Origin of the sequence: Mucilaginibacter aquatilis (assembly GCF_009755275.1) — a bacterium.
Lineage (GTDB): Bacteria > Bacteroidota > Bacteroidia > Sphingobacteriales > Sphingobacteriaceae > Mucilaginibacter > Mucilaginibacter aquatilis.
The window spans coordinates 173014-288356 of record NZ_WQLA01000004.1; the positions used below are offsets into that span (position 1 = coordinate 173014).

The window sequence follows — 115343 nt, forward strand, 5'->3', positions numbered from 1 at the left end:
TATACATTAAGTTCATTTATAAATAATGGTATGAACAGCATAAGTCATGTTCACTATTTTATGAATAGCCTTAAGTGGGGCGGCAATTTAAAAGAGGACAACAAATCCCTTCTTGAAACCCTGCTATCTCAAAGAATATATGTCGACCCTACTTTAAATGTTTATAATTTAACCGGCGACGTAAAACTGCCTTATTACAGTAAGATAGTAAAGCTACTTTTTGATTACGGTATACCGATAGTAGCCGGTACTGATAACGAAGGTACCATTGCTGATGAACTTAATAATTACGTGAACGCAGGCATGAGCCCTTTACAGGCAATACGCAGTGCTACTATAGTTCCAGCCACTGTAATGAAAACTCACACATTGGCTGGAAGTATTGAAAAAGGCAAACAGTCTGATGTTGTGATATTAAACGCTAATCCATTACTTGATATCAGAAATTTGAAGCAAATAAATACTGTTGTTAAGGGCGAATGGGTCATCAATCCAAATTGATATATAACCCATTTTTTGATCTTCATTATAGCTAATTATGCTTAGTCCATATTAACTTAGCTGTATCATAGCCTAGTGCTTTTGCATGTTCAAGGTAACGTTGCTTTATATAATCGGGCATGCTTTTCTCTCTTGATAGCAGCCACAAGTATTTAAGGTTGTTGCCGGCAATCAAAGCGTATTTGTAGTCATCATCAAGGGCAATAACATTATAACCTGCATAAAACGGTCCAAAAAACGAAACCTTAAGTCTTGCTTCGTCTGGAGATTTCACAAATTTAGCCTTGCCTATGCTTTCTTTCCATTCCTGGTCTTTATCCTTAAATCCGCGGTTCGTTACCTTAATAGTACCGTCATCATTCATTGAGTAATTTGCAGTGACCTCTGATAATCCCTTCTCAAATTTAAAATCCATCCTTGCAATTTCGTACCATGTTCCAAGATACTCTTGTTCATTAAACGGTTTAACCGCCGTAGCACCCTTAGGTATGGAAACACATGAGGAAAGCTTTATACCGAGTACAGTGAGTCCGGCTAAACCTGCCAGAAGATATATTTTGTTCTTCATACAAAAATCCCTTTACTGCAAGTAACCTATGCTGTAAAATTCTGTTTTATTTTACAGCAACATTTGTATTGGCCGATGCATGTTGCCAAAAAGCAATTTATAATGCTAAGCCTTGCTCATAAACTTGAATGGGTGTTAGATTATTATTTTAACGACTCTGGCCGTATTGTTAAAACCCATCATAGCTATTATATGTTATGAGGCAAATGGCTAAAGATATCAAAGCAATTAAGTGCCCGCATTGCGGCAGTGTGCAAAAAACAGAAGTCAAGCCAGACTTTTATCGTTGTGAAAATTGCGGCACCGAGTACTTTCTGGATAGTGATGACGTACACATTTATCATCACCATACAAGGCAAAATCAACAATACGTCAATACAACGGAGTCGAACAGTAAATTGCCCATTTACATTTTGATAGGCACCATTGCATTCATAGTCATAGCATTTGTTGCCGTAATGGTGTTTAGTCCTAAGAAAGAAAAATCATACAGTAGCTACACCAATTTCAAAACGCCACGTATGCACTACAGTAATGTAGTTTATGAAAATACTGCCACGGGCGACCCTATATATCTTCGCATCGGGGCCGATCAAACTTACAGTGATAATGGTAAAAGTGAGTTTGAAATGCATACGCAATATGTTAACGCTGCTACCGGGAAGATTATTGAAGACAGGGTTATGGACGGTGATTACCGTAAAAGCTTAAAATGCGACCTCAGGTTCAAAACGTTTCGGCCTGATATGACTTATGCTATTGGCTGCAACACCACCATTTTTCATTTAGATACGCGCAGCAATCAAATTACCGATATAACAAGCCGTTTGTTTGATGGCTTTCCTCAGTTAAGCTCAGGCATTGCGCAAATTGAGTTTGATTACTCCAAGCCCATGATCAACATCATGAACAATGAGGGTACAAGCTTTCACTATTTTCCTACCTTAAAAGTGCTTGTAAGTAGTGATGAGGAAGCAAACAAAGTTTGGGAATCGAAGTTTGACAGGTTTTATTTTAGCTTTGGTTACCTGGGTAGTTGGACAGATGATAACAAGTATAATCAACTGATTGAAAACCGCTACTCGTCTAAAACAGCAAAGCTAACCCAGCGCGACCTAACACCCGGCAGGAAGTATTTTAATCCCGAGATTCTTTATCAGGATAAAGAAAATTTACTCATCAAAGTGAATACTACAGCGGCCAACAACTCTCCCATTTCTATACAAAGCATTAATGTGCAAAGCGGTAAACTTAACTGGGCATTACCACCAGATAGGTATTACTTATACAGCGCCACCAAATGTAAGCAGGGCTTTGCCATTGAGTATCGTAAAGATGAGGAGGCAGATTATGCTCATGGGGTAATAGTAGCATCCAATGAAGGCAAACTGATTAATAACTACCAGTTGGGACGTACAGAATAACTAGCTTTAAACTAAAAAACTTATTTGCTGTTACTAACAACGTATACCTTATTAAATTCATGGCAAAAGAAATTAAAGCAATTCAGTGCCCCAAATGTGGTTCAACACAAAAGGCCGAACTCAGACCAGACTATTTTAGGTGCCATAACTGTAACACAGAATATTTTTTAGATAATGATGATATAACTATCAATCATAATATAAATTACAAAAATCAGCCCTCAAACGCCTCATCTCCAAACTCAAAATCAATACTCGTTATATTTAGTGTTGTCATAATTTTCTTTGTGGCGGCAATTATAATTCCCCGGCTGTTTACTTCCGGTCATTCTAACACAAGTAATTCTGTAATACCACTTACCACCGAAAGCGATGACAGCTTTCGCTGGAGCGACAGAGAAGTTGTTGCATTTGAAAATACCGCAGGCGTACCGGTTATTGCGATAATGGGATTTCGTGATTATAATAATGATGATAAGAAACAAAAATCGGGCAACTACATTGCTTTTTATAATGCGTTAAATAGTAAGGAACTTAGTAAGCAAAGATTAACTGAATTGCCGCAGGAAAGGCTCAATAATGCCGATTTCAGTATATTTCAAAATGGCGATATCTATGCAATAGGTAATAAAAGTATATTATATAAAATAGATAAGACCAACACGCGCCTGGTTAATGTACCGGCCGATTTTTTCACGCATCATGAAGACTTAGCAGCGGGTATTGCTCAAGTTGAATTTATTGGAACCAGCTGGGGTGATGGATTGAAACTGGTGACTAATGATGGAAAGAACCGGACTTACTTTCCAATTGCCGATAAGGTTTACACGGAAAAGGAAATATACCCTGCTGAACGCGCACTTGAAAAGAGAGAACCCGGCGCCAAAACAAGGACTTACTTTTTATTTAGTGAAAAAAGTGATGATTTCCCCGACGAACCTATCAAGCTAATGATGTATACGCAAAAAGACAACAAAGGCGGCCCTAATACCCGTCCCTTTTTTCAAAAAAACGACGATTCTTTCTTCGGCAGAAATACTGTGTCAGATTTTAGGCAAGGCGAGAAATACGTCATAAGCTACAAAGATTTAACGCCCGGAAGACTCTATTTTTCGCCAGAGGTATTATACAGCGACAACCAATATGTGTTAATTATGTACAAAGCAACAGCTGCGGCAAATTCAAATGTTAAGGTTCAGTGCCTTTCTGTGCCTGATGGGCGAATTATATTTACAAAACCAATTGAATTGGACAAATCAATAGACCGTGAAGCCTACAAATACAGTAAAGGGTTTATGCTTGAAACTTATGAGGCAGTGTACGTTACTGACATGAAAGGTAAGACAGTAAACGAATTTAAAATAATCAACTAATATGGGCATCGGAAGCTTTTTTAGAAATCAGCTCTCACAGGTAATAGAATGGAACAATCAGCAGCCGGATATGCTGGTTTGGAAATTTCCATCTGAAAAAGATGAGATTAAAAATGCCAGTAAACTGATTATATCTCCCGGGCAGGGTGCTATTTTGGTTTACGAAGGTAAAGTCACCGACAATTTGTCCACCGAAGGTATTTATGATCTCGAAACCGATAATCATCCGTTCATAACAACGTTATTGAAATTGCGTACCAACTTTGAAAGTGAGCATAAATTAAAGATCTGGTTTTATCGTACGGCCGAAAATGTTAATCAGGGCTGGGGAACAGCGCAAATGATAAAGTACATGGATCCGGTTTATAAAATTCCGGTAGAATTGGGTGCTAATGGTACCTTCTCGTTTCGTATATCAAACCCGCTTTATTTGTTTTCAAACGTTGTTGGCGCAAAAGACACATTTACTATTTTAGAAGCCCGACTGTTGCTACAAAGCCGTTTCCCCGAAAGCTTATCGGCAGTTTTAGCTCAAAGTGGTGTGTCTTATCAGCAAATTGATGCGCAACTACCAGTACTTTCAGCTAGTATTAAAGCACAACTGAATGCCGAACTTGACAAACTTGGCTTTGAGTTAACTGACTTTAAATTAAACGGGACCATTTTTGATGACGCAACAAAAGAGCGCATAGGTAAGGTAGCCAACATTACTGCTGAAGCCATGGCTGCAGGCGAAGGAGGTTTAACTTACGTAGAAATGGAAAAGTTGAAGGCCCTACGTGATGCCGCACGTAATGAAGGCGGCTTAGCAGGTGCTGGTTTACAACTTGGTGTAGGTATGGATTTAGGTAAAACGTTTAACACAGCTAAAGATGAACATCTTAACGCTCAATCAACAGATGTGGTATCTAAGTTAAAGCAATTGAAGCTACTGCTTGACGAAGGTATTATTACCCAGGAAGAGTTTGACAACAAGAAAAAAGAATGGCTGGATAAGCTTTAATTAAATACCATGAAAACATTGATAGGAATACTTGCTGCCCTTATTACACTTGCATTTGTTGGCTTGCTGATTTTACGTGTATGGGATATTAAGATTTTGAGCTTTGAAACAATTGCAAGAAGTAGCATTACACTGGCAATATTAGGCGTTACTTCCCTAGTATTGATTGTTGTGTATGGTGCTTTTTTGAAAAATACCAACCGAAATTATAACAATAAAGTAGGCAACCGTGCCCATCCAAAAGCTTAATTGCAGGCTAAGCGTACTTTATGCTTATTTAACCAACTTTAAATCATCCATTTTGATGTAGCCTGAGGTTTCCTTTCCGGCTTTGTTCGTAAAATACACATAAAGCCATTCATTTTTGCTGGCCGCTATGCGGTCCATATCAAGTGTAACCTTATCGCCTTTCAACACATAAGCCTTAAGCTTAGTGGTCGCATTCGGCTTTTTATAAAAATATGCTTTTGCGGCTGTTACCAAATAGTCGCCCGCTACAGCATTGGTAAACTTTATATACAAGCCGTTGAAATCTTCGGTCAAATGGTCGGTGGCACAATCAGAAAACTTTGCATTTAACTTGTTGCCTATCATAGCCAGTGTAACTTTGCAGTCAGGATCATTTTCAACGCTTTGCAAGGTGCAGGTGTTGTTCTTAAGTATTCCCGTGCCTGCATAGTAACCCATTTGACCGTTATGTGTATTCCACCAGGTAAAAATCTCTGCATTTACCTTACTTCCTGTTTTATCAAATGAAATTACGCTGTATGCGCCGTTCGCTATTTTCCTTTGGTACGTTCCGATTTGAGCACATACTGCTCCGGAAAAAATTATAGCCAGTAATAAAAGCGAAGTTGCTTTTATCTTAATAATTTGCGGTATACCCAAAAGTGTGTTCATTCAACAATATTAACTTTTAGCCATAAAACATTTTAAACAACATTTGTTTGTAGAGCAAGAAGATATTAGCTGTAACGTTTAGGATTTTAAAATAATTAAAGCCCATCATAATGCCGTCTAACAAGGTAAATCATAAAAATTGGTACTTCTCAAAAAGTAAATCAAGCTACCTTTTATGCGTTTTACTGACCTTTACGTTTTTGCTTGTAACGTCTCCATCCTATTCGATACAAAACAATCTATATAATTCGGCTGACCAGGTACCTAACCCTAAAACTAATGGCAGTGGCTATATCAGCGATCCTCAAAGTTTGATTGAACCAAGCGAAACTGACAGTTTGAACCGGTTACTTACAATACTGGACAAGAAACTAGGTGTTGAAGCATCTGTGGTTATCATAAACAATTTTGATGAGCAGGCTGATGACTTCAAATTTGCTACGGAGCTGTTTCGAAAATGGGGTATTGGCAAAAGGCAGGCAAACAATGGTCTTTTACTATTCATAGCAACCAACACCAGGCAATACCGTTTTATAACGGGATATGGCCTGGAGGGTTTACTACCGGATGAAATGTTATCAAAAATTGGAAGCCGCACATTGGTCCCGGCATTCAAGGCCGAAAAATACGGCAAAGGTGTATTGAGTTCAATGGAAGTGATTAGCGCCTATTTACAACAGCCAGCAAATAAGAAAGAACTGGATTTGCTATTGCAAAAGCGGAGCGTTAACGATGATGGCGTTTCTACAAAGTTCATTGCATTTTTCACTATTCTTTCATTGACTATTGCTGCAGGCTTACAATTAAACAAGGTAAAAGCTAAAATCCCTAAAAACCGCATTCATACTGTAAACCTGTATTCTGACATCGCTGTTTGGTTTGGAGTATCCATAACAATTATAACATTGCTGTTTTTGTTAATTGTTTTTGTAACCGGTCACATTGGTGATCTGTTCAAGGTATTTACAGATTCTATTCTAACAATAGGAATAATAATATGCATGCTTTATATACTTTTTGCGCACTTAGGCGTGCTAAACAAAATGCGCAGAGGTTATGTAGACGATGTTAATTTTTTACAACAAAGCCAGGCTTTTTACCGTAAGGCGTGGTGGCAAATTATACTGTCGCCCCTATCAATTATTTGGTTGCTTATACAGTACTACAAAGACACGCAAATTGGCAAACGCGTACAGCCACTTGTTGATGATAATGGCCAGCCAATGCAGCGGCTAAACCGCGATGAAGAAAAAAAGGCTTCAACTCACTTATCTGCCGGTCAGTTAAAGGAAGAGCAATTAGGCAGCATGGTTTACGACATATGGCTGCAAAAAGATAGAAAAACAGTAAAACTAGTAACCAACCACGGCTACTGTTATGATGACTTTGAGCCTTGCCCTAACTGTAGTTTCAGAACTTTTTCTAAACCACTTGAAATTACCGAACAAAGGGCCACTTACACACGTGCTGGAAAAGCAAAACGTGTACGCTTATGCCGTAACTGCAACTATGAGCATTTTATTGAGTTTATTACATTGCCGATGCTGGTAAAATCGTCTAGTAGTTCGTTATCATCCAGCTCCGGCAGCAGTAGTAGTTCCTCCTCATCAGGAAGTAGCTGGGGAGGCGGCAGCACGGGCGGAGGCGGCGCAGGAGGAAGCTGGTAATGTGTTTACGGACTTTTTATGTACGCATCCTCATCGAATCTAATACCTTCTACTATCAGTGTATATTAACGCTCTTTGTAGATATTAAATTTTTCAAAGGGAACTTTTCCAAAGTTTTTCACCGTTTCTATTTTTGATTCAACCTTTTCAGGTTCGGTGGCACGAAAGTATTCATGACCGTCTTTATGCAATAACCAATTTTTTGCGGCCGGATTGTATTTAAAAGTTATAATGCGCGTCCAGCGTTGGCCTGATCCCCCGTAATGCTCAACCGAAAAGTAGCCGTTTTTTATAGTTATGCCGGTAAAGGGATCACCCATTTGACCGCCGCAGTCAACACAGTATACTGCGTTATCGCTACGGTTTGCAATCTTGTAAGTTTTATTGGCCTGCCCTAGTAATATAAGTAACGGCCTCTTTTCCGGATTGTCAATAACGTTCGATGTCTTTTCTTCGCCTTTTTTGTACAGCACCATAACAGCATCAGTGTAAGCATCGCGGTTAAGATCACCTTTGGTAATATCAAGTACTTCGTATCCTTTAGTTACAAACTGCTTCATATTTGCCGGAACGTTAACTGACAGCTTTGGTGTTTGGGCTATGACTTGCAAGCCTGATGCTAACATCAATAACGATAAAGAAATTTGTAAGCGCATTTAAGTGATGTATAATTTTTAATATTTTTTTAGTATAAACAGCAGTCAAACAAAATGTTTTTAACCGCTAAGCAACTATCCTGCAAACTATCATCTGTTCAACGTTGTTGAGTGCATAAATCAACACAACAACCTCATGTCATTAAAAAGCCTGGCAAAAACACGCTGGAAAATTGAACCTGAACGCGTTATCATATACCCAACCGGTGTATTTTACATTTTCGTACCAATAATGGCCATTTTAGGTATTGGCCTTTTATACATGTATACCAGTACTCAAAATGTTTCCATAAGCCAATCAATGCCCATTGTGTTACTCATACTGCTTATAGTAGTACTGTTTTGGGGTGCCGCCAACACTTATATTGAATTTGATAACCGACAGGCCCGCATGCGCAAAATGTTTATGGGATTTATACCTACCAAAAATATTCCGTTTGCACAGCTGCATGGCATTGATGTGGTAAGCGGCATTACTACGGGCAGCTACAATTACAGTTTGTTCCGTAAAAATTCAAGATACGGTAAAGGCATTGTCGTTTCATCGGCTTATACTAAAAACGACGACCCTAACGCTATAGCTTTTGTGGAAGAGGCTGTACCAATAATACACGGCTATCTGGAAAAATACGATAGCCCCGCCGACTTTGTTACCGAACCAATTACGTCTTACAAATACTTTGAGCTTAAAGGGAGTGTGTACGCTGTGAAAAGCAATAAAATTGGAGCATTGATAACAGGCATAATTTTGATTGGTATAGGCATATGGCTGTTTACAATACCTGCCGATAGCCTCATAGCTATACTCTTTTGCATTGGCCTGTTGTTTTTATTTGGCCTGGTGTTTATCAATGCAGCCTTTACACAGTTTTTATTTGACCCTCAAAACGGAACGGTGAAGCGTACAGGCCTGTTTAGCTTTTTACACAAAGAGTACAGCTTTGTAAACTATGCCGGCATACAAACCATACGTCACACGGTGAATTTGATTTATGTGCGAACATCGGTAAACCTCATATTCGTTCTTCCTGAAAAGAATAATAAGGAAGTTCCGCTTACCGTTGCTTCACTATTCCGCGAAAAAAGCATTGATCGTTTTATTAAAGAGTTTTACAGCATAATGAACACAACGGCAAACAATAATATAAAGTAATAAAGCCGGCAGTCAAGTACTTCGTCCCATTAGCATCATTATGAGAGACCCAACTTTATCCTATATCGGGAAAGTTGGGTTTCTCGTTTTATTCCCCCCTTATTAAAGCTTCAAGCCTTTCTTGGAAATGCGCCGGACTAATTTATCGGGGAACAAAGCACAAAAATTTAAAACCCAAAGCTAAGTTTATTTGGATTTATTCTAAATAAACTTAGCTTTGTAAAAAAATGCCACACAGGATCTGACCCTGTGTGGCTGGCCGGAGAACCCGGCTTACTCTTAACGTTGAATTAAAAGTAATGCAAGTTAAAAATTTTCTGCTAATTGGTGCAGCCTGCACCGCCGCGCTCTCTTTAAATGCGGCAACACTAAACAACTTACACAAAACCAACAATGTTGCGTATGTAAACACTCTACATGTTATCTTGAATGACGACGATCAGCAAACCGGTACAATTCGAGGTCGTATTACTACTTCTGATGGTACAGTTGCACCGATGGTATCTGTTACACTGAAAGGCACCCGCTTTGGTGCCATTACCGACGAAGACGGACAATACCAGATTAAACGGGTACCCGAAGGTGATTACACTATTGTGGTTACAGCCGTTGGTCTTTACCCTAAAGAAAAAAATGTACATGTAAACGGCAAAAGCACCGTTATTGCCGATTTCTCGCTAAATGAAAACCGCTCGGAGTTGGCCGAGGTACAGGTAAAAACTGTAAAAAAGAAATACAAGGTTGAACGTCCCTCCTCTTCGTTAAGGTTACAATCGCCTCTTATAGAGGTGCCTCAAAATATACAGGTTGTTACCAGCCAGTTAATGGCCGATCAGCAAGTGTTTGACATTGTTGATGGTATAACCCGCAACGTAAGCGGTGCCACCCGCGTTGGCCACTGGGATGCCCAATACGCAAACATTTTTATGCGTGGCACCAATATTCCGGCATTCCGTAACGGTATGAACCAAAAAATGCCTTGGGGACCGCTTGCTGACGATGCTGCTACCATTGACCGTATTGAGTTTGTAAAAGGCCCATCAGGTTTTATGATGGCCAACGGCGAACCGGGAGGTATATACAACATCGTTACTAAAAAGCCTACTGGCCAAAACCGCAGTTCGGTTAGCCTTAGCGGAGGTGGTTACAACCTTGGCCGTGGCGCGGTTGATATTGATGGAAAATTATCACGTGATGGAAAACTATTGTTTCGCCTCAATTTAGCTGCGCAAACCAAGGGCAGTTATAACAAATACAACTACACTGATAAGTACGTTATTGCCCCGGTAATTAGCTATCAAATTGACAGCAACACCCTAGTAACGGCCGAGTACACCACACAGCATGTAGAAGCACAAGCTTTAGGCTCATACGGATTTTCACCGAAGGGTTTTGCCGATACCGACCCTAGCTTCTTTTTGGGCGATCCTTCGCTAGACCCGGTGAAGCTAAATGACCACAACGTTACTTTTTATTTAAGGCATAAACTTAATAAGGACTGGACACTTAACGGCCAGGCAAATTATGTACGATATGGCATGTTTGGCGGTTCACCATGGCCATCGTCAATTGCGCCTAACGGTGACATGCGCAGGTACTTGAATATCAGTGAAGAGCTTGCCATAAATAAGAACGCACAGTTAAGCGTAATGGGCGATTTGGTTACAGGTAAAGTAATACACCGCATATTAACGGGTATTGATATGGGTAACCTTAAAACCTGGGGCGATTTTTCGAGCACCATGCTTGCCGATCTTCAATTAACTGACAACCGAACCTTCAATATTTATAATCCTGAATACGGCATTCCCACTAAAAACATTCCTTTTTTCGATAGATCGAGAAGTTTGCAGGTAAGATCTGGCTCAAACACATACGCAACCAATCTTACTTATACCGGTGCTTATTTACAGGATGAAATTCGCATGCTTGACGAAAAGTTGCGCTTAACCCTTGCCGGTCGTTTCACTCATTCGGTAACTGTAGGCAAAACCAACAGCCAGCAAATATCTGATAATGTTTTCACGCCAAGATTTGGTTTGAGCTACTCAATCACTAATGATTTTAGTGCTTACACTTTGTATGATCAAAGCTATTTACCTGTAGCCAATACAAATAATTTTACTGGCACTCCTTTCAGGGCAATTAGAGGAAGTAACGTAGAATTAGGTTTGAAGAAAGATTGGTTTGAGGGTAGATGGAATACAACATTTGCAATTTATCAAATCACTAAAAGTAATGTGCTTGCTACCGACTTTGATAACATTGGTATAAATCCAAACGCACAAATTCAACTTGGTAAAATAAGATCAAAAGGTATTGAACTTGATATTAATGGGGAATTGACTAAAAGCTTGAATTTAGTATTGAATTATGCCTATACCGATGCAAAGGTACTTGAAGATACCCGTCCGGTATTGGTAGGCAACCGCGTGCCTAACTCAGCAAAACATATAACAAACGGCTGGTTGTCATATCGTGTTGATGATGAAAATTCAATATTCAAAGGTTTTGGTCTATCAGGTGGTTACCAGATTCAACTGGGCAGAAATGCAGGATCGACAACTTCTCCAATGAAACTACCTGCCTACTATCGCTTTGACGCCGGAGCATCTTATGAAAAAGGAAGAATTACAATTTCTGCACTTGTAAACAATTTACTCGACCGTCGTTTGCTAACTCAAGGCTCATATACCAAACTGGCTCAGGAAACTGCAACTGCTGTTTCTTACTATACTTACATCTACGAGTATCCAAGAAACGGCAGAATAACTATTGCTTACCGTTTTAAATAATCACCAATCTAACACTACGCAATGATGACCGCTAACAAGTCCATAAACGCAAAGAAGCATAAAGATTCGGTATTTAAACGGATTAACAACTGGCTGCATTTGTGGCTGGGCCTTATATCGGGCATCATTGTGTTTATTGTATGTGTAAACGCCTGTATTTGGGTGTTTAATGAAGAAATTACCGGTTTGCTTGAACCTCAAACTAAAGTTGAATGGCAGGACAAACCGGTACTTAAGCCTTCTGAATTAACTGAAATAGCATCCCGTCTTTACCCCGGTAAGGTTCCCTCCTATGCAAATTACCAGCAAGGCAGGGCAATTAATTTAAGCTTACGCCTTGCCGATGCCAAACCAAAAGAAAGAAGAAGTGGCAACACCGTATTGAAAATAAACCCCTACACGGGAGAGGTATTGGCACGGGAAGAACACAAAAAAGGTGAAACAGATTTTTTCAGATTTATTTTAAATGGGCATCGTTTTTTGTGGCTGCCTGTAGAAATCGGTCGCCCCGTTGTAAACTATGCAACGCTAATTTTTGTAGTAATTTTAATAACGGGCCTCATTTGGTGGTATCCCAAAAAATGGAATAAAACTACACGCGAAAAGAGCTTCACCATAAAATGGAATGCATCGTTTAAGCGGCTCAATCTTGACTTGCACAACGTATTAGGCTTTTATGCCATGATATTCCTTGCTTGTATTGCCCTAACCGGCATGGTGTATGGCATTAAATGGTACAGCGAAAGCGTTTATTGGGTAACATCAGGCGGTGAAAAGCTGGCTGAATACAAGCGTATGCAGTCTGACTCATTGCAACAAGGAAAATTTTATACCACCGGCCAGGCCATGGATTTAGCATGGAGCAAGGTAATATCAAGGCATCCTAAGTCAATGGGCTTTTATTACAGCTTTGCTGATGCCAGCCAACCCAAGGCAGCTATTGATATTACAGTTTACCCAAATAGAGGTCAATTCTATAATAGCAGGGGGTACTCGTTTGACCAACATACGCTAAAAGAGTTTATCAGAGAAGACGCCTACTCTGTACCTTATGAGCAAGCTTCATTCGGGCAAAAATTACGCAAAATGAACTATGATATTCATGTCGGCAGCATTTTGGGATTTCCGGGTAAAGTACTTGCTTTTTTTGCATCGCTGATTGGTGCCAGCTTACCAGTCACCGGATTTTTGGTTTGGTATAATCGCAAGTTCAAAAAGAAAGGTGACAAAAAGCCAAAGCGTAAAAGCTCAAGTGAAATGCAAGAGCGTAACTTTAAACCATCCCATACAAGTAAGGTTTCGGAAGCAATGCTGGCAAGCAGTTCAACATCTTTATGAAGATGGTTTGTTCCAATTTATAAAGTGGCCGACAGTTTGGTGAAATGTTATTTTACAAACCCGCGACTCACAATGCGTAAGCTTTACTGTTACAAGTACACACGGCAGTTACATTAGTAATTAAAGTGGATAATTGAATTATTAATTTGTACAGTTTAAATTAAATGAAGCAAGTTTTTTGGATCCTGCTTGCAGGCCTTTTCAGCGGTATCAGCCATTGCGTTACAGCTCAGCCAAGTCATCCCACTGTTGATGGACCGTATATTTTTTACAAAGGCGACTATGGCTATGCCAAGCGGATTGAAAAAAAAGGTAAAAAGTTAAAGCTTAAAATTGACAGCTTTAAAGTAAGTGACAGGGCTGACACGAAGTTTAGGGTAGATGTAGATGGTTACCCCGACTGGAGTTTTACAGTTAAGCTTAAAAAAAAGATATCACCACGGTCGGCAAGTTTTTCGGGTTCAGAACCTATGCTTTTTCTGTCGGACATAGAAGGTGAATTTACCGCATTCCGTGAAATTTTATTGGCCAACAATGTTATCGACTCTAACTATAACTGGTTATTTGGCAAAGGCCGTCTTGTAATTGCGGGCGATTTGTTTGATCGTGGTAAACAGGTAACACCCTACTTGTGGCTGCTTTACAAATTAGAAGATGATGCAAGGGCTAAAGGTGGTGATGTAAACGTGATATTAGGTAATCATGACATTATGAACTTTAAAGGCGATTACCGTTACGTGCAGCCTTTATACTGGGCTAACGCTAAGCTTATGCATGAATCATACAGCGATTTGCACAACGCCGATACCGAGCTTGGTAGATGGTTGAGAAGTAAGAATATAATTGAGAAGATTGGCGATATGCTGGTTATGCACGGAGGTATGTCTGCCGATGCCCTTGAGCAAAAACTAACAGTAGACGAAATAAACAACGCATCGCGGCCTTATCTTGATAAATCCTCTAAAGTAACTCCTGATATCTTGAAGTCTTTTCTAGGAAATCAAGGCGTATTTTGGTACAGGGGTTACTTCACAAAGTCAAGGGCAAGTATGCAAACTGTTGATGCCACATTAAAGCAATATAAAGTAAAATACATTGTTGTTGGCCATACCATAATTAAACAAAATATTGGCTTGTATTACGGTGGAAAAGTGGTAGGGCTTGACGTTAATGAGCATAAAGGCGATAGGGCCGCTGCACTTTACACTAAAGGTAAATGGTATGTTTTAGATGCATCGGGCAATAAAAAGGAGCTGATTTACAATGAAGATAATGATACAATTAAAACTGAGGACATAGACTAAATGCATATAGCCTATGTCCCTTGTTTTTCGTAGTTAATACGAGATAGTAATCTTTAATTCTCTATTTCTTTACAAAAGTGTACTTGCTTAACACTTTCATTTGCGGCCTGTCTTTTCCGTTTACAGGTTGTACGGCTAATTTATAGTCGCCCCAGCGATGACCGGCTGCCCAGTAAGTACCGTTAACTCCGTTTGCCTGTATATATTTCAAAAAATTATCTAGAGTAACCAGCCAGCGTTCATCATCATCGGGCGCGCCGTACTCACCTATGAAGCCTTTAAGTTTATTTTTTTTAAGCCAGTTTACAAATGGCTGCGCACGTTCCACACCGGTTTGAGGGGTTGCCTTTTCATCTTCGTAGCTTACTTTGTAAGTGCCCGATCCATCATTATCAAAATACAGGTGTGCTTCAAATACCAGATTATTAGCTGGGTCTTTTAGGTTTTTGAGGTGGTCGCTTCCGTTTTGCCATTTGGCTGCCGAACTCCAATTATCGCCGCCAACAACTATAGGATGCTTCTTGTCTACCGTACGTATTTGAGTGATGATAGCTTGTGCTATATTAAACCAGGCGGTACTATCGGGCATATCATGAGGCTCGTTCATAATACCGTAGCCCCATATATTTTTTTTGTCTTTTAATTTTACAGCCAGCTTTTTCCAGGCATCGGCTACCATAGCTATGCTTATACCATTGGTATTAATTAAAGTAAGCTCCTTGCCAACCATACGGCGGCAATAATTGTGCATATCGGGTACCACCAGCATGCCTTTTTTAGCGGCTACATCAATCACCTGCACCAGTTTATTTACCTGGAATGTGTCTAACTCACCATTCAATTGCGGCTGTAACCGTTCCCACAAAAATGGAAGCCTGATTAGCCTGAAACCTTTTGACTTTAAATACTCAACATCGTTAGCGGTAGGGTAATCGTAATCTTTCTCATAAGTGCCCGGTATCTGCCCAAAATCGGCTCCTGCCAAATTCACACCAAATGGCGCAGGTCCCGCTTTTAACGCCTTTAGTGATTGTGCACTTACAGATACGAAACATGCGCAGGCAAGCAATGCTGTACAAACTATTCTCATAAGTTGGTATAATGGTTAAACGTGGCTCAAAATAAATGAGCCTGCATTAGTAAACGTCTCAAAAGTACACTTACCTGTTTGCGGGTTGTAATACTTTTTTAACCGAGGTTTATCTTTAACTGTTATTATATCACAATTATATAAAATGGTTAATACATTTAAAGCTCCAATTCCAAGCTTAAACATGCGATTAATTATACTATTACTTGTCCTATCATTTTACCAGTTATCGGCTACCAGCCAAACACTCAAGGTAAGTGCCAATAAACGATATTTGGTTGACGCAAAAGGTAAACCTTTTTTTTGGATGGGAGATACTGCCTGGGAATTATTCCACAAGCTGAGCGACGCTGAAGCCGACCATTACCTCGAAACCCGAGCCAAACAAGGGTTTACAATTATACAGGCCGTAATTATTTCTGAAGATAGCGGCTTAACCAAACCTGATGTTTACGGTCATTTACCTTTTACCAGCCTGTCACCTCTAAAACCTAACAATGCCTTTTTTAAACATATCGATCACGTAATTAACAAGGCTGCATCGCTCGGGTTACACATGGCTATGCTGCCTACATGGGCCGATAAGGTGCCATCAAACCGCATAAGTAAAGACTCAGTTATTTTTAATGAAAGCAACGCATCAGCCTATGGTGAATTTTTAGCCCGGCGTTACGCTAAAAAGCCAATAATTTGGGTATTGGGTGGCGACAGGGCTATAAATGACGCAACTACTTATAATATATGGAAAGCTATGGCAGCAGGCTTGAAAAAAGGCGATAACAGGCAGTTAATCACTTATCATCCCGCAGGTGAAAGTTCGTCGTCGCGTTGGTTTCAAAATGATAAGTGGATTGATTTTAACACTTACCAAAGTGGCCACGCCCACCACTTTATGCCGGTTTACAAGTTTGCACAAGCCGATTATAAAAAGAAACCTGTAAAACCATTTTTAGACGCCGAGCCTGCCTATGAAGACATCCCTGTTGAATTTTGGGCGTTTATGAAGTTAGACCAACAGCAAAGCGTACCCACTGCCATATTAACTAAAGACAATTTGCTGGCAGATAAATCCCATTTTAAAAAAGGTTTTTTTACCGACTACGATGTTCGTGTACACGCCTACTGGAATCTTTTATCGGGAGCATGTGGTTACACTTACGGCCATAACGCCGTTTGGCAAATGTTTAAAAAAGGTGGCAGTTTTGTAATACCCACCCTTACCGACTGGAATGAAGCATTGAACAGCCCCGGAGCCCGGCAGATCAAAAACTTAAACAAACTGTTTGCAAACCGCTTTTACAATTTGATTCCGGATACAGAACTATTAAAAGGAAAGAACGCTGCTGACAGCACCTACATAGCTGCGGCATCCAACAGCAAACATACTTTAGCTATTGTTTATATGGCACTGGGGCAATCAACCGTGATTGACCTTAAACAGCTGAAATCTTCTTTAAAGGCTTACTGGTATGACCCACGGCTTGGGAAAAAATCATATATAAATACTTTCAAACATGCAAGTCTTCAACGTTTCACTCCCCCAACGGCAGGACCAGGTAATGACTGGGTGCTGCTGTTAGAAAGTAAGTTGTAAATGCCTCTGCAAAACCCCGAATTTTATTTGAACCCGGGATAGTGCTTGCGGATAAGCTTAATATCGTTTGGCGACAACTTGCTTAAACTTACAGGTTTGTCTTGCGCGCGGGTTTGCTTTTGATTAATAGTGCCCAAAATGCTCCAGTTGCGGGTAAGTGTGTCAGGCTCTTTAATTTTGCCATCGTATTTTGTAAAATCAATCACCTGCCATGGGCTTTTAGTTTGCCAGTTGCGTAACAGCGCAAGGCGGAAAGATTTATTCATCAACCATTTTATTTCCATTGGTTTGTCCGAACCTCCAATACCGCTTCCGCGTTGGACGAACTGATAATTAAAATTATTGGTTTTATAAGCTTTGCGCCAGGTAAGGCCAAACTCTCCCATAGTAATAAATTGTGTTTGCGGCCATCGTTTTTTAATTTGGTGTAACCATTCGGTTAAACCGCTCACCGGTATATCAAGCGATACTTCCCAGTTCACCGTCACCCAACCAAACTTGTTAAGCTTAAAGCCTTCATCAAAATGTGCTGCCGTGGTGTGTATCATTTCTCTAACACCGGTAGTTTCACCATACTTACCTAATGTTTCGATAGGCCCTACGCCAAGCCGGCTATTAAAGCCGTCGGCATAACCTTCACGCCTAGCGGCTAAAAAATCCATTGTCCAACCGTCAAGGTTTACGCAATCGATCAAGTCGGTTTTGGATTGTGCCGGCTTACAAAAGTGGTCAACAGACGGGTAATATGGGTAAACTACCGAACCTTCGCCATCCTGATTATCGATTGCGTACTGGCTCCATATATTTCCCTGACATACATGAATGTTTTCGGTTGTGGCCAAGTATTTTTGGTTAGCTGCGGCCAGGAAACCGGCAACTACACATTTTGGACGGTAATTATTCCCTACGATGGCCGACACCTTAGCCAACCCGTCGTGCAAATCTTTATTTACCTGGCTGCGGGTATTGTGTGCGTTTGAAAAATATGCTCCCGGTATAAATGTTACTTCATCGCCATACTGCTTATGGTATTTCGTTACCAGCATTTTAATTGCCACGTAATTGGCTGTGGTATCATGCAAAGCCAGCCAGCTTAATGCCCATGTAATACGCGCGCCCGGGAAGCCATCTTCTATCGCCTTACGAAAGGCTATTACCCGTTGAGGCGTGTGCAGGCTACGTTCATCCTCGCCCAGGTTAAGGGTACGGGTTGCCTCTATTTGGTTAACCCTTATAATGGCGTTAAAAGTAAGAAAGCGGTTGCCGTTGAGCACACCGCTGTAAGGTTTAGGTTGAGCAATAGTAACAGCTGCGCCAAATACAAAGCTCAGTAATAAATAAATTGGTTTCATAATTAAAGCAGCATGTTGTTATTAGTATGTTTTTAAATCAGTTTTATCGCCAATGGATTTAAGCACGTTAGCAACCCCATCCATATTTATCTTCAGGCCGGTTTCTGCATCAGGATGAGTGTCCTCGTTAATGATACCTATCGGACCTTTGTAATTGCTTTTTAGCACCATCTTCATCAGCTGGTATTCGGTATCGCCCTCGCCAACAGGCACTACCTTTGCAGGATCAACGCCTTTAAGGCCCGAAATATTTAGCGTTAGCAAATGCGGTAATATTTTTGGATAAAACTTTGAGAATCTTGAAGCCTGTTCTTCGGCATGGTGGAAATTGTATACCATGCCCACACTACGCATTTTCAACTTGTTGATAATGGCCAACTGATTTTCAGGTTCGCCATACCAGCCTCCATGATTATACAAACCAACCTGGCAGCCAATTTTTGCAGCTTGCTCAGCAATATACTTTACCGGTTTGCTAAGCGTATCTACCTTTTGCTGCTGTGTCATTTTTTCCATATCAACGCCAATCATCATGAGCCAAATTTGCGTTTTAACTTTATTGCGCTTCAGCACATCAAGTATAATTTTTAAGTTGGTGTCGCGTTGCGGGTTAGGTCCAGACATGTACCAGAATGCCTGTAACTTAATGTGATGTTTTTTAAGCGCTTTCAGTTCATCATCAAAATAAGGAATATGCTTTTCACGCCAGTCGTACGCCATTTTAGTTATGCCTAGGTGGTTAAGCATTTGTGCACGTTCTTCGGCGTTACGATTCTTTACATCATAAGGCACAATGCACCAGGCTACCAAATTGCTCTTTGCAAAAACACCTTTTTTTGATGGCACCTTAGTTGTAAAAGCAACCGTAGCAACTGTTAGCGCACAAACAATCATCAAGGTATAAAACTGGTATCTTTTCATAGTTGAAATGGTTAAGGTAAAGCGTAGGCCACGTAGGTGTCGCCGGTCGGTCCGCCCAGCTTGCCACCGCCTGTAGCAGGTATCACAATGTATTGCTTGCCATTAACAGCATAAGTACTTGGCGAAGCGTATCCACCGTAAGGAAGCTTCACTTCCCACATTATTTTACCTGTGTTTTTATCAAATGCTCTGAACTTTTCATCACGCGTTGCTCCAATAAAAATTAAGCCACCCTTAGTAACAAGGTTGCCGCCGAAATTTTCGGTACCGGTTATTGGCATACCTTTTTTTGTAAGCTCAGGATATTCTCCCAACGGTACTTTCCACTTAATTTTACCGGTGGTAAGGTCAACCGCATTTAGTGTACCCCATGGCGGTGCAGTGGCCGGGTAACCATCTGCATCTAAAAATTTATTATATCCTAACGAACGGAACTCAGGCTTACCTTTAACTGCCACCGATGCCGAAGTACTTTTTTTATTGAGCAAAAACTCAACGATGTCTTTTCTATCTTTTTCCTCTATTTGCGGAAATGCAGGCATAGCTCCGCGGCCGTTTTTAAGTATATTTACAATATCAGCTTCTTTATATTTTTTATCGAGCTGGGTCAACGCCGGGGCAGCACCCTGCCCTTCGCGGTTAGCACCGTGGCAGCTTGGGCAACCCATTTTCAAAAACACAGCGTTACCTGCACTCATCGGCTCGCCCTTGTTGCCACATTGTTTACCGGCGTCATTAATATCTTTCATTTTAATGAGCCAGGCCAGTTCGTTAGCATTTATGTAAAGCATATTCTCCTGCGGATCATATGACCCACCACCCCACTCCGCTCCACCATGTATGCCATAGTATAAAATTCCCTTTTTTGATGGCGGCAAATACCAGCCGGTTTCTGATTCGGCAATAATCTTCTTTGCAGTGTTATGTGCCTCAGGTGTGCGGTTAGTAACATCATCAGCGGTAACCACCTGCTTTGTGAATGATTGCGGCCATAATACTTTAGGTTGCGTTGGATAAGAATACTCGCCCGGTAATGTTGATTGCGGCACAGGCGTTTCAACTACATTTGACAGCAGTTTACCCGTTAATCGGTCGAACAGTAAAATATTACCTGTTTTGGTAAGCTGCATAACGCCTCTGACCCGTTTGCCGTCCACGTTAAGTGTGACTAATGTTGGCGCACACGGCATATCCAAATCCCACAAATCATGATGAATGGCCTGATAATGCCATACACGCTTACCAGTATTGGCGTTTACGGCAACTATACTGTTACCATATAATTGCGCGCCCCTATTATCGGCCCGGTAAAAATCATCTTTTGGTTGTCCTGTAGGGAAATAAACCATTCCGGTTTCTTTGTCAACCGTAATGCCTCCCCAGGAGTTAATGCCCGCTCCATCTTTCCAAAAATTTTTATTGCCCCAGGTTTCGTAACCATGTTCGCCCGGCTGGGGTATAGTATTAAACTTCCATAAGCGCTTGCCGGTATGCACATCAAATGCGCTAACGTTGGCCGGGGCACTCCAGCTTAATGCGCCTACAATAACCATGTTTTTATAAATGGCTGGTGCTCCCGGAGAAGTTATAGCCATTTTATCGGGTGAGCGTACTAAACCTTTGTTCAGGTCAATACGACCTTCGTCTCCAAAAGCTTTATCGGCATAGCCGGTATACATATCAACCTTGTAAAGGAAACTGCCTGCTGTGTAAAACAGGAAAGCATCATTGCCCGAACGCCAGTAAACAACACCTCTATTGAGGCCACCAAGTTTTTCGCCTTTGCGCGACGGGTCAAAACGCCAGAGCATTTTACCGTTTGTTCCATCTACGGCAAAAAGAGTTTGCGAAGGCGTTGTTACAAACATAATTCCGCCAACAATTAACGGATTACACTGCACGTTGCCATCATTGTTACCCGACTTAAAAATCCAGGCTACCTTAAGGTTTTTAACGTTGGTGGCGTTAATTTGATCAAGCGTTGAGTATTTGGTTTGACCTGCGTCGCCCCCTGGGTTTGACCAGTCAACCGTGTTCTTATACAGCTCTATCCTGTCGCAACTGGCAAACAACACAATTAGCCATAGCAATGCACCAAACCTTAACAAAGGATTATGCCTAAAATTACTATGTTTACCGCTATTCATAATGTTAAATACTTACAGGCTCGGCCGTTCCGTTAAGCTTTTTGTTGCTATCAACCATAGCTGCTATAGCCTCAACAGTTTTTGATGATCGCAATTGATCTTCAGGCGTATTCATCACGTAATCAACCAACTTGTTAACAGTTGATGTGGCTACATGCTGGCGCGTATCTGAAGATGCGTAATAAATAAATACAGTTCCGTCTTCGTCAACTATCCACCCGTTGCTAAACAGTACGTTCGACACATCGCCAATTCGTTCCTCGCCTTCCGGTGCCATAAAATAACCTGCCGGTTTATGAACTACCTTGGTGATGTCATGCAAATCGGTCATAAACATATAAAGCACATATCTTAAGCCGGCTGCAGTGTTACGTACACCATGTGCAAGATGCAACCAACCATGCTCAGTTTTAATTGGCGCCGGACCTAAACCATTTTTGGCTTCGTAAACGGTGTGATATACTTTTCTGTCGATCACAATTTCCTGCTCTACTACGGCCTCTTCAATTGAACTGCTTAGCCCGAAGCCTATACCGCCACCCTTTCCGGCTTCAATAAAGCTATCTTGCGGGCGGGTATAAAATGCATATTTACCATCCACAAACTCGGGATGTAAAACAACGTTGCGTTGCTGAGGCGATGGCGTTTTAAGATCGGCAAGTCTTTCCCAGCTTCTTAAATCTTTGGTACGGGCAATTCCACATTGTGCTATAGCGGCAGACTGATCGCCTTCATGTGCTGATTGATCACGCCTTTCAGTACAAAATAAGCCGTAAATCCAACCGTCTTCGTGTTTTACCACACGCATATCATATACGTTGGTATCAGGCATTTCATTCTCGGGCATTTCAACCGGGTAGTCCCAAAACTTAAAGCCATCAATACCGTTATCGCTTTCGGCCACTGCAAAAAACGATTTACGGTCCAACCCTTCCACTCTGGCCACTACCAGGTATTTACCATCTACCTTAATAGCACCTGCGTTAAAAATGGCATTAATACCGCAACGCTCCATTAAGTACGGATTGCTTGTTGGATTAAAGTCATACCGCCATTCAAGCGGCGCATGCTCGGCGGTAAGTATAGGGTACTCATAACGGTCAAATATTCCGTTAGATGACGTTTTCTTTAAATTCCTTCTGTCAATAAGCAACGTGTGCTCACGCTCAAGGGTGTCAAGTCTGCTTTTAAAACTTGTATTCATGTGATCTATCACTTTAATAAGGTTAATCTTCGAGTTTATCCCACCAGGTTTTTTTGAGAATGCTTAGCACCACTATCAAAATACCGATGGTTACTATTAGGGGCAGTTTCATCCATAAAACTGCATACATAGGCAAAATGGTTAAGCAACATTGCGATATGATGCCCAGCACTACGTTGAACATATCGAGCCCAAACCGTTTGTTAGGTTCAAAGCCAGGAGTATCGGCAACAACCAGTTGATGCACCGGCTGCCAAAATCCCCAGGGCTTAACAGTGCTGTAAAATTTCTTTAAAATTGCTTCGTCAGTTGCCGGTGCCGTGTAGGTGCCAACTATGCAACCAGTTACCGATATTGCAAACAATAAAGGCCAAACATAAAGCGGCAGTATGCCATCAAAAATAAAAGGGAACACCAACGCTGCTACAATACCCGATGCCATTCCCCAGAAAAAGCCATTGGCATTAAACCTCCACCAGTACCATTTAAGCATGTTGGCGGCTATATACCCTCCATATAAAGCACCTACCAGCCATTGCAAAATACTGTTGACGTCTTTGGCAAAAAAGCCCAGCAAAACCCCTACAAATACCACCACAACTCCAACAATATAATTGAGGGTAATAATTTTTTTGTTCGGAGCATCGGGGTTTACATACTTGAGGTATATATCGTTAACTATGTAGGCTTGGGCAGCATTGAGCGTGCCCGAAAATGTTCCCATAAATGCGCCCAACAAGCCGGTGAGTACCAAGCCTAATATGCCAACAGGTAAAAAGGTGTTGATAGCGGCAGGCAATATGCGTTCAAAATCGGCCGTGCCGTTTACTTTGATGTTGATTTGATTGTAATAAAGTAAAGCCAGCACCGTAAGACCAATGACCATAGAGTACCTGATGGGCAGCAATACAATTGAAACAAAGCCGGTCATTTTCGAAGCATCCTTAGGGCTGCTTGTAGATAGTACTTTTTGCATATCGTAGCTTGGCGGCGGACCAGCAAGGCTTGCAAAAACACCTTTAAACAGCATCATCATGAAAAAGATACCGAACAGGCTAAAACCATCTTCTTTTATCTTACGGTTTGCATCGGCTATAATGTTGCTCCAATCCAAATCAAGCCTCCAGCCGAAAAACGGGTTCTGCCAATCGGCTGGTACGTTTAATTGACGGCCGTTTAAATGTGTGAATGCTATAATGGCTATAGCAACACACCCTACCGTCATAATAATGTACTTGATCACATCGCCCACTACGATACTGTGCATTCCTCCCAGAATGGAGTAAAACATAGCAAATAAGGTAAAAATGATACCGTAGAAATGAGCTACATACTGTGCCGGAACCTCAAATGGGATATAACCTTTTACCAGATTCCACGGTACAAAAATCTCAATGAATTTGCCAAGGCCAACAAAGCCATAAGCCAAAAATCCCAGACAGCTGATAAGTGCAAACGCTACAATGATGTTGTGAGATGCTTTAACGCCTTTACCGCTTACCCCAAAACGGGTAGCCAGCCACTCGGCGCCTGTGTTTGCACCCGACCGGCGCAACCATTTAGCCAAAAACATCATATTAAATACCTGGTTAAAAACGGGCCAAAGCCAGGGTATCCAAATGCTTTTTAACCCATACACAAAACACAGGGAAATCATCCACATGGTGCCGCTAATGTCAAACATGTCTGATGCATCACTCAATCCAAGCATGTACCATGGTAGTTTTTTACCTCCCATCAGGTAGCTTTCTTTGTTTTGGCGGGCTTTATTTTTGTAAAACCAGCCAATCATCACCATCATAACCAGGTAGAAAATGATGATGCTTATATCTATTGCCTGTAACTTCATTAGGGGCTTAAGGATGTATTATTTAATTATTTAGAGAATTGTAATGAAAGTACCAATGTGCTTATAATTGATTGTGCAATGAAAACCAACTTCAATTGTATTAAAAACAAACTAAATGAAAGGTATACTGCTTGCAACCGCAACAATTTTGCTTAGAAATACATACTTACTTTACTCAGGTTTATATGATGTAAAATTGCTTAAAGCTGCTAATTAGTACTAATACTTTTTTAGCCAAACACGGCTATTTTTTACATTAATTTTTGCAATGGCATAACTTTAAAATACATTTAACCTATAAACCTGAATATATTTTTCATTTACTGCCATGCAAAACCTGCACAAAAATGTTTTTAAGGAGATTACTCCTTTAACGCCTTTTGATTGCTTCACCATTTTTTCGAGGGTGAAAAAGGAGTTCAATTTCCCGCTGCATTATCATGATGAATATGAACTGAACCTGATACTGAATGCCAAAGGCGCTAAGCGTATTGTAGGCGACCACATTGAGGTAATAGATGACCTTGAACTGGTACTCATTGGTCCAAACACGCCCCATGTATGGCTTACCCACCAATGCACTACTGAAATAACAGAAGTAACCATACAATGGCATAAGGACCTTTTTGATGAGAAGTTTTTAACGCGTAACCAGTTAAGCTTTATCAAAAAAATGTTTGATATGAGCGCTCGCGGTGTATCATTCCCTCAAAAAACTATTGAAGCAGTGCGCGACCGTATTTTAACATTAAGCCAGCGCAGCGGCTTTGATTCGGTAATGGATCTGATTAGCCTTTTGCATGATTTATCAACTTCACGGAAGATTTTTTCGCTTTCGGACACGTCGTTTTTAAACAGCAAAAATTTCAGTTATAACAGTCGCCGGCTCGAAAAAGCTTTTGAGTTTATGAACACCAATTACCATAATCAGATATCACTTAACGATGTGGCCAAACTTGTAAACATGACAGACGAATCATTTAGCCGCTTTATTAAAAAACGAACTGGTAACACTTTCATTAACAGCTTAAATGAAATAAGGCTGGGCCATGCATCGCGCATGCTGATTGATACCACACACTCGGTTACCGAAATATCTTACCAGTGCGGCTTCAATAATATGTCGAACTTTAACCGTTTGTTTAAAAAGAAAAAGGGCTGTACCCCTAAGGAGTTTCGTGAAAACTTCTCAGGGGTGAGGGTATTTGTTTAAATTATAATTGAATATCAAACCTGTAACTGCCAGACTGTAGCTGCATTGAATACAAACCGGCCGACGACTGATTGATTTTTACCCCTGATGCTGGTGATTTTGATTTAATGTTAGTCGCCTTCACTTCTAAAACAGCATTACTATTGGCCGGAACAGTTACATCGTAGGATACTTTGTTACCTTTTTTCTTCCATGATGATACAATGTCTCCGTAAGGACCTGTATGGGTTGCGCTGAATTGGGTTAAGCCGTTTACAAAATTTGGTTTTAGGATCACGGTTTTAAATCCGGGAGCGTTAGCATCAGGGAATATGCCGCCTAAGGCTTTGTAGTACCAGGCACTTATTTCGCCGAACATAATATGGTTTAAGGATATGTCTGAACTGCCTTCTATCTTCCAGTTTTCGTACAAGGTGGTTGCTCCGTTCTTAATCCACCATCCCCATGACGGATACTTTTCGTTAGAGGCTAGTTTATAAGCTAAATCGGTATATCCATTTTCACTAAGTGCGTTTAAGATGGTTTTCGAACCTAACAAGCCAACATCCAGTCCCCCATCTGCCTGCACTCGCAATGCAAGGTTTTTCGCAACCTTAGCTTTGTCGCCATCTGGAACCAAACCCCAGTAGAGCGGCGCGCTTAACTCGGTTTGATAGCCTGAACAATACGAGCCGGTAGATTGGTTATAGAATTTTTTGTTGACGCTGTTCTTTATCTTATCTGCAAGTGCGTGGTATTTTTCATGATCAGACTGTTTGCCTAAAACCTTCGCAGCTTTGGCTAATATACCCGCATCAATGAAATAATAAATCGAGGATGTTAACTCTTTATTGGATTGTGATTTAATAGGAATCCAATCGCCCAGCCCCCAGTCAGTCAACCCGGCCGGGCTCAGGCTTTCAATATGGTCAACGTATCTTTTTAACCCTTCGTAGTTTTGCTCTAACGGACGTTTATCACCATAAAACAAATACAAATTCCACGGTATAATAGCTATGGTACTTGTCCAGTCGGGGCCGTTAGCCCAATCATAACCCCACATGGCCGTGGGTATTATGGCCGGTAGTACGCCATTAGGCTGCTGTTCGTCACGATGATCGGCCAGCCATTTTTCATAGATGGTTTTACCGTCAAAATTATATAGACCAGTTTCCACAGCTATATGTGCGTCACCAGTCCAGCCGTTCTTTTCACGTTGAGGGCAGTCGGTTGGATAACCAAAAAAGTTAGATAGATATGAGTTGTTAGTTGCCTGCCATATTTTATTAAGCAAAGTGCTTGATGATTGTATTTTACCCACGGCAGGCACATCGCTATGCATGAAATAGGCTATCATGCTCTCTTTAGTTAAACTTACAGGTTCACTTGATACAACTTCAACATACTGGAACCCTTTGTAATTGAACGTTGCCCGGAACGTGTCTTCTTTTTTACCCGAAAGGATTAGAATATCCTGATGAAAAGGGTCTTTATCATCCGTTGGCCGGTAATGGTAATCAATATTTGACTGATCAACATGTCCATCAGGTTTTAAACGTTCGCCATGTATTAATCTCAACGTGGTACCAGCGCTGCCTTTAACTTTTATCTGGCTTACGCCGGCCATGTTGTGGCCAAAATCAAACACGTAAGATCCTGTATTCAGTTTTTTTAGGCCTACCGGTTTAAGCGCCTGCACATCCCTGATGGGATACAATTGCTGAGCGACAATATTTTTTGATGGCGCCGAAGTATATATTGCATTTTTCCAGGCGGTGTCGATAAAAGACGCAGTATTCCAGCCGTTTTGCTCCAGCCTGGCATCGTAATGTTCTGCCGTGTAAATACTATTGAATATGAGCGGCCCGTGCGATGTTTTCCACGTGTTATCAGTAGATATAATCTCTTTGGTACCATCGGCGTAAGTTATATGCACATCCATACAAAACTTCGGCCGGGCGCGCCACGGCGTTTTATCAAAAAACCATACCGCCGTAGATTGATGATTGTACCAGCCATTTCCTAACAACACCCCTAAGGCATTCTGACCGTTGTTTAACATGGCGGTTACATCGTGCGTGATGTAAAGGTTGCGCCTGTCGAAACGTGTAAACATTGGATCAAGGCGATGGTTGCCCACCTTTTTGCCGTTAAGGTAAAGTTCATACAAACCGGCGGCTACAATGTAGGCTCTTGCACTTTTTACTGGTTTGGTAAGTTTAAACGCTTTGCGAAAGTATCCCGCAGGTTTTTCATTTACGTTAATTCCGTCGGTGATCCATGCGCCTCTCCAGTCGGCGCTGCTCATCAACGCGGTTTCAAAGTTTGATACAACAGACGTTGCAGAAGTCCCTGCGTTATTCTTAACCGTTACCTGCCAATAGTAGCGAGTAAAAGATTGCAATAAACCCGAGGGTACGACGGCAAGCATATCATCCCTATTGATACTGCCCGACTGCCAAACATTGCCTTTACCTGCCGATACTGCTACTGAGTCGGTACCAACCACAATATTGTATGACACCTGCTGAGCACCAGCCGTACAACCCAACAAGTTCCAGGTTAAACGCGGCTGTTGCACGTCAATACCTAATGGGCTGGTCAGGCTTTCACACTGTAAATGCGCTGGTTTGCACTGCGCAAAACCTACATTTGATGCACCCAGAAACGACACAACTACGGCGATAACACTAATCCACTTCATTTATTTTACGGTATAATTTACGTTTTCAGTTACGCCCTTCCAATCATCCGTGCGAAAAGGCATTAGCGGAAACCCCTCTTTATTATAAACATTAGCATCTAAGGCATCATCGGCCCAAGCATAACGCACAGCAACCGGGTTGCTAACATTAGCGTTAGCTAATATAATTTTACATTCTTTTAAAATTGCTTTGGCGTAATAAAATTTTTGATCGGCACCTGCTATTTCAAACCCTTTTATATAGCCATACTTATCTTTTACCCACAAGCCGCCGTCATCATCGTTAAAGCTAACAACCACCTCCCCGCTTTTAACCTCCATGCTTTTGTATGATGGCCCTTTAAAAGCAACATTTTGACCGTACGACTGGTTTAAGGCAATAGCTGCCAGCCGCTTGCCTACATCCTGCTTGTTTTTTGGGTGAATATCATTTGTTTCGCCTACATCAATGGTAACAGCCAGGCCAGTGTTGGGTAGTTTTAACGCCTGCATTTGCGCCTCGCGCAGTTCTGCCCATTGGCTGCCAATACGGCTATCACCACCGGAGGCTTTCCAGCTGGAAATTTGAACTACGTAAAAAGGGAAATTGCCTTGCTGCCAGTTTTTGCGCCAGTCCTTAATGAGTAAAGGCAAGGCCGCCCGATACTGGTAAGCCCTTTGCGCATTGTTTTCGCCTTGGTACCAAAGCACACCTTTAATACGATAATGAACCAGCGGATTAATCATGCCATTGTACAGCAAGCTTGGGAACAAGTTGGGATCTGCCGCGTTGCTGCTACCCTTCCACAATGATTCTATTTGAAATTTCCATTTACCGGCCAGGTTGATGGTGTCCTCTCCTACTAAAAGTTTAATATCATCGGGCTTACCGGTTATTCCGCCGCCACCGCCTGCATCTTCTACCCGTACGGCTATGGTATTTAAACCTTCTTTAAGCATGCCTGGGTTTATTGGGTATACACGTTGCGTGTTGTAACCATCTTTAATGCCCCCCACTTTAACACCGTTTAAGTAAGTGATGTCGGCATCGTCAATCATACCTAAATGCAGTTCGGCAAGCTTGCCTGCATTTTTACGGCTGATGCTAAATGTGGTACGTAACCAGGCGGTTCCGTCAAAGTTTTCTACCGATTGTTCCCAAAACGCAGGGACCGGGCTTTCAGTCCACTTCGAGTCGTCAAAATCAGCGTTGCGCCAAACCGAAGCCGTAGCCGAGTCTTTAGGTAAAGTTCCCTGAAGGCGGTTGATAGTTTTCGTTAGCTGTACTTTTCGTTCCTTAATGATCACATCAAGATTAGCCGCAGGCGGAAGCGATTGCGCCATAGCTTTAAAAATTTCGCTGTTCTCCAAAGCAGGACGGCTTATCCAAGGTTCAATGTCTGTTCCACCCCAACTTGCATTAATCAAGCCAATAGGCACCTTAAGCTTTTTATACAACTCGCGTGCATAAAAATAACCTACGGCTGTAAAATCGGCTACATTTTCGGGTGTTGCGCTTTTCCAACTGCCGCCTGTAAAATCATCCTGTGGTTGCTTGGCAATGGCGTTGGGTATTTTAAAATGACGTATTTGCGGGTAATCGGCCTCGCGTATTTCCCTGCTGGCATTATTGCTTCCGCGCACAGAAAATTCCATGTTTGATTGACCGGAACATACCCAAACTTCGCCCAGTAAAACATCACTAACGGTTATTACATTGGCACCCTTTATGGTAAGCACAAATGGTCCACCTGCGGGTTCAGCACCTAAAATGATTTTCCATTTGCCATCATTACCGGTAATCGTTACTTTCTTCTGCTTTTTAAAACTTACTGTAATCTTCTCTCCCTTATTTGCCCACCCCCAAAGACTGATGGGCTTGTTGCGCTGCAATACCATACCATCGCTGTAAAGCTTTGGTAAAGTTACATTGGCACTTATCGCCGATGAGAAAATGCACAAAGCAAGCAGTAATAAAAATCTGTTTATCATTCCGGGTTGCCAACTATGGCTATTTACAATTTTCAGGATTGGTTTTTTGGTACTTTTGCAATATAGCAGTTTGAGGCAAATCACCGTGCCACGGCTGGATAGAAAGATGCTCGTCTTCAGGCCAGCGTGGCCCCGCGGCCCAATAGCAGCCGTTAACGCAGTTAGCATTAAGATACTTCAACATATTTTCCAGTACCACCAGCCAGCGGGCATCATTGCGCGGTACGCCGTATTCGCCAACAAAGCCGCGTTTGTTATTTGTTTTCAACCATTGCACAAACGGGGTTACACGTTGCACACCGGTATTTTCATTGGCTTTCTCGTCGGTATATGATTGATCGTAATTGCCTGATGAATCATTATCAAAATACGTGTGTGCCTCGTAGATAAGGTTGTTTGACGGGTCGTTGAGGTCTTTTAAATTATTACTTACTTCGGGCCACCTTGATGCTGAACTAAACGAATCGCCGCCCACCACAATGGTTGTTTTGTTATCAACTGCACGTATTTTAGTAATAATGGATTGCGCTATGTTGAACCAGGTAAGTTTGGTTAAGCCGTATGGCTCGTTCATAATACCGTAACCCCAAATGTTATCGTAACCTTTAAATGCAGCGGCCAGCTTTGCCCAGGCATCACCTACCGATTCCAACGGAATAGCGTTTGAACCAATTTCTTCAAACACATCACCCACCTTACGGCGGCAATAGTTGTGCATATCAAGCAAAACAAACATGTTACGTGCTTTTGCAGCATCAATAAAAGTTTTCATGCGTGCCAGCTCGGTAGCATCCAGCTCGGCGTAAAGCGAACGTTGAATACGTTCCCACCTGAACGGAAAACGGATGAGCATTAAGCCTTTTGACTTAAAGTAATCCAGATCGGCAGCGGTTGGGTAACCATAATGCTGGTTGATGGTACCTGGATAGGTATTTCCAAATTCGGCACCGGCAAGGTTTACACCAAAAGGCTGTGCGGGTGCGGTATACGTTTGAGGCTCAGGGTTGGGCTTGCTTTCGCCCTCGACCGATTTCTTTTTACAGGAAACAAAAAATACAGACATAGCAATGCCCAATAAGCATAGCACTTGCTTTTTCATATCATGCAGATGATTTGAGCATTATGCTACCAGTTGAACGGTAGCATAATACAGGTTTGTAAAGCAGATTATTTTTTAAGATATGGTTTCAGCACACTGGCCCATATGTCATATCCCTGCTGGTTCATATGAACGCCGTCTTCCACATATATTTGTTTAAGGGGCTGGCCTCCACTATCCATAGTTGCCGTGTAAACATCAACATAGGCTGCATTTTTTTCCTTAGCTAAAAATGCTTTGATAAGGGCATTAGTTTCTTGCACTGTAGGTATTGAGCGTGCACGGCCCGGGCAACCTTTTATAGATAGGTATGCTATCGGCAATTTAGGCTGATCTTTTCTTATCAAATTGTAAACCTGTTTAAAACGGTCAAATACTTCTTCGGGTTTAGCTCCTGCGGCAATGTCATTGTCGCCGGCGTAAAGCACAATTTGTTTGAGTTTTTTGGGGTAAACAGTTTGTTCAAAATACTGCTTTACGTCGGGCAGCTGCGAACCGCCAAAGCCACGGTTTACAATGGTATAATCAGGAAACATTTGCTGCACGTTATGCCAGTTTGTGAACGATGAACTACCTACAAATAGTATAGCGTTTTGCGGCAACGCCTGCAAACTGTCTTGCTTACGGAAGTTGCGTATGGTATTCCAGTAATAAGATTTTTGATCCTGAGCCTGCGTGTTGCTGGCAAAGCCACCTATTATTAGAACTAAAAGTGCAACGAATAGCGCAGGTGTATTTGATTTGTTGATTTTAAACATTGTAGAAAGTAAAACAGGGACATTAAAATGCCCCTGTGTGAAAAAATTAATCTTCTTTAGGTACTATGCGAAAATTATCGAAAGACATATCGGCATCCAGAATGCCATTGCCGTGATAAGAAAACTTAACCTTGTGCTTAGCCGATGATTCCTTAAGCGGCGTATTGATCATTTTGCCTAAATCAATAGAAAAGGTTTGCCATTGCCCACGTGTGTCAAACGTTTGCCTGCTTTTCCACAAATAGGTATTCACCTCATGATAATCGCCATCAATCATAAATTTGATCATGTTGGCATCGAATGGTTTAAGTGTGTTTACTTCAAATTTGAATACATAGTTTTCCGGGTTTTTAACTACATCAGCCGGTAAGGGCACATTGCCCTGTACAAAATCAATTACCGACCATGATGGTATCTCTTTTTCAACCCTGATGTATTTACCATCAATAGCCCCTGGTTTGGAACTCTTCGTAGTGAACTCGCTTACCGAACCCGACTCAAAATCAAATAACATGTTACGCTTATCCTTATACTGAGAAGGAACAGTTTTTTCAGCACCGCCTGCTACTACTTTGATGGTGTTGCCTGGCTGTGCATTTTCAGGTACCTTAATGTATAAACTATCATCAGTCACCCGTACAATGGTTGCTTCGGTGCTACCAAAAAGCACCTTTGCTTTACCGGGTACAATATTGCTTTTTAACTGCGAACCTATAATTACCATGTTGCTACCCACAGGAGCATACTCGTTAAGCATTTTGACAAGCGTAAACGAATTGCTTTGCGCAAAGCCCATGGCAAGGCCACCCAGCATCATGCCGGTTAAACTTAAAGCTTTTTTCATGTTTAAATTAACTAGGGGTTATTTGTGCACTATGCGTATGTTATCCATTGATAAATCAATAGGAAAAGGCGTTGGACCATAAACAATTGACCTGAAAGTGTAATCATTATTGGTGCGTGCCACTATAGTTGGTTTTTTCACAATATCAAGTAATGGTATTGAATAGGTTATCCATTTACCGCGGGTATCAAACGGTGACACGGTAGGATTCCATAAGTAATAAGTACCACTATCGCCGTAATCAGCCCACATGCGTATACCCTGCTGGTTAAACGGCACCTGGGTATTAATTTCAAATTTGTACAGATACTGATCAGGATGATCGACTACGTCTTGCGGTAGTTTGGCCGTTCCTCTAACAATTTCATCCGCAGCCCATGTGCCGGTGGTTTTGGCAATGCGCATATACTTTCCGCTTATAGCACCAGGTGTTGCACTGTTGGTAATAAAGCCGGCAGCAGTACCGGTTTTAGTATCAAAATCAAACATCATGTTGGTATTATCCATATATGGATAGGCGTAAGTAGCATTGCTGCCATTATCAGCCACAACCTTTATCGGCGAGTTTTGCACAACGCCTGCAGGTACGGTAACCTGCAATGTATCTGCAGTTGCTTTGGTAATAGTAGCCTCTGTATTACCAAAGAATACCTTACCCTTACCACCGGTAAACCCGTAAATGCCGAAGCTTGGTCCAAACAGCGTCATGGTTGAACCTGCCGGCGCATATTCATTATCCACGCCGGTTATACTTATGGCCGGTATGTTAACAGCAAAAGTTGTTGTAGCGTTACCCGATGGCGTAGTTACGGTTAACTTATTGGTTATCTGATCAGGGTTAGGCACGCTTGTAGGGATGCGAACTGTTACCTCGTCAGCAGTGGCATAAAAATCAGCTGAGGTTACTTTAATGTTGTTGAACATTACTTCCTGAACACCGCATAAATTGCTACCCTGAATAGTAACAAACTCACGTAAATTACCTGATGTAACGGTTATTGTTCTATCGGTTGGTTTTACAACCTTAGTAATAGTTGGTGTACCGTCACAATTACCGGTATTATCCTTATCTTTTTTACAGCCAGCTAAGTGCAGGCTCACAAAAGCCATGCTCAAGGCCACAATATGGTTGGTAAATCTTAGTTTTTTCATAATAACGTGTACTATTAAAAGTCACAGTAGTTAATTGCTGAGTTGCTTACCAACCCGGGTTATTGCCATCAATGTTTTTATTACCGTTAATTTCATCAATTGGTAACGGGAACAACAGGTGTCGTTGCTGGCGGCTTTTTACAATACCGTTTGCATCAACAGCGCCAATTGCATTCATCACCTGCAGGTATATACCCCAACGGCGTAAATCCCAGGCGCGGCTTCCTTCTGCTGCCAGTTCGCGGCGGCGCTCTTCCAATATATATGAACGAAGGCTTTGCTGATTAAAATCGGCTACGCTTGCCGGAGTGGCATTGCTGCGGGTACGTAACTGGTTTACGGCATTAAGCGCATCAGTTGTTGGGCCGTTAACTTCGTTATCTGCTTCAGCAAATATTAAAAGTGTTTCGGCAAACCTCAACCAAGGGTAAGCTGCATCGGTACGGAACACCGTGCGGTCGGCTACATCATAAAACTTGGTAACCAAGGCAATATGGCTATCATCATCAGAGTACATATAGGTTGGATCATATCCAACTGCCGGGTCGGTACTGCCAACTTCTTTGGCCGGATACCATTGTTTTTCACCGCGATAGTTAAGCCATTTATGAGTTACACCTTGTCTTATACGTGCGTCTTTAGTTTCAAATAAATTGTACCAGTGATCAGACAAGCCATAAAAACCTCCCCCACTTTGTACACGTGCTCCGTTAGCACCTTCAATACCTGAGTAATGGTAAGTTAAAAAGTTACCAAAGTCTTCGCTATTACTTTTGCCATACATCATCCAAAGATGCTCTTTACCTCCGCGGTTACCTTTTTGCCAAACCTGCTCCCAGGTAGAGAAAAGACCTAAATTTCCGTCGGCCGCATCTATTACCTCCTTAGCTTTATTACGGGCAAGCGTAAAGTACTCACGAGCATTGATACCCTCATGACCGGCTACAACAGATTTTGTATAAGTTGTAGCAACCGGATTACGCCTTGCACCACGACCACCTTGCGGGCCACCGTAAACGGTTACCTGCGCACCGGCCAGGGCACCCGAGGCCATGTTTAAGTACACTTTGGCTAATAGCGTTTTCGCAGCTTCCTGGCTAAGGGTACCCGCTTTGTAAGCAGCATTTTTACGGCTAAACAATTGCGTTTCTGACTGCTTAAGGCACTCGACAATAAACGCGTAAACACTAGCTACCGGTGCACGTGGCTGATCAGGATCCTCGCCATCAGTTACTGAAAACTTGTATAGCGGTACCGGACCAAAGCCTCTTACTAAAGTAAAGTATGCCCACGCACGGTAAAAGTTTAATTCGCCCAAGGCATTATCCTTCGATGCCTGATCAATAGCAGTCATGGCGGTAATGCGGCTTATGGCATTGTTTGACCTTGATATTAAGTTGTAAAGGTCAAACCAGTAAGCCCTGATGTCGGTATTCTCCTGAAAGTTGCCTGCACCTGTGGCAGCAAAGGCCCAGTTTGGTCCTGATGAATCATCGCTATCAACATCATAAACGCGGTTAAATATGGCGTAGGCGAAAAAACCTCCGGTGGTAAACGAGCTTTTTACACCGTTAACCCATAATTGTGCAGCTTCTTTTGAATCGCCAAGTTGCTCAGGCGCAATAAATGAATATGGAGTTTCTTCCAGGGCTTTTCGGCATGAGCCGCACATCATTACGGCGCAGAAAGCAACGAAAGCAATTTTAATATTTCTTCTTTTCATTTTGTAGGTTCCTTATTGATTAAAATGAAGCTCTTACACCTAAAGTGAATGTGCGGGCGTTAGGATATGAATTCATATCTACCCCACGGCGCGAGGCATCACCTCCAAATGAGTTCACATCAGGGTCAAACCAGCTATAATTGGTAATGGTAAACACATTGCTTACGTTGCCGTACACATTTATATCACCTAAGAATTTGGCAGGAGTTTTAAAAGTGTAACCAAGATTGATTGTTTTTAAGCGAATAAAGGTTCCATCCTCAATATATCTGTTTGAAAACAAGTACTCCATAGTTGAAGATGCATCAGCACGTGGCCAGGTTGCGGTTGCAGCAGTTGCCGGCGTCCAACGACCATTGAAAGCAGCTACTGTAGAGTTGCCTGTGTTGCTTAACCTAACTTTAAGTAAGTTGGTATTGATAACATCAGCTCCCATTACACCGTGTATAAAGAAGCTAAAATCAAAACGTTTGTAATTAAAGGTGTTGGTAATACCCCATGTATAATCTGGCTGGGTACTACCGATTATCAAACGGTCGGTAGACTGGCTTAACACGGCGCGGTTACCATCGGTATCTTTGTATTTGATGGTACCCAGCTTTTGATTAAGTTGAGCATCATCTAAGCCTGCCCAACGTGGATCGGCACGTACCTCAGCTATATTATCATAAAAGCCATCTTCTACTAAGCCATATATGGCACCAATAGGCTGTCCGTTGCGTTGTATAAGCACTTGGTCAACACCGTGATATAAACGCTGAGCAAACTGATCGGCCGGTAGGTCCATTATTTTGTTGCGATTAAATGCAATGTTTGCATTTACCCCCCATTTAAACTTACTACTTTGTATAATGCCGCCTTGTACGCTTACTTCTAAACCACGGTTTACAACTGTACCAAAGTTGGTTAGCTTAGTGCGGTAACCTGTACTCGGTGCTACATTGATGCTTTGCAACAGATCTCTGGTTTTTTTGTAGTAAACATCAACCGTTACGTTTAAGCGGTTGTTGAGGAAACCCATATCAATACCTGCATCGCTTTGTACAGTTGTCTCCCATTTCAAATTAGGATCAACAATACCCCGGCCATCATCCAAACGATAGCCCGAACCGATAGTTCCATCTTTATCAACGATTGCATTTGCTGATACTACTCTGTTAAGCGTACCATAAGGGCCTATACCTTGGTTACCAGTGCCTCCAATACTTGCACGAACTTTCAGATTTGAAAATGTGTTCAAATTGCGTATAAATTCTTCCTCACTTGCTGTCCAGGCGAACGCCAAGCCTCCGAAGTTTGCAAACTTGTTAAGATCACTAAACTTGCTCGATCCATCTCGCCTGAAATTAGCCGTAAATAAGTATTTGCCTTTATAGCTGTAGTTTATGCGTGCTAATACAGACATCAGCGCATTATCTTCACGATAGTTGTAAGGTAACGCCTGGTTTAGTCCGGCTGCAAGGTTCCAATAACCGGTAAGATCGTTAGGGAAACCATTTGCGCGCTGTTCATTCCAATAAGCCTGACCTTTTTCATAAGTTAAAGCTGCTACAGCATTGATTGTATGTACCTTATTAAAGGTTTTCTTGAAATTCAATAACGACTCAAGTGTTAACTGGGCGTAGCTGTTATTAGCTTCAGATGCTTGCCCGCCCGGTACGCGACCTTCCGGTATATTACGTTTGTAATAAGTTTGGCGCATATTGGTGTTGTAGTTATAACCAATACGCTGTCTGAAGTTTAACCACGGCGTAAAGTTCAACTGCGCATAACCGGTTGTATAAACACGCACAGATTTTGTACGGTCGTCTGAATTATCAATCGACAATATTGGATTACTTAAGCCTGAAGCATTTACATATTGCTGTCTTGCATCGGCATAAGGATCATCTAAAGGCCATGTTGGCGGGAAAAACAACGCTGAGCTTATTAAGCTTGGCTGCGCACCTGATGTATTGGTTTTACCTAATACATAGTTAGTGTAAGTAACATTACTGTTTGTTCCAATTTGGAAGAAACGGCTTACGTTGCGGTTTATGTTTAGCTGCAAACCATAACGTTTAAAACCTGTACGCTTAATGATACCTTCCTGATCGAGGTAGTTACCTGAAATGAGGTGACTGCCTTTTTCACTACCTCCTGCAACCTGCAAGGTGTAATCTTTCGTCATTGCGGTTCTGAATACCTGATCTTGCCAGTTTTCACCTTTGAAGCCTTCAGGATAAACACTACCTGCAGGCAAACCGTTGATATAATCTTCCGGTTTAGGACGATATACGTTGTTTGCCAGCGTTATAGGATCGCGTCCGAAATTTCCGGGGAAAGGCAGCGACAATGGAGAACCATAGTAAGTGGTTAAGTTTTGAGCCGCCTCGTTTTGTAGCACTGCATACTCGTAAGCTCCAAGCATGTCAACCTTTTTAGATATTGTTGCCCAGCTTGTATTAGCTATAAGGTTTACCTTATCTTTTCCGGCTTTGCCTTTTTTAGTGGTAATTAATACAACCCCGTTAGCACCTCTTGAACCGTAAATAGCTGTGGCCGAAGCATCTTTTAAAATTTCAATGCTTTCCACATCCTGCGGGTTCAAAAAAGAAAGACCGTTGATGGTTTGAAAGTTGTCTTCGGCGCCACCTGGTGTAGGTGCCGATACTACCGGGATATCATCAATAACATATAATGGCTCACTACCGGTGAAAGAGTTTGCACCACGCACAGTTATACTGATACCTGCCCCGGGAGCACCATCGTTACGATTTACCTGTACACCAGCTACCATGCCCTGTAAACCCTGGTTTACACTTATGGGCACGTTGCGGGTAAGGTCTTCGCCTTTTACGGAGGCAACCGAACCTGTAAGATCGCGGCGGGCAACGCTTCCGTAGCCTATTACAACTACGTCATCAAGCCTGCTGCTTGATACCGCCAATTGAGCGTTGATGGTTCTGTTTGCACCCACAGGTTTTTCGGCTGTGCCATAACCCATGTAAATAAAAACCAGCACTGCCGATTGATTGGGGACTTTGATTGTGTATTGACCTCTTACGTCTGTTTGTGCAGCGGTTTGGCCATTTTTCACCTTTACGCTTACACCAACAAGCGGTTCTCCTTTTTCATCGGTAACCTTACCTGTGATGCTTATGCCGGCAGCAGCATTTTGTGCACAAGCACTAGTAAATGGATATACAACACTTACTAAAGCTAAAAATAAAATGAGTACAGATTTGAGCAAATTACGTTCGTAAGATTTTGACCGGAAGTTGCTTTTAGGCGGCGAGATTGGGCCGCACACAGCAATGCCATCAAATTTGTGACTTAAATAGTTCATGTGTTTAATTGGTTAGTCGGTATTAAATAATTACAGTTAACGCTTAGATTGAGCTTTATACTAACCGCAACTTATACCGCTATTTTGAGATGGAGTAAAAGTTTGTTTCTTCATAATTTACATTTTAGGGCAACAAGTCTCGAGCTCTTGCTGGTTTATCAAAATCCGCTTCAGCATGTATCATCATTGGTTTACTTGATACAAAAAAGCGGTTGGTTTATAATCACTAAAAATGGAAGTTTTTTATACGCATTTCTAATACTTTTTTATCTAAAATACGTAGCGTATTCATTAAGTGCGGTTTAAATTTCTAATAGCTGTTAACAAATAAATTAGCAATAAAAGTGCTGACAACTTATAAGTTTAATATTGAGCGATTAATTAAATTTGAGAATCCGGTAATCAAGCCTTCGTATAATGATACTTTTTTAGCCAGATTTTTAACGTTTATGAACTGCTTGGTAAGCATCATTTTAATATAAGTGCATTTGAATTTTACAAGGCGAATGCATAAAGCTATGCATCCGCCTCAAATACTAAGCGGTATATTCTTTTTTAGGAAAATTATACTCCCATTTCCAGGTTTCGGCCATGTTGGGGTATTGGGTACGGCACTCAAGATACTCTTGCATCATTGTGCGCATTGTAGGGCTTAACGTTTCAAGATATTGGGGAGTCAGCAGATCTCCGTTTAGTAGATAAAAATGCCAGGTTGGAGGATATGCAGCGCTATGATATCCCATGTGCAAGGTGCGACGCGGTATCGTCATTTTCTCTGTAAACCCTCTGTGTATTAAATTATTATTGTATAACACTGCCTGTCCTGCTTGTAACTTAACAGGTACGCCTCCAGGCATTTCGGCTCCTACTGGTGCATAGTGCTTAGATCCATTAAATGCAGCATTTTCGGCATCTGTGTTAGGGCGGTTATGACTTGCAGGGACAATCCACAAGGAATTCTCATCAACCAGCGGAAGATTGATTTGAACGCTGTTGTGAAAACGCTTCGGCGAAAAAAGCCAGTCGGCAATCTCATCTTGAGGTATTTGAATAATATCACGGTGCCAGCCTAACGAGTATTCTGTACCTTCATTAGCTGCAAGTATTGAAGCGTTATTGACTATGAGGTTAGGGCCAATAATTTCTTCAACCGCTTTTAAAATTACCGGGTGATGAAAAGCGTGGTGTATTGGTTCGGTACCCGGCTTTGTTAGCAAATGGAAATAATACTGGCGCGCTTCTTTACCAAAATCACTCAGCTCATCGCCTAAGTGCTGAAAAGAAGAACTCTTCTTTTCGTTGTTGCCGGCTTTTACCTGAGGACTGATAAGGGCATCCATTATCTCCCTGAAGTCGTCTATTTCTTGTTGCGTTAATACGTCTATTATTACGTATCCATCTTGTAAAAACTTCTCTTTAAGGGTTTGCATACGCTATGTATTTAAAGTTATTTGTTGTTTGGTTTGAGCCGATAGCAGCCCTGCTTCAAGCACCTTCATTGTATTGAGTCCGTCATTAAAGTTGGGAGTTACCTGCTTTTTATTCTCAATGGCATCAATGAAATCAACTACCGCATGAACAAAGGAATGCTCGTAGCCAATTATATGGCCGGGCGGCCACCAGCTTTTTATGTATGGATGTTGCGGTTCGGTAACAATAATTTTGCGGAAGCCTTGAGTATCGTCAGCATCACTTGAGGAGAAGAACATAAGCTCGTTCATTCGCTCCAAATCAAATGTGAGGCTTCCCTTGCTTCCATATATCTCAAATGAAAGCTTATTTTTACGACCTGTTGCAAAACGTGTGGCTTCAAATGAACCCATTACGCCGTTTGCAAACTTCACGATCATTAAAGCAGCGTCTTCAACGGTTACTTGACCTCGTTCGCTACCATTCACCTCGGCCTGTAAATTGCCTGTACTTGCTTCATCGGCTAAAGGCCGTTCGGTAATAAAGTTAGTACTCATTGCAGTCACCGAATCAATTGAGCCTATAAGATAATGCGCCAAATCAACGCAATGTGAGTTTAAATCCCAGTGCGGACCAGCTTGAGCAGTCTCCTTACGCAATTGCCATGTCAGCGGAAATTCAGGATCAACTATCCAATCTTGCTGGTAAGCAGCTCTCCAGTGAAACAGCCTTCCCAGCAGGCCATTTTCAATCATTTTTTTTGCCAATGCTATTGCAGGTACACGCCTGTAGTTATGATTTAGATAGTGTATTACTTTGTTATCTTCGCACACGCGCAGCATTTCCTCAGCCTGCTTTACGCTCATGGCCAACGGCTTTTCGCAAAAAATATGCTTACCTTCTTTAGCCGCAGCAATGGCAATTTCGTAATGCAGGTGCTGTGGCAAGGCAATATCAATTATATCAATATCTGCTCTGCTGATAAGCTTTTTCCAGTCAGTTTGCGTTTCCTGCCAGCCCCAACGTTCAGCAAATTCTTTCAGTGAGGGTTCGTGTCTTCCGCATGCAACCTTTAGAACAGGTTTAGCCGCAACATCAAAAAACAACGGTGCTTTAAGCCAGGCGTTACTGTGCGCCCTACCCATAAATTTATAACCTACAATACCTACGTTCAATGTTTTAAGCATACTCTAATCTTCCGGCTATTTTCCATAATTCAGCAACACTCTTTTTTACCACATCCTCTTCCTGATTGGTATAATCTGGGTGCAAAAAGTCAATTTCAACTGCCAGGAAGCCTTTGTAATTGTGCTGCTTTAAAATTTGTGCAAGCCGGGCATTATCAACCAAGCCCTCACCCGTTGGTACGCATGAAAAGAAATACCATTCATTTACAGGAACACCTTTAACCGGTTTAAGATCCTTAATATGAGTAGCCAAAACATAGGGCGCTAACTTTTCCATTGCTTGAATAGGATCATCAAGCACTCTTAAAAAATTGCCGGTGTCAAAGTTCACTCCAAAATATGGCGAATTAACATTAGTGATCAATTGTAGTATTTCGTCGGAGTTATAATCAATGTGATTTTCCACAGCCAGCTTTATGTTGTACCGTGCGGCAACTTTAGCGGCATCAGTAAACATTTGGCTTAATTTTTCGAGCTGTGGAGCATGATCCTCAAACCTGAATTGAAGGCTGCTGCCTACTACCCGCATTACATTGGCACCTATATAACTAGCATACTCAATGTGCTCAAGCATTTCATCAAATGCAGCTTCATTTTTACCACCTTCCAAACCATCAGGGTGCCCCCACGCGTAAACCCTATCCATATCGTTATCATCAAGTTGCTGTTTTACATCAAGTAAGTACTCTTTATTAAACCGTGGAATAAAACACGACTCCAGTGATATGCCTTTTATATCCAGCTTGCCTATATCTTTTAGGAAAGCATCAAATGAAAGCTCTTTTTCGGGCTTATCCTGGCCGGGATATACCTCGCCAAAAAGACGGTGGTAACAGTAACTATCAATTCCAACATTCATAATTTCATTTATTAATTGGTTATATACTTTGGTTTAGATGTTTGCAGACACTTGATAATTGAGAAAACAAGCGTCTTTTAGGTATATGTAAATGTGTGATTATTAGCAAAATGACACTAATACTTTTTTAGCTTAATAATATTGTTTTATGAGTTGAAAAATATGCTAATAAAAAAAAGCCGCCGGTAAATTACCGGCGGCCAAACCAAAAAATGCATAACCAACATATTACTTACCTTTCATCACATCACTAAAAAACTTACCTTGTGATGTAGGCTCATAATTCCAGTTCTTAATCATTTGTGGTATCCAATCGGGGTCAAAAACCCAAACCACCCATGATATGCCTTTTTTATTAAAGTATTTTATAATTGACGGCCCGTAAATGCCATCGTCCTTTAAATTCTCATCTTCATCTCCGGGCATAAAGCCAAGCTCGGTTGCTATCACCGGATATTTATCGGCCACAAAACCAAAGTCCAATTCCCACTTATCTTCACGTGGTACAGCGCGTTTACCAGGGTAAGGATGCGTTACATAACCAATACCCGGGCGGGCAATTGGGTTGTCTTTTACTGGTGTAAGATCATATGCCCAGTTAAAGCCGGCAACCAACGGAACTACATTTTTATTGTAAACGTAAATCAAATCAATCATTTGCTCCATTAACGTTTTCCAACCGTCCCAACTGGCGGTGCCGTATTGCCCATCATAAGTGGTAGGCTCATTAAACAACTCGTAAAATGCCACAGTAGGAATATCTTTGTAATGTTCTGCAATGTTTCTCCAGAAATTAAAAGTTTCGCTTTTAGTGGTTTTATGCATGTCTTGCGAAAGAACCTCCATTTGCAGGTTGCCTATAGCATGCCAGTCAATTAACACATAAATACCCAGTTCTGAGCACCAGTTAACGGCTTCATCTAAAAGTTTAATGTAAGCCTCTACCCCACGCTGATGATAGGCAACAGGATGCACCGGGATACGTATTAAATTTGCGCCCCAGCTTTTAATTACCTCAAAATGCTTCTTGTTCCAATGCCCGTCTTTAACCAACTTATCCGGGTCGGAAATGGACAATCCCTTGAAAACAATTACCTTGCCTTTATCATTAACAAAAGAATTACCCTGAACTTTTATGTAAGACATTTTACTTGCAGTTGCAGGGAGCTTGTAGGGCTTTATGGCATCAATATGCCACCAGTCTTTTTTAATAGCATTGCTTTGCAAGCCCGGCTGGGCAATGGCCGCTCCTATTTTACACACTACAGCCAGTAATGTTAACCCGAGGTAAGAAACTTTCATTTAGCTTTGAATTGGTGTACTGCAAAGCAATGAAAATCTTCAAAAATGCGTTTACTTTTTTTTGCCAGTTTATAATACTTTTTTAGCCCAACCGATCAATTGGTTGTATTCAATAAACTCGCAACTTCTTCGTCGATATAAAATACTGAATTAGTGCCACTCACCGGAACTTTTATACCCGCAGCCCAAATCAATCCGTTTAAGAGCACTTTTCTAAAATTTTCATTTTGCCAGTTTGAATAGTAATGTGCCATAGTAGCGCAAAATGCCCGTCCGCCTTTTTCACGCTTATAACCCCAGGCAACTACATCTCCTAATGGTTTACTCCCCCCTAAAACGGGCACATTAAGTACTGGAATAATATCCTTACGTTCAGCCACAAAACGCATATTATAATAGAATTCATCTTTAATGGTGAAAGGCTTAACTCCATTACTTATTGGGTGTTTTGGACTGGCAAGTGTTACCTGCGCATTGGCAACTTTTAAATCTGAATAATGACGTTTAGCACCCGTAGAATCTTGCCAGTCATAATACCCTCCGGTCCATTCTAAAAGCTTTTGTCCATGTTCATAATCAGCAAACGTAGAAAAGTGTAGTAATGCTATGCCACATCCCCTATTTACTTGCCGTTGTAGAACCGCCATACGACTGCCGGTCAAAAATGGCGACTCTTTAAAATTTATTCCATCTGCACCATCGGTAACAAATAATATTAAATCGGCCTTATTAAGTAATGAATCTGCAGGCGGCCATCCGTTTAAGTAAAAACTGGTGTTGATGCCTTTTACATTTGAGCGATCAAGCATTACCTTAATAAGCTTTACCGTTTTCTCGTACTCGTGTTCACCGGGATCATGGCTTTTAGTACCGGCAATCAAAACAATATTTTTTAGCTGCTTATGTCGCGGTGGGCTTACTAACTTACTTGCAACAGCATTATTATGTGTTAGAGCTAGAATTGCCAGTATAAGCAGGCGCCAGCTGTAAATCTTATAATTAAGCATAACCTTTTAATTGTTGACTAATAAGCTAAGTTCAGTTTCAGCCATAAAAAAAGGTGCTGCAAAACCCTCAAAACATAATACTATTATGCGTCAGGAATTTCAGCACCTTTTAAGTAAATATCCTAAGTTATAGTAACGCGCTAGCTTTGTTCAATATCTTTCAGGTTATCCATCTTTTTATAAGCCAAAAATCCTTTAATATCTTCAAAGTGTTCACGCACCCGTTTGTTGCCAAATTCAAATACTTTGGTAACGAGGCCGTCTAAAAAGTCACGATCGTGAGATACAAGGATTAACGTACCATCAAAATCGCGCAAGGCATCTTTAATGATATCTTTCGTCTTCATATCCAAGTGGTTGGTAGGCTCATCCAATATAAGCAGATTTACGGGCTCCAAAAGTAGTTTGATCATAGCCAAACGGGTTTTCTCCCCTCCTGAAAGTACCTTAACTTTTTTGGTAGTATCGTCACCGCTAAACATAAATGCGCCTAACAAATCTTTGATTTTAACAGTATTGTCAGATAATGGGATTTGGTCGATGGTATCGAATACGGTCAAGTTCTCATCAAGCAGAGCGGCTTGATTTTGTGCAAAGTAGCCTATTTTAGCGTTATGACCTACTTTAAGGCTTCCGTCAAAGTCGATTTCATTCATGATAGCTTTGATCATGGTTGATTTACCTTCACCATTTTTACCCACAAAGGCTACCTTTTCGCCACGCTCAATAACCATCGATGCGTTTTGGAATACTACATGGTCTCCGTAGCTTTTGCTCATTTCCTCAACCATAAGCGGATATTGCCCCGAGCGTGGAGATGGAGGAAACTTGAGTCGTAAAGCTGATGTATCAACTTCATCAATTTCAATTACTTCCAGCTTCTCTAACATTTTAACGCGTGATTGCACTTGCAGAGTTTTTGAATACGTACCCCTGAAACGGTCAATGAACTCTTGGTTATCAGCAATGAAACGCTGCTGTTCTTCGTAAGCCTTTAGCTGATGTAAACGGCGGTCGGCACGTAACTGCAGGTAGTGGCTATATTTAGCTTTGTAGTCGTATATGCGCCCCATAGTTACTTCTATGGTGCGGTTGGTAATATTATCAACAAAGGCACGGTCGTGCGATATTACCATTACAGCCTTTGCTGAATTTAATAAAAACTCTTCCAGCCACTGTATACTTTCAATATCCATGTGGTTAGTAGGCTCATCCAGTAAAATAAGATCGGGCTTCTTCAATAAAATCTTAGCCAACTCAATACGCATGCGCCATCCGCCCGAAAATTCAGAAGTTTGCCTGTTAAAGTCTTTACGTTCAAAACCAAGCCCTTTCAGTACTTTTTCAACTTCTGCATCGTAATTGGTTTCCTCTACCGTATATACCTTTTCGCTCAATTCCGATACTCTTTCAATGAGTTTCATGTACTCATCGCTTTCGTAATCGGTACGGATGTTAAGCTGCTCGTTAACTTCATCCAATTCCTTTTGCATTTGGTTTGCCTCTGCAAAAGCTTTCATGGTTTCTTCAAAAACGGTTACGTTATCTTGCGTTAGCAAATGCTGAGGCAAATAAGCAATTACAGCTTCTTTAGGGCCGGTTACATTACCAGTAGTAGGTTTGGCTGCACCGGCAATTATTTTAAGAATTGTGGATTTGCCTGCACCGTTTTTGCCCATGAGAGCTATTTTGTCGTTTTCATTAATTGAAAAAGTAACATCACTAAAAAGGGTTGTTCCGCCAAATGAAACTGAAATATTGTTTACGTTAATCACAGTACTTATGAATTTATGAGCAAAGATAGAAAATGGAGTAATTTTGCGCTTTATAAACTTTAGAAGACTATATAGAATTAAAGGTTATTAGGCTATTTACTTAAGTACATCATCCGCCTTTGCTGGTTGAGCTATTGCTTTAATTAAATAATCAAACAGCGGTACATCTGACGGTATCTGCATTTTTTTACGAAGACGGTATCTACTTACCTCCACTGCTTTAATGGTAATACTCATTAACTGCGCTATCTCTTTTGAGGTAAGATTCATTTTAAGGTAAGCGCATAATTTTAAATCATTTGAACTCAGCTCAGGAAAACGCTCTTTAAGCCGGCTTAAAAAATTGGAGTGTATGTGATCAAAGTGCATGGCAAACTGCTCCCAGTCGCCATCATTACGTTCAGCTTCATTTAGCAAGCGTACAACACGTTTAAAGTCAGCTGACTTTTCGCTTTTACCATTGGCAACCAAAGGCAATAGTTCATCTTTAATTTTAGCAAGCAGTTTACCACGCTGTACCAAATGCATGGTAGTTGAGGCCAGTTCTTTATTTTTATAACTAACATCGGCTACCAGCTTTTCATTTTGCAGCTTCATTATTTCGCGCTCATTGTGTTCCAATTCCAATTGATGCAAATACTTGAGCTTTTCTTGTTCTTTGATGTGTTTACGCTGTTGTTGTTGAATAAACATATGAACGCCGCCCGTCACCACGGCCATGCATAGCGCATAAAACCACCAGCTTTGGTACCAGGCTGCTTCAATTACAAACTGCCGCTCAACCGGTACCGATTCATTACCCATATTATTACGGGCTTTTACTTTAAAAGTATAAGTACCCGCAGGCAAATTGGTATACTCCTTTTCGGCCTTTGTGTTCCAAGCCGACCATTGTTTGTCAAATCCCTCCAACTGATAACTAAACTCCAGCGTATTTTGCTGCTCATATAAAGTAGAAGCAAACTCAAACTGCAGTGAATTAAGCTCGTGAGGTAATTTAATTTGTGCATTGGCTTTTATTCGATTATAGCCACCAAAAACTACACTGTCTTTGTCATTTATTAGCTTAACCTGCGTAAGTAAAACATTAATAGGTAAACGACTTTGCTCGCGGTACTTTAGGAAATTGATATGGTAAATACCCTTATTAGCACCTACGAAAATATTTTGCTGGTTGTACGGGTAAACATGCTCAAAACCTGATACAAGCTTGGAAGTAAGTTCAGGAAAATAAACTACTGTAGGGTGAGACTCATTAGTTGAAAAATCAACAACTCCAAGTTTCTTTCCATTTACAAACCAAACGTTTCCGGCGGCATCTTCATGGAGGTAGTGTATAGCTGTAGTATGCGTGTAGGGTTCAAACAAAGCCGAACGCTGGAAGCGCATTGTTTCATCGTTATATTCATAAATGCCCTTTAAGCTGGCTACTACAATTCGGTTTTTAATTCGAAAAATGTAATTTCCTAATGCTTCAGGCAAGCCTTCTTTAACGCCTAACACTTCCCGTTTAATCACCTGCTGATGATTTGCTGATAGTGTTAACTTAAATACTCCTCTGTAAGGGTGCGAAGTCCAAACAATGTTACTATTATTGTCATAGGCTAAAAATCTTAACGATAGTTTATCTAAGCCAACAATTGGACCTGCATTAATGAAATTGCCATCTTTATAGTTAAGTAGCTGTAATCCTTCATATGTACCAGCAACAGCTACAGGGACGGGCTCAATAGGTGATAGAGGCTCAAACAACCAGTTACCTGTGTTTTGGCTTAGGGGCTTTAAATTATTTGGTTGTACTTCAAAAGCACCGTCTTCATGGGCGAGCAACAGCTTTTGGTTAATTTCATTTAACCCCCATACCTGGCCGCGTAAGTTGCCTACTTCTTTAAAATTACTGCGTGAATAACTCAAATCTCTCGCTTGCATATCAAGCGGAAGCTTAAAAAGGCCGTTTGATGCACCCACATATAACTCATTCTTAAATATACATGATGTGTAACTGCTGATCTGCTTTTTGTTATCGGGGAATATTTGTTTAATAGCACTATTAAAAGCAATAAAATCAATACCATCATCTAAAGCAAGCCAAAGGTTTTTAGCTTTATCGGTAAAAAGATTACGTATATAATTTTTCTGCAACCCTTCATCACTTGAAAAGTGCTGAATTATATTCCCTTCTTTATCAATGATATAACATGCCGATGTGGTAGTACCTATGGCAAACCAGTCTTTGTTGACGGCAATTGCACAATAGGCATAACTTGATTTAAGGATATTATCTACAGCTGTTATTTTAGGCGTAAGAACACCATCTTTTAATAAAAACAACCCGTTTTTAAGCGTTGCTATCAATAGCGTTCCGGGTGCATAATCCAAAACAGATGTGACTGTACCCTCTTTAAGTATCGAATTTTTGCAAGCAGTTCTCCATGTACCGTTATCAAAAACCATTAGCCCTTTATGTTTTTGCTGCGCGTAGATACGGTTTTGAGCACATCCTAAAAAAGTCCACTCGGTGTTAGTTCTATATACGCTTATGGTTCCATCTTTTAAATAAAATATTTTCTCTACGGTACGGAAAAACGTTTCTCCATTGGCTTCACAAATATTCCAAACATCTGCAAATTGCCTGTTTGCCTTTGGTATAAGTGGTTTTAATGATTGATAGGTAAGTATGCCTCCATTATTGGGTTTGTAGTAGCCAATTTCATCTTGTCCGCCAACAAATATCTTTCCATCTTTTTCAATTTTCAAGGCGTGCGCAACTGTGCGGTTTGGTAACCTGTAAAGTTTCCAGTGCTTACCATCAAATGATAGTAATCCTTCATTGTTAGCAAAGTATACCCTACCATCCTTATCCTGATCAATAGCCCAGTTTTGGATACCGCCTTTGTATTCCAAATTGGTATAATTAACAATTTGAGGCAGTCCTACTGGGTCTTGGGCATACAAGAAAAAGATAAATGAAAAGCAGGTTATTATGGTTAGTAATGCTTTTTTCATTGAATAAGCGTAAAACTAAATAATAGATTTTAACCAACCTCGTGTAGTGTCAAATTTATTTTAAATGTAGCCTTGACATTAATAAACAACTAACTGACAATGAGTTAAATGCTAATATTTTGTCTCGCTCTTGTAGTGTTAAAGTAGGGGCATTTTGAGGGGTAAAAATACCGTTGTATGGGTTATATAGTGTGTTGAAAATTAGGTGTAGTTAAATGTGAGTTTATATTTGCCTCAACCAACAGGCACCCGCCTGTACCGATTAAACCATTTTGTAAACCATTTTATGATCTTCTATGAAAGGAAAAATTACTTTTTTTCTATTAGTTCTGCTATTGCATGCCTTTGGGCTTAAAGCTCAGGAGCTGCAAGTATCAGGCAAGGTTACTCTAAAAAGCGACGGAGCTGCTTTACCAGGAGTAACTGTATCTGTTGAAGGCGGATCGAACGGTGTAGCAACCGGCCCCAACGGTGAATTCAGTATTAAGGTGCCGAAACAAGGCTCCGTGCTAGTATTCAACCAAATTGGACTAGAGCCGCAGCGCTACACCGTAAACTCAACCAACTTCATTCAAATTGTAATGTCTGAAAAATCAACCAACCTCAGTGATGTGGTTGTAGTTGGTTATGGCACGCAGGTTCGCCGCAATGTATCATCTGCTATTGGTTCAATTAAGCCCGATCAAATCACGCAAACCCCGGTGCAGCGTATTGAACAAGCCATGCAGGGCCGGATAGCCGGTGTACAGGTAACCAATGTTTCCGGACAACCGGGTGATGCCCCAACGGTGCGCATACGTGGTATTGGCACCAATGGCGATGCCTCTCCTATCTACATCGTTGATGGCTTCCAGGTAGGCGGAATTGATTACTTAAACCCGGCCGACATTCAATCGATGGACGTACTTAAGGATGCCGCGTCAGCTGCCATTTACGGTGCGCGTGGTGGTAACGGTGTGGTGCTTATTACCACAAAAGGCGGCTCAAAAGATGGAAGAACCCGCGTAACTTACGATGGATATATGGGTATACAAAACGCATGGCGTTACATGAAGTTGCTTGATGCCCGTGAGTATGCAGTAATGATGAATGAGGGTGCTGCCAACGCAGGCAACTCCATCCCTTATCCCGATTTAAGTAAATATCCGGCAGGTACCGGTACCGACTGGCAACGCGCCTTGTTTCAAAAAAACGCGCCTACGTATAATCACCAGTTTGCCGTAAACGGCGGTACCGACAAAAACAACTATGCTATTAATTTTTCGTTGTTTAACCAAAAGGGTTTGGTTGGCGGCGACAAATCTGACTTTAAACGATACACCTTTCGCGCTAACAGCGACAACAAGGTAAAAGACTTCCTTAAGGTTGGTGCTAACGTAGCTTACTCGCACATTCGCCGTACGGCAATTGATCCTAACCAGGAGTTTGGCGGTCTACTAAATAACGCCATTAACCTTGACCCTATTACACCAGTTATTGAAAACGACCCTACCCGTGCAGCAACATATAACGCTAATGCTGTACGTGATGGTAACGGTAATCTCTATGGTATTTCGCCTTATGTAGCACAGGAAATTGTAAACCCGCTTGCTCGCCTTGCGGTTACCAACGGACTTACCCGGGTTGACAAGTTGGTGGGAAACACCTATGCTGAAATCAACATTTTGAAAGAACTTACGTTCCGTTCATCATTCAGTATTGACTTGGCTTACGTTAACAGCAATAATTACAGTCCTGTATTTTACCTAAACGCGGCCCAGCAAAATATTAACTCCAGTGTATCAAAAGGTACTGATCGCTACTATACCTGGCAGGCTGAAAACGTTTTGAATTATAATAAAACATTCAGCAAACATACGTTGGGCGTTACGCTGGGTACCACTCATCGCCGCGAAAACTCTGAAACACTTTACGGTTCCAATACCGGCTTAGTAGTTACCGATCCAAATATGGCTTACCTTGACCTTGCAGTTGATGCAGGTACAGCTAAAGCTACAGGCGGAGCAGGCGGCAATGCTTTGTTCTCCCTTTTCGGAAGGGTAAACTATAACTATGATAATAAATATTTGTTATCTGCTTCTCTGCGCCGTGACGGGTCGTCAAAATTCGGCTCAAATTATCCATTTGGTTACTTCCCGGCTGTATCTGCCGGCTGGATTTTCACAGAGGAAAACTTTATACCTAAAAATGACTTCATCACATTTGGTAAAATACGTGCATCATGGGGTAAAAACGGTAACGACCGCATAGGTAATTACCCTTGGGCAGCCATAATTGGCGTAGGTCGTGGTTATACTTATTATAACGGAAGCGGCAATGGCTACATCAGCGGCGCTTCACCATCGTTCATAGCCAACCCTGATATCCGCTGGGAAGAATCGGTACAAAGCGACATCGGCTTAGACTTAACCTTCCTGCGTAATATGTTTACATTTACTGCCGATTACTATGTAAAAACAACTAAAGGCTGGCTTTTACAGGTACCTATCCCACTAAGTGTAGGCGTACCTCCCGGAACTGCCAACGGTGGCACTGTACGCAACTCAGGTATCGAGTTAACACTTAACTATCAGCAAAACATCGGTAAGTTCAAAATCAATGCAGGTATAAACGGCAGCTTCAATAAAAACACCGTTACCGAGATTGGCAACGCTGAAAGGATTTTAGGTGGTGCAGGTATATCAACCTACGGACAAGTTGAGCGCAGTACCATTGGTCAGCCGTTCTCTTACTTTTACGGTTATAAAACCGATGGTATATTCCAAAACGTAGCCGAGGTAAATGCATATACCCTCAACGGCACAAAAATCCAACCGGATGCGGTACCTGGCGATGTTAGGTTTAAAGACCTGAATGGCAATGGTGTCATTGACCCCGAGGACCGTACCATTATTGGTAACCCTACGCCTAAAATTACAGGTGGTTTTACCTTTGGCTTAGCTTATCAGGGCTTTGACCTTAATGGCTTCTTTACAGGTGCATTTGGCAATCAAATTTTTAACGGTACACGCCGTCATGACTTTCCTACTGCCAACATGCAAACGCTTTACCTAAACCGTTGGAGCGGTGAGGGCAGCACAAATACCAACCCTCGTTTCACCTGGAATGATACCAACGGAAACTACAGCAAAATATCTGACCTGTATTTAGAGAAAGGCGATTATGTACGCCTTAAAACCTTACAACTTGGTTATTCATTCAACAAAGCGCTTATGTCAAAAATTAAGCTGCAAGCCTTGCGTATCTATGTATCAGGTGACAACCTGCTAACTTTTACCAACTACTCTGGCTTCGACCCGGAAATTGGTGCGCGCAGCAGTCTTGATATTGGTATTGACCGTGGTATATATCCACAGGCCCGTATTTACCGCTTAGGTTTAAGTGCAACATTTTAATTGACCAGTTATAATGAAAAATATTAAATATACTTCCACCATTATATTAGCCGGCCTGCTAACCGTTGCAGGTAGCGGCTGCAAAAAGTTTTTAGAAATGAAACCCGTAGATAACCGGGTTGCTGAAAACTTTTATAAAACTGAAAAAGACGCTAATGAAGCCTTAAACAGCGTTTATGATGCATTACAGTGGCACACTAACGCCGGAGGCGGCGGCTTCAGCCCCGATCCTATGCTGGCTGACATTGCCTCTGATGATTCATACGCCGGTGGCGCCAGCCGTTCCGACTCGCCTGATATGATACAGGTTGATCAGCAAAAAATAGCGGCTACTAATTCGTTAATACGTGTTTACTGGAGTAATCATTACACTGGTATCTATCGTGCAAACCTGCTTCTTCAAAAATTGCCTGATATTAACATGCCGGCAGCAGCAAAAGCCAAAATGGCTGCAGAATGTAAATTTTTGCGAGCGTTTTTCTATTTTGATCTGGTTAAGTGGTTTGGAAGCATTCCGTTGATTACCGTACCGCAAAACCCAGGTGAGTATTGTGTGGCAAATGCTAGTCCGGCTCAAACATTTAACCAAATAGCGCAAGATTTAGTTGATGCCATTCAGGTATTAGACAAATCTGACTTACGTACCAGTAAGGCACATGCCACCCGCTGGTCGGCAGAAGGTTTGCTAGGTCGTGTTTATTTATTTTATAAAGGCGTTTACAAAGCCGAATTGCAGGCAGGTAGCACTGCAGTAAATGCTCAGTATGTTCTTACTCAATTGCAAGACCTTATTTCTAACAGCGGTCATGACTTGTTAGGCACTTACGCTGATAACTTTACAAAGGCCAACGAGTTTAGCAAAGAATCGGTTTGGGAAATATCATACTCTAATGATAACCCATGGTATGATTGGAATTACATACAAGGTGGCGAAGGCAATATGCAGCCGCTTATGCAGGCACCACGTATTGAAGGCGACCCGCTATACAGCACAGGCTGGAGCTTTGCACCGGTAACGCAAGAGCTTTACAACAGCTATGAGGCTAACGACCCGCGCCGTACTGCAACTATTATCAATATGGAAACTGAGTTGAAAGGCAAGGTATCAACCGGCTATCAGCACACAGGATTCTTTAGCAAAAAGTATACTACCACGGCAGAGTACAGACCTACAACCGGACAGTACGAATTAAACTGGGGTAACAACTATCGCTCAATACGTTTTGCTGATGTTTTGCTTATGGCTGCCGAACTTGACTTAACTAACGGCGGAAGCCAGGCACAAAACTACCTTAACCGCGTACGCAACCGGGTTAGTTTAGGTAGCAAAACTGTTTCATTAGCCGCCATCTACCAGGAGCGTAGGGCTGAATTAGCCCTTGAAGGCATACGCTACTGGGACTTACTTCGCCAGGGTTTACCTGTGGCAGCACAAGCTATCACTATAACCGGTAAAAAAGGCCCGAGTTACACCGGCGATCAGGTTGACTACAACGTAACCTTTAATCAAGCTACACGCGGTTTATTCCCAATTCCGCAAAGCGAGCTTGACCAATGTTCGAGTGTGTTAAAACCTAATTTTTAATTTATCTCAATAATCATAAAAAGATGAGAACCTATTTATATAAAACACTTGCAGGTTTACTGCTTGTACTTACCTGGATGGGCTGTAAGGTTGACGACCCTGAGCTTGGCGCTGCTCCTGAAAATGCTCAGGTAAAATTTAATGCCACACCTACTGCTGCAAATGCCAATATAGTTGTATTTAAAAATCAGTCGGGTGCGGTAACAAAAGCCGTATGGGATTTGGGTAACGGACAAACAGGCTCGGGCGAGGAAATAACCGGCTCATATCCTTTGGCCGGCACTTATACCGTTAAGCTTACCATTTACACCAGCGGCGGCTTTGCATCAAGCACCCAAACGGTAACAATTGCCAATACCAAGCCCGAGATGCTTAACCGTCCAGATTATAACTTTTTAACCGGTGGCGGTAGCAATACTGCGGGCAAAACCTGGGTAATTGAAAAAGGCGTGTCGGGTCACTTAGGTGTGGGTCCGGCCACATCACAAACCGCCGAGTGGTATAACGCTGCTCCCAACGAAAAAGCCTCAGAAGGTTTTTATGATGATGAAATGGTATTTACCCTAAGCAATAACCTTAAGTACACCTATATTAACCATGGCAGTACTTTTGCCAACGGTGCTAATGCTGCAGGTATTGGCGGTGCTACAGGTGGTGATGTTACGGTTAATTACACCCCTCCTACTAACCTAAGCTGGAGCATTACTGAAGAAGGTGATAAAAAATATCTTACTATATCGAATAATGGTTTTATAGCCTACTACACCGGAGTTTCAAAATATCAGATCATCACCTTAACCGAAAACGAAATGTACCTGCGTGTGGCCGACAAAGCAAATGCTGCCAATGCCTGGTATTTACGTTTAGCTCCCAAAGGTTATACCCGCCCGGTGGTAGAAAAGCCACTTCGGGCTAATGATATCAGTGATAAGTTTGACGGCACAGGTAACATAGCGTGGCGTGCTGATGCAATCACATTTAAAAACGCGTTTGACAATCCATTCCCTCAGAGTGCTAACACTGCTGCTAAGGTTGGCTTTTATCAGCGCCTTACTGGTGATGCCAACCAATATGGCAACTTGCAAACCACTTTAGACTACCGCTTAAATTTAAGCACCCGCAATAAATTTAAAGTGAAAGTATTTTTCCCGGGTGGCAACGATTATAGCGGAACGTTGAAACCCCAGGTATCAGTAAAGCTACAAAACTCGCTTGCCGGGGGTAATGCCTGGCAAACACAAACGGAAGTGGTTAAACAAGTTCCACTGAACCAATGGGTAGAGCTGGAATTTGATTTTTCATCTATCTCAACTGTTACCATTTATGACCAAATTGTATTACAACTTGGCAGCGAAGGCCATACTGTACCGGGTATATTCTACGTGGGAAGTTTTGAACTAGTAAAATAATTACTCATAAGCCGCAGCGTAGGTTGCGGCTTATGCTTTCTACTTTTTTACCGAGACGTGAGTAAAGCAACTGATATGAACACAAGTAAAAAAATAAAAATGTATACATCATTTATTGGGAAAGTGCTGGTGGCAGGTTTTCTGTTATCATGCGCCGGCGGCGATGAACTCAAACCCCTTCCTACTGAACCAACAAGCGGCACCGGAGACGGAAAACCTACCGACAAAGGCTGGGCCTTTGAAACTACACCGGTTTGGGCCGATGAATTCAACACCAATGGCGCGCCCGACGCCGCAAAATGGGGCTATGATTTAGGCGGCACAGGCTGGGGCAACAACGAACTGCAGAATTATACTAATAGCCAAAACAACGCCGGCATAGCCAACGGTGTACTTACCATTACCGCACGTAAAGAAAACTCCGGAACAAATGCTTATTCATCGGCAAGGTTGGTTACTAAAGGCAAGGGCGACTTTTTGTACGGCCGCATGGAAATAAAAGCCAAACTCCCATCAGGCCGTGGCACATGGCCTGCTATATGGATGTTACCTACCGATAACGCTTATGGGCAATGGCCTAAATCGGGCGAGATTGATATTATGGAGCATGTGGGTTACGATCCTATGAAAGTGCATTTTACTATTCATACTGATGCCTACAACGGCGCCCAGGGCACGCAAAAAGGTGATTTTAAAAATGTAGCAACGGCGTTTACTGAATTTCACTTATACCGCGTTGATTGGACACCTTATGCACTTCGTGGTTACATTGACGACCAAAAAGTATTTGAATATGTCAACGATGGCAAAGGCTCATCTACCTGGCCGTTTGATAAACGCTTTCACCTGTTACTTAACGTAGCTGTTGGTGGCAACTGGGGCGGTGCGCAAGGCGTTGACGATACCGTTTTTCCGAAAGCCATGGAGGTAGATTACGTAAGGGTATATAAAATGATTGAAAAGTAATACATCCTCATTTTATGATGAAAATTTCGATTATTTCTACCTCTAAGGTGGCGGGCTTGTTATTGCTCTTACATACCGCCGCCGTAGCCCAAACCGATGAAGAGATCTATCAGAAAGCCGATGCCCTGCTAAAAAAAATGACGCTGCAGGAAAAGGTTAATATGATACATGGCAGCTCCTCATTTACATCGGGCGGCGTGCCCAGGTTGGGCATCCCCGAGTGGGTAATGTCTGACGGGCCACACGGCGTTCGTGTAGAACACGGCCGCACTTATAAAGATAGTATTGGTGTAAACGATGCCGGAACATATTTACCAACAGGCGTTTGCCTGGCAGCCACCTGGAACCCTAAACTAGGTTATGCCTTCGGCTCAGTATTGGGTAGCGAGGCAGCCTACCGTGGTAAAGACGTAATTTTGGGTCCAGGCATCAACATTATACGTTCGCCACTTAACGGGCGCAACTTTGAATACCAGAGCGAAGACCCATACTTGATCTCGCAAATGGCGGTGGGATATATTAAAGGCGTTCAAGATCAAGGTGTTGCAGCTTGCATAAAACACTATGCGGCAAATAATATTGAAACTAACCGTAACAATATCAACGTTGAATTGAGCGAACGTGCGCTACGTGAAATTTATTTGCCCGGCTTTAAGGCCGCCGTTCAGCAAGGGAATGTATACACGCTTATGGGCTCGTACAATAAGGTACGCGGCGAATGGGCCACTCACAACAACTACCTTATTAACCAGATTCTTAAAAAAGAATGGAAATTTAAAGGTGCTGTAATAAGCGACTGGGGTGCGGTTCATAATACGCAGCAAGCGCTTTGGAACGGTACCGATGTTGAAATGGGCACTGATCTTTCCTTAGGTGAAAAGCCTGATTATCGTAAGTACTTTATGGGCGATACGGTGCTTGCGCTTGTTAAGAACGGCAAAGCTCCGGAGTATCTAATTGATGATAAAGTGAGGCGCATATTATACGTAATGCTCAAAACGCATGTGATAGACAAGCAACGCAGTAAGGGGGCCTATAACACCAAAGCACATCAGCAGACAGCACGTCAAATTGCTGAAGAAGGTATTGTTTTGTTGAAGAATCAAGGCAAAATTTTACCATTATCGTCATCAATTAAATCTATTGCTGTAATTGGCTTAAACGCCAACCGGCCTCAGGCCTTTGGCGGCGGCAGTTCACAGGTGAAGGCTTTATATGAAATTACCGCATTAGAGGGATTGAAAAAGCTGGCTGCTAAAGGAACAAAAATCACTTACGCTCAAGGTTATAATATTAAGCGTGGTGCAGAGGCCGATGAGAACTTAATAAAACAAGCTGCCAATGCAGCCGCCAAAGCAGATGTTGCGGTTATTGTTGGCGGAAGTACACATGGGTATGACTACAGCAAATGGAGCGACAATGCGTATGATGCAGAGGATACCGACAAACCAGATATGCATATGCCTTTTGGGCAGGAGGAATTAATTAAGGCTGTACTTAAAGCTAATCCAAAAACCGTGGTGGTATTATTGGGCGGCGGACCTATTGAGATGGCTCAATGGATTAGCTCTGCTCCTGCCGTGCTACAGGCCTGGTATCCGGGTATGGAAGGCGGCAATGCTATAGCCGGCATACTATACGGAAAAGTTAATCCATCGGGCAGGTTACCTATGACTTTTCCTAAACACCTGGTTGATGCTCCTGACCATAAGCTAGGCCAATTCCCTGCTGATAAGGATAGCAACAGCAACAACGTATACTATTTTGACGACTTATATGTGGGCTATCGCTATTACGACACTTACAAAATCGAACCACAGTTTGCCTTTGGTCATGGCTTATCTTACACGCAATTTACCTACGGTGATTTGAAGGTTCAAAAAGGTGTTAACAACACTACTGTTACGTTTACCATTGCCAACACGGGTAAAACCGCAGGAGCTGAAACAGCACAACTTTATGTACATCAGCAAAAGTCACTGCTTCCACGGCCCGAAAAGGAATTGAAAGCGTTTGAGAAAGTATTTCTAAAGCCTGGCGAGAAAAAACAGATCAAGTTAATGCTCTCTGCCGATGCTTTTCAGTATTTTAATGATGTAACAAATTCTTGGATTACAGAACCAGGACAATTTGATGTTATGATAGGCAGTTCGTCAAAAGATATTAAACTTAAAGGCGTAGTCAACCTATAAATTCTAGCAACATTTTACAATGCAAAGTGCCGCCTGCTTACAGAGCGGCACTTTTTGTTACGTTGTTTAAAGCAGTTAATCAAGCTAGTATATTTAGCAATATTTCATTTACGCACATGACGACTATGTAACTATTATGAAGTAAACCTTTTGATTATTTATACTTATTGTGGCTTTTCGGTAAGGTCTCTTATCATAAAGGCTTCAAATTCCTGGTTAAGCTGTTCGCAACTTTGAATTAACTTATCCGCAATCTCTTTTACCTGCTCACTGTCATCTCCCAGTACTTTAAGCACTTCAACCAAACCAAGCACATTCGCCAGCGGACGGCGAAGGTCATGTGATTGCTGCTCGGCCAAATTATTAAGTGTCTCTGTCAGGAAACGAAGATGTTCTTTACGCGATTCAAATGCAGTAACGTCATGGCCTACCCCAATGACACCGCTAATGATTCCATCGTTATCAATATCTGCTTTATACTCCCAGTAGGTTATAATATAGCCACCTTTGCCATCCAATTTTCTTAAAGTAGCGGCAAAAGTTTGATCAGGATGTGCAACGCAGCGCTGGTAGGTTTGATAGCTCGTAGCATGGTCATCCGGGTGCAAGGCTAATGCGGCAGAGCGAACCTCAGATTTGTTGTAAAATGAACTGTGCCGGTTGATGAATAGGTCATTCATGTAAATATAGTTGCCCTTGGTATCAATCTTAACCAGATAGAAATTTTTGGATTCAGCAAGCAGCTCAACAGACCTTTCAAAGGAAAAATGTTTAGAAATCATACGGGGAATGAATCTGCAGTGACTAAAGCAGATAAAAGGTAAAAGTAAGCGTTAATTCATAATTTATCGTTCAAAGTAAAAATTAAAAATCATCAGCTGACAGATTGTTAATGAACGACTGTTAATATTACCGGTGTATAGCCATAAAATTAACTTAGGACAATTTATTCCCAAGTGATACCGGCAAAAATGTCTTAAACGTTAAGACTAAATACTGACTGAACATAACACTTTGTGCTAAATCACTATCAATTAGGTTCAGCACCATGTTGAGTGTTTTATTTAAAGTTCGTCCTTTTGCAAGAGTGGTTAAATTTTGATTATCCGTTTAATAACTATTCTTTCATAAGTAGAAATTATTCAAATGTAACTGCGTCAAACACAAATGATGAATTGGCCGCCAAATCACCATCGAAAACCTCAGATTGATCTAAAAAATACATGTCAAGTGATCCCTTGTTTTTCGCCTCAATTTTGCCACGGTAGGTAAACGTAAAGCTATCTCTAACAAGCTTATAAGTTGTCTCAGATAAGTTAATTTTGCCCGGCATAGAGTTTTGTTCCATGCGTGCCGCAGTATTGACAGTATCGCCCCAAATGTCGTAGGCAAATTTCTTTACCCCAACAATACCGGCAACTACGCTGCCGGAATGAATTCCAATGCGGATATCAAACGTTTTGTCGCCTAAACTTGCTTTACGCTGGCGTACAAAAGCTGCAATCTCGAGGGCAGCCCTTACAACGTTCTGTGCATGCAGATTATCGGGGCTTGGCAGGCCGCCCACAGCCAAGTATGCATCACCAATAGTCTTTATCTTCTCAATACTATGATTGGAAACAGTTTTATCAAAAGCCATAAAGCAAAAGTGTAACTCTGCTACCAACTCCTCAGGGGTAAGTTGCTGGCTTACGGTAGTAAAGTTTACAAAATCGGTAAACAGAACAGTTACCTCATCAAACAGGCGGGCATTTGCACTTCCCTTCTCTTTTAACTCTTCTGCTACGTCTGCAGGAAGAATATTAAGCAACAGATTTTCTGAGCGTTGTTGTTCAAACGAAATCCTTGCATTCGCTTCGCTGATTTCCGCATTTGCTTTAGTAAGTAACCTGTTTGACCGGCGCTGGTTTATATAGCTTTTACCAATGACCAAAGAAAGCAAAATAAGGCCACCAATACCAGCCATAAATAGTTTGCCTTTGGTTTGTTGTGCGCTTAGTTCGCTTTTTTGTAGTAGCACCCTTGTTTCGCTTAACTTTTGAGCCTGCCGCGCAGTACTTAATTCCTGTTCTCTGGCTTTGCGCTTTCCCTGCTCCAGCTCTAAAAAAGCTTGTGTTTTCAGATAGTTCAATTTCTGAAGATCCTTTTCCTTGCTAACCAAAGAAAGCTTTTGCCTGTTAAGCAATAAGGCTTGTTGCTGTTGAGTTGCAATAAGTGTTTGGCGGTCCAGTTTGGCTTTCGCTATTTGCTGCTGCAATTTTAAAGAATCTTCGGTATGGAAATGTTTTGATTCGGCAACTATCTTAATGTACTCCTTGTTATTGTTAACGCGGGCCAAGCTATCCTTTATAGATACATAGCGACTAAAAGCAGCGTAAGCCCTGGGATAGTCTTTCATTTTTTCAAAAGTCATGCTCAACTCCTGATAAGCTTCCTGATAAAAGTAAGGAGTTGCCTCCTTAGTGTTAGCCGCTAATCGCATTGACTCTTCAAGATTATATAATGCGAGTGAATACCGACGGGCAGGGTCAACTCCGGCTTCGGCAAGAACACCATCGGGCGCTTCACGATATATACTGCCGAGTGTCCCTAAAACGCCAATGTTTTTGCTAGGAAGCGCTTTTTTTAAATAAGTTAAAGCGTTAGTATAATCTTTCTTGGCGTAATAAATCCATGCAATAGTATTATATCGGTTGTCCAATTGTTCCTTTGTCGCATCATTTGCCGACAATTTTAAAGCCTCAAGACTTTCTTCCAAAGCTCGGTTATAATTTTTTTGTTGATAATGCAGGAGAGAAATCTGATCAAGTAATAACAGCGTGCTTTTTGTGTCTCCGATTTTTTTTACCGTTCGTAAAGCTTCCGTATAATAAGTAAGGGCACGCAAGGTATCGCCTGTGGCCTGATAGACCGATGCAAGACTTTGATTTAAGCCTGCTGATGAATTATCATCAGGCAGATTACGGCTGAGGGCAACTGCCTGCTGGTAATACTGCATTGCCGTTTTCAAATCTCTTTTGAGTGACAAATACAGGCCACCAATATTTTGATTGATCCGCCGCATAAAGCTGCGATCGTTTACTTTAGTAAAACCTGCTAACGCTGCAGCATAATACCGGATAGCCAACGTGTCTCCTTTTGAATAATATGTAGAGCCGATATAAAAATTAACCATTGCTGTGCTTTTTGTAGATAAATTAGGCAATTTGTATGCCTTCATATAACAACGTTGAGCACGTATATAATCAGCTTCCAGGTAATAATCATACCCTGCTGACAAAAAGAATTTACAGCGCAGATCAATATCAGCTATAGCTTGCGAACGGGAGAGATACCGTTCTACCGCGGGGTAATCCTTATTGGCAAAGCTTAGCGATCGCATGGCCTCATAAGTAAGATAAATATATTTTGAAATGCGCAACTTCTCAGCAAGTGCAATACCCTGATGGTAATAATGGCCGGCGTTTGGCAAATTTAACCTTTTATAATTATTACCAATGCGTACCAAAAGCACCACTTTGGCAGTGTCTTCCTTACTGATTTGTAGCTGGCTTAGCAAAGAATCAATACGCGCCTGACCTATTTTTTGTGCGTATGAAAAATTCATAGCGGCTACAAAAAATATCAATAGTAACTTTAGGGAAAGAAAATTGCGATTTAACAAGGTGCAGAGATTAAATTACCCCAATATAGGTATTTAACCTCTAAAATGATTAACCTATTTAATTAATATGCAATATCAACTGAATCTGTGTAAGGTTGACTTTTGTCACGTAAATCATGAAGGATATTCAATTGATGTGCACGATTGGCTTTACCTTCAAAAAATTAAACATCATTGTTTAAATCTTGACTAATTTAAGTTGGCTGTTCCAGTTGTGCCATTATCAGGCAGTTGTAAGCTGACTCTCCTATTACCGTAATTAATTTGGAGAGTTCCTCCGGTGTGCGTTGGGTCGCTTGCATAAAATTGACGATTGTTTATCATCACCAAGCAGGGCTTACTTACCTCTAACATTTGCACGGTATTAATTTTAACTGCTGATGCCTTGTAAAAAGCCGCCATCACTAAACCATCACTAAATTGTATTATCTGGCAATCGGCATTGTTGGCAATGATTTTAAATGCTTTTTCAAACTCTTTGCTTTTGCTTAATGTTTTTGCATTTTCACAATAGCCTACCGCAAACGCAGTATTTACAGATTTAGCCGGGGCATGCACAATTTTGGCCAGCATAGTGCTGTCGGTAACTTTCGCATCACTCGCCCCACCATCTATACGTTTCCATGATCCGGTTACCTCCCCTTGCTTTAAATACAACTGCGTAGGTTGTGCAAAATAGTAAGCTAATTTGTTGTGATGCAGCAATTTGGCACCATTGTGATAGCCGCTACGCTGATATAACGGTTGTTTTGAATTGTTCATATAAACCTTGCTTTGCAATCGTGATTGATCGACAACGGTAAAAATAGTGTCTGTAACGTTAGTCCGGTCGACCTCGGCAATCAATGACACCACCAGTCCCTGATGGAAGGCCCAAAACTTTCTTGCTTCAAGCTTTTGACTTTCTGCTTTATTTTTAATGGCAAAATCCATTGCCGAAAACCCCGAAGTTGATGAGCCCACACTGCCATTAAATTTTTTTCGTTCAATTACAGCTGCTCCCTTTAAGGTTGTAATACCCGGTATAGCCGTCCAGTCCCAAACAGGCATAAGGTTAAAATACTCGTTGCCGGTACGCACGTAGTACATATCTCCGCCCCCCAATAATCCTCCCAACAAATTTTCGTTATTGATAGATTCGGTTGGATAGGTACGGGTCGATAAAGTTTTTAGGAAGGCGCTGAATTTTGGCTGATGATACACAGCAAAATCAGAATAAGGAAAATACCGGAAACCGTTTAACGTTAACTTTCCTTGCTGATGCTGCTCCAACTCATGTATGCCAACCGACTGAGGAAAAAGTTGCTTTAAAAACGGCAGCCATGGTTGTATATCGGCATTGCGAAGCTCATTTTTGCGCACAACTGCCCGGTCAATAGTTCCGGGTACGGTGATAGTGTGGCGCGCCATCCATTGCCAGCCGTTTATAGCGAACTGCTTTAAAATTTCGAGCTTATCAGCCGGATAGGCCATGTCCGTTTCCATGAATTGCCACGCCAGCCTTATGGATTCGAAAAACATGGCCCTACCATATTCATATATTTGCAGACGTGCATAATGCTGGTGAAAGCTAAAATCGGGCTGTATGCCATCACCAGTGGTAATTTTTACTTCATTAACTATCAAATCGCGACTGCGCTTCATCAACTCATAATTGCCGGTTAATGCCGCGCGGTGCAAAACCAGGTCGGCGCACCAAATCATGTTGCCACCGGTTGCATCTTCATGCAATTTGGTTTGGGCAAGTACGGTCAATGCGTCGTTATAGAGCGCTGGCTGTAACTTACCTCGCGTAAGCACAATAATGTTTCGCATTAATTGCGGAACACCAACCTCGTTATGCCACCAGTTTGGATTAATGTATTTATGGTCGGTCCAGTTTTGTAGAGCTTGGCTGAGGTTTGCCCACAAAACTCCATTGCGGTATAAGGTTGATGCCGGATTAGCCCAAGCTAAAACCATATCATTAACGCGGCGTAAATGTGTAAGCGTTTTCCATTGTCCACGCTCTCTGTCGGCGTAATCAACATCAGGCCACTGTCCGTTTACAAGCTTTGGCCAGCTAGCTATTATATTAGGCAAACCCGCTACCTTATTGTTTGATGTGCTGAGTAAATACCGGCCGTAACGGTTAAGAATAGTATCAGCCTCTTGTGCAGTTGATTTAGAAGCGATTACACAGAACAACACGATAAGTGCAAGGAGCTGGCCTTTTTTATACATAAAAAACAAGTCTACAATTTGATATCCATTACATTCCCCGACTTGCGGCTTGCCTCGGCCATAAAGCCCATTACATGGCTTTCTATCGATTCATCAATAGTTGATGTAAGAAGTGCAGCGTTTTGCTGTGAAACGGCCTGTACAAAGTCACGTGCCAAGAGATGATCGCCACCGCCGTGACCGCTGTTTTTGTATTCTTCAACATCCTCGGCAACGGGTTTAAATTTGGTTGCTTTGCGGGTACGGAAATCATTTACCACCAGTTCGGTCATATCGCCAACCATATCACCCATTGATCCCATTATCCGGGTGCGCCTGTCATGATAGGATGTAAATGCCTCCATCGAAAAATTAGCGGTAACCTGATCTTCAAACTGAATACTGGTAATGTAATGATCGGGCTGATCATTATCCATTTTATACACACAGCGACCGTAGTTACTGGTTTTGAGTTTTTCTAACACAGCCGTTTTCTTGTCTGTTACGTTAGCCGGAATATCTAATACTGATATACGCGAACCACGCTCTGCATACTCTTTAATGGCCGAGTAAGGACAATCACGCTCAACGGCGCACTCTACACAGCGAGTACCACTGTTGGCGGGAGCATTTTGCTTTTTAAACCATTTTAAATCGCCCATGGCCACTATGCTCTTACTTTTCTTATTGATTACCCATTTCATAATATCTAAATCATGGCACGACTTAGCTAAAATAATAGGTGTTGTTTGTTTCGAATTGTGCCAGTTACCCCGCACGTACGAGTGCGCCATGTGCGTATGCTCAATAGGTTCAAAATGCTGTATGCTGATGACTTCACCAATGGCACCTTTCGCTATTAATTCTTTCATTTTTACAAAATATGGAGCATAGCGTAAAACATGGCATACGGCAACAATGCGTCCCGTTTTTTTAGCCATTGCCAATATATCGCGGCATTCCTTTTCGGTTGGGGCTATAGGTTTTTCAAGCAACACATCGTAACCCATTTCAAGCGCTTTCATGCAGGGGCCGTAGTGCAGGTTATCGGGCGTTGATATAATTACCGCATCGGCAAACTTAGGTCGCTTGAAAACATCCTCCCAGGTATTAAAGCGGTTTTCGGCGCTTATTTTATGCCTGGCTGCATACTTATCGTTTCGGAAGACATTTGGTTCCGCGACGCCAACAACCTGCATTTCATTTGGAAATTTTGCTGCAAAATTGCCGTAAACACTGCCGCGGTTGCCCGCACCAAGGGTTATTGCAGTAACAGCCTTTGCCATTGGCGCATGTAACGGATTGTTGGCTATTTGATATTCATACTCGTTTTCAGATATGCGTGCAAGCAGGTCGGAATTAATTACGGTTGCCCCTACCGTAAGTGATAATGATTGTAATAAACGTCGACGGTTCATAACTGTAAAGTTTGTTTTTAATTAGTTAGGAAGTTTTTGTGTGGCAAAATCATGTGCCATGCTGTTATAATATTTATTAAACATACTTTGAGATACCTGGAGAGCATTTCCGCTGGCCTTTTCAGTGTAGGTTTCGTTGCTATTCACCCACTTCCATTCCCAGTTTTTTATACTTTCGTCAAAGGCATCCTGATTAAGCTCTTTGTTTTCGGCCAGTAATTTCTCAAGGTGAGCAAAGTAGTTTTCCCAACGCGGCTTGTAATAGCCTTTAAGTAACCCTGCCCACTGTTTGCAGGCGTACTCGCGCAGGGTGCTGTTTTTATCGCCCCAAAGCGTTATAAGGTTACGGGCGTTTTTTTCGTAAAGCTGTCTCTCGTCTGCTGTAGTACCCCATCTTTTGGCATCATTAAGCCATTTACCCAATAAAAAATCTTTTCGGGTAAGCAGTAAGGCGTCCATATCCTCAATAAGTTCAATAAAGACACGGCTACTTCTTTTAAAGGCAGGCATGTTTTTGGCGTTATAATCGGCCACGGCTTTCTGCTGTAAGTAGCTTGCGTAATTAGCCATAAGCTGGCGCGTCAGGTCGACCATATCATATTCATACCCGTCATAGCCTTTCAGCAATTCAGCCTCTCCCTGCAACAGCTTCCACGCCTTTAATAGCTCCGTATTGCTATAAGGGAAACGCGTAGTTACACCTCTGGTATTGCGCTTAAGTGTGGGCCGTGCACAAACAATTGATTCCGGACCACCATTGGTTAAGGTATCATTATAAACGGTACGCCGTAAAATTTGCCAGGCTTTGAGCGCACTATCGGTTACTTTGCCGTAACGCCGCTTAACATAACCGGTAAGCCATTCATCTACGTTGATGGGCTCATTGCGCCAGGTGTTATCGGTCATGAGCTCATACATTACCGGGTTTTGTTCTATGCCCTCCGGGGTTAGGCCAATACCAATCATGTTACCAGCTTTGGGGTTTGTTAAAGCTCTAGCAGGCTCAGTGGCAACCACGTCCATTACGCCCTGTAAGGATATGTTACCGCCAAAATTGCTTAACATGTTCCATAACCAGGGTTTGCCATAATAGCTTTGGGTTTGCTGCCAAAGCGGGTGCCGTTCGCTCCACAAATCAAGCACCATCATTTTATCATTAGGCACAGCGTTCAGTAGCGCCTTTATTTGTTTGGTTTGCCAAAACTTGGCCGAAAAATGGAACAGCCAGCCCTGCATTACCCATACGGCTTTAGGGTCGGCTCCGGCCATGGACTCGTATACCTTTTTGCTGATATTGTTTAAGTACAAGGAATCATTTGAAGGCGGGCGATTCTCGTTAAAGGTATCGGCCGAATAATAATGATTGGTACCATAAGCTTTGGTTTGCTCCTGAATAAATGCCCGGCCAATTTGTGCAAACATGGGGTCATCGGGCGAAAGCAGGTACACATCAGGAAACTTGCCATTCCAGCTTGTTACATTAAGTTTGGCATTTGGGAACTTGTTTTTAAACGACGGCGGCACATGCCCGGTAAAGGCAGGCAGTATAGGGGTCATACCTAATGACCGCTCACGAGCAAGTATTTTCTTCTGTAACTCCTCATGACGCTTCATCCAGTCTAATGGCAACGGACCGCCCCAGCCATCAAGGTTACCCATCCAAAACCAGCTAAAATAAGCAGGGCCACTAAAAAAGCTTGCAAGCTCCTTATCACTAAAACCGAGGTTATTATAAACCCTTTTATGGATGATGTTTTGCCCTGTTACCGCCAGCGGTATATTAATACCGTTCATGGCCATCCAGTCAATCTCCCATTCCCAACGTTTCCAATCCCACCAGCTCATGGTATAATTGAAAGTACAGTAATTAAGGTAATAGCGATGGTTGTAGGGCGTGTTTTTTATGATTTTAGATTTGACGACAGGTAGCGGCAAGCTTAGCTTGGTGTTTGAACCATTCCAGGTGATTTGGCAGTTAGCCACATTTTTAAGATAGTAGTTAAATGCGCTGGCCACGGCAACCGGCGTATTTCCACGCAATACTATTTTGCTTCCACGGCTTTCAATCTCAAACACATCTTTGCTGTTATGTGGCGCAATGTGCTCAACCACAAAATGTGACGAGTATCCTGGCAGCATGCGCTCAATTAAATTTAACGACGCCTGCGGATTAAAGCCACTATGGCCCAACGTTGGTTGGGCCTTAAGTGCGTTTGCACAAACGGCAAACAGCAAAAATGTAATTTGGATAATTAAACGTTTTACTTTCATCAATTACCTTTAAGTTTTAGTACCGATACTATAGGCAAATGGTCTGATGCATACCTTTCAGGGATTACCTGATGAGAGATTACTTCAAACGAATTGCCTTTGCCGTATGCTATAAAATCAATAGTGCTGCGCGGGTTAATAACCGGTATGGTAAATTCACAATTACTGCAGGTACGGGTAAAAGCTTCGTCCATAATTTTTACAGGGTCGCTGCCTGGTTTTGCATTCCAGTCGCCGGCAATAATAAATGGCATATTATCACTTTTACCAATTTCAGCTATTTCCCTGGTTTGCAGCAAGCGGTTGGTTTCATCGCGCTGGGCATCAAGGTGGGTGCAGCCAAATTTTACGCGTTTGCCGTTAGGTAAAACCAGTATGGTTGTTGCTAGTACGCGGGGTTCGCTCTTAGTTTCTGGTTTGGTGGTAAGGCGTATAATTTTACTGTCCTGCATCTTAAACTTTGATAGTATTGCAACGCCATAGTCGCCTTCATCATGATCAATTGCTTTGGCAAAAAATACGTTCATCTTTAGCTTAGCCGCCAGTTGTTTTGCCTGGTCAACTTTGCCGTTGCGTTTAGTGTTTACGTCAACTTCCTGCAGGGCTACCACGTCGGGGTTTTCTTTGGCAATTGCATTAACAATTGCATCCAAATCAATAAAATCCGGTTTAGATGGAGGATTACAATGATGAATATTATACGACATCACCTTTATTTGCGCACTTTGCGCCAAACCGGTGATCTTTTTAGAGCATGCTGCCAAAAACAGCATGCTCCAGATGATTAATAAAAACCTTAAATCTTTCATTTGCTTTAACAATTTACCAACCAGGATTTTGACCAAGTTCAGGGTTACGCTGCAACTGAATAAGCGGCACCGGCCAGCGGTAATGCTTAGGATCGACAAACTGACGACCTGTTTGCACGACGATGTAGCCATTGGCATCGGCAGTAATGTTGCTTACCTGCGCAACAGGGGCAAGCGACTTTTTAACGCCTTTAACATCCTGAGCCAACAATGCGCCCTGCTTCCAACGCATCATATCAAACCAGCGCTGACCTTCGCGGGCAAGCTCAACGCGGCGCTCACGGCGTATCTCGGTACGTACATCAAGCCCATTGGCGGCAAGTTCGGTAAGTACCATACGTTTCATGCCCACCCTATCGCGCAGTTTGTTGATAGTAAGATCAATATCGGCCTGAGTTAAGGTTCCTTGCTCAAGTTTAGCTTCAGCGTAAGTTAGGAGCACCTCGGCCAAGCGCAGGATGTGAATATCGTTTTCATCGCGCGATACTAAGCCAACAGCGCTTACCTGCACATATTTGGTAAAGTAGTAACCGGTAATGGTTACACAGCCTTGCCTATCTAACACAAACTTTGGCGCTGTAAAAATACCTGTATTAGGTTGTGAAACACTTCCGTCTCTACGGCCACCCCACGCAGCACCTGGTGCCAAAATAGTCATGCGCATACGTGGATCGCGGTTTTGCCAAAGACTGGCATAAGAAGCCTCACTATAAAGCGGTGATTTGTCAATAGGCAAACCATCGGTACACAGGTAAGCATCAACCAATGATTTAGTTGGGTTGTAACGTGAGCTTTGATCGGGCACCTGTGTTTCGCGGCTAATGTTATGCATGCTCACATCAATTAGGTGCGTGCGGGCCATAATGGTTTCCTTATTGGCACCGGCCGACAATTTACCGGCATAGGTAAACAGGTTGTAATAATCTTCGTTAGGTTTACCTGTTGAGTAAAGCGAATACACCCCAAGATCCATTACAGCCTTGGCTGATTTTTCAGCTTCGGCCCAGCGGCCATCGTATAATGCAACTCTTGCCCTTAAAGCCAAAGCAGCGCCTTTGCTTAAACGGCCTAAAGCCGTACCAGTTTGAATAGCAGGCTGCATCATATCAGCTGCTTCTTGCAGATCCTGCAACATAAAATCTATAACCTCTTTTCTTGGGTTACGAGGACCATAAAGTTCATCAATATTCAAAGACTTGGTAACAAGTGGCACGTCGCCAAAAAAGCTCACCAAATGGAAATACATATAAGCCCTAATGGTCTTAGCTTCGCCAGCCATTTGGTTTTTAACCGCTTCAGAAACGGTAGTTGCTTTTTGATAGTTTTCTAAAAATACGTTACACTGGCGTATACCTGAGTATTGCGAATTCCACTCCGAGTCTAACGTACCTAATTCAACGTTGTAGTTACCACTACTTAATATACGGTAGTTATCGGTTGTGGTTGAGTTAATACTGTTATCACCAAGCTGATCCATGGCCACGGTATTGGCTGCTTTAACGTTGGCGTATAATCCATTTAAGCCAAGTTGAAGCTGCTCACGCGTAGTCCAGAATGTTTCGCTTGATACTTCATCGAGTGGAACCCGTTCCAGGAAGTTTTTTTGGCATGATGCTGTACTTAAAAGAGCCAGCATACATAAATAAGTAATTCTTTTCATCTTAATATTCAGATTATCTTATTGTCAGTTCTTATTTAAAGCTAAGGTTTAAGCCGAAAACGATGGTTTTAGGCACCGGGTAAAATCCGCCGGCTGTAACTGGGGTTTCAGGATCATAGCCGTAAAAAAAGTTGGTTGCAGTAAATAGGTTATCAGCCGAGGCATAAACCCTTAAGCGGCTAACCCTAATTTTTTCGGTAAACGATTTTGGCAGCGTGTAACCCAGTTGTATATTTTTAACACGGAAGTACGAAGCATCTTCGAGCCATTTGGTTGATAGACGCTGATTGTAAGAAAACCCATATGCCAAACGTGGATAGCTGGCACCGGTGTTAGTTGGTGTCCAACGGTCTAAATGAAATTCCTGCGGGCTCGATGCATCATTAATAAAGGCATGTCGTGCAGCACCGTTAACGTAGCCGCTAGCCTTACCCACACCCTGTAAGAAAATGGTAAGATCAAAGCTTTTGTAGCCAAAATTACCGGTAAAAGCATATGTGTAACGTGGTATAGGATTACCTATGACTTGCCTGTCGCCATCGGCTGTAATTTTACCATCGCCGTTTAAATCCTTATAGATTACATCGCCCGGACGCATTGGGAAACTTGAGTCAAAGGGAAAGTTAGGCGTGTAGCGGGTTGCAATTGGATTGTTAGGATTAACAGTAAAATCCGATTCCTGCGCTAACCTGTCGGCAACGTAGCCATAAAAAGAGTCGATTGGTTGGTTGAGTATTCTAACCTGATCGCCAAAGGTTGGGATAGTTCCACCAAGACTTACAACCTTATTTTTAACATCTGACAAGTTAGCTGATAAATTGTAAGTAAAATCGTCAATTTTATCACGATAGGTTAAAGAGAGTTCCCAGCCTTTATTCTGCACTTTTCCCGCATTTTGTTGTGGGAACGCTCCACCTAAAACACCTGGAAGTGGCACTGGTAGCAAAATACCATTTGTATTGTTGATATAATAATCAGCAGTAACTCCTAAACGACCGTTCAACATACTTAAATCAATACCTATATCTTGCTTGGTTCCAGCCTCCCACCTAAGCAACGGATTGGCTATACGAGATTCGCGAAAGCCTGATGTAATGGTATTGCCTATAGGCATGGTTGCTACTGCAGAGTAAGTTTTCATATAGGACGAACTTGAAATATTATCATTGCCCTGGCTACCATAAGATACCCTGATCTTACCTATATCAATTATTTTTCTTAACGGTGCAAAAAACGATTCTTCGGAAAATACCCATCCGGCAGATGCAGAAAGGAAGTTATCCCACCTCAATTCTTTGATGAATTTTGATGAAGCATCGAACCTAAAGTTACCTTCGAACAGGTAACGCTGATTGAAGGAATAATTCACCCGCCCAAATACCGATTGTAATGCATCCTGATCGGCCGATCCATTATTAAACTGATTATCAGCACTGCCCAATGAAAGGTTTGCCACATCCTGGGTTGGGAAATAAGTACGGTAAGCATCAAAGTTTTTATTAATATCTTCTTCGCGCTGAACACCAACAAAAGCCTTTACATAGTGCTTTTTAACAAATGTTTTCTCATACTCTGCCCTGGCGTTAACCATTTGATATGTCCGGGTATAATCGGCGTTTGAAAATCTGTTAGGGAAGTTAGTTTGATAAATCACCTGGTCGGTAACCGGACTTACATAATCAATGGTTTTAGTGAAAATTTCCCTTAACGAATTGCTTCTTACTAAACCGTATTGCGCACGCAGCCTGAAGTCTTTGGTGATGTGTAGAGCTGTTTGAATATTAGCTGTAATTTCCTGCGAACTGAAATCATTATAACCACCATCGGTAACAACTGCCAGAGGATTTCTCGATCCGCCGCCATAACCCCAGCTACCGTTAGTAAAACGCACAGGCACCAGCGGCGATATATATTGCGCTACAGATAGCGGCCCGGCACCTGCACCAGTTGATTCATTTGACTCAGAATAAGCGCGGTCGATATAACCGATACTTGCATCAATGTCTAACCTATCGAAAAGGGTTGAAGTAACTCTAGTACGGATGGTATGACGTTTTGCACCATATACATCGCCGGTGATAAAGCCACCTTCTTTTAAATACCCGTAAGACAGGTAGTAGTTGGTTTTATTTGATCCACCCGAAAGATTTAAGTTATGGTTTTGCTGAGGTGCGTTGTTCTTAAAAATTTCGTTTATCCAATCAGTATTAGCAAAAAAGTTAGGATCGGAACCGTTGCGAGCGATCTCTATTTGCTCGGGTGTGTAGGTCGGGTTTAGACCTGCATTCACACGGGCTTCGTTCAGCAATTCCATATATTGCGGCGACCCTAGGTATTTTGGAAGCGCTGTAGGCTTTTGAAAGCCAAAGTAATTGTTATAGCTTAATGTAGGCTCAGCATTTTTAGCTCCCTTTTTCGTGGTTATCAAAATTACACCATTTGAGCCCCTAACACCATATATAGAAGCAGAAGCTGCATCTTTTAACACCGACACGCTTTCAATATCTTCGGGGTTAAGTATGTTAATGTCGCCAGCTTGCACACCGTCAATCACTAACAGCGGGTTTGCATTGCCTAATGTTCCTATGCCACGTATACGTATAGTACCCCCGTTATTACCCGGCAAACCACGTTGCACGTTTACGGTAACACCAGGCATTTGGCCTTGCAGAGCCGAACCAACCGACGTTACGGGCCGGCGGCTAAGTTCCGATCCAGCTACCTGGCTTACTGCTCCGGTTAAATCTACTTTTCTTTGGGTACCGTAACCTACAACCACTACGTCATTAAGGTTGGTTTGGGTTGGCGCAAGGGTAATATTAAAATCTGTTTGACTACCGGCAACAACAGTTGTTTCTTGATAACCTACTGAGCGGATTGATAATTGCTCGCCCTGTTGAACCTGTAAAGTAAACTTTCCGTTTACATCAGTAGCAGTACCTTTTTTGGATGCCGATGCTGAAATGATAACACCGGGCAAAGCTTCTTTGCTTTTTTCATCACGTACGGTACCTGAAACTATCACTGTGTTTTGTGCCAATGCATGGCCAAGTGCTGTCACTAAAACTAAGAGAGAAAGACACCACCCTTTTACATGTTTTTTTAAGAGAGACCTGTGTAGTAGTTTTTTCATTATTAAATTATGAAGTTGAGGATTTGTCAGAGCCGGCTTTCATAATTTTATCATTCTATACAAACAGAAGGCATCGATTATTAAAGCGATGCAAGGTTCAAATCTTTGATTAACTATATGTTAATTGTATTTTATTTTAATAAACATTATCAACTTTCATAATTTTTTAACAAAAGTTTAAAGGGATTACATTTATTTCGGGAAAATTCTAACCATAAATGCAGAATACCTATCCAGAAAAATTGGAAGCTATACAACCCAAAAAACTGAGTAACGTTGAACGTAAGAGGCACTTGCAAAAGGTAAAACTGATGCAACACCTGTTTAGAAGCGGCCCGACAGCCGTTGCCGATATTGCCAATGGGCTCAATACCAGTTTGCCAACCTGCCAGACACTCATTAATGAGTTGATCACCGATTGTTTTTTGGAGCGCTCAGGCAAAGGCGAGTCAATTGGTGGGCGCAAGCCCGATCTTTTCGGTTTGAAGGACAGCTGTTTTTATATCCTGTGCTTCAATATGGAGCGCTTTGCTACCGAGGTTGCTATTACTGACAATAATGGAAATATTATATCAGTTCGAAAATACGATGTTGCTATAAGCGATAATTTGGAGGCGCTAGACATATTGTATGATATTGCACAAAAGCAAATAAACGAGTCGGGTATCGACACTAAAAAGCTTATTGGAGTTGGCTTTGCTATGCCGGGCCTGATCAATTGGCAAACGGGCAACAATCAAACCTACCTTACAACCACAAACGGACAAAGCCTTCACACTTACCTCGAAGAAAAATTTAGCCTTCCGGTAAGCATTCAAAACGACGTAAAGTGCGCGGCTACTGCCGAATTAAATTACGGCCTTGCTAAAGGAATAAATGATGTTTTGGTAGTGCTAATGGATTGGGGCATTGGCTTAGGCATAGTGATGGATGGACAAATGCGTAAAGGCAGCCAAGGGTTTTCGGGCGAAATAGGCCACATACCTTTTGTTGAAAACGGAGCTTTATGCTACTGCGGCAAACGGGGCTGTTTGGAAACGGTAGCATCAGGCATTGCGCTAACAAGGTTAGCCAAAGAAGGAATGGAAGCAGGCCAATATACACTGCTTAATGAACTTTGCCAAAACGGTTTTGATAATCTTGAACCAAGTTTAATAATTACAGCCGCTAACAAAGGCGATGAATTTGCCATAAAGTTACTGTCAGACATTGGGCATAACTTAGGCAAAGGAATTGCTACACTTATTCAGCTCTTTAACCCACAAACGATAATATTGGGTGGAAAAATGGCCGAAGCCAAGCAATACATCACTATACCTATTATTCAATCCATCAATACTTACAGCATGACGCAGATTAGAGAAACCTCCAATGTGGTATTATCTACCCTCGGTTCAAAGTCTGCTATTTTGGGTATTAAAAATATGGTTATCGAGAATCTTTTTGAGCGCGAAACGTGTAAGGCTGACGGTGACTATAAAACTCTGTTTGCTTAATTAAATTTGAAATATCCACGGTTGTTAGTCATGCAAGTTCACTCGAGGTTGTGATCGACTTACCTTCAAAATTTGACTGGTGTAACGTTGAAGTAATGTAAAGGCTTTATTGTGAACTTCTCTTTAAAGCCAAATATTTGAATATTGATGATTGATTAGGCACTCGAAATAGCTTAGCTAAGCGTTGAAGAATAAGTTTACACACTTATTTTGTTCTACCACCCTTCTTCAATCCGTCTAAAATTACGCTTGAGTAATTAGTATCGCCAACAATAGGCAAATCAATAGTACAATTACTTAAGTCGGCGCTCCACTTTACTACAGGCTGTCCGCTTTTGTTAAGTGTATTAACAATTATAGAAAGTTTACTTGCTTTAGGTCTCCATCCTAACGCAACACCAACGCCCCTTTCAGGATTTAAAAATTCGCCAATGGTAGTCAGGGTGGTCATGCTAAGTTCGTAGCTGTTATCAGTTAACTTAGTATTGCGTGCGTTCAAAGTAATATGCAACTTGCCCGCAACCTCAGCAATTTCTTTAGCACATGCTGCTTTTTGTTCAGCTGTTGTATTTACGGCAGTTTTTTCTGCAGAATTCAGAATCTCGGTTCCGTAAACTTTATCGTAATACTTACCTAAGTAAGAACTTAGATAAGAGAATGTTGAAATGTCAAAAGAGCGCTTATCAGATAAAATTCTAGCAAACATTTCTGCCGGACCATTTAGCGTAACACTCTTTTCAATAATTTTTGCCCTGGCCCAGCTATGATTTTGCTCCAGGGTTTTAACAACATCGGCAGATGTTTGGGCCTGTGTATAAGTTGAGCTTGCTATAAAGAATATTGCACAAAAGAAAAGTAGTCTCATTTCTTCATTTATTAGTTGATGCTACTTAATACAAGTTTGCAAACTTAAGGTTTGTAACAGTAGCGTATTTCTTTCTCCGATGCTTTGGTAACCGGCTTTATTATTTCTATTTAATAAATTAAGTTATTACAATTATGCGTTAAGGAGCTGGCGACGATGTTGTTCTGTTGTTTAAATTGATTGCTAAACAACTTGCAGGCATGACTAGTTAATTTGACCTATTCCTCCTTACGCCGAGAGGGACAACTAAAAAGTTATCCCTTTCAAAAAAGTAAGTAACACGACTACTTATCTTAACACTTGAACGACAGCCTTGTCATATAAAATCTTTAATGCTTCTCAGAGTACGGTCGGTTTTGCGGTAGTTTACCCCAATTTAAATTTGGCTTGTCCCCCATTTCAAAAATCAATTTGCCGCCTTGCATTAAATTGGCGTGTGAGATGTAAGATTTAGTATAGTTTTTGCCGTTTAGTGTTATACGCTGTATGTAAATATTTTTATCGCCATTGTTTTTGGTTATAAAATGCATTTGTTTGTTACCGGGCAGCTTTATGATGGCTTCATCAAACAAAGGGCTGCCAAATACATAGGTGCCATTAGCCGGGTTTACAGGGTATAAACCTAATGATGAAAAAATGTACCATGCCGACATCTGTCCTACATCTTCGTTACCAATAATGCCATCCGTTTTATCGGTATAGAAGTTCTTTAAAATGTATCTAACCTTTTCGGCTGTTTTCCATGGCTGACCAGCGTAAGCATACAAATAAGTAATGTGGTGACTTGGCTCATTACCATGAGCGTACTGACCGATCAGGCCGGAAATGTCGGGCGAGCCTTCTTCGCCTAAGCTGCCCTTAACGGTAAACAAGGAATCCAGTTTATTAATAAAAGATTTTTCACCGCCCTGTAACGCTATCAAACCTTCAACATCTTGTGGTACTAACCAGCTATATTGCCAACCGTTGCCTTCTGTGTAATCATCCTTACGGTGCCTCGACTCGAAAGGACTAAATGGACTACGCCATGTACTTTCAGAAAGTCGTCCCCGCATAAAATGCGTTTGCTTATCAAAATAGTTCTGGTAATTCTTTCCGCGCTTACTGAAATATTGATAGTCGGCCGCGTTACCTAACTTTTTTGCCATTTGTGCAATGGACCAGTCGGCAAGGCTATACTCCAGCCCCATCGCTACCGATTCTATTAAACTATCTGCTGGTATATAACCACGTTCTTTAACAAACTTCAAACCCGATGCATTTTGCATAGCAGATGCTTTTACGGCCTCGTACGCTAACTTTTTATCAAAGCCGCTGAAACCTTTCAAAAATGCGTCTGCTACAATTGGAACCGCGCTGTAACCCACCATTGTATTGGTTTCGTTGCCCATTAAATGCCACACAGGCAATTTCCCTTGCTGTTTATAAATGGCCAGCATAGAATTAACCATATCGTTCACCCGCTCAGGCTGCAAAATGGTATACAACGGGTTAGCAGCGCGGTAGGTATCCCATAAGGAAAAGGTAGTAAGGTTAGTAAAACCTGGTGAAAGATATACTTTTTTATCAGTACCACGATAGTCGCCGTTATTATCGTTAAATATTGATGGCGCTATCATGGTATGATAGAAAGCGGTATAAAAAATTCGTTTGTTAGTTTCACTGGATGTTTGGAGCTGTACTTTTTGTAGCTCTTTGTTCCAGGCGGCATCAGCTGCACTAACGGTGTTGTTGAAATTCCAGCCTGGTAGCTCCAATTTAATATTGGCCATAGCATTGGCTTCGCTCACCGGCGATATACCAACTTTAACCAGCACCTTTTCGCCTGCTTGGGTACCGAAGCTTATGACACCTTTAACTTTCTTCCCCTCATATGTTTTGCTTGCTTTGACCATTGTGCTGTCATATATGGCAAATGTTTTAATGGGTTTGGAAAACACAGCAGTAAAGAAAACACGCTGATCATTTGCCCAGCCTTTGGAGAAACGATAACCAGCTATAGTGCTATCATTAATTTGATGGACAGATGTCTTTACAGGTGCATCCCAAGCTATCCCCTCTTGTAAATCAATAATTATATTTGACTGGCTTGACTTTGGAAAAGTGTACTCATGAAATCCTACCCTTTGAGTTGCCGTTAAACGCACGCCAATATTATAACGTTTGAGCAACACCGCATAATACCCCGGACGCACCGTTTCCTGCTGATGGCTAAAGGCAGACACATAACCATTTTGCATGTTTTTAATGCTTCCCTTCATGGTTTTGATCGGTCCGGTGGTTGGCATTAAAGATATATCTCCCAAATCTCCAATACCGGTTCCGCTTAAATGGGTATGCTGAAAACCCACAATGGTAGAATCGGAAATATGGTAACCAGAACACCAATCCCATCCCTGCGAAATGTTAGTTGGCCCTAATTGCACTGCGCCGAATGGTACGTTAGCACCAAGAAAAACATGTCCATGAAGCCCGGTGCCAATATAAGGATCAACGTACTGCGTAAGGCTTGTTTGTTTTTGTTTTGACTTTTTCTGTTGAGCCTGGCTGGTTTGCAAAGCCCCTATTGATAAGGTTAATAGTAAAAACCCACTTAAATTTCTTCTCATAAATTATATGCAGATGTCGCTTTAATTTTATAAAGGCTTGATTAATTAAAACTTCTGGCAATACTAACAAGTGCTTTTACTGTTTTCAGGTCGGTTTGCTCATAAAAAAATTCATCTTTTTCGCTACCTGTTTTTACATCCCTAAACAGCATTTTACCTTCCATTATTACTTTTGCCGTGGTATGATATTCTTGAGCACCGGTAAGTTGAATAAGCTCAGCCAAATTACTGGCACGAACACCTGCACCGGGCATAATGCTTATACGGCCATTAGCTTGCTTCACTAAATTTGAAATTAAAGGAGCGCCTGTTAAGGCGTCCTCCTCAAGTCCCGATGTTAATATGCGTTCAAAACCCAAATCAATAATATCCTCTAATGCAGCTAATGGATTTTTACAGCGATCAAACGCCCGGTGAAATGTTAGACCCATATCACCAGCGGCTTCTTTTAATTGCAGGCATCGTTCTTGGTCGATTTGCCCATCACTTGTTAAAAGCCCGAAAACCACTCCGTCGCATCCAATATCACGGCAGCACATAATGTCTTGCCGCATTATTTCAAACTCCAGGTCCGAATATAAAAAGTCGCCGCCCCTTGGTCGTATAATTACATACAGTTTTATGTCAAGCAGTTTACGGGCCATTGCTATCTGCGCGTAAGAAGGCGTGGTTCCACCTTCTTTAAGGTTATCACAGAGCTCCACCCGGTAAGCACCGCCCTGCTGCGCAATCAGCGCAGAATCTAAAGAACCAGCACATATTTCAATTTTGGCCATACAGTTTTATAATCTTCAAAAAAATCCATGTACTAAAATAAAAGCGGCTATTCGCCGCTTTTATTGCATGTGGTGACTGATATAACATTATTGCTTTTTGGCCCAGTAAAGTGGCGTCAAAGTACCATCGGCTCCGTTTAAAAATCCAACGGCTTGGTTATATCCATTTTTGTTGGAGTTTTGCAAACTTGATGGATACCTTAAGCGCTGAGGAAAGAACTTTACACTGCTGGTCATGTAGTTTGCAGGGGTTAAAGCCGGTAAAGTTTGTGCAGGCGTTTCAATAGCCGGGTTTTCAAAAAATGGCAACCCTAATCTCCGCTGATCGTTCCAGGCTTCCAACGGTAGCCATGGAGTTTGAGCAATAAACTTTTGAGTTATAATTTTAGTTAAACGATCATTTTTAACTGTACCGTTTTTATAGAGTTCATTTTTAGGGTAACTTAAAGTTACAACGCCTTCCGCACCGGTGTACCCATTCTGGTATCTTTTTGTATAAGTAGCCGGAGGTTCAGTAATATGATCCCAGCTTACCGATGTACCTACACGGTTGTAGTCTTGCGAAGCCAAATATGTACCTAAATATTGATTTAAACCCCAATACTCGAAGCTTGACGCCACACCGGCTTCATAAGCAGCTTTTCCATTCATTGGCGTTGTCCAGCCACGTTCCGCAGCTTCTGCCAGAAGGAAATACGTTTCCCAAGGTGCAAAAAATACACGTTTACTACGGCTGGTTCTGAATTGATTACTTAAACGCGGCATAGTACCTTCATAAGTAAGCACCTGGTTACGCGCTCCTTTAGTACCCCAGTTACCAGCTGTGCGGGCATTCCAGGTGTATTTAGCATCAATTTCCTTTACAACGCCACCCGCATCATCTATTAAATTACGTTTGGTTGTTGTTGCGGCCGTACCACTATTGGTAAAGTTTGGATTGGTAATGTCTCCCGGTATTATAAATGTTTTATAAGCTCTGGGGTCAATAGTAAATGGCAAGCCATCAAACCAGTAGCCAGCCGACGGATCGTTGGTTAAAGTGGTGAAATGGTTTTCGTAACGTTGTCCCATCCAATCGGCTGATTTTATTTTAGATTGAAATTCGGCACCAAGCTGGTCCTGAGATTTGATACTGCCCAAACCAGAGTACAGATTATTAAGCGTGGCCGATATAGGTTGCGTGTTCCAAGGACGGCTCATCACCCCGGTTAAAGGGCTCCAACCGTCAAGTTCCTGAACCTGAAACGTTTCATCAGTTTTGGTAATGATGTCATTAAGCGAAGCTGCGGCTGCCTCAAACTCGGTTTTAGCAGTTGTTGCATCTACTTCCGAGAGGCGCATGGCAAAGCGCATGCGTAATGAGTTACCAAACTTTTTCCATTTGGTGTAATTGTAACCGTAAGCAGGGTCTTGTCGCTCAAGCCCGGCCACGTTAGTTACCGATAAGTTAAGTTTGGCATTTGCATCCTTTAATTCGGCTAAAATATATGCATAAACTGTTTTCACGTCCGAAAAATCAGGATTTTTACCCTGAAAGCCGTTAACTGGTATAGGCCCGAAATTATCCGACATTTCGCTCATCAAGTAAGCTCTCCAAATGCGTGCTACCTGTACCAGGTTGTTATCGTAAGGCCTTTCCAAACCTGCGGCTTTCTTATCAGCAGCTATAGTTATTGCTGTATTAGCGCTGTTTAACCATCCTGCAACTTGGTTGTAATAAGCACTGGTCCAACCATCATCATAGTTAGCAAGTGCAAATGTGGTATTGCTGTGCTGATGCCCGGCGGTTTTCCAGTAGAGTACAAATGAACGTTCTGCAACATCAGGGTTCATTTGCGCTTCAATAATAGAGCTGTTTATAAAATATTCTATTTGAACCTGTTCGCCGGTGGCAGAAAATTGATCTGTATTAACATCGTCGAATTTCTTACAAGAGCCTGCCAGTAATGCAGCTGTAAGCAATATATATGATTTACTTTTAAAGCTTTTCATGATTTTTTATTTAAAAACCCAGTGTTAAATTAAATAATAATAAACGTGTAGTTGGCGCGCTGGAGTTTTCGAAACCAACGGCGTTAGTACCTGTAGCATAAACCGATTCAGGATCGATACCGTTTAAATGGCTTTTTATCATCCAAACATTGTTGCATGATACACCTACGTTTACACGTTGTATAGGTGATTTGACAAGCAACTTAGCCGGCAATTGATAGTTGAGTTGTACGTTTCGTAAACGAATATTGGTTGCATCGTAGATATTAGACTCAACAACGCCCAGGTTTCCATTGGCGGTAACCGCTTCCCAATAACGCTGCGGAACCACAGATTTAGTATTTGGCTGGTAAGCGTTGTTTACAAGAACCACACCTTCCGGTACAAAGTTAGCTCTGTCTCCATTAACAACGGTAGCAGCAGCGGTACCGGCTCGTTGCATATTTAAATTGGTAGCCGAGTAAATTTGTCCGCCAAAGCGCGCATCAAACAAAAAGGAAAAGGATACTCCCCTGAAGCTGAAACTATTGGTTATACCCAATAGAGCAGATGGTTGCTGCGTTCCTAATTTTGTACTTGTGTTATCTATTTGTGGGTTACCATCTGAATTTAAAATCAATTGGTTAAAATATGGGCTGGCTGCGTCAGTTACTCGTTGAAATTTGTTACCGTATATATCGCCATATTTCTGTCCTTCCACGGCTAATATACCTACCGCATCAAAACCACCTAATTGGTAGCTTTTTACTTCCGGAGAAAGCTGTTCGATAGTGTTAACATTTCTTGAAAAGTTAGCGCTTACATTCCAGTTTAATGAACGCTGACCTTGAAGAATGCGTCCGTCGATTGTTGCTTCAATACCTTTATTTTGAATGTTTCCAGCATTAATTATTTTGTTGCTGTAACCGCTTAATGGATCTAAAGGCAATATCAGTAACTGGTTAACGCCATTGTTTTTATAATAGGTGAAATCAAATCCTAAACGACCATTAAAGAAACGCATTTCGGCACCTAACTCCAATGTTTTAATCAACTCGTTAACTACGTTTTCATCAAACAAAGTTGGTTTACGACCGGCCGTTGTGTTTCCAAGAGGGTCTTTGTTAACGTTATAGGTGTTGTATAGCTGGTTAAAAGCTAAGTCATTACCCACCTGCGCATACGAACCTCTTATTTTACCGTAGGTTAACCAAGAGGGCAATTTTTTACCAAATCTGGTTAACATATCGGTAAAGACATACGATGCACTTATTGAAGGATAAAAGAATGAGCGATTTGCAGGACTTAAAGTTGATGACCAATCGTTACGGAAAGTTCCGTCTAAAAATAAGTAGCCATCCCAATTAACACCTAACGAACCATATATCGAGTTGATTGCACGCTTTGGACGAGACTGATCGTCAATCGTAGGATTGTTTTTTCCATTCGTTAATGAAAAAAAGTCACGTGCATTTAATTCTCCGGATGACGCACGTAAGTTTGTTGATTTTTGGGACATTAAGTTGCCACCCAATGTAGCCGATCCACCTAATTTGCCAAATACGTTATCTTTACGGGCACTCAGCAATGTGCTGTAGTTAGTTTCCTGAAAGGTTTGCTTACCGGTAGAATATCTACCATTCATAGCAATAGGGCTACCACCATAAAGCTTCTCTTCATAGTCGGTAGTATACATGTCGGCTCCGGCTTTGGCCTCTAAATTTAACCATGACGTAAATTCGTACCTCAATGATGCATTCATGATAAAGCGATCTCTGATATCCTGATTCCTATTGTTGCGCACGGTCCAGTAAGGATTTATTGGCCCTGGGTCACCATACCAGTACATATTATTGTTAGCATCCACCGCGTTTGAGAAATCTTTGATGTTTAAAGATCTTGGCAACAGATAGGTTGTGTAAAAAGGATTATCTGTACGCGTACCGCCAATTGGACGATTAACAGCATTTGCATTTGAAAATTGAACTTTGGTATCTGCGGTCCAGCGATCGTTTTTGCCGAATTTACTCACTGCACGAGTAGAAATGTTCTGGCGCTCATATTTAACTCCTGGGATGATACTGGTGCTATTTAAACGATTGTAAGAGGTATAAACAGACGTGCCTTTATACTGTTGCTGTAATGAAACGCTTTGTGTGTTTTGTATTCCTTTTTGCAAAAAAGCACCCAGGTTGTCATATGCCGTTAGAGGTAATTCACGACCATCCCAGTTTGGTAAAACCTGACCTGTAATTTTAGGTCCCCAGCTTAATCGTGAGCGATTGTCAAAAATTCCGTCAGTACCCTGGCCAAACTCGTTCTGAAACTCCGGTTTCATAAATATTGTTTCAAAACCAACTGATGATGATACGTTGATACCTAAACCTTTTTGCGCACGGCCCGATTTAGTTGTAATTAAGATAACGCCATTACCAGCCCGGGTGCCGTACAAAGCGGCCGCTGCACCACCTTTTAAAACCGACATGCTTTCAATATCTTCAGGGTTGATATCGGATAAACCGTTACCTAAATCCTGCCCCGGATTATAAAAGTCGTTATTTGGTGTACCAATGAAGTTATTGATGGGAATACCATCGACAACAACAAGCGGCTGATTATTGCCGGTTAAGGAATTATTACCACGCAAGGTAATTTTAGAAGACCCGGCAGGACCATTACTGGAACGAATAACCTGTAAACCGGCCACTTTGCCCGATAACGCATTTGTAACGTTCGGTTCGCGGGCGGCTACTAGTGTTTCCCCTTTGATTTCCTGGACGGCGTAACCTAACGACTTACGCTCCCTTTTGATACCTAATGCGGTTACTACAACCTCGCTCAAAGCCTGATTGTTGTTTTGCAAGGTAACATTAACGGTATTATCGGCACCTACAGTTACTTCCTGTGTTTTGAAGCTTATAAAGCTGAATACCAACACCGGTCGTTCGCCTTCGACTGAAACAGTAAAACGACCTTCGGCATTTGTTGCGCCACCTACATCTGTACCCTTTACTTTGTAAATGGCACCAACGATAGGCTGTCCTGACTCATCCTTTACCGTACCGGTAACGGTCCTTTTTTGCTGGGCTAATGCTATAGCCACACAAAAGCTCAGCAGTAAACTGAGTAGTGTTTTTTTGGTAATAGTATACCTCATAATGATTGGTTAATTGTGTATGTGTGTTTATTGTTAGTTTAAAATTGGTTTGCGAAGACCTTGAATATGATGATTTATCTCGTTGTAGTGTTCCATTACCAGCGCTGCAGCGCCAATTAACTCGGCCTGGTACCCTAGCGTAGATATTTTGACTTCAGTATGCTCAGCTATTTTCGGGATACAGTGTTCATTGATTGCCTGTTGAACCGGAGCCAGCCACAACTTATCTGCCGCTGCACCACGGCCGCTTAACACAATAAGTTTAGGGTTAAGCAGATGAATTAGTATCGCCGCTCCCCTGCCAATATTGTAACCGGCTTCAGAAAACAGTTCCACCGCAAACGTGTCACCTTTAAGGGCTGCACTCATAATGGCGTTGGCTGCATTTTCTGTGCTCTCAAGGTTCATTTGAGTCAGCATAGACATGCGTCCACCTTCAATTTCACTTTTAGCTTTTTCAACTATAAGCAACATGGATGCTTCTGTTTCAAGACAGCCAGTTTTACCGCAACTACATAGCTTGTTATTTATAAAAACTGGTATATGGCTAAACTCACCCGCCAAACCATTATCGCCCCTAAACAGGTTACCGTTAATAAGCATACCTAAACCTATACCCCAGCCAATGTTTATTACCATAACATTTTGCTGATCTTGAGCATGCCCAAACTTTTGTTCGGCCAATGCAATCAAGCTCGAATCGTTATCAAGAAAAACGGGTAAGCCTGTGGCTTTTTTTATGTAAGAGGTGATGCTTTGCCCATCGTTATTCAAAAAGGTATGATTTATACCTTTGGCTATGTCAACAAAACCAGGCATACCAATACCAATTCCAACTATCTTTTCCTTACTTACTCCTGAATCTTTTATAAGCTGACTTATAGCATCGGTCAATACCAGCAGACCTTCTTGTCCCTGCTTTAGAGCCAAATCAAGTTTTCGAACGTCGGTTACATTATTATTTTGCCCATCCATGATAACCAGGCGGGTGACTAACTGGTCCATAGCAACCGATACTATATAGATAACATCGGATTTGAGAGAATAAGTTTGAGCTCTGCGGCCACCGGTAGATGGAGCGTAACCGGTTTCAAACACAAATCCTTCCTCTATACAGTCGTTTAATAACTTAGTAGTCACCGGTAAACTTTTGTTCGTTCTCCGGCTAATATCTGTACAAGAAAGTGCCTGACCAAAATATAATTCTTTGATCATGTTTTTAATGTAGCCTTCTACCTTACTCATTATAAGTTAAACTTACGTTAATTTTTATGTAAGTTTAGCTACTTTAATTAAATTTTCAAAAAGTTTATTTTAAAATTTCATTGAATTTCCTGCTGGGTTTAAGTTGGAGGTTAGGATATTATGTGGAATGTTCTTCAAGACTTGTAGCACCATCAAACTGCATCACATAAATTATATATATATAGGATTTTAATTCGACAATCATCAAAAGGATGACTCGATGACCAAAGAAAATTTAGTGCGTATTAGCTCAAACAGAGCTTTAGCTATCTGGGAGGAAATCCTTTAATTTTAATTGAATAAAATTTTTGAGTAGAAGGGGTACTTCTGCTATTTCAAAAGCGTTATCAGTCAGATAGTAACAAAACAGTTTTGCTGATTAATTACATTGCTTGCTGATTGACAATTATTGCGGATGCTTTGTTAAGAAAATCAAAACCTTCTGTATACAAAAAAGCCTCTTTCACATTCGTGAAAAAGGCTTTTAAAAAACGGGGTAAGTAATCGGGCTCGAACCGACGACCCTCGGTACCACAAACCGATGCTCTAACCAACTGAGCTATACCTACCGTGTTTGTGGGTACAAAAGTAGAAATTAGAACAACATTTGCAAAAGATTTTTTAAAAAATATTATGCGTGTTAAATCACCATAATTCATGCTATCATTGCAGCTTAATTTATGATTGAGATTTTTACAGACGGCGCTTCAAGCGGCAACCCTGGTCCGGGTGGATATGGCGTGGTATTGCGTGCAGGCCAGCACTACAAAGAACTTTCTGAAGGGTTTCGTAAGACCACCAATAACCGTATGGAACTGTTGGCCGTTATTAAGGGCCTTGAGGCACTTAAAGCGCCAGGGCAACAGGTTACCGTTTTTTCCGATTCAAAGTATGTGATTGACTCTATTGAAAAACGCTGGCTTAATGGCTGGCTGGCTAAAGGCTTTGCGGGTAAAAAAAACAAAGACCTATGGTTGCGCTATGTAGAAATTAGCAAACTCCACAAAGTGCGCTTTGTGTGGGTCAAAGGTCATGCCGGGCACCCTGAAAATGAAAGATGCGACCAACTTGCAGTGGCCGCATCTAAACAAAAAGACTTATTAATCGACTCAGTTTTCGAAATGGAAAACGCTAAAGGTAACGCTTAAACAATTATTGAATTACCAGTTCGCCTTCAAAATTACGTTTGGTTATTTGGGGCGAAAAGCAAGCCAGCATTTCTTCTGCTTTTTTAACCATATTTTCAGATCCTATAATAATGGCCGAACGCTGGTGCAATTCTTTAACCTCAAGCTCCATAATACGTTCATAACCATTGGTTGCCTTTCCTCCTGCCTGCTCAACTATAAAAGCAATTGGGTTACACTCATACACCAACCTAAGCTTACCATTTGGCGCCTGTGCTGTTATAGGGTACATAAATATACCACCCTTAATAAGCGTACGGTGAATATCTGCTACCATTGAACCGGTATAGCGTGAAGTATAAGGGCGACGTGTGGCATCGTCTTCTACCTGGCAATACTTAATATATTTTTTTATACCATCAGGAAAATGCGCGTAATATCCCTCATTAATTGAGTAAATATTACCGTCTTTAGGCACGCTCATATCCGGATGCGACAGGCAAAATTCGCCTATGGAAGGATCAAGCGTAAAACCGTTCACACCTTTGCCAGTGGTGTATACCAACATGGTTGATGAGCCATATATTACATATCCGGCGGCAATTTGTTCAACACCACGTTGCAATACATCAATAATTGTAGCTTTACCCTCCGTTGATTTACGGCGATATATTGAAAAGATAGTACCCACGCCCACGTTAACATCAATATTTGATGAGCCATCCAAAGGATCAATAGCTACAATATACTTAGCATTTTTTGATATCTCAGAGTCTATATAAACGTACTCGTCATTCTCTTCTGATACCACTATACAGCATTCTCCTCCGCTTTGCAGCGCGGCTATAAACTGCTCGTTGGCATAAACGTCAAGTTTCTTTTGCCCTTCACCTTGCACGTTGGTGGTTCCTGCTTCGCCAAGTATGTCAACCAAACCGGCTTTGTTAATTTCGCGGTTTACAATTTTGGAAGCTATACCTATGTCTCGCAGCAAGCGCGACAGTTCACCTTTGGCAAAAGGAAAGTCGGCCTGTTTTTCGATAATAAATTGTCCTAAAGTTTTTGCTGCTTTCATAGGCTTAGTGTATTAATTACATATTATTTTTGAGTTCTACGACTTCCAAGTTATGAATATTTTTTGATGAAACGCAAAATTTCATCAATGTTTTAACTTTGTGCCAACCCTGTTTTCCGGCCGCCCCGGGGTTTAAATGCAAACAATTTATCTTTTTATCGAAAATAACTTTCAATATATGAGAGTGTCCACTAATAAATAATCCGGGAGGCTTAGTGTAAATAGTACGCTTTACATCAGGGCTGTATTTTTCGGGATAACCACCAATGTGCGTCATCCAAACGTCGAGGTCCTCGCACATAAAACGCAAATGCTCCGGAAAGGTTTGTCGTATTTCTTTGCCATCAATATTGCCGTAAACACCTTTTAACGGCTTAAATGCAGCTAGTTGCTCAACCAACTCTATAGTGCCAAAATCGCCGGCGTGCCAAATCTCATCACAGTTGGCAAAATGTTTAAACACAGCATCGTCTAAATAGCCGTGAGTATCAGATAATAAACCTATACGGGTCATGTAGTTTAATTATAAAATAGTCAAATGAATGAGCTGACTGCCATGTACTTAAATAAAGTCCTCAGCTTACCTAGTTAATTCGAAGATTGGGAAAATCTTTTTGAAGCGATTAACTTCATTAGTTCCAAAAGTGGTCTCACTGACATTCAAAGTAACAAGAAGGATCTTATAAGACGCCCTGTCTAAAATATAGTCAAAAAGTCTTTCAGCAAATTCCGGTATTCATCGGTATAAAGTTTCGGCTCGCTGTAAATACTGTAACGCCAATGTTTAGTATTAGTTTGACGCCTGCCCAAAGCCAGTATCTCGCGGTGAGCATTGGAGTGTGGGTAAGAATGGATGCTGACTACCGACTGTAAGTATAATTCTTTGGACGAAGCCAATTGTTTTACCAGTGCAGATGTGGCAAGGGGCAGTATGAGCCATAAAACACCATCATCGTTTAAATGACGTGCGCTGTTACTAATCAGTTCTTTAAAAAAATCATCATCGGCATGTTTTGCCAAGGTTTTTTGTGTTTCCGCAGATGGTAACGATTGTATGTAGAAAGGCGGATTGGATACAATTACATCAAACTTCTGCTCATGATGTTCGGCGAAGTATTGTTGAAACGATTTACAATAAACGTTTACTCTGTCGGCAAACTTCGATATTGCAAAATTCTTTTTGGCGGTTTGCGCGGCGATAGCGTCCAGTTCAACAGCACTAATGTAGGCTTGCTCAAAACGCTGCACCAGCATTAATGCAATAACGCCTGTGCCAGTTCCAATGTCCAATATAGTTTCTGCCCGGCTTGCATCTGCAATGGCGCCCAGGAGTACACCATCGGTATTCACCTTCATGGCGCAACCGGTTTGGTCTACACTAAATTGTTTGAAATGGAATATGGACATGGGGGCTATACGCTTACGTCATTACAACTTAAAGGTGATCTTGCTAGAGCAGATAAGCTTGGCAACTTGAACAAGATCTCTCACGTTGGAAATGACAAGTGGGATTTGGTAGAACACCCACTCACTCCTAGCGCTCCTCGTACAACTCCAGTGGTAAGCCATCCGGGTCGGCAAAGAAAGTAAAGCGGCGGCCGGTGTATTCGTCTACCCTAATGTCTTCGGTAGCTACACCCCAGCGGCTAAGGTGAGATATTGATGCTTCTATGTCCTCAACTGTAAATGCCAAATGGCGTAAACCTGCAGCCTCGGGCCGCGATGGCCTGGCAGCCGGGTCAGGGAACGAAAAAAGCTCGATCTGGTATTGCCCTGCGACAGCCAGATCAAGCTTGTATGATTGCCTTTCAGCACGGTAAATTTCCTGCACTACGGTTAAGCCCATTATTTCCACATAAAACTGTTTGCTTCGCTCATAATCTGAGCAAATAATGGCTACGTGGTGTATGCGCTTTAATCCAAGCATTTATTCGCCCAGTGCTACGTGCAGTACGTTATCGTATACTAATTTAATGTCGGTAATGTGGCCGTAAAGCTCCTCATCAACGTTTAAGCCGCCATTGGTTACAGTACCCAATAAAGTGTACTCTACTTCGCTGGTAGCCATAAGCTCCGTAAAGCGGTCTTGCTCTTCCGGTGATACACTCACCACTACCCTGCCTTGCGCTTCCCCAAATAAAAATGCATCCTTGCGGAAATCAACATCGGTTGCAATATCAAAACCTAAACCTAAAGGCATTGATGATTCCAGTAGCGCAATATATAAACCACCATCGGCCACGTCATGAGCCGATTGGATAGCCTTGCTTAAAATCAGTTGCTTAATTACCTGCTGCATGTTATACTCCTCATCCAAATTAAAGTAAGGAGCTGGCGATGCTGCTATTTTATGGTAAGAGGCAAGGTATTGTGACGATGCAATATCATTTTGTGATTGGCCTACGAGATAAATAAAATCGCCCGGCTGTTTAAAGTCGGCGGTCATAATGTTGTCTTTATCATCCAACACACCCAGCATACCAATTGTTGGCGTAGGGAACACCGGACCTTCATCGCTAGATTGATTGTAAAAACTTACGTTACCACCTGTTACCGGCGTATCAAACTTGCGGCAAGCCTCGCCCATACCTTTAATTGCACCCACAAATTGCCAGAAAACTTCAGGCACGTAAGGGTTACCAAAGTTTAAACAATTGGTTATAGCCACCGGATCACCGCCTGAGCAGGTGATGTTACGGGCAGCCTCGGCTACGGCAATGGCGCAACCTTTTTGCGGGTCAGCGTTTACATAGCGTGAGTTACAGTCAACCGTTAAGGCAATAGCCTTGTTAGTGCCTTTTACAGCTACCACGGCGGCATCGCTCGGGCGGTTGGTAGTCATGGTTGATGTACCAACCATGCTATCATACTGGTCGGTTACCCAACGTTTTGATGCAATATTAGGGTGAGCAATTAAATGCTCGGCAACATCAACCAGGTTTTCAGGAACCGGTACGCTGTTAATATCAAACTTTTGATATTCGGCATAGTAAGCCGGCTCGCGGTATTCGCGCTCGTAAACCGGGGCACCGCCACCTAATACCAAATCGTCGGCTGGCACGTCGGCTACTTTTTCGCCATTCATAAAGTATTCCAGGCGTTTGGTATTAGTAACCTCACCTATCTGTACACAGTTCAAATCCCATTTATCAAATACAGCCTGCACATCAGCTTCGCGGCCTTTTTGCACCACAATAAGCATACGCTCCTGTGATTCTGACAGCAGTATCTCAAACGGCTTCATGTTTTCCTGGCGCGTTGGCACTTTGTCTAGCCAAATTACCATACCATGTTCGCCCTTGGCCGACATTTCAGAGTTTGAACAAATTATACCTGCCGCACCCATATCCTGCATACCAATTACGGCACCGGTTTTAATAACTTCTAACGAAGCTTCTAATAATAACTTTTCCTGGAACGGATCGCCCACCTGTACGGCTGGTAAATCATTTACCGAATCTTCGGTTATATCTTTGGAGGCGAAAGCTGCACCGTGTATACCATCTTTACCGGTTGAAGAACCTACGATATAAACCGGGTTTCCTACACCGTAAGAGGTAGCCGAAACCATATCGCCAGCCATCAAAATACCGGCCGACATAGCGTTCACTAAAGGGTTAACGTTATAACATTCATCAAAAAACAGCTCGCCGCCTACGGTCGGTATACCAAAGGCATTACCATAATCACCAATGCCTTTTACCACGCCTTTAACGAGCCATTTGGTACGGTCGAGGTTAAGGTCCCCAAAACGCAGTGAGTTTAACTGCGCAATTGGACGTGCACCCATGGTAAAAATATCGCGGTTAATACCACCTACACCGGTTGCAGCACCTTGATATGGTTCTAAAGCCGATGGGTGATTATGCGATTCTATTTTGAATGCACAGCCAATGCCATCGCCCAAATCAACCACACCTGCATTTTCTTCACCTGCTTTGGCCAGCATGCGGCTACCATCACGCGGTAAAGTTTTAAGCCATTTAATAGAGTTTTTATACGAACAGTGCTCGCTCCACATTACCGAAAATATAGACAACTCGGTAAAGTTGGGAACGCGGCCCAGTATTTCTTTTATACGCTCAAACTCTTCAGGTAAGAGGCCAAGATCTTTGGCCGTGTCAACAGTAGTAAGTTGGTCTTGCTCCACTATATTGTGTTTTGATGGATGAAAACGCAAAATTAGAAAAATGAAGGGAATGCTGGTATTTTAATTTAGAATTATAGTAGGGTCCTTAAATATGTTATCATTTCGACTTAAGGAGAAATCTCTTCGAAGCGATTTGGGCCTTGCAAAGATAATGAGCGCAAATATTGCTTTGTGCTTAAACTCCTTGCGGTGCCCTGTTAGGACAAGTAAAGTGGTTGCACCAACGACTGTGGATGTACTTTTTCTTTTATGCAAAAGAAAAAGCTACCAAAAAGAAAACTTGCGGCTACGTTTATTTGCTACTTAATGCTGTGCTTTAACTTAGGCTTGTGCTACCCGCAAAACACTGATGCCGCGGAAAAGAGTTGTCGTTAGGGCAGTGCTTTTGTGTGAATCAGAATTTGATAAATTACTGAATTACATTTTTCTCGTTAACTATTCGAAAGAGCGTGGGGCATTCAGCGCACCCGGCCGGGAGCTGCCTGTGTAGATGAAAGGGATTGCAATGAATAGGCCTTTTTGTTTCTTTTGTGGCTATGACAAAAGAAATAGCCTGCGCGGCAATGAGCGCTACCGAAGCAGTAAGTTTGCAAACTTCCCATATTCGTCTGATACAAAAAAAGCCGCTTCATATTAGAAAGCGGCCATAAAAGTTAGTAATTTATAATATTAAATACCTTCGGTACCTGGCTCATGTCCTACCATGCGACCTGTTGTACGACCTTGCGGACGTGAGCTAAAATCAGTTTTAGGACTTCCTTCTGAAGGAAACTCATGAGGGCGTGGTGGTGTAACATCAGTTTGTTCGCTGTATGAACCATCACTGCCTTCCTGAGGCTGACGTACCTCCTGCTCATTTGGATATCCGAAATCCTGGTCATCAGTTTCCTCGTGCTCAGGAATTTCGTTATCATCTGAGTTCAGATCGTCGCCATCTCCGTCTAGTTCGGCTCTCAACGGATCGTCCAAATCTTCATCTTCATCTTCCTCATCTAAATCGGTGTCATAACCTGGTACAACATCATCATCCAGGTCTTCTTCCTCATCTAAATCCAAATCATCATCTTCATCCAGGTCTAAATCTTCGTCTTCATAATCCTCATCTTCAGGATCCGGAGATTCAGCTCTTAACAATCTTTCGCGGTCCAACTCATCATCAGAACTGCGGCGTAATTGGGTCTGTGTTTCCTGTTCAGTAGTCCAGGTATCTTGATCAAATGCTAACATAGGTTCTATCGTTTATGGTGCTACAGAAATAACCATCAATACATTGCTATTGTTTTTAACTCTTAAATAAATAATTAGCATTAAGCAGGCTTAATACATACATAACATCAATTTAAACAAATAGGGATATGCACCTTAATTGCGTATCTTTGCAACGCAAAATGTTCTATCGCTGCCTTTAAACAGGCGGAGGAAAGTCCGGGCAACATAGAGCATCCTGCTTCCTAACGGGAAGGCGCCACGCAGCGGGCGACAGCAAGTGCCACAGAGAATATACCGCCGGCCCGCCGGTAAGGGTGAAAACGTGAGGTAAGAGCTCACGGCTTGCATGGGCGACCATGTTTGCGGTAAACCTCAGGAGTTGAAAAGCCAAATAGGTTACAGTAATAGAGTTGCTCGCTTTGTATACTCAGGTATAACTGTAATGGGTAGGCTGTTAGAGCCTGTTAGCAATAACAAGCCAAGATTAATGATAGAAACTGTTGAAAGACAGCACAAAACCCGGCTTATAATTTTGCAGCTGTATTTAAACCCTTTATGCTTTTGGCATAAAGGGTTATTTTTTTTCAAACAATTTGCCAAGTGTTTGTTTTACTATACAAAATCCTATATTAGCACCGTTACTACTACCTCCTTTGAATAGAAAAACATGGCGAAAATTTTAATAATTGATGACGAGCGCGCGATTCGCAACACCCTGCGTGAAATTTTAGAATACGAAGATTATGTGGTTGAAGACGTTGACAACGGCGTTGATGGACTACAACTTATACAAAAAAACGATTACGATTTAGTACTGTGCGATATTAAAATGAACCGCATGGACGGGCTTGAGGTACTTACCGATGGTTTAGCTATTAAACCTGATCTTCCATTTATCATGATCTCTGGTCATGGTACAGTTGAAACGGCTGTAGAAGCAAGTAAAAAAGGTGCGTTTGACTTCATATCCAAACCGCCTGATTTAAATCGACTGCTTATCACAGTACGGAATGCGTTAGATCGCGGCAGCTTAGTTACCGAAGCTAAGGTTTTAAAAAGGAAGGTTTCGAAAGTACGTCCTATCTTAGGCGAATCTCAGGGCATCTTAAAAATCAAAGAAACTATTGATCGCGTTGCCCCTACTGATGCCCGTGTTTTAGTAACCGGAGCCAATGGTAGCGGTAAAGAGTTGGTAGCACGTTGGTTGCACGAAAAATCAAACCGCTCAAATGCACCTATCATTGAGGTTAACTGTGCTGCTATTCCTTCGGAGCTTATTGAAAGTGAGCTTTTTGGCCACGAAAAAGGGTCGTTTACTTCAGCTGTAAAACAACGCATCGGTAAATTTGAATCGGCAAACGGTGGAACTTTATTTTTGGACGAGATTGGCGATATGAGCCATTCAGCCCAGGCAAAGGTATTACGTGCTTTACAGGAAAGCAGGATTACCCGTGTTGGTGGTGAAAAAGAAATTGAGGTTGATGTTCGTGTTGTTGCTGCAACCAACAAAGACTTGCTTAAAGAAATTGAAGATGGTAATTTCCGTATGGACTTGTACCACAGGCTGAGTGTAATATTAATACACGTACCTCCGCTGGCTGAGCGCCGTGATGATATTCCGTTATTAGCTAACAGCTTTTTAGAAGAGATATGCAGCGAGTATGGTATGCCAACCAAACGCATAAGCGAAGCTGGATTAGAAGCTCTTAAAGCACTGCCATGGACAGGCAACATACGCGAGCTGCGCAACATGATTGAACGCCTTATTATACTAAGTGATAAGGTAATTACTGATAATGATGTGCGGGCATTTGCCAACCCATCGGCACCTGTTACTATAGCCGCAGGCACCGCTTCGGCACCGGTAGCGGCAGCTCCTCAAACCGATTATGAGAAGTTTAAAAACTTCCAGGAATATAAAGATTACGCGGAGCGTGAATACATTAAATTCAAGCTGGAAAAAAATAACTGGAACGTTTCAAAAACTGCAGACGACATTGATATACAACGCAGTCACTTATACAGCAAGATTGAGAAATTTGGATTAAAAAGGGGCGAATAGCCCCTTCTTAATTTTAATGGATTGCACCCTAGTTGTACAGGTTATTTGTACAGCAAGTTTTAGCTGGAAATGTAGATGGAATACTACAAAACAGTATCCCATCACATTCTTGCAATACTATTGAACTCTTCCGGGATATACTTGTAAGGCTTCTTCAAGGCAGGTCATGGCGTTTTGCAAATCATCACTGTTAAGTACATAAGCCATGCGCACCTCATTTACGCCTGCACCTTTAGTGCTATAAAAACCTGTTGCCGGTGCCATCATTACCGTTGAGTTGTTGTGACTAAAGCTCTCGAGCATCCATTGGCAAAACTTGTCTGAATTATCAATTGGCAGTTTGGCCACAACATAAAACGCCCCGCCCGGGTTGGGGCAGTAAACACCATCCATTTTATTCAAAGCGTTTACCAAAACGTCGCGACGTTGCGTATATTCCTTATTAACCGTTTCAAAATACGTATCAGGCGTTTCAACAGCTGCTTCACCGGCAATTTGCTCAACTAAACCAGGGCTTAACCTTGCTTGCGCAAACTTTAATGCAGCCAGAAGCACTTCTTTATTTTTTGTAATTAAGCACCCTAAACGGGCACCGCATGCGCTGTAACGCTTGCTCACCGTGTCCATTATAATTACGTTATTTTCAATTCCCTGCAAATGCATAGGCGATATAAACTCACGGCCATCATAGCAAAACTCACGGTAAGCCTCATCAGAGAATAAGTACAAATCATACTTTAACACTAAAGCTTTTAACGCTTCCATCTCCTCTTTGGAGTATAGGTAACCGGTTGGGTTATTAGGATTACAAATGATGATAGCCTTGGTACGATCTGTTATCAGTTTCTCAAACTCGGCAATTGCCGGCAACGCAAAACCGTTATCAATATATGAAAGTATAGGCTTTACTACCACATCACTTTGTACGGCAAAGCTATTGTAGTTTGCGTAAAAAGGCTCCGGTATTATTACCTCATCGCCTGGGTTAAGGCATGTCATCATAGCTATCGTTATAGCTTCAGACCCACCTGTAGTTACTATAATGTCTGATGGACTTATTCCGTAATTAAGCTTATTGTAGTACTCTGTTAGTTTTTTACGGTACGATAAAGTACCTTCAGAAGCTGTGTAAGCCCAGACCTTGAAATCAATACCTTTAACAGCATTCAACATACCTTCGGGCGTCTCAATATCAGGCTGCCCAATGTTCAGATGATAAACTTTTTTACCGTCAAGTTTGGCCTGCTCGGCAAACGGAGTTAATTTACGTATAGGTGAAGCCGGTATAGTTTGGCCTTTGTTTGAAATTTTTGGCATGCAGCAAAATTACAAAACATTATTTTGTGTATAACATAAATTTGGCAGCAGCTTAAAGTACTGACAATGTGGAGAAATTTATGAGCAACTTGCTTAAGCCTTATGTAGCTTACTATAATTTTTGGTATACCTTCAGTCCAGCAACCAGAAATAAATTTTGCACCTAAGTTTAATATATAACTCTTGTTTTATGAGGTCAATAAACAAAGAAGACCGCCTTTTAAAAGCGGTCTTCTCTATAAATATTTATTTAATGCTATTTGGTATTGCTTGCCGCCGATTCAACAACCTCGCCTAAAATGATTAGGTTTTTAACGGGGGTTTTAGCGTTTGATGTAACCACAATTGTTTTACTGAACGGTGATGCTACCGCGGCGTTATAAGTAATTGAAATTTTACCTTTATCACCTTTCTTAACCGGAGTTTTAGTGTAATCAGCAATAGTGCAACCGCAGGTAGGTCTCACTTCGGTAAGTATTAAAGGTTCGGTACCAACATTAGTAAATTCAAAAATTGTTGTAACCGGTTTGCCTTTGGCAATTTTACCAAAATCGTGTTTCTCTTCGTTGAATTTAAATTCCGGTTTTGAGTCGCTTTGAGCGCGTACGGCAACACTAAAGCCCAGTATTACAGCGCAAAGTATGATTAGTTTTTTCATAATGATTGTAGTTATGACACAAATATAATTTAATAGTTTAAAGTTCATAACAAAAACCGTGCTTACTTTGCGTTAATTTGATAAACGCGGTAATAACCATTTTCAACATAGAATTTGTTAATTTTACCGCCTAAAGAAATTTAATATGCCAGAAAGCACACTACCCGCAACCGGCAACTTTACAGAGCACGAATTGAGTTTTAACGATTTCAGACAAATTGTTATAAACGATTATCGTATAGGTTACGAAAGCAGGCAGGCCAGTATACTGGGCCGCCGTGAAGTGCTTACCGGAAAGGCCAAATTTGGCATTTTTGGTGATGGAAAAGAGGTTGCACAACTGGCAATGGCCAAAGCCTTTAAAAAGGGCGACTGGCGTGCCGGCTACTATCGCGATCAAACTTTTATGTTTGCTACGGGTATGAGCACGCTTAAAGAATTTTTTGCACAGCTCTATGCTCATCCCGATATTGAAAAAGATCCTGCATCAGGCGGCAGGCAAATGAATTGCCATTATGCTACCCGCTTTGCCAACCCCGATGGCAGTATGGTTAACCAGGCCGAGACCATGAATTGCTCTGCCGATATATCAACTACAGGTGGCCATATGCCACGTTTACTAGGTTTGGCCTATGCATCGAAGCTATATCGTCAGAACAAGGAACTTGAGGGCTTAAAACAATTTTCGGTTAACGGCAATGAAGTTGCTTTTGGCAGTATTGGTAACGGAGCAACATCTGAGGGTATCTTTTTAGAGACATTTAATGCTGCGGGCGTACTGCAGGTGCCTATGGCTATTTCTGTTTGGGATGATGCCTACGCTATTTCGGTACCGGCAAGCTTGCAAACAACAAAAGAAGATATTTCAGAAGCATTACGTGGATTCCAGCGCGAAGCGGGCACCAATGGCTACGAAATATTTAAAGTACGCGGTTGGGATTATGTTGCCCTTTGCGAAACTTATGCGGTTGCCATTGAAATGTGCAGAACGGAACATGTGCCCGTGTTAATTCATGTTACCGAAATTACCCAACCACAAGGCCATTCAACATCAGGCTCACATGAGCGTTACAAACCTGCCGAAAGATTGGCCTGGGAAACCGAACATGACTGCTTGATGCAAATGCGCAAATGGATGATCAATTCGGCGGTAATCACCGAGGCAGAACTTGATGAATTAGAAGACGCTGCCAAAAAGCATGTGCGTAACAGTCAGCGTGAGGCATGGAACGAGCTTTCAGCCGAGATCAAGGCGGAACTTGAAGAAGGTGCAGCGTTGATAGAACAACTGGCGCGACATTCATCAGTTAAGGAGTTAGGCAAAGTTGCATCGTCATTACGGGCCTGCGTTGACCCCGGAAGGCGCGATATTGTTGGTGCTATACGCAAGGCTTTACGCTTAACAGCTAAAGAACACCAGCCCGAACGCAAAGCTCTTACTGACTGGCTTACGGAAGAAAACAAAGCCAATAAGGAACGTTACAACTCTAAATTGTTTAGTGATACACCATTATCGCCACTCCACGTTAAAGCTATCGCTGCCCAATACGCGCATGATGCTAAGATGATTGATGGCAGAGAAATACTGAACGCTGCCTTTGACGCTGCCTTTGAACGCGATGAACGTATAGTTGCCTTTGGAGAGGACGTTGGAGCCATTGGTGATGTAAACCAAGGTTTTGCAGGTTTACAAGCGAAATTTGGTGATTTACGTATAACCGATACCGGCATTCGCGAATCGAGCATCATTGGGCAAGGTATGGGCCTGGCTATGCGCGGACTGAAACCCATAGCTGAAATTCAATACCTGGATTACTGGATTTGGGCCATAACTGTTTTGAGTGATGATATTGCCAGCCTTAGTTACCGCACTAAAGGTGGCCAAAAAGCTCCTTTAATAGTTCGTACACGCGGCCACAGGTTAGAAGGCATATGGCACTCAGGTTCGCCAATGGGTGCTTTGTTAAACGCCTTAAGAGGTATCCATATTTGCGTTCCGCGTAATATGACACAGGCTGCCGGCATGTACAATACCCTTTTACAAGGAGATGAGCCTGCCATCGTGATCGAAAGCTTGAACGGCTACCGTTTGAAAGAAAAGATGCCATCAAACATTGGAGAGTTCACTGTAGCATTAGGTAAGGCTGAGGTAGTAAAGCAGGGAACGGACGTTACCGTTGTTTCCTATGGTTCAACTTTACGCATTGTTGAAGAAGCTGCTGTTGAATTAAGCCAAATGGGAATCAATATAGAAATAATTGATCCGCAAACACTCTATCCTTTCGATCTAAACCACGATTGCGTTAATTCGCTTAATAAGACAAATAAATTGCTGGTTGTAGACGAAGATATTCCTGGCGGCGGATCGGCTTATATATTGCAACAGGTACTTGAAGTGCAGGGCGGCTACTCGTTCCTCGACTCAGCTCCTAAAACGCTTTGCGCCAAGGAACATCGCCCGCCATATGGATCGGATGGTGATTACTTTACCAAACCTTCAGTTGATGATATAATTGAAGCAGTTTACAATATTATGCATGACAGCAATCCCGGAAAGTTTCCTGCGATATTTTAAAGGTAATATTTTTATAAATTACCTAAACAAAAAAGGTCCTTTCAATAGTTGAAAGGACCTTTTTTATTTATAGAAATAGATTTACAGGGTTGCGATATCAATAACAAATCTGTACCTCACATCCCCTTTTTGCATACGATCATAGGCTGTGGTGATGTCTTTGATGTCAATAAGCTCGATGTCAGATACAATATTGTGCTCAGCGCAAAAATCAAGCATTTCCTGCGTTTCCTTAATACCACCAATGCTTGATCCGGCCATAGTTTTACGACCACCAATTAATGCAAACGGATGTACTGCATATTGGTTTGGCACACCAACTCCTATCAAAGTACCATCGGTTTTTAAAAGCGACATGTACATGTTAAAGTCATGATCGGCAGATACGGTATCAAGTATAAAATCAAATGTGCCTTTTACCGAATTTACCTGGGCTTCATCTTTAGTCACTACAAAATGATGAGCACCTAATTCTTTAGCTGCCTGCTCTTTTGAAGCTGATGTACTCAAAACCGTAACTTCGGCACCAAAAGCTACACCGAACTTAACGGCCATGTGGCCTAAACCACCTAAACCTACCACTGCTAATTTGTGACCTTTTCCAACCTTCCAATGACGAAGTGGCGAATAGGTAGTAATTCCGGCACATAACAATGGCGCTGTTGCTGCAAGGTCAAGCTTTTCTGATACATGCAAAACAAACTCCTCGCGCACCACTATGGTATTTGAATAACCACCATAGGTAGGCACGCCCTGGCGGTCTTTATTGTTATAGGTTTGTGTGTTTCCTTCCAAACAGTACTGCTCCAAATCGTCTTGGCAATTTTCGCACACCTGGCACGAGTCAACCATACAACCCACACCAGCAAGCTCGCCTTCTTTAAAATTCTTTACGTGGTCGCCAACTTTAACAATACGGCCTACAATTTCATGTCCGGGAACCATAGGGAATATGCCCGGAAACCAATCATTTTTTATCTGGTGTAAATCAGAGTGGCAAACTCCGCAAAATTTAATTTCAATTTGCACATCATGTGCACCCACTTCCCTGCGTTCAAAACTCCAGGGTGCCAAATCAACTTCAGGGCTTTGTGCCGCGTATCCTTTTGTTTGTATCATAGTAAACGTTTTAATTCTACAACAAAATTAAAAACATATGTTTGAACATCCTTAAACAATTCAAACCATTAATTGCGAAATTCAAACCACTAAAAATTGATCCTCTATTGCTGTAAAAACAGTGATACTGCATTTCAAGCAATCAATTTTGTGTGTTCTATTTAGCAACTTGTTCTGTCATCATGGTTTCGTTATTGAAGTAATGTATGATTAAACGGTTGTCGGTGTTTTTTGTAAAGTAATTAATTATCCAGTTGCAAAAAACAACCAGCTTGTTACTAAAGCCAGCCAACGTCATTATATGAACAAATAACCATACCAGCCATGCAAAAAAACCTTGAAAGCGCAGTTTACCTATATCGGCAACTGCCTTATTGCGTCCAATGGTTGCCAGTGAACCTTTATCTTTATAAACAAAGGCCTCTGGTGCGGTTCCCTTTACTATTTTGATAATATTTTTTGCTAAATGCCCGCCCTGTTGTATAGCAACAGGCGCCACACCCGGGTGCCCATTAGGCGATTGAGGTGTTATCATTGCGGCAACATCCCCTATGGCAAACACATTCTCAAAACCTCTTACACGGCTAAATTCGTCGGTTTGAATACGTGCCCCGCGTACAACTACATTCTGAGGTATCCCCTGCGGCACTTCTCCCCTTACGCCAGCTGCCCAAAACACGCTTCGGGTTTTTAAACTTACGCCGTTGTCAATTTCCAAATCAAAACCGTTGTAACTGGTTACGTGTACATCATTATAAATTATAACGCCCATCTCCGTCAAAAACTGCTTTGCTTTTACTGATGCTTGCTCAGACATGGCTGCAATGAGCTTAGGTTTACCCTCGGCCAGGTATACTTTCATATGTTCTGGCTTCAAGTCTGGGTAATCTTTACAAAGCATATTTATCTGCATTTCGGCAAGTGCACCGGCAAGTTCAACACCGGTTGGCCCACCGCCTACCACAACAAAGGTTAACAAGGCATTACGCTCGGAAAGGTCGGTTGTTACAGCAGCCTTCTCTAGGTTTTGTAAAATAAGACTGCGAATATTAAGTGCTTCGGGCAAATTTTTCATAGGCATAGTAAAATGCTCCATTTGCTGGTTACCAAAAAAGTTGGTTCCCGCACCCGTTGCAATAGCCAGGTAATCATAATGAACATCGCCAAGCGTTGTACTCACCGTATTTCCTGTTGTATTGATGTTAAGTACTTCAGCCATATGAAAGCTGAAGTTTTTCTGTTTGGTAAATAATCTCCGTATGGGAAACGCAACTGAATCGCTTTCTATTGCGCCTATAGCTACCTGATAAAGTAAGGGCTGAAAAGTGTGATAGTTATGCTTATCAAGCATTACCACTTCAACGTCGGCACCCTTTAATTTACGGGCAAGGTTAACACCGCCAAAACCACCGCCAATTATAACAACGCGGGGCTTACCGGTTGATTTGCCTAAATACATTTCTGCCATGTTGCTTTTCAATATTTTATGTAGTACAACCCCTATTTTTAGCAGATGTTTGATAGACTATAAAAACAGTAGATTAATTACATGGAAAATGCTATTTTTAGCCCCCAACACCATGAAATCACTGTATGTTATAAAAATTGGCGGCAACGTCATTGATAACTCTGAGAACCTGTATAACTTTTTAAAAGATTTTACAGCCTTAGATGGCCATAAAATATTAATACACGGCGGTGGCAAAATTGCAACCCAAATGTCTGAGCAGTTAGGCATTGAAGCTAAATTGATTGATGGCCGGCGCATAACCGATATTGAAACCCTTAGGGTTGTTACCATGGTTTATGCCGGTTTAATTAATAAAAATATTGTTGCCCAGTTACAGCGTTTTGGCACCAATGCAATTGGTTTAACCGGAGCGGATGGAAATTTCATCAAAGCTACCAAGAGACCGGTAAAAACAATAGATTATGGCTATGTGGGCGACCTAGACAGCCAATCAGTAAATGCTGAAAATATAAGCAAACTGCTGGAAGCCGGCTTCACCCCTGCTTTTTGCGCCCTTACCCATGACGGCGACGGCCAAATGCTTAACACCAATGCCGATACTATAGCATCGGCAATTGCCATAGCGCTGGCCAATTATTATGATACTACATTGATCTATTGTTTCGAGAAAAAAGGCGTATTGAAGGATATTAATGATGAAGAGTCGTTGATTCGTGAAATTAATCCGGTGCGTTACGACGAGCTCAAAAAAGAACAAATTATACACAGCGGAATGTTGCCTAAGCTCGATAATGCCTTTGCCGCCATATCATGCGGTGTTAAAGCCGTAGTTATAGGAAAATCTGACGAGTTAGGTAAACTGGGCAACAATCAACCGTTTGGCACACGATTAAGTAATTAAACATGAGTAACAGAATTGCCATATTAGGCAGCGGTAATATTGGTCTTTCATTAGCCAAAGGACTTATCAAGGCTGGCAAGTACAAACCTGAAGAGGTAATATTAACCCGTCGTAATGTAGCTGCACTTGCTGATTTAGCACAAACAGGCGTTATTACCACGGCTAATAATTTGCAAGCCGTTAGCGACGCAAACATCGTAGTATTAGCGGTTTTACCACAGCAACTTAATAGGTTACTAAATGAAATTAAGCCTGCTATTAAAGCTAACGAGCAGCTTTTTATTTCGGTGATATCAGGCGTTAGCTGTGATGATATTTGTAAGCAATTAGATATGGATGTACAAGTGGTAAGGGCTATGCCCAACACCGCTATTGCCATTGGCCACTCCATGACTTGTATTGGTACTGATAAGGCATCTACTGAAAACATTCAACGTGTTAAAGACCTTTTTGATACTGTTGGCATTACCGTACAAATCAACGAGGAGCTCATGACATCGGCAACTGCTTTATGCGCTTGCGGTATTGCTTTCTTTTTACGCTCAATACGGGCAGCTTCACAGGGTGGAACCGAAATTGGTTTCCATGCACATGATGCACTTAAAATGGCCGCACAAACAGCCAAAGGCGCGGCCGACTTGCTACTGCAATTGGCCTCTCACCCCGAACAGGAGATAGACAAGGTTACATCACCTAAAGGCTGTACCATTGCAGGCTTGAATGAAATGGAACATCACGGGTTCAGTTCGGCAATGATTAAAGGCATAAGGCTGTCTGCCGATAAAGCCGGCGTTCTTTATAAGAAAGAAGGGTAAATCGAGCAATAGTACACTTCAAGTAATTGCGAAAAATTTATTTGGGTCCTTTAATAATTAAAAATATACAAGGCAAAACACATCTTAGGTTTGTTAAGGATGCCTTTGAAATATACTAACTTATCCATGTTAACTGTAGAAAAAATTGGCGGCACATCAATGAGTGCCTTGGGCGATGTAATCAAAAACATCATCCAGTATAACCGTATCGGTAGCGAGCTTTACAACCGCATATTTGTGGTATCGGCATTTTCGGGTGTAACTAACCTATTGTTAGAAAATAAGAAAACCGGCGCCCCCGGCGTATACCATTTAATTGCCAAACATCAGGATTTTAAGATAGCCCTTGAAGAGCTCATTGTGAAGCTTAAAGAGCTTAACAAGCAATACGAGCCTTTAGGATTAGATTTGAATACTGCCAACAATTTTATTGAAGGCCACGTACGCCATGCCGAAGGGTTTTTAGAGAACCTTACAGGTATTCTAGCTTCTGGGTATGTAAGTACCGAAGGGATTTTACAGGCAGCGCGTGAAATTTTAGCTTCTATTGGCGAAACTCATTCCGCTTTTGCATTTACCAATATTTTGCAAAACATGGGTATCAACGCCACATTGGTCGATTTAAGCGGCTTCCATGATCATGAGCCATACACCATTGATCAGCGTATAAAACAAGCGTTTAAAGATATTGACTTTGCAAATACCATTTGTATTGCCACCGGGTATACAAAAGGTACGGAGGGTATTATGCGTGAGTTCGACCGCGGGTATTCGGAAGTTACCTTTAGCAAAATAGCCGTTGCCGTGCAACCGCAGGAGGCTATTATTCACAAAGAATACCACCTTTGCTCAGCCGACCCGGTTTTGGTTGGCGTGCATAACTGCTCGCCTGTAGGTTTTACTAATTACGACGTTGCCGATCAACTGGCCGATGTGGGCATGGAAGCCATTCACCCAAAAGCCTCAAAACCCCTTGAAATAAATAATATCAACCTGCGTATAAAAAACACGTTTGAGCCAGAGCACCCGGGAACTTTAATTACACGCGAATACATATCTCCCGAGAAAAAAGTTGAGGTTATTACCGGCACCAACAAGCTGGTAATGGTTGACATTTACGACCCGCTTATGGTTGGAAATGTGGGCACTGACCTGCACATCATGCAAATTTTTGCGAATAATAGTGTTAGCTACAACTTTAAGGCAACCAGTGCCAACAGCATATCAATAGTGATTTGGGAAAAGGACTACACCGACAAGCTGTTTCAGGATCTGCAAACAAACTTTGAGAAGGTCACCGTTGAAAAAGTTGCCATAGTTTGCCTTATTGGCTCTAATATGGATCAGCCGGGCTTACTGGCCCGTGCAGCCAACGCATTGGCTCAGGACGGTATTAACATTAAGAGTGCAGGGTTTGCACTGCGCCAGGTAAATATTCAGTTTTTAGTAAACCGCGAAGACTTTGACAATGCGGTTATAGCGTTAAACAAAGGCATGGCCTAATTAAAGGCAAATTTAATAAGTATTGAGTGTGAAGGCTTATACAAAAAGTGTTAAACTTTACACTCAATGCCTATTTGCTCCTCAATAATAAAGGAATTATGTAACTTTTTCATAGCTCTCTTTCATCTCTTTCCTTTTTTGCGCATTTTTAGGATGATTTAAACAAAAACTCAAACTCAAAATGCGTAAAGTTTTACTCTTAAGCTTGTTTTCAGCAGCAAGCATGAGCGTTTTTGCTCAAAAAGCTGCAAAAAAACCGCTCGACCATTCGGTTTATGATGGCTGGCAAACCGTTGCCAACCAAATTATAACCAATGATGGCAAATGGGTGGCCTATGTGGTTAAACCACAACAAGGTGATGCCAATATGGTCATCACGTCCTCAAAAAACACCGGTAAGTTTACAGTAGCACGTGCTGATACTGCACGTTTCACTGCCGATTCAAAATATGCTGTATTCCTGATACGCGCTCCCTACGCAGTAACCAGAGCAGCACGCATTAAAAAGAAACGCCCTGATGAAATGCCGAAAGACACCCTGGGCATTTTAACACTTGGCGGTAACGCTATTACAAAAGTTGCAGGTGTTCGTTCGTTTAAAATTGCAGAGAAAGCTGCGGTATTTGCTTACCTCGCGCCATCTGATACTGTTCGCCGCCCGGCCGCTGGCGATACCTCACGCAGGGCCGTTGCCAATACAATAGCTCCACCAACCCGCGAAGGTGCCGATTTAACCATTAAACAGTTAGGTAACAATAAGCAGCGTACGTTTAAGTACGTAACAGAATACCAACTATCTAAAGATGGTAAATATGTAGCTTATGCCGTAACAGCTCCACGCCGTAACAAAGAAAATGTCCAGTCGGGCGTTTACCTTTATGAAATTGAAAAAGATGCTGTTAAAAAAATAAGCACCGGACGTGGCACTTATAAAGCTTTGGCTTTTGACGAAAACGGGAAACAACTTGCATTTGCAGCCGAAAAAAATTCGGAGCGTGCGCGTGTTAAGCCTTATAAACTTTACTACTACAGCAGTGGTAAAGACAGCGCTGTAGTAATAGCTGGCGCTGATATGGGCGGCATGAAACCAAAATGGGCTGTTAGCGGCGACGGACGTATTTACTTTAGCAAAAGCGGTAACAATTTATTTTTTGGAACTGCGCCAATTCCAAAGCCTATAGATACTTCGCTGGTTGAATTTGAAACTGCAAAACTTGATGTTTGGAACTACAAGGACGAATATTTACAACCGCAACAACTAAGAACACTTCAACGTGATTTGCGTCGTAACTATCTCGCTGTTATTCGTCCGAACGAAGGCGACCGTAAAGTAGTTCAACTGGCCGATCAGTTTATTGAAAACATATCGCAGCCAATGAGCAATGATGCCCGTTATGTGCTTGGCGTAACCGATACTGGTAGCCGTGTACAATCACAATGGGAAGGCGGAGGCCGTTCAGAAGCGTATTTGATTGATACCAAAACGGGCGAACGCAAAAAAATCATTGACCGTACAAAAGCTCGTTACCAATTTTCAACGGGTGGTAACTATGTTGTTTGGTTCGACTCAAAAGACCAAAACTATTATAGCTACAACATGGCTAATGGCAAAAAAGTAAATCTTACTAAAGCATTAGGTGTTAAAGTTGGCGATGAGGATAACGACGTACCAGATGATCCGTCACCTTATGGCATTGCAGGCTGGACCACCGGCGATAAGAACGTTTTGATTTATGATCGTTACGATATTTGGAGCATTGACCCTGCAACAGGAGCTTCAACAAGCGTTACTAATGGCGCCGGCCGTAAAAATAAATTAGTGTTCCGTTATGTATCACCTAATGCAGCCGGAGGTCGTTTTGGTGGCTTTGGTGGCGGTGATGAAGATGACCGTTACATTTCCACCAAAAAACCTTTAATACTTTCTGTCCAAAACGAAGAAAATAAGCAATGGGGATATTACACACAATCATTCGGTGCAAAAAAGGCACCGCAAATGGTAGTGATGGGTCCGTTTAGCTACGGCAGCGTTAATAAGGCAAAAAATGCCGATGTATATATTTATACTAAAGGCAGCTTTGATAAATCGCCCGACTTATACGTATCAACTGATTTAAAAAAGGAAACCAAGGTAAGCGCCATTAATCCGCAGCAAGCCAACTACAATTGGTTTACCGCAGAACTTGTACACTGGACCACACCAAAAGGCTACAAATCAACAGGTGTACTTTACAAGCCCGAGGATTTTGACCCGAACAAGAAATACCCTATGCTGGTATATTTCTATGAAAAGGTTTCTGACGGATTGTATGGCTACCAATCTCCGGCTCCTACCCCATCACGACTACCTATATCATACTTCGCAAGTAACGGCTATTTGGTGTTTACGCCTGATATTAGTTATGAAGTTGGTCACCCGGGGCAATCAGCTGTAGAGTTTATTAACTCAGGCGTTGAATCTCTTAAGAAAAACTCTTGGGTTGACGGAAAGCATATTGGCATTCAAGGACAAAGCTGGGGCGGTTATCAAGTTGCATACCTCATTACTCAAAACGATATGTATGCAGCAGCATGGGCTGGTGCACCGGTAGCAAATATGACGTCGGCTTATGGTGGTATACGTTGGGAAAGCGGTGTAAACCGTCAGTTCCAGTATGAAAAAACTCAGAGCCGTATTGGTGCTACCTTGTGGGAAAAGCCTGAATTGTACATTGAGAACTCGCCTTTATTCCATTTCCCTAAGGTTAACACCCCGGTTGTTGTAATGGCTAACGATGCCGACGGAGCTGTGCCATGGTACCAGGGCATTGAAATGTTTACTGCTTTACGCCGCTTAGGCAAACCTGTTTGGATGCTACAGTATAACGACGAAGCACACAACCTGGTTCAGCGTAAAAACCGTAAAGACATTACCATACGTGAAGCACAATTTTTTGACCACTTCCTGAAAGGCAAACCAATGCCGGTATGGATGGACAAAGGTGTGCCTGCCGTTGATAAAGGCAAAGATTGGGGCTTAGCCGTTAGCGATAGCGCCAAGTAACCATCAAACACATAAAACACAAATGCCCTTTTATTGAGGAAGGGCATTTGTGTTTTATAGCAATAATTATAACTGCTGCCTAATTCTTGGCTTACATTACAAATAGTAATGCTTAATTTGGTTTAAGCGGTCATCAAGCTCATATATCCAGGGTGTGGCTGTAGGTATATCCAGTTTCGAAACTTCATCATCACTTAAGTTATCAATATACTGCACCAAAGCCCTTAAGCTATTGCCATGTGCACAAATAATAACCTTTTGGTTTTGCCTCAGCGCCGGCACAATAGTTTCATGCCAAAAGGGTAAAGCCCTCGTCATCGTTTCACTTAAGTTTTCAGTAAGGGGTAATTCACGGTAAGTTAAATCATTGTAACGCAAATAATGCCCCGGAAAACGTTCATCATCTTCCGTTATAGCCGGCGGATGTTCGCGCGGGTCACGGCGCCACTTGTGTACCTGTTCTTCACCGTACTTATCTATGGTTTCCTGTTTATTTAGCCCTTGCAAGGCACCATAAAAACGCTCATTTAAGCGCCATGACTTCTGTACAGGTATCCATAAATGATCCAATTTTTCCAATACGTTATGCAGTGTTTTGATTGATCGCTTAAGCACCGATGTAAAGCCAACGTCAAACGTAAAGCCATGTTCCTTCAACAGTTTTCCAGCATGCCGTGCCTGCCTTACACCTTCTTCTGATAAGTCAACATCTGTCCACCCTGTAAAGCGATTCTCTTTATTCCATTCACTTTCACCGTGCCTTAATAATACCAATTGTAAAGCCATATGCCACATAACGCTTGCAAGCCAAAGGGGTTTGTCATTTTGTTGTGATTTGATATTTAATAGTTTATATTGCCATCACTAACCATTTATAAACCTGATTTAAATTATGATTCCAACTACCCACGTGGTGGTAAAGGATGGCACCGCCAATCCTGCACCTCTAGGCCTTTGCGCTTTTGGTCTTACAACTGTGTTACTTAACATTCACAATGCCGGCTTCACCGAGTTAAGCTCCATGATTTTAGCAATGGGTATTTTTTATGGCGGCCTGGCACAGGTAGTTGCCGGTATAATTGAGGCTAAAAAGAACAACACCTTTGGCCTTACAGCTTTTACCTCCTACGGCTTTTTCTGGCTATCATTGGTAGCGCTCATAGTTATGCCCAAATTAGGTTGGTGCGAACCTGCAAGCAATGGCAGTATGGTGGCTTACCTTAGCATGTGGGGCATTTTTACGTTGTGCCTTTTCTTTGGAACTCTGCGACTTAGCAGAGCTTTGCAATTTGTATTTGCCTCATTAGTCATCTTGTTTGGGTTACTGGTTTGGGGTGATGCAAGCGGAGATGCCGGAATAAAGCATTTGGCTGGCTATGAGGGAATAATATGTGGTGCATCAGCTATTTATACAGGCATTGCCGGTGTGCTTAATGAGGTATATGGCAAAACAGTATTACCTATTGGGCCGGTTGAAGCAAAATAAGCTACATTATTGTTAAGTTTGCCTTTGTGAAGGATTACAAAAAATATTACATGATAGGCGCTACGCCGCAAGAAATCTATGCGGCTATAACCAACCCTATAACCATACAGCTATGGACAGGCGAACCTGCAGAAATGTCGACCGAGCCGGGTAGCGAATTTAGTATGTGGGACGGCAGTATTGTTGGCAAGAACATTGAATTTGAAGAAGGTAAGAAAATTGTTCAACAATGGTATTTTGACGGGCAGGACGAACCTTCAATTGTTACCATAAAATTGCATGCCGATAAAAGCGGAACATCTTGTGAATTAAGGCATACTAACATACCCGACGAAGCTTATGATGATATTGTAGACGGTTGGAACACCGTATACTTCGGCAGCATAGCAGAGTTTTACGAAAGCATTTAATAAAAAAGGCCTGCTTAAATTAAGCAGGCCTTTACGTTGAATATATCCTCTATTAATAAAGAGTAAATTCTACACGACGGTTTTGCTGACGACCGGCAGCTGTTGCATTTGATGCAATAGGCTGGTTTTTACCGTAACCTACAGCTTCAATACGTGATGCATTTGCACCTTTGCTTACCAAATAAGCTTTGATTGATTCAGCTCTGTCTTTTGATAATCTCATGTTTAGTTCTGCCGAACCAGTATTATCAGTATGGCCTGCAAGTTTTAAACTAAAGTTTTTATCAATTAATAACTGAGCTACACGATCAAGGCTTGGGAATGATTTAGGACGGATTGTAGCTTTACCTAAGTCGAACTCGAGATTTGCAATTGCATCTTTAACAACTTTTTTGTCTTCCTCTGTTACGTAAACTTTAGTTACCGGAGTAGGTAGTGGACAACCTGAACCGTCAACTTTGGTACCCGGAGGCGTGTTAGGACATTTATCGTTTACATCTAATACACCATCACCGTCAGAGTCAACTGTTAAACGAGCGATGTTTGAGTTAGTAGTATTTAAATCTTCACGTAGCTTTTGGTTTTCAGCTTTTTGCTGATCCAATTGCATTTGCAATGCACGTTCGGCCATTAAATACTCGGTGCGCATTGAGTTAACCGGGTTATGAGTAGCTAATTGCGGTTTTGATTTTTTGCCTAAAGCAAACTCTAAACCTGCGTGAGCATATGAGAATTTGTCATTACGACCACCGTAGTTATAGCCATCAAGGTTGTCGCTTTGTACAAAGTTAACCTGGTAACCCAAATCTAAATTTATACCCGGAGCAAGATTTACTTTTAAACCGGCACCTAGTGGAATATAAAATTGTTGGTAATCATCTGTACGGGTTGTGGGCGATGATGCACCTTGAGCGTACAATGATGTGCTGTAGTTCATGCTACCACCACCAACGCTTAGGTATGGTTGCATAAAGCTTTTGTGATTTTTCCAGTTGATGTTAGCCAGCGTAATGTTAGCGCTTATGTCAACTGCGTACTTAATCTTGGTTTCAAAGCGTTGGAAAGGATTGATACCATCTGGATTAGTTCCCTGTACGTGTCCTCTGAAAAAATTAGCTTGTAAGCCAAAAGAGTGTAGTATTTGTTTTTTTACATAACCACCGTATCCCCATCTTTCGTTAGGTGTTTTAAAATCTTCGCTTCCTCTAAAAATAGTATATGGTGACATCATACCTCCATGAGCACCAATTGACCATGTTCTAAAATTTTTCTCGCCTGAAAATGGCTGTACGTAATTCTTAGTAGAATCGGGAGTTTGTGCAAATAACTTGCTGCTAACTACAACTCCTGTGAGTAGCAGTCCGGCTTTTCTTAAATGTAGCTTCATAAATACAATGTTGATTTTTTACTTAGAGCGCTTGTGTCGCTCTGTTGGAGTTCCAAATTCAACATTGATGCCATGTAGCAATTTAAAGGTGTTGCAACACCTTAATTAAGATATTAAAAAATGATTAAAATCATGTACAATAAATCTGTAAATGAGACGTTTACTTATTTATTATAATTTACATCCAAAAGTTGTAAACCACCAAAGCCGGAAATTTTATCTCCGGCTTTGTGTATATTTTTAGTGTGTGCTTAAGTATACAAGTTGAATTTAAGCCATTACAGTAAGCATGTTTAAAACAGGACTCACTAACGTGGCTTCACCCTCTGTCTTAATCAATCCGTTTACATCCGGATACTTTAAAGCTTTGGTAAAAAGTTTCCAGGCAATAGTATCGGGCATGCATATGTAAGCGGCCGGCGGTACCATAGCCATGTTGTTTATAAAGCGCCAGCCTGCTAATGTCTTTTCAATATACCAAACGTCCCCTCCCGCTCCGGTTACTTCAACCTTAACGATGGTGCCCACCACGGCATCTGCAGACTTGTAAGCATTTGGTAAAGCCTTCATAAATGTTTCAATACACGGATGAAACAACTCTGCCGACATCAACTCCTGCTGCAAGCCGAGTGCTTCACGTATTTGTTGCTGATGGTGCCACTTTTCAGTATATTCTCTTGCTACGTGAAACCAATTTTGCGATTCGTTCTCCCCTGCCCAGGCTACAGAAAACATTGCCGGCGCAAAGGGCTCCAATTTCTCAAGGCATTCAAGATACTCCGTCCCCGTAGTCTCTAACATTTGCAATAACAACCGCGGACTAATACGCTTGTAAGCCAAAACCCAAATGGTATTTAAGTCATTTAGATAATTTACCAAATCACGATAACCGTTGATGTTTACAGGAGGATCACCTCTGAATCCATCGCGTAAGATTGATAAAGTGCGCAAATTACCGTCAAGCAAATGTGCCGCAATATCTTTTATAGTCCACTGCGGTGACAGAGTCGGTGAGTCCCAGGCGTCAATAGATAATGGCCTCAAAACATCAAGAAGTAGTTGATCAAGCTTGGCAAATAAATGCAGTGTTGGAATCGGAACCTGGCTACTCATAAAACACTTTGAACTTTATAATGCACTTTTTTCAAGTGCCTGGCTAATATCTGCTATTATATCATCAACTTTTTCTAAACCGGTTGATATACGAATTAAACCCGGGGTAATTCCTACAGCAGCACGCTGATCATCAGTAAGCTTTGAATGGGTTGTACTGGCCGGGTGCGATGCTATACTGCGGCTATCACCCAGGTTAGCAGTAACCGATAACATTTCCAAGTTATCTAAAAATTTACGGCCGGCATCTAGCCCGCCCTTTATTTCAAAGCACAATACACCGCCGCCGGCAGCCATTTGTTTTTTGGCAATTTCATATTGAGGATGCGAAGGCAAAAAAGGATATTTTACCCAGCTTACCTGCGGATGGCTTTGTAAAGCTTCGGCTACTTGCAGCGCATTTTCGCAATGACGTTGCATACGCACGTCAAGCGTTTCAAGACTTTTACTTAACACCCACGCGTTAAACGGCGATAATGATGGCCCTGTGTTGCGACAAAACAGGTAAATTTCCTTAATTAAATCTTCACGTCCAACAATAACGCCCCCCATTACACGGCCTTGGCCGTCAATCCACTTGGTGGCAGAATGTACTACCAAATCGGCACCAAAATCAGTTGGGCGCTGAAGTAAAGGTGTAGCAAAACAGTTATCTACATTAAAAATAAGGTTGTGCTTTTTGCAAAACTGCCCTACCCATTCCAAATCTAAAATTTCGAGCTGAGGGTTCGTAGGCGTTTCCAGGTAAACCATTTTAGTGTTGGGCTGCACAGCGGCTTCCCAGGCTGCATTATCATTGGCAGGCACAAGGGTGCAGGTAATACCGTACTTAGGCAAATACTTGGTAACTACAGTAAAGGTGCTTCCAAATACCGAGCTGCAGCATATTAAATGATCACCCTGTTGCAGCAGCGCAAACATTGATGAGAAAACTGCGCTCATG

79 protein-coding genes, 1 tRNA gene and 1 other RNA gene (2 of these 81 only partly in view) are annotated in these 115343 nt (G+C 41.9%); 28 read left to right on the forward strand and 53 right to left on the reverse strand.

Features of this window, described 5'->3' with window-relative positions:
- Positions 1-501, forward strand: the 3' end of a protein-coding gene (locus tag GO816_RS11610) for an amidohydrolase family protein (RefSeq protein WP_157542100.1). Its footprint begins 1242 nt before the window's first position; the window shows 501 of its 1743 coding nt (coding positions 1243-1743); its start codon lies beyond the left edge, outside the window; the stop codon is at positions 499-501.
- A 31-nt stretch (positions 502-532) separates the two neighbouring features.
- On the opposite strand, the gene GO816_RS11615 is transcribed toward GO816_RS11610, so the two are convergent.
- Positions 533-1069, reverse strand: coding sequence for a lipocalin family protein (locus tag GO816_RS11615; RefSeq protein WP_157542101.1), 537 nt, complete (start codon positions 1067-1069; stop codon positions 533-535).
- Positions 1070-1275: 206 nt separating this feature from the next.
- Between GO816_RS11615 and GO816_RS11620 the strand changes: the two genes are divergently transcribed.
- From GO816_RS11620 to GO816_RS11635, 4 genes are read left to right on the forward strand one after another with little or no spacing between them, the layout of a single operon-like run.
- Positions 1276-2493 (forward strand): hypothetical protein, encoded by a 1218-nt coding sequence (locus GO816_RS11620; protein ID WP_157542102.1) that lies wholly within the window; start codon positions 1276-1278, stop codon positions 2491-2493.
- 59 nt (positions 2494-2552) lie between these two features.
- On the forward strand, positions 2553-3866 hold the full coding sequence (locus tag GO816_RS11625) for a hypothetical protein (protein ID WP_157542103.1): 1314 nt from the start codon (positions 2553-2555) through the stop codon (positions 3864-3866).
- Between the two features lies 1 nt (position 3867).
- A complete protein-coding gene (locus GO816_RS11630; protein WP_157542104.1) occupies positions 3868-4869 on the forward strand; it encodes an SPFH domain-containing protein in 1002 nt (333 codons plus the stop codon).
- Between the two features lie 9 nt (positions 4870-4878).
- Entirely contained in the window at positions 4879-5118 is a 240-nt protein-coding gene (locus tag GO816_RS11635; protein WP_157542105.1) for a hypothetical protein, read from the forward strand.
- A 24-nt stretch (positions 5119-5142) separates the two neighbouring features.
- Here GO816_RS11635 and GO816_RS11640 read toward each other — a convergent pair whose 3' ends face one another.
- Complete coding sequence (locus GO816_RS11640) at positions 5143-5769, reverse strand: hypothetical protein (protein WP_157542106.1); 627 nt, start codon at positions 5767-5769, stop codon at positions 5143-5145.
- A 110-nt stretch (positions 5770-5879) separates the two neighbouring features.
- Between GO816_RS11640 and GO816_RS11645 the strand changes: the two genes are divergently transcribed.
- Positions 5880-7436 (forward strand): TPM domain-containing protein, encoded by a 1557-nt coding sequence (locus GO816_RS11645; protein WP_157542107.1) that lies wholly within the window; start codon positions 5880-5882, stop codon positions 7434-7436.
- A 65-nt stretch (positions 7437-7501) separates the two neighbouring features.
- Here GO816_RS11645 and GO816_RS11650 read toward each other — a convergent pair whose 3' ends face one another.
- The gene (locus GO816_RS11650) at positions 7502-8092 is read right to left on the reverse strand and encodes a hypothetical protein (protein ID WP_157542108.1); all 591 of its coding nucleotides are present in this window, start codon (positions 8090-8092) and stop codon (positions 7502-7504) included.
- Positions 8093-8228: 136 nt separating this feature from the next.
- On the opposite strand from GO816_RS11650, the gene GO816_RS11655 reads away from it, so the two are divergent.
- From GO816_RS11655 to GO816_RS11670, 4 genes are all read left to right on the forward strand, one after another.
- On the forward strand, positions 8229-9245 hold the full coding sequence (locus GO816_RS11655; RefSeq protein ID WP_232336560.1) for a hypothetical protein: 1017 nt from the start codon (positions 8229-8231) through the stop codon (positions 9243-9245).
- A gap of 299 nt (positions 9246-9544) precedes the next feature.
- A complete protein-coding gene (locus GO816_RS11660) occupies positions 9545-12040 on the forward strand; it encodes a TonB-dependent receptor (protein ID WP_157542109.1) in 2496 nt (831 codons plus the stop codon).
- Between the two features lie 21 nt (positions 12041-12061).
- Positions 12062-13378: a PepSY-associated TM helix domain-containing protein gene (locus GO816_RS11665; protein ID WP_157542110.1), complete on the forward strand. Its 1317-nt coding sequence runs from the start codon at positions 12062-12064 to the stop codon at positions 13376-13378.
- 164 nt (positions 13379-13542) lie between these two features.
- Positions 13543-14682: a metallophosphoesterase gene (locus GO816_RS11670; protein ID WP_157542111.1), complete on the forward strand. Its 1140-nt coding sequence runs from the start codon at positions 13543-13545 to the stop codon at positions 14680-14682.
- Positions 14683-14743: 61 nt separating this feature from the next.
- On the opposite strand, the gene GO816_RS11675 is transcribed toward GO816_RS11670, so the two are convergent.
- Complete coding sequence (locus GO816_RS11675) at positions 14744-15772, reverse strand: glycoside hydrolase family 5 protein (protein WP_157542112.1); 1029 nt, start codon at positions 15770-15772, stop codon at positions 14744-14746.
- A gap of 145 nt (positions 15773-15917) precedes the next feature.
- Between GO816_RS11675 and GO816_RS11680 the strand changes: the two genes are divergently transcribed.
- Positions 15918-17366, forward strand: coding sequence for a glycoside hydrolase family 140 protein (locus GO816_RS11680; RefSeq protein ID WP_157542113.1), 1449 nt, complete (start codon positions 15918-15920; stop codon positions 17364-17366).
- 23 nt (positions 17367-17389) lie between these two features.
- On the opposite strand, the gene GO816_RS11685 is transcribed toward GO816_RS11680, so the two are convergent.
- The 5 genes from GO816_RS11685 to GO816_RS11705 are packed head-to-tail and all read right to left on the reverse strand — an operon-like array spanning position 17390 to position 24839.
- Complete coding sequence (locus GO816_RS11685; protein ID WP_157542114.1) at positions 17390-18718, reverse strand: DUF3863 domain-containing protein; 1329 nt, start codon at positions 18716-18718, stop codon at positions 17390-17392.
- Positions 18719-18739: 21 nt separating this feature from the next.
- On the reverse strand, positions 18740-19639 hold the full coding sequence (locus GO816_RS11690) for an apurinic/apyrimidinic endonuclease family protein (protein WP_198171504.1): 900 nt from the start codon (positions 19637-19639) through the stop codon (positions 18740-18742).
- 11 nt (positions 19640-19650) lie between these two features.
- The gene (locus GO816_RS11695) at positions 19651-21786 is read right to left on the reverse strand and encodes an outer membrane protein assembly factor BamB family protein (protein WP_157542115.1); all 2136 of its coding nucleotides are present in this window, start codon (positions 21784-21786) and stop codon (positions 19651-19653) included.
- Between the two features lie 4 nt (positions 21787-21790).
- On the reverse strand, positions 21791-22990 hold the full coding sequence (locus tag GO816_RS11700) for a glycoside hydrolase family 130 protein (RefSeq protein ID WP_157542116.1): 1200 nt from the start codon (positions 22988-22990) through the stop codon (positions 21791-21793).
- A 22-nt stretch (positions 22991-23012) separates the two neighbouring features.
- Entirely contained in the window at positions 23013-24839 is a 1827-nt protein-coding gene (locus GO816_RS11705; protein WP_157542117.1) for a sodium:solute symporter family protein, read from the reverse strand.
- 328 nt (positions 24840-25167) lie between these two features.
- Here GO816_RS11705 and GO816_RS11710 point away from each other — a divergent pair, with 328 nt between their 5' ends.
- Positions 25168-26052: an AraC family transcriptional regulator gene (locus GO816_RS11710; protein ID WP_157542118.1), complete on the forward strand. Its 885-nt coding sequence runs from the start codon at positions 25168-25170 to the stop codon at positions 26050-26052.
- Position 26053: 1 nt separating this feature from the next.
- Here the strand turns inward: GO816_RS11710 and GO816_RS11715 are convergent, their stop codons facing one another.
- The 15 genes from GO816_RS11715 to GO816_RS11785 form a co-directional block, all read right to left on the reverse strand.
- Positions 26054-28735 carry an alpha-L-rhamnosidase gene (locus GO816_RS11715; protein WP_157542119.1) on the reverse strand — a complete coding sequence of 894 codons (2682 nt, stop codon included), beginning with the start codon at positions 28733-28735 and terminating at the stop codon, positions 26054-26056.
- Positions 28736-30706 carry a sialate O-acetylesterase gene (locus GO816_RS11720; RefSeq protein ID WP_157542120.1) on the reverse strand — a complete coding sequence of 657 codons (1971 nt, stop codon included), beginning with the start codon at positions 30704-30706 and terminating at the stop codon, positions 28736-28738.
- 19 nt (positions 30707-30725) lie between these two features.
- Positions 30726-31805 carry a glycoside hydrolase family 5 protein gene (locus GO816_RS11725; protein ID WP_157542121.1) on the reverse strand — a complete coding sequence of 360 codons (1080 nt, stop codon included), beginning with the start codon at positions 31803-31805 and terminating at the stop codon, positions 30726-30728.
- Between the two features lie 68 nt (positions 31806-31873).
- On the reverse strand, positions 31874-32563 hold the full coding sequence (locus GO816_RS11730) for a GDSL-type esterase/lipase family protein (protein ID WP_157542122.1): 690 nt from the start codon (positions 32561-32563) through the stop codon (positions 31874-31876).
- 46 nt (positions 32564-32609) lie between these two features.
- Complete coding sequence (locus GO816_RS11735) at positions 32610-33407, reverse strand: glycan-binding surface protein (RefSeq protein WP_157542123.1); 798 nt, start codon at positions 33405-33407, stop codon at positions 32610-32612.
- 18 nt (positions 33408-33425) lie between these two features.
- On the reverse strand, positions 33426-34559 hold the full coding sequence (locus GO816_RS11740; protein WP_157542124.1) for a glycan-binding surface protein: 1134 nt from the start codon (positions 34557-34559) through the stop codon (positions 33426-33428).
- Between the two features lie 46 nt (positions 34560-34605).
- On the reverse strand, positions 34606-36282 hold the full coding sequence (locus GO816_RS11745; protein ID WP_157542125.1) for a RagB/SusD family nutrient uptake outer membrane protein: 1677 nt from the start codon (positions 36280-36282) through the stop codon (positions 34606-34608).
- A gap of 19 nt (positions 36283-36301) precedes the next feature.
- Positions 36302-39610 (reverse strand): SusC/RagA family TonB-linked outer membrane protein, encoded by a 3309-nt coding sequence (locus GO816_RS11750; RefSeq protein ID WP_157542126.1) that lies wholly within the window; start codon positions 39608-39610, stop codon positions 36302-36304.
- A gap of 536 nt (positions 39611-40146) precedes the next feature.
- A complete protein-coding gene (locus tag GO816_RS11755; RefSeq protein ID WP_157542127.1) occupies positions 40147-41040 on the reverse strand; it encodes a phytanoyl-CoA dioxygenase family protein in 894 nt (297 codons plus the stop codon).
- A gap of 3 nt (positions 41041-41043) precedes the next feature.
- Entirely contained in the window at positions 41044-42207 is a 1164-nt protein-coding gene (locus GO816_RS11760) for a Gfo/Idh/MocA family protein (protein WP_157542128.1), read from the reverse strand.
- Positions 42200-43066 carry a sugar phosphate isomerase/epimerase family protein gene (locus GO816_RS11765; protein ID WP_157542129.1) on the reverse strand — a complete coding sequence of 289 codons (867 nt, stop codon included), beginning with the start codon at positions 43064-43066 and terminating at the stop codon, positions 42200-42202. Before GO816_RS11765 ends, GO816_RS11760 begins: the two co-directional genes overlap by 8 nt.
- 228 nt (positions 43067-43294) lie before the next feature.
- A complete protein-coding gene (locus tag GO816_RS11770) occupies positions 43295-44368 on the reverse strand; it encodes a glycoside hydrolase family 5 protein (RefSeq protein WP_157542130.1) in 1074 nt (357 codons plus the stop codon).
- A gap of 95 nt (positions 44369-44463) precedes the next feature.
- A complete protein-coding gene (locus GO816_RS11775) occupies positions 44464-45375 on the reverse strand; it encodes a ThuA domain-containing protein (protein ID WP_157542131.1) in 912 nt (303 codons plus the stop codon).
- Positions 45376-45515: 140 nt separating this feature from the next.
- Complete coding sequence (locus GO816_RS11780; protein ID WP_317163626.1) at positions 45516-47150, reverse strand: ABC-F family ATP-binding cassette domain-containing protein; 1635 nt, start codon at positions 47148-47150, stop codon at positions 45516-45518.
- 96 nt (positions 47151-47246) lie between these two features.
- On the reverse strand, positions 47247-50156 hold the full coding sequence (locus tag GO816_RS11785; RefSeq protein WP_157542132.1) for a triple tyrosine motif-containing protein: 2910 nt from the start codon (positions 50154-50156) through the stop codon (positions 47247-47249).
- A 296-nt stretch (positions 50157-50452) separates the two neighbouring features.
- Here GO816_RS11785 and GO816_RS11790 point away from each other — a divergent pair, with 296 nt between their 5' ends.
- The 5 genes from GO816_RS11790 (at position 50453) to GO816_RS11810 (ending at position 59703) form a co-directional block, all read left to right on the forward strand.
- A complete protein-coding gene (locus GO816_RS11790; RefSeq protein WP_157542133.1) occupies positions 50453-53551 on the forward strand; it encodes a SusC/RagA family TonB-linked outer membrane protein in 3099 nt (1032 codons plus the stop codon).
- Positions 53552-53564: 13 nt separating this feature from the next.
- Positions 53565-55136 carry a RagB/SusD family nutrient uptake outer membrane protein gene (locus tag GO816_RS11795; protein ID WP_157542134.1) on the forward strand — a complete coding sequence of 524 codons (1572 nt, stop codon included), beginning with the start codon at positions 53565-53567 and terminating at the stop codon, positions 55134-55136.
- 23 nt (positions 55137-55159) lie between these two features.
- Positions 55160-56545, forward strand: a complete 1386-nt coding sequence (locus GO816_RS11800; RefSeq protein ID WP_157542135.1) for a PKD domain-containing protein — start codon at positions 55160-55162, stop codon at positions 56543-56545.
- A 75-nt stretch (positions 56546-56620) separates the two neighbouring features.
- Positions 56621-57511 (forward strand): glycoside hydrolase family 16 protein, encoded by an 891-nt coding sequence (locus GO816_RS11805; protein ID WP_232336561.1) that lies wholly within the window; start codon positions 56621-56623, stop codon positions 57509-57511.
- 14 nt (positions 57512-57525) lie between these two features.
- Positions 57526-59703, forward strand: coding sequence for a beta-glucosidase family protein (locus tag GO816_RS11810; protein WP_232336562.1), 2178 nt, complete (start codon positions 57526-57528; stop codon positions 59701-59703).
- A 164-nt stretch (positions 59704-59867) separates the two neighbouring features.
- On the opposite strand, the gene GO816_RS11815 is transcribed toward GO816_RS11810, so the two are convergent.
- The 8 genes from GO816_RS11815 to GO816_RS11850 form a co-directional block, all read right to left on the reverse strand.
- Entirely contained in the window at positions 59868-60485 is a 618-nt protein-coding gene (locus GO816_RS11815) for a histidine kinase dimerization/phospho-acceptor domain-containing protein (protein WP_157542136.1), read from the reverse strand.
- A gap of 356 nt (positions 60486-60841) precedes the next feature.
- The gene (locus tag GO816_RS11820) at positions 60842-63310 is read right to left on the reverse strand and encodes an adenylate/guanylate cyclase domain-containing protein (RefSeq protein WP_157542137.1); all 2469 of its coding nucleotides are present in this window, start codon (positions 63308-63310) and stop codon (positions 60842-60844) included.
- A gap of 246 nt (positions 63311-63556) precedes the next feature.
- Positions 63557-65590, reverse strand: coding sequence for a polysaccharide lyase family 8 super-sandwich domain-containing protein (locus GO816_RS11825; RefSeq protein WP_157542138.1), 2034 nt, complete (start codon positions 65588-65590; stop codon positions 63557-63559).
- Between the two features lie 11 nt (positions 65591-65601).
- Positions 65602-66987 carry a Gfo/Idh/MocA family protein gene (locus GO816_RS11830; RefSeq protein ID WP_157542139.1) on the reverse strand — a complete coding sequence of 462 codons (1386 nt, stop codon included), beginning with the start codon at positions 66985-66987 and terminating at the stop codon, positions 65602-65604.
- 21 nt (positions 66988-67008) lie between these two features.
- Entirely contained in the window at positions 67009-69258 is a 2250-nt protein-coding gene (locus GO816_RS11835; protein WP_157542140.1) for an alpha-N-acetylglucosaminidase, read from the reverse strand.
- On the reverse strand, positions 69258-70067 hold the full coding sequence (locus GO816_RS11840) for an endonuclease/exonuclease/phosphatase family protein (protein WP_198171505.1): 810 nt from the start codon (positions 70065-70067) through the stop codon (positions 69258-69260). Before GO816_RS11840 ends, GO816_RS11835 begins: the two co-directional genes overlap by 1 nt.
- Before the next feature lie 13 nt (positions 70068-70080).
- Positions 70081-71727 carry a RagB/SusD family nutrient uptake outer membrane protein gene (locus tag GO816_RS11845; RefSeq protein WP_157542142.1) on the reverse strand — a complete coding sequence of 549 codons (1647 nt, stop codon included), beginning with the start codon at positions 71725-71727 and terminating at the stop codon, positions 70081-70083.
- 31 nt (positions 71728-71758) lie between these two features.
- Positions 71759-74860, reverse strand: coding sequence for a SusC/RagA family TonB-linked outer membrane protein (locus GO816_RS11850; protein ID WP_157542143.1), 3102 nt, complete (start codon positions 74858-74860; stop codon positions 71759-71761).
- A gap of 218 nt (positions 74861-75078) precedes the next feature.
- On the opposite strand from GO816_RS11850, the gene GO816_RS11855 reads away from it, so the two are divergent.
- Positions 75079-76356, forward strand: a complete 1278-nt coding sequence (locus GO816_RS11855; RefSeq protein WP_157542144.1) for an ROK family protein — start codon at positions 75079-75081, stop codon at positions 76354-76356.
- 205 nt (positions 76357-76561) lie between these two features.
- Here the strand turns inward: GO816_RS11855 and GO816_RS11860 are convergent, their stop codons facing one another.
- The 7 genes from GO816_RS11860 to GO816_RS11890 all read right to left on the reverse strand — a co-directional run bounded on the left by GO816_RS11860 (position 76562) and on the right by GO816_RS11890 (position 87548).
- Positions 76562-77221, reverse strand: coding sequence for a hypothetical protein (locus tag GO816_RS11860; RefSeq protein ID WP_157542145.1), 660 nt, complete (start codon positions 77219-77221; stop codon positions 76562-76564).
- Positions 77222-77550: 329 nt separating this feature from the next.
- A complete protein-coding gene (locus tag GO816_RS11865; RefSeq protein WP_157542146.1) occupies positions 77551-79830 on the reverse strand; it encodes a GH92 family glycosyl hydrolase in 2280 nt (759 codons plus the stop codon).
- Between the two features lie 41 nt (positions 79831-79871).
- Positions 79872-80606 (reverse strand): copper homeostasis protein CutC, encoded by a 735-nt coding sequence (locus GO816_RS11870; protein WP_157542147.1) that lies wholly within the window; start codon positions 80604-80606, stop codon positions 79872-79874.
- Between the two features lie 87 nt (positions 80607-80693).
- Positions 80694-82598: a SusD/RagB family nutrient-binding outer membrane lipoprotein gene (locus GO816_RS11875; RefSeq protein WP_157542148.1), complete on the reverse strand. Its 1905-nt coding sequence runs from the start codon at positions 82596-82598 to the stop codon at positions 80694-80696.
- Positions 82599-82608: 10 nt separating this feature from the next.
- Positions 82609-85734, reverse strand: a complete 3126-nt coding sequence (locus tag GO816_RS11880; protein ID WP_157542149.1) for a SusC/RagA family TonB-linked outer membrane protein — start codon at positions 85732-85734, stop codon at positions 82609-82611.
- 33 nt (positions 85735-85767) lie between these two features.
- Positions 85768-86979: an ROK family protein gene (locus tag GO816_RS11885; protein ID WP_157542150.1), complete on the reverse strand. Its 1212-nt coding sequence runs from the start codon at positions 86977-86979 to the stop codon at positions 85768-85770.
- Between the two features lie 495 nt (positions 86980-87474).
- Positions 87475-87548, reverse strand: a tRNA-His gene (locus GO816_RS11890).
- Positions 87549-87659: 111 nt separating this feature from the next.
- Between GO816_RS11890 and rnhA the strand changes: the two genes are divergently transcribed.
- A complete protein-coding gene (gene rnhA / locus GO816_RS11895) occupies positions 87660-88127 on the forward strand; it encodes a ribonuclease HI (protein WP_157542151.1) in 468 nt (155 codons plus the stop codon).
- A 4-nt stretch (positions 88128-88131) separates the two neighbouring features.
- Here rnhA and fbp read toward each other — a convergent pair whose 3' ends face one another.
- The 6 genes from fbp to GO816_RS11925 all read right to left on the reverse strand — a co-directional run bounded on the left by fbp (position 88132) and on the right by GO816_RS11925 (position 94558).
- Positions 88132-89181 (reverse strand): class 1 fructose-bisphosphatase, encoded by a 1050-nt coding sequence (fbp, locus tag GO816_RS11900; RefSeq protein ID WP_157542152.1) that lies wholly within the window; start codon positions 89179-89181, stop codon positions 88132-88134.
- 16 nt (positions 89182-89197) lie between these two features.
- Entirely contained in the window at positions 89198-89695 is a 498-nt protein-coding gene (locus tag GO816_RS11905) for a metallophosphoesterase family protein (RefSeq protein WP_157542153.1), read from the reverse strand.
- A gap of 182 nt (positions 89696-89877) precedes the next feature.
- Positions 89878-90588: a tRNA1(Val) (adenine(37)-N6)-methyltransferase gene (locus GO816_RS11910; protein ID WP_157542154.1), complete on the reverse strand. Its 711-nt coding sequence runs from the start codon at positions 90586-90588 to the stop codon at positions 89878-89880.
- Positions 90589-90715: 127 nt separating this feature from the next.
- Positions 90716-91108 (reverse strand): SMU1112c/YaeR family gloxylase I-like metalloprotein, encoded by a 393-nt coding sequence (gene gloA2 / locus GO816_RS11915; RefSeq protein WP_157542155.1) that lies wholly within the window; start codon positions 91106-91108, stop codon positions 90716-90718.
- Entirely contained in the window at positions 91109-93331 is a 2223-nt protein-coding gene (purL, locus tag GO816_RS11920; RefSeq protein ID WP_317163627.1) for a phosphoribosylformylglycinamidine synthase subunit PurL, read from the reverse strand.
- Positions 93332-94000: 669 nt separating this feature from the next.
- Complete coding sequence (locus GO816_RS11925; RefSeq protein ID WP_157542157.1) at positions 94001-94558, reverse strand: hypothetical protein; 558 nt, start codon at positions 94556-94558, stop codon at positions 94001-94003.
- A gap of 153 nt (positions 94559-94711) precedes the next feature.
- Between GO816_RS11925 and rnpB the strand changes: the two genes are divergently transcribed.
- Both rnpB and GO816_RS11935 read left to right on the forward strand, forming a co-directional pair.
- An RNA gene (gene rnpB, locus GO816_RS11930) (RNase P RNA component class A) lies at positions 94712-95083 on the forward strand.
- A gap of 124 nt (positions 95084-95207) precedes the next feature.
- The gene (locus GO816_RS11935; protein ID WP_157542158.1) at positions 95208-96602 is read left to right on the forward strand and encodes a sigma-54-dependent transcriptional regulator; all 1395 of its coding nucleotides are present in this window, start codon (positions 95208-95210) and stop codon (positions 96600-96602) included.
- 117 nt (positions 96603-96719) lie between these two features.
- Here GO816_RS11935 and GO816_RS11940 read toward each other — a convergent pair whose 3' ends face one another.
- Together GO816_RS11940 and GO816_RS11945 are read right to left on the reverse strand one after the other, a co-directional pair.
- Positions 96720-97919: a pyridoxal phosphate-dependent aminotransferase gene (locus tag GO816_RS11940; RefSeq protein ID WP_157542159.1), complete on the reverse strand. Its 1200-nt coding sequence runs from the start codon at positions 97917-97919 to the stop codon at positions 96720-96722.
- Positions 97920-98175: 256 nt separating this feature from the next.
- Positions 98176-98577 (reverse strand): DUF1573 domain-containing protein, encoded by a 402-nt coding sequence (locus GO816_RS11945; protein WP_157542160.1) that lies wholly within the window; start codon positions 98575-98577, stop codon positions 98176-98178.
- Positions 98578-98722: 145 nt separating this feature from the next.
- On the opposite strand from GO816_RS11945, the gene GO816_RS11950 reads away from it, so the two are divergent.
- Positions 98723-101152 carry an alpha-ketoacid dehydrogenase subunit alpha/beta gene (locus tag GO816_RS11950; protein WP_157542161.1) on the forward strand — a complete coding sequence of 810 codons (2430 nt, stop codon included), beginning with the start codon at positions 98723-98725 and terminating at the stop codon, positions 101150-101152.
- An 81-nt stretch (positions 101153-101233) separates the two neighbouring features.
- On the opposite strand, the gene GO816_RS11955 is transcribed toward GO816_RS11950, so the two are convergent.
- Together GO816_RS11955 and GO816_RS11960 are read right to left on the reverse strand one after the other, a co-directional pair.
- The gene (locus GO816_RS11955) at positions 101234-102271 is read right to left on the reverse strand and encodes an NAD(P)-dependent alcohol dehydrogenase (protein ID WP_157542162.1); all 1038 of its coding nucleotides are present in this window, start codon (positions 102269-102271) and stop codon (positions 101234-101236) included.
- 157 nt (positions 102272-102428) lie between these two features.
- A complete protein-coding gene (locus tag GO816_RS11960; RefSeq protein ID WP_317163628.1) occupies positions 102429-103739 on the reverse strand; it encodes an NAD(P)/FAD-dependent oxidoreductase in 1311 nt (436 codons plus the stop codon).
- A gap of 112 nt (positions 103740-103851) precedes the next feature.
- Here GO816_RS11960 and argB point away from each other — a divergent pair, with 112 nt between their 5' ends.
- The 4 genes from argB (at position 103852) to GO816_RS11980 (ending at position 110004) form a co-directional block, all read left to right on the forward strand.
- Positions 103852-104643 carry an acetylglutamate kinase gene (argB, locus tag GO816_RS11965; protein ID WP_157542163.1) on the forward strand — a complete coding sequence of 264 codons (792 nt, stop codon included), beginning with the start codon at positions 103852-103854 and terminating at the stop codon, positions 104641-104643.
- Between the two features lie 2 nt (positions 104644-104645).
- On the forward strand, positions 104646-105458 hold the full coding sequence (proC, locus tag GO816_RS11970; protein WP_157542164.1) for a pyrroline-5-carboxylate reductase: 813 nt from the start codon (positions 104646-104648) through the stop codon (positions 105456-105458).
- Between the two features lie 126 nt (positions 105459-105584).
- Positions 105585-106961: an aspartate kinase gene (locus GO816_RS11975; protein WP_157542165.1), complete on the forward strand. Its 1377-nt coding sequence runs from the start codon at positions 105585-105587 to the stop codon at positions 106959-106961.
- Positions 106962-107142: 181 nt separating this feature from the next.
- Entirely contained in the window at positions 107143-110004 is a 2862-nt protein-coding gene (locus GO816_RS11980) for a S9 family peptidase (protein WP_157542166.1), read from the forward strand.
- A 96-nt stretch (positions 110005-110100) separates the two neighbouring features.
- Here the strand turns inward: GO816_RS11980 and gpmA are convergent, their stop codons facing one another.
- A complete protein-coding gene (gene gpmA / locus GO816_RS11985; RefSeq protein WP_157542167.1) occupies positions 110101-110790 on the reverse strand; it encodes a 2,3-diphosphoglycerate-dependent phosphoglycerate mutase in 690 nt (229 codons plus the stop codon).
- 106 nt (positions 110791-110896) lie between these two features.
- On the opposite strand from gpmA, the gene GO816_RS11990 reads away from it, so the two are divergent.
- Together GO816_RS11990 and GO816_RS11995 are read left to right on the forward strand one after the other, a co-directional pair.
- Positions 110897-111490 (forward strand): acetate uptake transporter, encoded by a 594-nt coding sequence (locus GO816_RS11990; RefSeq protein WP_157542168.1) that lies wholly within the window; start codon positions 110897-110899, stop codon positions 111488-111490.
- A 26-nt stretch (positions 111491-111516) separates the two neighbouring features.
- The gene (locus GO816_RS11995; RefSeq protein WP_317163629.1) at positions 111517-111900 is read left to right on the forward strand and encodes an SRPBCC domain-containing protein; all 384 of its coding nucleotides are present in this window, start codon (positions 111517-111519) and stop codon (positions 111898-111900) included.
- Between the two features lie 52 nt (positions 111901-111952).
- Here GO816_RS11995 and GO816_RS12000 read toward each other — a convergent pair whose 3' ends face one another.
- The 3 genes from GO816_RS12000 to GO816_RS12010 all read right to left on the reverse strand — a co-directional run.
- Entirely contained in the window at positions 111953-113287 is a 1335-nt protein-coding gene (locus tag GO816_RS12000; RefSeq protein WP_157542169.1) for an OmpA family protein, read from the reverse strand.
- A 270-nt stretch (positions 113288-113557) separates the two neighbouring features.
- A complete protein-coding gene (locus tag GO816_RS12005) occupies positions 113558-114400 on the reverse strand; it encodes a maleylpyruvate isomerase N-terminal domain-containing protein (protein WP_157542170.1) in 843 nt (280 codons plus the stop codon).
- Positions 114401-114415: 15 nt separating this feature from the next.
- Positions 114416-115343, reverse strand: partial view of a trans-sulfuration enzyme family protein gene (locus GO816_RS12010; RefSeq protein WP_157542171.1) — the 3' portion only. It continues 257 nt past the right edge of the window; 928 of the gene's 1185 nt are visible here — the last part of the coding sequence; its start codon lies off the right edge, out of view; it ends in the stop codon at positions 114416-114418.

Coding starts and splice junctions, on each gene's coding strand:
- GO816_RS11940 (WP_157542159.1), bottom strand. CDS start 97,919: ATGCCAAAAATTTCAAACAAAGGCCAAACTATACCGGCTTCACCTATA.
- GO816_RS11700 (WP_157542116.1), bottom strand. CDS start 22,990: ATGAATACAAGTTTTAAAAGCAGACTTGACACCCTTGAGCGTGAGCAC.
- GO816_RS11850 (WP_157542143.1), bottom strand. CDS start 74,860: ATGAAAAAACTACTACACAGGTCTCTCTTAAAAAAACATGTAAAAGGG.
- GO816_RS11750 (WP_157542126.1), bottom strand. CDS start 39,610: ATGAACTATTTAAGTCACAAATTTGATGGCATTGCTGTGTGCGGCCCA.
- GO816_RS11680 (WP_157542113.1), top strand. CDS start 15,918: ATGGTTAATACATTTAAAGCTCCAATTCCAAGCTTAAACATGCGATTA.
- GO816_RS11845 (WP_157542142.1), bottom strand. CDS start 71,727: ATGAAAAGAATTACTTATTTATGTATGCTGGCTCTTTTAAGTACAGCA.
- GO816_RS11625 (WP_157542103.1), top strand. CDS start 2,553: ATGGCAAAAGAAATTAAAGCAATTCAGTGCCCCAAATGTGGTTCAACA.
- GO816_RS11665 (WP_157542110.1), top strand. CDS start 12,062: ATGATGACCGCTAACAAGTCCATAAACGCAAAGAAGCATAAAGATTCG.
- GO816_RS11725 (WP_157542121.1), bottom strand. CDS start 31,805: ATGAAAAAGCAAGTGCTATGCTTATTGGGCATTGCTATGTCTGTATTT.
- GO816_RS11620 (WP_157542102.1), top strand. CDS start 1,276: ATGGCTAAAGATATCAAAGCAATTAAGTGCCCGCATTGCGGCAGTGTG.
- GO816_RS11875 (WP_157542148.1), bottom strand. CDS start 82,598: ATGAAAAGCTTTAAAAGTAAATCATATATATTGCTTACAGCTGCATTA.
- GO816_RS11730 (WP_157542122.1), bottom strand. CDS start 32,563: ATGTTTAAAATCAACAAATCAAATACACCTGCGCTATTCGTTGCACTT.
- GO816_RS11925 (WP_157542157.1), bottom strand. CDS start 94,558: ATGTTAGCATTTGATCAAGATACCTGGACTACTGAACAGGAAACACAG.
- gpmA (WP_157542167.1), bottom strand. CDS start 110,790: ATGGCTTTACAATTGGTATTATTAAGGCACGGTGAAAGTGAATGGAAT.
- gloA2 (WP_157542155.1), bottom strand. CDS start 91,108: ATGCTTGGATTAAAGCGCATACACCACGTAGCCATTATTTGCTCAGAT.
- rnhA (WP_157542151.1), top strand. CDS start 87,660: ATGATTGAGATTTTTACAGACGGCGCTTCAAGCGGCAACCCTGGTCCG.
- GO816_RS11935 (WP_157542158.1), top strand. CDS start 95,208: ATGGCGAAAATTTTAATAATTGATGACGAGCGCGCGATTCGCAACACC.
- GO816_RS11635 (WP_157542105.1), top strand. CDS start 4,879: ATGAAAACATTGATAGGAATACTTGCTGCCCTTATTACACTTGCATTT.
- GO816_RS11655 (WP_232336560.1), top strand. CDS start 8,229: ATGTCATTAAAAAGCCTGGCAAAAACACGCTGGAAAATTGAACCTGAA.
- GO816_RS12005 (WP_157542170.1), bottom strand. CDS start 114,400: ATGAGTAGCCAGGTTCCGATTCCAACACTGCATTTATTTGCCAAGCTT.
- GO816_RS11670 (WP_157542111.1), top strand. CDS start 13,543: ATGAAGCAAGTTTTTTGGATCCTGCTTGCAGGCCTTTTCAGCGGTATC.
- GO816_RS11910 (WP_157542154.1), bottom strand. CDS start 90,588: ATGTCCATATTCCATTTCAAACAATTTAGTGTAGACCAAACCGGTTGC.
- argB (WP_157542163.1), top strand. CDS start 103,852: ATGAAATCACTGTATGTTATAAAAATTGGCGGCAACGTCATTGATAAC.
- GO816_RS11805 (WP_232336561.1), top strand. CDS start 56,621: ATGAACACAAGTAAAAAAATAAAAATGTATACATCATTTATTGGGAAA.
- GO816_RS11830 (WP_157542139.1), bottom strand. CDS start 66,987: ATGAACCGTCGACGTTTATTACAATCATTATCACTTACGGTAGGGGCA.
- GO816_RS11825 (WP_157542138.1), bottom strand. CDS start 65,590: ATGTATAAAAAAGGCCAGCTCCTTGCACTTATCGTGTTGTTCTGTGTA.
- GO816_RS11660 (WP_157542109.1), top strand. CDS start 9,545: ATGCAAGTTAAAAATTTTCTGCTAATTGGTGCAGCCTGCACCGCCGCG.
- GO816_RS11905 (WP_157542153.1), bottom strand. CDS start 89,695: ATGACCCGTATAGGTTTATTATCTGATACTCACGGCTATTTAGACGAT.
- GO816_RS11810 (WP_232336562.1), top strand. CDS start 57,526: ATGATGAAAATTTCGATTATTTCTACCTCTAAGGTGGCGGGCTTGTTA.
- GO816_RS11765 (WP_157542129.1), bottom strand. CDS start 43,066: ATGAATGTTGGAATTGATAGTTACTGTTACCACCGTCTTTTTGGCGAG.
- GO816_RS11885 (WP_157542150.1), bottom strand. CDS start 86,979: ATGAGTAAGGTAGAAGGCTACATTAAAAACATGATCAAAGAATTATAT.
- GO816_RS11955 (WP_157542162.1), bottom strand. CDS start 102,271: ATGATACAAACAAAAGGATACGCGGCACAAAGCCCTGAAGTTGATTTG.
- GO816_RS11690 (WP_198171504.1), bottom strand. CDS start 19,639: ATGAAAAGATACCAGTTTTATACCTTGATGATTGTTTGTGCGCTAACA.
- GO816_RS11720 (WP_157542120.1), bottom strand. CDS start 30,706: ATGATAAACAGATTTTTATTACTGCTTGCTTTGTGCATTTTCTCATCG.
- GO816_RS11745 (WP_157542125.1), bottom strand. CDS start 36,282: ATGAAAAGAAGAAATATTAAAATTGCTTTCGTTGCTTTCTGCGCCGTA.
- GO816_RS11800 (WP_157542135.1), top strand. CDS start 55,160: ATGAGAACCTATTTATATAAAACACTTGCAGGTTTACTGCTTGTACTT.
- GO816_RS11975 (WP_157542165.1), top strand. CDS start 105,585: ATGTTAACTGTAGAAAAAATTGGCGGCACATCAATGAGTGCCTTGGGC.
- GO816_RS11960 (WP_317163628.1), bottom strand. CDS start 103,739: ATGGCAGAAATGTATTTAGGCAAATCAACCGGTAAGCCCCGCGTTGTT.
- GO816_RS11795 (WP_157542134.1), top strand. CDS start 53,565: ATGAAAAATATTAAATATACTTCCACCATTATATTAGCCGGCCTGCTA.
- fbp (WP_157542152.1), bottom strand. CDS start 89,181: ATGAAAGCAGCAAAAACTTTAGGACAATTTATTATCGAAAAACAGGCC.
- GO816_RS11715 (WP_157542119.1), bottom strand. CDS start 28,735: ATGAAGTGGATTAGTGTTATCGCCGTAGTTGTGTCGTTTCTGGGTGCA.
- GO816_RS11675 (WP_157542112.1), bottom strand. CDS start 15,772: ATGAGAATAGTTTGTACAGCATTGCTTGCCTGCGCATGTTTCGTATCT.
- GO816_RS11870 (WP_157542147.1), bottom strand. CDS start 80,606: ATGGCCAAAATTGAAATATGTGCTGGTTCTTTAGATTCTGCGCTGATT.
- GO816_RS11820 (WP_157542137.1), bottom strand. CDS start 63,310: ATGAATTTTTCATACGCACAAAAAATAGGTCAGGCGCGTATTGATTCT.
- GO816_RS11770 (WP_157542130.1), bottom strand. CDS start 44,368: ATGAAAGTTTCTTACCTCGGGTTAACATTACTGGCTGTAGTGTGTAAA.
- GO816_RS11645 (WP_157542107.1), top strand. CDS start 5,880: ATGCCGTCTAACAAGGTAAATCATAAAAATTGGTACTTCTCAAAAAGT.
- GO816_RS11950 (WP_157542161.1), top strand. CDS start 98,723: ATGCCAGAAAGCACACTACCCGCAACCGGCAACTTTACAGAGCACGAA.
- GO816_RS11790 (WP_157542133.1), top strand. CDS start 50,453: ATGAAAGGAAAAATTACTTTTTTTCTATTAGTTCTGCTATTGCATGCC.
- GO816_RS11695 (WP_157542115.1), bottom strand. CDS start 21,786: ATGAATAGCGGTAAACATAGTAATTTTAGGCATAATCCTTTGTTAAGG.
- GO816_RS11640 (WP_157542106.1), bottom strand. CDS start 5,769: ATGAACACACTTTTGGGTATACCGCAAATTATTAAGATAAAAGCAACT.
- GO816_RS11835 (WP_157542140.1), bottom strand. CDS start 69,258: ATGAAAGTAAAACGTTTAATTATCCAAATTACATTTTTGCTGTTTGCC.
- GO816_RS11860 (WP_157542145.1), bottom strand. CDS start 77,221: ATGAGACTACTTTTCTTTTGTGCAATATTCTTTATAGCAAGCTCAACT.
- GO816_RS11980 (WP_157542166.1), top strand. CDS start 107,143: ATGCGTAAAGTTTTACTCTTAAGCTTGTTTTCAGCAGCAAGCATGAGC.
- GO816_RS11710 (WP_157542118.1), top strand. CDS start 25,168: ATGCAAAACCTGCACAAAAATGTTTTTAAGGAGATTACTCCTTTAACG.
- GO816_RS11630 (WP_157542104.1), top strand. CDS start 3,868: ATGGGCATCGGAAGCTTTTTTAGAAATCAGCTCTCACAGGTAATAGAA.
- GO816_RS11815 (WP_157542136.1), bottom strand. CDS start 60,485: ATGATTTCTAAACATTTTTCCTTTGAAAGGTCTGTTGAGCTGCTTGCT.
- GO816_RS11705 (WP_157542117.1), bottom strand. CDS start 24,839: ATGAAGTTACAGGCAATAGATATAAGCATCATCATTTTCTACCTGGTT.
- GO816_RS11650 (WP_157542108.1), bottom strand. CDS start 8,092: ATGCGCTTACAAATTTCTTTATCGTTATTGATGTTAGCATCAGGCTTG.
- GO816_RS11990 (WP_157542168.1), top strand. CDS start 110,897: ATGATTCCAACTACCCACGTGGTGGTAAAGGATGGCACCGCCAATCCT.
- GO816_RS11740 (WP_157542124.1), bottom strand. CDS start 34,559: ATGAAAAAACTAAGATTTACCAACCATATTGTGGCCTTGAGCATGGCT.
- GO816_RS11735 (WP_157542123.1), bottom strand. CDS start 33,407: ATGAAAAAAGCTTTAAGTTTAACCGGCATGATGCTGGGTGGCCTTGCC.
- GO816_RS11760 (WP_157542128.1), bottom strand. CDS start 42,207: ATGCTTAAAACATTGAACGTAGGTATTGTAGGTTATAAATTTATGGGT.
- GO816_RS11840 (WP_198171505.1), bottom strand. CDS start 70,067: ATGAAAGATTTAAGGTTTTTATTAATCATCTGGAGCATGCTGTTTTTG.
- GO816_RS11865 (WP_157542146.1), bottom strand. CDS start 79,830: ATGAGAAGAAATTTAAGTGGGTTTTTACTATTAACCTTATCAATAGGG.
- GO816_RS11855 (WP_157542144.1), top strand. CDS start 75,079: ATGCAGAATACCTATCCAGAAAAATTGGAAGCTATACAACCCAAAAAA.
- GO816_RS11685 (WP_157542114.1), bottom strand. CDS start 18,718: ATGAAACCAATTTATTTATTACTGAGCTTTGTATTTGGCGCAGCTGTT.
- GO816_RS11775 (WP_157542131.1), bottom strand. CDS start 45,375: ATGCTTAATTATAAGATTTACAGCTGGCGCCTGCTTATACTGGCAATT.
- GO816_RS11880 (WP_157542149.1), bottom strand. CDS start 85,734: ATGAGGTATACTATTACCAAAAAAACACTACTCAGTTTACTGCTGAGC.
- GO816_RS11615 (WP_157542101.1), bottom strand. CDS start 1,069: ATGAAGAACAAAATATATCTTCTGGCAGGTTTAGCCGGACTCACTGTA.
- GO816_RS11785 (WP_157542132.1), bottom strand. CDS start 50,156: ATGAAAAAAGCATTACTAACCATAATAACCTGCTTTTCATTTATCTTT.
- GO816_RS11945 (WP_157542160.1), bottom strand. CDS start 98,577: ATGAAAAAACTAATCATACTTTGCGCTGTAATACTGGGCTTTAGTGTT.
- proC (WP_157542164.1), top strand. CDS start 104,646: ATGAGTAACAGAATTGCCATATTAGGCAGCGGTAATATTGGTCTTTCA.
- GO816_RS12000 (WP_157542169.1), bottom strand. CDS start 113,287: ATGAAGCTACATTTAAGAAAAGCCGGACTGCTACTCACAGGAGTTGTA.
- GO816_RS11755 (WP_157542127.1), bottom strand. CDS start 41,040: ATGCAAACCCTTAAAGAGAAGTTTTTACAAGATGGATACGTAATAATA.